The 115,343-nt window shown below is 39.7% G+C and carries 99 protein-coding genes (1 of these 99 running past the window's edge); 39 read left to right on the forward strand and 60 right to left on the reverse strand.

The window, feature by feature from the left end:
* Positions 1 to 378: 378 nt before the first annotated feature.
* Together deoD and MTF66_RS07340 are read right to left on the reverse strand one after the other, a co-directional pair.
* Positions 379 to 1,080, reverse strand: coding sequence for a purine-nucleoside phosphorylase (deoD, locus tag MTF66_RS07335; RefSeq protein ID WP_248526935.1), 702 nt, complete (start codon positions 1,078 to 1,080; stop codon positions 379 to 381).
* Positions 1,081 to 1,144: 64 nt separating this feature from the next.
* Complete coding sequence (locus MTF66_RS07340) at positions 1,145 to 2,362, reverse strand: phosphopentomutase (protein WP_008467026.1); 1,218 nt, start codon at positions 2,360 to 2,362, stop codon at positions 1,145 to 1,147.
* A gap of 192 nt (positions 2,363 to 2,554) precedes the next feature.
* On the opposite strand from MTF66_RS07340, the gene udk reads away from it, so the two are divergent.
* Together udk and MTF66_RS07350 are read left to right on the forward strand one after the other, a co-directional pair.
* The gene (udk, locus tag MTF66_RS07345; protein ID WP_008110733.1) at positions 2,555 to 3,184 is read left to right on the forward strand and encodes a uridine kinase; all 630 of its coding nucleotides are present in this window, start codon (positions 2,555 to 2,557) and stop codon (positions 3,182 to 3,184) included.
* 17 nt (positions 3,185 to 3,201) lie between these two features.
* Positions 3,202 to 4,425 carry a NupC/NupG family nucleoside CNT transporter gene (locus MTF66_RS07350; RefSeq protein WP_008110735.1) on the forward strand — a complete coding sequence of 408 codons (1,224 nt, stop codon included), beginning with the start codon at positions 3,202 to 3,204 and terminating at the stop codon, positions 4,423 to 4,425.
* A gap of 388 nt (positions 4,426 to 4,813) precedes the next feature.
* Here MTF66_RS07350 and MTF66_RS07355 read toward each other — a convergent pair whose 3' ends face one another.
* From MTF66_RS07355 to MTF66_RS07415, 13 genes are all read right to left on the reverse strand, one after another.
* The gene (locus tag MTF66_RS07355) at positions 4,814 to 5,539 is read right to left on the reverse strand and encodes an ABC transporter substrate-binding protein (RefSeq protein ID WP_248526936.1); all 726 of its coding nucleotides are present in this window, start codon (positions 5,537 to 5,539) and stop codon (positions 4,814 to 4,816) included.
* 236 nt (positions 5,540 to 5,775) lie between these two features.
* The gene (locus MTF66_RS07360) at positions 5,776 to 5,985 is read right to left on the reverse strand and encodes a cold-shock protein (RefSeq protein WP_008467029.1); all 210 of its coding nucleotides are present in this window, start codon (positions 5,983 to 5,985) and stop codon (positions 5,776 to 5,778) included.
* A 261-nt stretch (positions 5,986 to 6,246) separates the two neighbouring features.
* Positions 6,247 to 6,960 (reverse strand): hypothetical protein, encoded by a 714-nt coding sequence (locus MTF66_RS07365; protein ID WP_055011595.1) that lies wholly within the window; start codon positions 6,958 to 6,960, stop codon positions 6,247 to 6,249.
* The gene (locus tag MTF66_RS07370) at positions 6,957 to 7,697 is read right to left on the reverse strand and encodes an iron transporter (protein ID WP_248526938.1); all 741 of its coding nucleotides are present in this window, start codon (positions 7,695 to 7,697) and stop codon (positions 6,957 to 6,959) included. Before MTF66_RS07370 ends, MTF66_RS07365 begins: the two co-directional genes overlap by 4 nt.
* Positions 7,684 to 8,037, reverse strand: coding sequence for a cupredoxin domain-containing protein (locus MTF66_RS07375; protein WP_010388691.1), 354 nt, complete (start codon positions 8,035 to 8,037; stop codon positions 7,684 to 7,686). Before MTF66_RS07375 ends, MTF66_RS07370 begins: the two co-directional genes overlap by 14 nt.
* Positions 8,030 to 9,331, reverse strand: coding sequence for an ATP-binding protein (locus tag MTF66_RS07380; RefSeq protein ID WP_248526939.1), 1,302 nt, complete (start codon positions 9,329 to 9,331; stop codon positions 8,030 to 8,032). Before MTF66_RS07380 ends, MTF66_RS07375 begins: the two co-directional genes overlap by 8 nt.
* A gap of 62 nt (positions 9,332 to 9,393) precedes the next feature.
* Entirely contained in the window at positions 9,394 to 10,053 is a 660-nt protein-coding gene (locus MTF66_RS07385) for a response regulator transcription factor (RefSeq protein WP_055011598.1), read from the reverse strand.
* 11 nt (positions 10,054 to 10,064) lie between these two features.
* Positions 10,065 to 10,712 (reverse strand): hypothetical protein, encoded by a 648-nt coding sequence (locus MTF66_RS07390; protein WP_138740677.1) that lies wholly within the window; start codon positions 10,710 to 10,712, stop codon positions 10,065 to 10,067.
* A 13-nt stretch (positions 10,713 to 10,725) separates the two neighbouring features.
* Positions 10,726 to 11,496 (reverse strand): SDR family oxidoreductase, encoded by a 771-nt coding sequence (locus MTF66_RS07395; protein ID WP_138621592.1) that lies wholly within the window; start codon positions 11,494 to 11,496, stop codon positions 10,726 to 10,728.
* Complete coding sequence (locus MTF66_RS07400; RefSeq protein WP_008466894.1) at positions 11,493 to 12,182, reverse strand: TenA family transcriptional regulator; 690 nt, start codon at positions 12,180 to 12,182, stop codon at positions 11,493 to 11,495. Before MTF66_RS07400 ends, MTF66_RS07395 begins: the two co-directional genes overlap by 4 nt.
* A complete protein-coding gene (locus tag MTF66_RS07405) occupies positions 12,175 to 13,653 on the reverse strand; it encodes an AMP-binding protein (RefSeq protein ID WP_138621590.1) in 1,479 nt (492 codons plus the stop codon). Before MTF66_RS07405 ends, MTF66_RS07400 begins: the two co-directional genes overlap by 8 nt.
* On the reverse strand, positions 13,650 to 14,303 hold the full coding sequence (locus MTF66_RS07410; RefSeq protein WP_138621589.1) for a thermostable hemolysin: 654 nt from the start codon (positions 14,301 to 14,303) through the stop codon (positions 13,650 to 13,652). The genes MTF66_RS07405 and MTF66_RS07410 overlap by 4 nt, the downstream gene beginning before the upstream one ends.
* 95 nt (positions 14,304 to 14,398) lie before the next feature.
* Positions 14,399 to 15,913: a sensor domain-containing diguanylate cyclase gene (locus MTF66_RS07415; RefSeq protein WP_248527178.1), complete on the reverse strand. Its 1,515-nt coding sequence runs from the start codon at positions 15,911 to 15,913 to the stop codon at positions 14,399 to 14,401.
* A 303-nt stretch (positions 15,914 to 16,216) separates the two neighbouring features.
* Between MTF66_RS07415 and MTF66_RS07420 the strand changes: the two genes are divergently transcribed.
* From MTF66_RS07420 to MTF66_RS07430, 3 genes are all read left to right on the forward strand, one after another.
* Positions 16,217 to 18,025, forward strand: a complete 1,809-nt coding sequence (locus MTF66_RS07420; protein WP_138621587.1) for a glycoside hydrolase family 3 protein — start codon at positions 16,217 to 16,219, stop codon at positions 18,023 to 18,025.
* Between the two features lies 1 nt (position 18,026).
* A complete protein-coding gene (locus MTF66_RS07425; RefSeq protein ID WP_248526940.1) occupies positions 18,027 to 18,761 on the forward strand; it encodes a 5-oxoprolinase subunit PxpA in 735 nt (244 codons plus the stop codon).
* Positions 18,762 to 18,922: 161 nt separating this feature from the next.
* Entirely contained in the window at positions 18,923 to 20,941 is a 2,019-nt protein-coding gene (locus tag MTF66_RS07430; RefSeq protein WP_248526941.1) for a S9 family peptidase, read from the forward strand.
* A 707-nt stretch (positions 20,942 to 21,648) separates the two neighbouring features.
* Here the strand turns inward: MTF66_RS07430 and MTF66_RS07435 are convergent.
* Positions 21,649 to 23,250, reverse strand: coding sequence for an isocitrate lyase (locus MTF66_RS07435; RefSeq protein ID WP_248526942.1), 1,602 nt, complete (start codon positions 23,248 to 23,250; stop codon positions 21,649 to 21,651).
* A 238-nt stretch (positions 23,251 to 23,488) separates the two neighbouring features.
* Between MTF66_RS07435 and MTF66_RS07440 the strand changes: the two genes are divergently transcribed.
* Positions 23,489 to 25,681: a malate synthase G gene (locus MTF66_RS07440; RefSeq protein ID WP_248526943.1), complete on the forward strand. Its 2,193-nt coding sequence runs from the start codon at positions 23,489 to 23,491 to the stop codon at positions 25,679 to 25,681.
* A gap of 106 nt (positions 25,682 to 25,787) precedes the next feature.
* On the opposite strand, the gene MTF66_RS07445 is transcribed toward MTF66_RS07440, so the two are convergent.
* From MTF66_RS07445 to MTF66_RS07460, 4 genes are all read right to left on the reverse strand, one after another.
* On the reverse strand, positions 25,788 to 26,513 hold the full coding sequence (locus MTF66_RS07445; RefSeq protein WP_010388706.1) for a YebC/PmpR family DNA-binding transcriptional regulator: 726 nt from the start codon (positions 26,511 to 26,513) through the stop codon (positions 25,788 to 25,790).
* Positions 26,514 to 26,932: 419 nt separating this feature from the next.
* Entirely contained in the window at positions 26,933 to 27,550 is a 618-nt protein-coding gene (locus MTF66_RS07450; RefSeq protein ID WP_055012630.1) for an HAD family hydrolase, read from the reverse strand.
* Positions 27,551 to 27,787: 237 nt separating this feature from the next.
* Positions 27,788 to 28,282, reverse strand: a complete 495-nt coding sequence (locus MTF66_RS07455; protein WP_010388709.1) for a DUF6702 family protein — start codon at positions 28,280 to 28,282, stop codon at positions 27,788 to 27,790.
* A 2-nt stretch (positions 28,283 to 28,284) separates the two neighbouring features.
* Positions 28,285 to 30,717 (reverse strand): M1 family metallopeptidase, encoded by a 2,433-nt coding sequence (locus tag MTF66_RS07460; RefSeq protein ID WP_010388710.1) that lies wholly within the window; start codon positions 30,715 to 30,717, stop codon positions 28,285 to 28,287.
* Positions 30,718 to 31,121: 404 nt separating this feature from the next.
* Between MTF66_RS07460 and MTF66_RS07465 the strand changes: the two genes are divergently transcribed.
* The 4 genes from MTF66_RS07465 to MTF66_RS07480 all read left to right on the forward strand — a co-directional run bounded on the left by MTF66_RS07465 (position 31,122) and on the right by MTF66_RS07480 (position 36,985).
* Entirely contained in the window at positions 31,122 to 31,358 is a 237-nt protein-coding gene (locus MTF66_RS07465; protein WP_010388711.1) for a hypothetical protein, read from the forward strand.
* Between the two features lie 66 nt (positions 31,359 to 31,424).
* The gene (locus MTF66_RS07470) at positions 31,425 to 32,672 is read left to right on the forward strand and encodes an exonuclease SbcCD subunit D C-terminal domain-containing protein (RefSeq protein WP_248526944.1); all 1,248 of its coding nucleotides are present in this window, start codon (positions 31,425 to 31,427) and stop codon (positions 32,670 to 32,672) included.
* Positions 32,669 to 36,319: an SbcC/MukB-like Walker B domain-containing protein gene (locus MTF66_RS07475; RefSeq protein WP_248526945.1), complete on the forward strand. Its 3,651-nt coding sequence runs from the start codon at positions 32,669 to 32,671 to the stop codon at positions 36,317 to 36,319. The genes MTF66_RS07470 and MTF66_RS07475 overlap by 4 nt, the downstream gene beginning before the upstream one ends.
* A gap of 9 nt (positions 36,320 to 36,328) precedes the next feature.
* On the forward strand, positions 36,329 to 36,985 hold the full coding sequence (locus MTF66_RS07480; protein ID WP_198522923.1) for a class I SAM-dependent methyltransferase: 657 nt from the start codon (positions 36,329 to 36,331) through the stop codon (positions 36,983 to 36,985).
* Between the two features lie 101 nt (positions 36,986 to 37,086).
* On the opposite strand, the gene MTF66_RS07485 is transcribed toward MTF66_RS07480, so the two are convergent.
* On the reverse strand, positions 37,087 to 37,296 hold the full coding sequence (locus MTF66_RS07485; protein ID WP_008110773.1) for a cold-shock protein: 210 nt from the start codon (positions 37,294 to 37,296) through the stop codon (positions 37,087 to 37,089).
* 290 nt (positions 37,297 to 37,586) lie between these two features.
* Complete coding sequence (locus tag MTF66_RS07490; protein ID WP_226916194.1) at positions 37,587 to 38,030, reverse strand: Lrp/AsnC family transcriptional regulator; 444 nt, start codon at positions 38,028 to 38,030, stop codon at positions 37,587 to 37,589.
* Between the two features lie 114 nt (positions 38,031 to 38,144).
* On the opposite strand from MTF66_RS07490, the gene MTF66_RS07495 reads away from it, so the two are divergent.
* A complete protein-coding gene (locus MTF66_RS07495; RefSeq protein ID WP_055012637.1) occupies positions 38,145 to 38,786 on the forward strand; it encodes a LysE family translocator in 642 nt (213 codons plus the stop codon).
* 22 nt (positions 38,787 to 38,808) lie between these two features.
* Here MTF66_RS07495 and MTF66_RS07500 read toward each other — a convergent pair whose 3' ends face one another.
* Both MTF66_RS07500 and MTF66_RS07505 read right to left on the reverse strand, forming a co-directional pair.
* Entirely contained in the window at positions 38,809 to 39,339 is a 531-nt protein-coding gene (locus MTF66_RS07500) for a hypothetical protein (protein WP_010388717.1), read from the reverse strand.
* A gap of 1 nt (position 39,340) precedes the next feature.
* Positions 39,341 to 39,796: a YaiI/YqxD family protein gene (locus tag MTF66_RS07505; RefSeq protein WP_010388718.1), complete on the reverse strand. Its 456-nt coding sequence runs from the start codon at positions 39,794 to 39,796 to the stop codon at positions 39,341 to 39,343.
* A 68-nt stretch (positions 39,797 to 39,864) separates the two neighbouring features.
* Here MTF66_RS07505 and MTF66_RS07510 point away from each other — a divergent pair, with 68 nt between their 5' ends.
* Positions 39,865 to 40,398 carry a lipocalin family protein gene (locus MTF66_RS07510; protein WP_248526946.1) on the forward strand — a complete coding sequence of 178 codons (534 nt, stop codon included), beginning with the start codon at positions 39,865 to 39,867 and terminating at the stop codon, positions 40,396 to 40,398.
* A gap of 219 nt (positions 40,399 to 40,617) precedes the next feature.
* On the opposite strand, the gene MTF66_RS07515 is transcribed toward MTF66_RS07510, so the two are convergent.
* Genes MTF66_RS07515 through MTF66_RS07525 form a run of 3 tightly spaced genes read right to left on the reverse strand, consistent with a single transcriptional unit; the run spans position 40,618 to position 42,886 of the window.
* Positions 40,618 to 40,959, reverse strand: a complete 342-nt coding sequence (locus MTF66_RS07515; RefSeq protein WP_075170117.1) for a DUF3325 family protein — start codon at positions 40,957 to 40,959, stop codon at positions 40,618 to 40,620.
* Positions 40,956 to 42,545: a PepSY domain-containing protein gene (locus MTF66_RS07520; protein WP_248526947.1), complete on the reverse strand. Its 1,590-nt coding sequence runs from the start codon at positions 42,543 to 42,545 to the stop codon at positions 40,956 to 40,958. Before MTF66_RS07520 ends, MTF66_RS07515 begins: the two co-directional genes overlap by 4 nt.
* Positions 42,542 to 42,886 carry a hypothetical protein gene (locus MTF66_RS07525; RefSeq protein WP_248526948.1) on the reverse strand — a complete coding sequence of 115 codons (345 nt, stop codon included), beginning with the start codon at positions 42,884 to 42,886 and terminating at the stop codon, positions 42,542 to 42,544. Before MTF66_RS07525 ends, MTF66_RS07520 begins: the two co-directional genes overlap by 4 nt.
* A 992-nt stretch (positions 42,887 to 43,878) precedes the next feature.
* On the opposite strand from MTF66_RS07525, the gene MTF66_RS07530 reads away from it, so the two are divergent.
* The 3 genes from MTF66_RS07530 (at position 43,879) to MTF66_RS07540 (ending at position 48,511) form a co-directional block, all read left to right on the forward strand.
* The gene (locus tag MTF66_RS07530) at positions 43,879 to 44,388 is read left to right on the forward strand and encodes a hypothetical protein (protein ID WP_248526949.1); all 510 of its coding nucleotides are present in this window, start codon (positions 43,879 to 43,881) and stop codon (positions 44,386 to 44,388) included.
* A 133-nt stretch (positions 44,389 to 44,521) separates the two neighbouring features.
* Entirely contained in the window at positions 44,522 to 45,289 is a 768-nt protein-coding gene (locus tag MTF66_RS07535; protein ID WP_241773569.1) for a molecular chaperone, read from the forward strand.
* Positions 45,290 to 45,292: 3 nt separating this feature from the next.
* Complete coding sequence (locus MTF66_RS07540; RefSeq protein ID WP_248526950.1) at positions 45,293 to 48,511, forward strand: SdrD B-like domain-containing protein; 3,219 nt, start codon at positions 45,293 to 45,295, stop codon at positions 48,509 to 48,511.
* Here the strand turns inward: MTF66_RS07540 and MTF66_RS07545 are convergent.
* On the reverse strand, positions 48,498 to 48,827 hold the full coding sequence (locus MTF66_RS07545; RefSeq protein WP_041709269.1) for a hypothetical protein: 330 nt from the start codon (positions 48,825 to 48,827) through the stop codon (positions 48,498 to 48,500). The two genes, MTF66_RS07540 and MTF66_RS07545, sit on opposite strands and share 14 nt — an antisense overlap.
* A 176-nt stretch (positions 48,828 to 49,003) precedes the next feature.
* Here MTF66_RS07545 and arfB point away from each other — a divergent pair, with 176 nt between their 5' ends.
* The gene (gene arfB, locus MTF66_RS07550; RefSeq protein WP_010388730.1) at positions 49,004 to 49,417 is read left to right on the forward strand and encodes an alternative ribosome rescue aminoacyl-tRNA hydrolase ArfB; all 414 of its coding nucleotides are present in this window, start codon (positions 49,004 to 49,006) and stop codon (positions 49,415 to 49,417) included.
* Between the two features lie 58 nt (positions 49,418 to 49,475).
* On the opposite strand, the gene MTF66_RS07555 is transcribed toward arfB, so the two are convergent.
* The 6 genes from MTF66_RS07555 to MTF66_RS07580 form a co-directional block, all read right to left on the reverse strand.
* Positions 49,476 to 50,525, reverse strand: coding sequence for a DUF2955 domain-containing protein (locus MTF66_RS07555; protein WP_054201519.1), 1,050 nt, complete (start codon positions 50,523 to 50,525; stop codon positions 49,476 to 49,478).
* An 11-nt stretch (positions 50,526 to 50,536) separates the two neighbouring features.
* The gene (locus MTF66_RS07560) at positions 50,537 to 51,601 is read right to left on the reverse strand and encodes an HlyD family secretion protein (protein WP_248526951.1); all 1,065 of its coding nucleotides are present in this window, start codon (positions 51,599 to 51,601) and stop codon (positions 50,537 to 50,539) included.
* Positions 51,602 to 51,603: 2 nt separating this feature from the next.
* Complete coding sequence (locus MTF66_RS07565; protein ID WP_178957048.1) at positions 51,604 to 52,080, reverse strand: MarR family winged helix-turn-helix transcriptional regulator; 477 nt, start codon at positions 52,078 to 52,080, stop codon at positions 51,604 to 51,606.
* Positions 52,081 to 52,170: 90 nt separating this feature from the next.
* Positions 52,171 to 52,884: a type 1 glutamine amidotransferase gene (locus tag MTF66_RS07570; RefSeq protein WP_248526952.1), complete on the reverse strand. Its 714-nt coding sequence runs from the start codon at positions 52,882 to 52,884 to the stop codon at positions 52,171 to 52,173.
* A gap of 77 nt (positions 52,885 to 52,961) precedes the next feature.
* On the reverse strand, positions 52,962 to 53,858 hold the full coding sequence (locus MTF66_RS07575; RefSeq protein WP_248526953.1) for a spermidine synthase: 897 nt from the start codon (positions 53,856 to 53,858) through the stop codon (positions 52,962 to 52,964).
* Positions 53,845 to 54,471: a fused MFS/spermidine synthase gene (locus tag MTF66_RS07580; protein WP_248526954.1), complete on the reverse strand. Its 627-nt coding sequence runs from the start codon at positions 54,469 to 54,471 to the stop codon at positions 53,845 to 53,847. Before MTF66_RS07580 ends, MTF66_RS07575 begins: the two co-directional genes overlap by 14 nt.
* Positions 54,472 to 54,632: 161 nt before the next feature.
* Here MTF66_RS07580 and MTF66_RS07585 point away from each other — a divergent pair, with 161 nt between their 5' ends.
* On the forward strand, positions 54,633 to 56,708 hold the full coding sequence (locus MTF66_RS07585) for a TonB-dependent siderophore receptor (protein ID WP_248526955.1): 2,076 nt from the start codon (positions 54,633 to 54,635) through the stop codon (positions 56,706 to 56,708).
* 253 nt (positions 56,709 to 56,961) lie between these two features.
* Complete coding sequence (locus tag MTF66_RS07590; RefSeq protein WP_248526956.1) at positions 56,962 to 57,570, forward strand: hypothetical protein; 609 nt, start codon at positions 56,962 to 56,964, stop codon at positions 57,568 to 57,570.
* Positions 57,571 to 57,863: 293 nt separating this feature from the next.
* On the opposite strand, the gene MTF66_RS07595 is transcribed toward MTF66_RS07590, so the two are convergent.
* Entirely contained in the window at positions 57,864 to 59,945 is a 2,082-nt protein-coding gene (locus MTF66_RS07595; protein ID WP_138595387.1) for a TonB-dependent hemoglobin/transferrin/lactoferrin family receptor, read from the reverse strand.
* Between the two features lie 137 nt (positions 59,946 to 60,082).
* Here MTF66_RS07595 and MTF66_RS07600 point away from each other — a divergent pair, with 137 nt between their 5' ends.
* Genes MTF66_RS07600 through azu form a run of 5 tightly spaced genes read left to right on the forward strand, consistent with a single transcriptional unit; the run spans position 60,083 to position 63,912 of the window.
* Positions 60,083 to 60,892, forward strand: coding sequence for a hemin ABC transporter substrate-binding protein (locus MTF66_RS07600; RefSeq protein WP_248526957.1), 810 nt, complete (start codon positions 60,083 to 60,085; stop codon positions 60,890 to 60,892).
* Entirely contained in the window at positions 60,889 to 61,941 is a 1,053-nt protein-coding gene (locus MTF66_RS07605) for an iron ABC transporter permease (RefSeq protein ID WP_024602445.1), read from the forward strand. The genes MTF66_RS07600 and MTF66_RS07605 overlap by 4 nt, the downstream gene beginning before the upstream one ends.
* Positions 61,938 to 62,726 carry a heme ABC transporter ATP-binding protein gene (locus MTF66_RS07610; protein ID WP_010388751.1) on the forward strand — a complete coding sequence of 263 codons (789 nt, stop codon included), beginning with the start codon at positions 61,938 to 61,940 and terminating at the stop codon, positions 62,724 to 62,726. Before MTF66_RS07605 ends, MTF66_RS07610 begins: the two co-directional genes overlap by 4 nt.
* Positions 62,723 to 63,466, forward strand: a complete 744-nt coding sequence (locus tag MTF66_RS07615) for a HugZ family protein (RefSeq protein WP_248526958.1) — start codon at positions 62,723 to 62,725, stop codon at positions 63,464 to 63,466. The genes MTF66_RS07610 and MTF66_RS07615 overlap by 4 nt, the downstream gene beginning before the upstream one ends.
* Entirely contained in the window at positions 63,463 to 63,912 is a 450-nt protein-coding gene (azu, locus tag MTF66_RS07620) for an azurin (RefSeq protein WP_054201529.1), read from the forward strand. The genes MTF66_RS07615 and azu overlap by 4 nt, the downstream gene beginning before the upstream one ends.
* 39 nt (positions 63,913 to 63,951) lie before the next feature.
* Here azu and MTF66_RS07625 read toward each other — a convergent pair whose 3' ends face one another.
* The gene (locus MTF66_RS07625; RefSeq protein WP_248526959.1) at positions 63,952 to 64,884 is read right to left on the reverse strand and encodes a ChaN family lipoprotein; all 933 of its coding nucleotides are present in this window, start codon (positions 64,882 to 64,884) and stop codon (positions 63,952 to 63,954) included.
* A 153-nt stretch (positions 64,885 to 65,037) separates the two neighbouring features.
* On the opposite strand from MTF66_RS07625, the gene MTF66_RS07630 reads away from it, so the two are divergent.
* Positions 65,038 to 65,457, forward strand: coding sequence for a hypothetical protein (locus MTF66_RS07630; RefSeq protein ID WP_010388755.1), 420 nt, complete (start codon positions 65,038 to 65,040; stop codon positions 65,455 to 65,457).
* 38 nt (positions 65,458 to 65,495) lie between these two features.
* Here the strand turns inward: MTF66_RS07630 and MTF66_RS07635 are convergent, their stop codons facing one another.
* On the reverse strand, positions 65,496 to 65,939 hold the full coding sequence (locus MTF66_RS07635; RefSeq protein WP_248526960.1) for a GNAT family N-acetyltransferase: 444 nt from the start codon (positions 65,937 to 65,939) through the stop codon (positions 65,496 to 65,498).
* A 385-nt stretch (positions 65,940 to 66,324) separates the two neighbouring features.
* Here MTF66_RS07635 and MTF66_RS07640 point away from each other — a divergent pair, with 385 nt between their 5' ends.
* On the forward strand, positions 66,325 to 67,041 hold the full coding sequence (locus tag MTF66_RS07640) for a hypothetical protein (protein ID WP_248526961.1): 717 nt from the start codon (positions 66,325 to 66,327) through the stop codon (positions 67,039 to 67,041).
* 12 nt (positions 67,042 to 67,053) lie between these two features.
* Entirely contained in the window at positions 67,054 to 67,629 is a 576-nt protein-coding gene (locus tag MTF66_RS07645) for a hypothetical protein (protein WP_010388759.1), read from the forward strand.
* A 135-nt stretch (positions 67,630 to 67,764) separates the two neighbouring features.
* Here the strand turns inward: MTF66_RS07645 and MTF66_RS07650 are convergent, their stop codons facing one another.
* A complete protein-coding gene (locus MTF66_RS07650) occupies positions 67,765 to 68,265 on the reverse strand; it encodes a lactoylglutathione lyase family protein (protein WP_008130525.1) in 501 nt (166 codons plus the stop codon).
* 104 nt (positions 68,266 to 68,369) lie between these two features.
* Between MTF66_RS07650 and MTF66_RS07655 the strand changes: the two genes are divergently transcribed.
* Positions 68,370 to 69,236, forward strand: coding sequence for a LysR family transcriptional regulator (locus tag MTF66_RS07655; protein ID WP_248526962.1), 867 nt, complete (start codon positions 68,370 to 68,372; stop codon positions 69,234 to 69,236).
* 37 nt (positions 69,237 to 69,273) lie between these two features.
* Here the strand turns inward: MTF66_RS07655 and MTF66_RS07660 are convergent, their stop codons facing one another.
* Genes MTF66_RS07660 through MTF66_RS07685 form a run of 6 tightly spaced genes read right to left on the reverse strand, consistent with a single transcriptional unit; the run spans position 69,274 to position 77,373 of the window.
* The gene (locus MTF66_RS07660) at positions 69,274 to 70,353 is read right to left on the reverse strand and encodes a heparan-alpha-glucosaminide N-acetyltransferase domain-containing protein (RefSeq protein ID WP_248526963.1); all 1,080 of its coding nucleotides are present in this window, start codon (positions 70,351 to 70,353) and stop codon (positions 69,274 to 69,276) included.
* The gene (locus MTF66_RS07665; protein WP_248526964.1) at positions 70,337 to 70,975 is read right to left on the reverse strand and encodes a hypothetical protein; all 639 of its coding nucleotides are present in this window, start codon (positions 70,973 to 70,975) and stop codon (positions 70,337 to 70,339) included. Before MTF66_RS07665 ends, MTF66_RS07660 begins: the two co-directional genes overlap by 17 nt.
* On the reverse strand, positions 70,968 to 73,316 hold the full coding sequence (locus MTF66_RS07670; RefSeq protein WP_248526965.1) for a GNAT family N-acetyltransferase: 2,349 nt from the start codon (positions 73,314 to 73,316) through the stop codon (positions 70,968 to 70,970). The genes MTF66_RS07665 and MTF66_RS07670 overlap by 8 nt, the downstream gene beginning before the upstream one ends.
* A gap of 24 nt (positions 73,317 to 73,340) precedes the next feature.
* The gene (locus MTF66_RS07675; protein WP_248526966.1) at positions 73,341 to 74,519 is read right to left on the reverse strand and encodes an MFS transporter; all 1,179 of its coding nucleotides are present in this window, start codon (positions 74,517 to 74,519) and stop codon (positions 73,341 to 73,343) included.
* Positions 74,516 to 75,835, reverse strand: a complete 1,320-nt coding sequence (locus MTF66_RS07680) for a lysine N(6)-hydroxylase/L-ornithine N(5)-oxygenase family protein (RefSeq protein WP_248526967.1) — start codon at positions 75,833 to 75,835, stop codon at positions 74,516 to 74,518. The genes MTF66_RS07675 and MTF66_RS07680 overlap by 4 nt, the downstream gene beginning before the upstream one ends.
* Entirely contained in the window at positions 75,835 to 77,373 is a 1,539-nt protein-coding gene (locus MTF66_RS07685; RefSeq protein ID WP_248526968.1) for an aspartate aminotransferase family protein, read from the reverse strand. The genes MTF66_RS07680 and MTF66_RS07685 overlap by 1 nt, the downstream gene beginning before the upstream one ends.
* 382 nt (positions 77,374 to 77,755) lie before the next feature.
* Here MTF66_RS07685 and MTF66_RS07690 point away from each other — a divergent pair, with 382 nt between their 5' ends.
* Complete coding sequence (locus MTF66_RS07690) at positions 77,756 to 78,205, forward strand: GyrI-like domain-containing protein (protein ID WP_013462788.1); 450 nt, start codon at positions 77,756 to 77,758, stop codon at positions 78,203 to 78,205.
* A 67-nt stretch (positions 78,206 to 78,272) separates the two neighbouring features.
* Here the strand turns inward: MTF66_RS07690 and MTF66_RS07695 are convergent, their stop codons facing one another.
* The gene (locus MTF66_RS07695) at positions 78,273 to 78,953 is read right to left on the reverse strand and encodes a haloacid dehalogenase type II (RefSeq protein ID WP_248526969.1); all 681 of its coding nucleotides are present in this window, start codon (positions 78,951 to 78,953) and stop codon (positions 78,273 to 78,275) included.
* A 195-nt stretch (positions 78,954 to 79,148) separates the two neighbouring features.
* The gene (locus MTF66_RS07700; protein WP_248526970.1) at positions 79,149 to 80,180 is read right to left on the reverse strand and encodes a substrate-binding domain-containing protein; all 1,032 of its coding nucleotides are present in this window, start codon (positions 80,178 to 80,180) and stop codon (positions 79,149 to 79,151) included.
* 666 nt (positions 80,181 to 80,846) lie between these two features.
* Here MTF66_RS07700 and MTF66_RS07705 point away from each other — a divergent pair.
* Both MTF66_RS07705 and MTF66_RS07710 read left to right on the forward strand, forming a co-directional pair.
* The gene (locus MTF66_RS07705; RefSeq protein WP_248526971.1) at positions 80,847 to 81,842 is read left to right on the forward strand and encodes a DUF4917 family protein; all 996 of its coding nucleotides are present in this window, start codon (positions 80,847 to 80,849) and stop codon (positions 81,840 to 81,842) included.
* A 113-nt stretch (positions 81,843 to 81,955) separates the two neighbouring features.
* Positions 81,956 to 82,786, forward strand: coding sequence for a DUF2971 domain-containing protein (locus MTF66_RS07710; protein WP_248526972.1), 831 nt, complete (start codon positions 81,956 to 81,958; stop codon positions 82,784 to 82,786).
* Between the two features lie 290 nt (positions 82,787 to 83,076).
* Here MTF66_RS07710 and MTF66_RS07715 read toward each other — a convergent pair whose 3' ends face one another.
* Positions 83,077 to 84,117 carry a methionine synthase gene (locus tag MTF66_RS07715; RefSeq protein ID WP_248526973.1) on the reverse strand — a complete coding sequence of 347 codons (1,041 nt, stop codon included), beginning with the start codon at positions 84,115 to 84,117 and terminating at the stop codon, positions 83,077 to 83,079.
* 31 nt (positions 84,118 to 84,148) lie between these two features.
* Positions 84,149 to 85,123: a DUF1852 domain-containing protein gene (locus tag MTF66_RS07720; RefSeq protein WP_248526974.1), complete on the reverse strand. Its 975-nt coding sequence runs from the start codon at positions 85,121 to 85,123 to the stop codon at positions 84,149 to 84,151.
* A gap of 445 nt (positions 85,124 to 85,568) precedes the next feature.
* Between MTF66_RS07720 and MTF66_RS07725 the strand changes: the two genes are divergently transcribed.
* Together MTF66_RS07725 and MTF66_RS07730 are read left to right on the forward strand one after the other, a co-directional pair.
* Positions 85,569 to 86,378, forward strand: coding sequence for a sulfite exporter TauE/SafE family protein (locus MTF66_RS07725; protein WP_248526975.1), 810 nt, complete (start codon positions 85,569 to 85,571; stop codon positions 86,376 to 86,378).
* A gap of 65 nt (positions 86,379 to 86,443) precedes the next feature.
* Positions 86,444 to 86,818 (forward strand): hypothetical protein, encoded by a 375-nt coding sequence (locus MTF66_RS07730; protein ID WP_054201546.1) that lies wholly within the window; start codon positions 86,444 to 86,446, stop codon positions 86,816 to 86,818.
* A gap of 69 nt (positions 86,819 to 86,887) precedes the next feature.
* On the opposite strand, the gene nhaR is transcribed toward MTF66_RS07730, so the two are convergent.
* The gene (nhaR, locus tag MTF66_RS07735; protein ID WP_248526976.1) at positions 86,888 to 87,781 is read right to left on the reverse strand and encodes a transcriptional activator NhaR; all 894 of its coding nucleotides are present in this window, start codon (positions 87,779 to 87,781) and stop codon (positions 86,888 to 86,890) included.
* Positions 87,782 to 87,890: 109 nt separating this feature from the next.
* Here nhaR and MTF66_RS07740 point away from each other — a divergent pair, with 109 nt between their 5' ends.
* Positions 87,891 to 88,202: a hypothetical protein gene (locus MTF66_RS07740; RefSeq protein WP_248526977.1), complete on the forward strand. Its 312-nt coding sequence runs from the start codon at positions 87,891 to 87,893 to the stop codon at positions 88,200 to 88,202.
* Positions 88,203 to 88,735: 533 nt separating this feature from the next.
* Positions 88,736 to 89,710 (forward strand): carboxylesterase, encoded by a 975-nt coding sequence (locus tag MTF66_RS07745; RefSeq protein WP_076920303.1) that lies wholly within the window; start codon positions 88,736 to 88,738, stop codon positions 89,708 to 89,710.
* Between the two features lie 168 nt (positions 89,711 to 89,878).
* On the opposite strand, the gene MTF66_RS07750 is transcribed toward MTF66_RS07745, so the two are convergent.
* Both MTF66_RS07750 and MTF66_RS07755 read right to left on the reverse strand, forming a co-directional pair.
* Entirely contained in the window at positions 89,879 to 92,215 is a 2,337-nt protein-coding gene (locus tag MTF66_RS07750; RefSeq protein ID WP_248526978.1) for a S9 family peptidase, read from the reverse strand.
* 134 nt (positions 92,216 to 92,349) lie between these two features.
* Entirely contained in the window at positions 92,350 to 93,237 is an 888-nt protein-coding gene (locus tag MTF66_RS07755; protein WP_248526979.1) for a LysR family transcriptional regulator, read from the reverse strand.
* A gap of 104 nt (positions 93,238 to 93,341) precedes the next feature.
* On the opposite strand from MTF66_RS07755, the gene MTF66_RS07760 reads away from it, so the two are divergent.
* Complete coding sequence (locus MTF66_RS07760) at positions 93,342 to 94,205, forward strand: MBL fold metallo-hydrolase (protein WP_248526980.1); 864 nt, start codon at positions 93,342 to 93,344, stop codon at positions 94,203 to 94,205.
* Between the two features lie 75 nt (positions 94,206 to 94,280).
* Here MTF66_RS07760 and MTF66_RS07765 read toward each other — a convergent pair whose 3' ends face one another.
* The 5 genes from MTF66_RS07765 to MTF66_RS07785 all read right to left on the reverse strand — a co-directional run bounded on the left by MTF66_RS07765 (position 94,281) and on the right by MTF66_RS07785 (position 103,012).
* The gene (locus MTF66_RS07765) at positions 94,281 to 95,078 is read right to left on the reverse strand and encodes a class III extradiol ring-cleavage dioxygenase (protein WP_248526981.1); all 798 of its coding nucleotides are present in this window, start codon (positions 95,076 to 95,078) and stop codon (positions 94,281 to 94,283) included.
* A 104-nt stretch (positions 95,079 to 95,182) separates the two neighbouring features.
* Positions 95,183 to 96,652: a DNA recombination protein RmuC gene (gene rmuC / locus MTF66_RS07770; RefSeq protein WP_054201552.1), complete on the reverse strand. Its 1,470-nt coding sequence runs from the start codon at positions 96,650 to 96,652 to the stop codon at positions 95,183 to 95,185.
* 581 nt (positions 96,653 to 97,233) lie between these two features.
* Entirely contained in the window at positions 97,234 to 100,380 is a 3,147-nt protein-coding gene (locus tag MTF66_RS07775) for a DEAD/DEAH box helicase (protein WP_010388794.1), read from the reverse strand.
* 415 nt (positions 100,381 to 100,795) lie between these two features.
* The gene (locus tag MTF66_RS07780) at positions 100,796 to 101,758 is read right to left on the reverse strand and encodes a transcriptional regulator (RefSeq protein ID WP_248526982.1); all 963 of its coding nucleotides are present in this window, start codon (positions 101,756 to 101,758) and stop codon (positions 100,796 to 100,798) included.
* Between the two features lie 15 nt (positions 101,759 to 101,773).
* Positions 101,774 to 103,012: an AAA family ATPase gene (locus MTF66_RS07785; protein WP_010388797.1), complete on the reverse strand. Its 1,239-nt coding sequence runs from the start codon at positions 103,010 to 103,012 to the stop codon at positions 101,774 to 101,776.
* Between the two features lie 771 nt (positions 103,013 to 103,783).
* Here MTF66_RS07785 and MTF66_RS07790 point away from each other — a divergent pair.
* The gene (locus MTF66_RS07790; RefSeq protein WP_013463357.1) at positions 103,784 to 104,998 is read left to right on the forward strand and encodes a hypothetical protein; all 1,215 of its coding nucleotides are present in this window, start codon (positions 103,784 to 103,786) and stop codon (positions 104,996 to 104,998) included.
* 61 nt (positions 104,999 to 105,059) lie between these two features.
* On the opposite strand, the gene MTF66_RS07795 is transcribed toward MTF66_RS07790, so the two are convergent.
* The gene (locus tag MTF66_RS07795) at positions 105,060 to 105,935 is read right to left on the reverse strand and encodes a DNA replication terminus site-binding protein (RefSeq protein ID WP_248526983.1); all 876 of its coding nucleotides are present in this window, start codon (positions 105,933 to 105,935) and stop codon (positions 105,060 to 105,062) included.
* A 603-nt stretch (positions 105,936 to 106,538) separates the two neighbouring features.
* Between MTF66_RS07795 and MTF66_RS07800 the strand changes: the two genes are divergently transcribed.
* Complete coding sequence (locus MTF66_RS07800) at positions 106,539 to 107,888, forward strand: class II 3-deoxy-7-phosphoheptulonate synthase (RefSeq protein ID WP_248526984.1); 1,350 nt, start codon at positions 106,539 to 106,541, stop codon at positions 107,886 to 107,888.
* 91 nt (positions 107,889 to 107,979) lie between these two features.
* Here the strand turns inward: MTF66_RS07800 and MTF66_RS07805 are convergent, their stop codons facing one another.
* The gene (locus MTF66_RS07805; RefSeq protein ID WP_008108730.1) at positions 107,980 to 108,789 is read right to left on the reverse strand and encodes a pyruvate, water dikinase regulatory protein; all 810 of its coding nucleotides are present in this window, start codon (positions 108,787 to 108,789) and stop codon (positions 107,980 to 107,982) included.
* A gap of 154 nt (positions 108,790 to 108,943) precedes the next feature.
* Here MTF66_RS07805 and ppsA point away from each other — a divergent pair, with 154 nt between their 5' ends.
* Positions 108,944 to 111,319 carry a phosphoenolpyruvate synthase gene (gene ppsA / locus MTF66_RS07810; RefSeq protein WP_248526985.1) on the forward strand — a complete coding sequence of 792 codons (2,376 nt, stop codon included), beginning with the start codon at positions 108,944 to 108,946 and terminating at the stop codon, positions 111,317 to 111,319.
* Positions 111,320 to 111,372: 53 nt separating this feature from the next.
* Here ppsA and MTF66_RS07815 read toward each other — a convergent pair whose 3' ends face one another.
* Positions 111,373 to 111,585, reverse strand: a complete 213-nt coding sequence (locus MTF66_RS07815; protein ID WP_008108725.1) for a PGPGW domain-containing protein — start codon at positions 111,583 to 111,585, stop codon at positions 111,373 to 111,375.
* 144 nt (positions 111,586 to 111,729) lie between these two features.
* On the opposite strand from MTF66_RS07815, the gene MTF66_RS07820 reads away from it, so the two are divergent.
* Positions 111,730 to 114,774, forward strand: a complete 3,045-nt coding sequence (locus tag MTF66_RS07820) for an FAD-binding and (Fe-S)-binding domain-containing protein (protein WP_248526986.1) — start codon at positions 111,730 to 111,732, stop codon at positions 114,772 to 114,774.
* Between the two features lie 76 nt (positions 114,775 to 114,850).
* On the opposite strand, the gene MTF66_RS07825 is transcribed toward MTF66_RS07820, so the two are convergent.
* Positions 114,851 to 115,343, reverse strand: partial view of a sodium:proton antiporter gene (locus MTF66_RS07825; RefSeq protein ID WP_138622926.1) — the final stretch only. The gene runs 707 nt beyond the window's last position; 493 of the gene's 1,200 nt are visible here — the last part of the coding sequence; its start codon lies beyond the right edge, outside the window — the gene reads right to left on this strand; it ends in the stop codon at positions 114,851 to 114,853.

Below are 115,343 nucleotides of genomic sequence, written 5' to 3' on the forward strand. Positions count from 1 at the left end.
AGCTATCAGCTATCAGCTATCAGCTATCAGCTATCAGCTATCAGCTATCAGCTATCAGCTATCAGCTATCAGCTAAAACTTTAAAATTGTTCATTTTAAAAGCAAGCTTTATAATTTAAACATTAGCATTAAGTTATAAATACTGACAGGGAAATAAATGAGAACACAACGGGCTACGGGTTTCGAGTATCGAGCAACGAGCTAGTGCTAAAACCTAGGAACATAAAGCCCGTAGCTCGAAGCCCTTGGCTCGCATCCCGCACCTAAATTCAGGCATAAAAAAAGCCGCATAACATGCGGCTTTGGGGGTTTAGTCTCACTTCACTTTGGGCGTGTCTCCAAAACTTAGTGAATACGTTACCAAGGAACTGTTTAATATTAGATAGACTCTAATGCAATTTTTACCATTTCGTTGAACGTGGTTTGACGCTCATCGGCAGGTGTTGCTTCGCCGGTGATCACGTGATCGCTTACGGTAAATAATGCCATTGCTTTTGCGCCGTACTCTGCTGCTACGCCGTATAGGCCAGCTGTTTCCATATCAACCGCAAGTACACCTAGTTTGTCCAAGTCTTTGTAGAAAGTGTCATCAGCTTGATAGAAAGTATCGGTAGTAAATACGTTACCTACTTTTGCATCAATGCCTAAATCTTTAGCCGCATTAACGCCGTTTAAAAGTAAATCAAAGTTAGCAATCGCTGCAAAGTCAGTACCACGAACGCGGGCACGGTTCACGTTAGAATCTGTGCTTGCACCTTGTGCAAAGATTATGTCGCGAATTTTAATATCGCTGCCAATACCACCACAGGTACCAATACGGATAATATTTTTAACGCCAAAACTAACAATAAGCTCACGAGCATAAATTGACATTGAAGGAATGCCCATGCCAGAACCCATAATGCTCACTGGCTTACCTTTGTAAGTTCCAGTAAAGCCGTACATGTTACGTACGCCAGTTACTTGCACTGCATCATCTAAAAAGTTTTCAGCAATATATTGTGCGCGTAGCGGATCGCCTGGCATTAATACTGTTTCGGCAAAATCACCTACGTTTGCACTGATATGCGGAGTACTCATTGATTGTTTTCCTTTTGTTTGGCTAAAAGCCCTATTACTTTAAAATAGCGAGCGTATTTCTAAGTTATTTAACTGTGTTCAGCTTATCAATAAAGCCATCACCATATTCTAACGCTTTAAGGTTAAACCATTGCGCAAGTGTTTGACCGATATCAGCAAAGCTATTGCGTTCACCCAGTGGCGTGTTGTTCATTCCTGGCTGATAAGCAATAACTGGCACATATTCACGAGTGTGCTCTGACCCTGGAAAGGTCGGGTCACAGCCATGATCGGCGGTGATCATTAATAAATCATCTGGCTTTAGCTGATCTAAAATAGTTGGTAAGTAATCATCAAACTCTTTTAGCGCTTTAGCATAGCCAACAGGATTTCTGCGATGGCCAAACTTTTCATCAAAATCAACTAAATTGGTAAAAATTAAACTGTGATCCTGCGCAGTGGCCATCACTTCACTGGTTTTTTCTAGCAAGTTCATTAACCCTGGCGCTTTATGCTTTTGGGTAATGCCTTGGTGCGCATAAATATCTGAAATTTTACCAATACTGATTACTTCGCCACCGTCTTTTGCAAGTACATCAAGCAATGTTGGCGAAGGCGGTAATACTGAATAATCACGACGATTACCGGTTCTGGCAAAGTCTTGACTATTTGAACCCAAAAATGGCCGCGCAATCACTCGTCCTATATTCATTTCATCAAGCAGCGCCCGTGCGATTTCGCAAACTTGATAAAGCTTCTCTAGGCCGAATGATTCTTCATGCGCGGCTATTTGAAACACACTGTCAGCTGAGGTGTAACAGATTGGTTTACCTGTTTTTACGTGCTCTTCACCTAGCTGCTCTAAAATAGTGGTTCCCGATGCATGGCAATTGCCTAAAATGCCCGGAATACCTGTACGAGCAATAAACTCGTCTACAAATTCTTGTGGGAAACTCGGTTGTGTTTTTGGGAAATATCCCCAATCAAATAACACTGGCACGCCAGCCATTTCCCAATGACCCGATGGCGTGTCTTTACCGCTTGAAAGCTCTTTTGCATAACCCCATGCACCTTGTGGCTCATTTCGGTCAGCAATTAAACAGGGTTCTTTACCAGCGGCTTCACATGCATCAACTAACCCTAATTTTGAAAGGTTAGGAAGCGAAAGCTTACTGCCAGTTTCGTCATAATATGCCTTGAGTAAATGTGCGAATGTATTAGCACCTACATCACCGAATTTATCTGCATCGGGTGCTGCGCCAATTCCTAAACTATCCGCCATTAAGATAATTGCTCTTGCCATTGTGACCTCACATCTGTTCTAGGTGGTTACTTTATCTGCTCTTCGATTTTTCCGTACAGGACATAAGTCCTGTTTCATAAAACCTAAACATTATAAATTTGCACTCTTAAGCGAAGCAAAAGAGATTAATCGTGTCTTTTTTGCTATTGTGATCTACCAACAATATATCCTTCTGTGTGGGTGAGAACTTTAGTGACACGAACTATTATAGCTATTGCAGGCGCATCGGCGTCCGGCAAATCTCTATTTAGCCAAACAATTTATAATGAATTGGTAAATGAGCTTGAACCAGGCGCTATCGCCATTATTGAAGAAGATGCTTATTACAAGGATCAATCGCATTTGCCGATGGCACATCGTACGCAAACGAATTACGACCATCCTGATGCATTTGAACACGAACTAATGCTTGAGCATTTAACACAACTTCGTAATGGCCACTCTGTTGAAGTACCAACTTATGATTATGCCCAACATACACGCAGCGATAAAACACGCCGTGTGGCTTCGGCTAAAATACTCATTGTAGAAGGTATTTTATTACTGAGCGATAAAGCGCTTAATAAAGAATTTGATATCAAGGTGTTTATAGATACACCGCTAGATATTTGTTTAATGCGCCGAATGCAACGCGACATGGAACAAAGAGGCAGAACATTACAATCTGTTGTTGAGCAATATCAAGCAACTGTTAGACCGATGTTTTATCAATTTATTGAGCCTTCAAAGCATAACGCTGATTTAGTTGTGACTCGAGGCGGTATGAATCGCGTTGCGATTGATATTATAAAAAGTAAAATAAAGTACATTTTACAAGAATAACAACGGGAAACGTTTGTATGACAACATTTATGAGCTTAGTAGGCATGATGGTGCTACTAGGCATTGCCTTTGCAGCCTCAACTAATCGCAAAGCAATAAAACTAAGAACCGTGGGTATCGCATTTTTAATGCAAGTGATTATCGGCGGATTTGTACTGTTTTTTGAAGCAGGCAAAAATGTATTAGCGAGTATGTCTCGCGCCGTTTCATCGGTTATTGGTTATGCCAACGATGGAATTAGCTTTTTATTTGGCCCATTAGCTTCGCAAGATACGCTAGGGTTTATTTTTGCAATTCAAGTATTGCCGGTTATTGTGTTTTTCTCAGCGTTGGTTGCTGTGTTATATCACTTAGGCATTATGGATTGGATTATTAAAATTTTGGGTGGCGGTTTACAAAAATTATTGAAAACCTCACGCACCGAGTCGCTTTCAGCCACAGCAAATATTTTTGTTGGTCAAACTGAAGCGCCTTTAATTGTTAAACCGTTTATTGCAACCATGACCAAGTCGGAATTGTTTGCCGTAATGGTTGGTGGTTTAGCCACCGTAGCAGGCTCTGTAATGGCCGGTTATGTGATTATTGGTGTTGACCTTAAGTATTTAATTGCAGCCAGCTTTATGGCGGCACCAGGTGGTTTCTTAATGGCAAAAATGATAGTGCCAGAGACAGAAACACCTAAAGATGATTTAGCCGAGATAGATTTAGGCGATGACAAACCGGTTAATGTTATTGATGCAGCAGCATCAGGCGCAGCAAACGGTATGCAGTTGGCACTTAACGTAGGTGCAATGCTACTTGCTTTCGTTGCGTTAATTGCTTTATTAAACGGTTTATTAGGCGGTATTGGTGGGTTATTTGATTACCCTACATTAACGCTACAAGAAATTTTAGGCTACTTATTTGCCCCTGTTGCATGGTTACTAGGAGTACCGTGGAATGAGGCAATTATAGCCGGCAGCTTTATTGGTCAAAAGTTAGTGGTAAATGAGTTTGTTGCTTACTTAGACTTTATAAATTATCGCGATACGTTAAGTGCGCATACACAAGCAATTGTTACTTTTGCATTGTGTGGCTTTGCTAACTTATCATCGATAGCCATTTTACTAGGTGGATTAGGCGGTATGGCGCCTAGTCGGCGAAAGGATATCGCACGCTTAGGGCTCAGAGCAGTGTTAGCAGGATCTATGGCTAACCTTATGAGCGCAGCAATTGCTGGGTTTTTCCTCTCGCTAGCTTAGAAACTTAATGAGATGATCCATCTGTTGCAAAACAATAGGATAGCGCTTTAAGGGGTTAAAGCACTATCTGACTTGAACGATACTTCACCAAGGGCCGCAAGGCCCTTTTATCGTTTCAGCCCTCCTACTTTTAAATCCTCAACAACTGGCCCCCAAAGTTATCCTTTGCTAAACCTTCATTCACGCACTCCTTACGCCATTAAAAGCCATCATTGCACTCTCTAAAAAATATGAACAACTGTGTAACTGCAGAAGCATTTAATTGTCAGCCCTTTACAAGGCGCTTGAGAGTGCGAAGTTAACAAGGATAAATGGTTGTAAAGAGGTAATATAGGCATTATTAAGCGGGAACTTTTTGAGCTTTTCTACGCTTACCCGACCTAAAGCTTTAATTTTTTACATAACGTTTAATGTAAGGTTCATAGCCAGACTCTGCTTTAAGTTGCTTTAGAGCTTGATTAAAACGTTCTACAATCGCAGGTGAAGCAGCTTTATTAAAACCAACATAATTGCCTTTTAGCTCATCTACATGAATTTGTTTAAGCTTTACTAAATCATCTCTAGAGTAGCCAAATGGTTCGGTTTGATGGCCTATGGTAAAGTCAGATCCAATAATTAAATCGATACGTTTTTTAAAAAACAAACGCATAAATGAGTCTGCTTCACTAAATAGCAATAAGTTTTTATCAGCTACAAACCCAAGTCGACGCACCAGCATTTCATAAATATCGCCTCGTACTATGCCTAGCGAGTAGTTTTTAGCTTGGGTGATATCGTCCATGACAATATGTTTACTGGTTTTTAATTTATAAAAATAGGTTTGATTTGACACCAAGGGTCCAACCCATTTAAAAAGAGGCTCTCGCTCTTGCGTTTTTGCCAAAGAAAAAATGGCTGACTGCGGGTTACTTTGCACTAAGTGGTAAGCACGCTTCCAAGGTAGCATTATAAACTCGCACTCTAGCGCTGCACGGGCACAGGTATCTTTTACTATGTCATGATTGATACCCACCAATTGGCCAGTGCCATCTTGAAAGTTATACGGAGGAAAACTTTCGGTATAAATAACCAGTTTAGGCTCAGCAGCCTGAATTTTTTGGCTAAATAACAGCACAAAAGCTAATAGTATAAATTTATAGATACACACCCCCTATGATTTAAGTAATAACTTTAACCTAGAAAACTCGTAGAGACTATTAATTTATAACGCTGTTTGTAATGTTAAAATAGCAGATGACGTAAATAGAAATAAAATGACGGGAATGTTAAAGCGGTGGTGGGATGTTCTTAAATTTTGGGCACAAAAAAAGCGCCTTAAGCGCTTTTTTTCATTTTACTTAAAAAGTAAAATTATAGAGCTGTGATGTTATCAGCTTGAGGACCTTTTTGACCTTGTGAAAGAGTGAACTCTACACGTTGGCCTTCAGCTAAAGTTTTGAAACCTTCGCTTTTGATTGCTGAGAAATGTGCGAAAACGTCTGGACCGTTTTCTTGCTCGATGAAACCAAAACCTTTAGACTCGTTGAACCACTTAACTGTACCTGATACGATGTTAGACATAGTATTATTCCTGATATAAAAAATTAAATTGTGCCCTAATGGGCGGTGTAGCAAAAAATGAGATGGTACTTAAAAACTTCAGGACGGTACTACAAGTATTACTTATACAACAACGAAATGGAGATTTATAAATTATCATGCTTTCTTTCTAGCTGCGGCCTACTATATAGAGTTACTGCGACAAGTCAACCCTTTACGCGATTTAATTAATAAAATAACCCTCGCAACTCACTTTACATGTTAAGCACTTGTTTAAGCAGCTTAAAATTCAAATTCTAACGCCATTCTAAAACTATGATTCTTCTCTGACTGGCTGATTTCAGTAATAAAACCGGCTTCCCACTTTAATTGTTTTTGTCCATCAAAGCGGTGCAAGCCTATAAACCCAGGGCCAATACCCACAAAGTCTTCACCAAGATAAACCTCAACCGCGGGCTGAAAAGCAGACAAGTATCGGTAGCGATATTGCGCTCTAAACTCGCTTTCCCATTCGTTTTCTATATCTTGCCCCCATTCGTATACTAAAAAAGCATTCATGGTGAGGCTTGCACGACCAAACTCTTTTTCAATTACAAAACCAGAGGTTGCTTCGTATGCGTCGGCGTCATGCTGTTTTTCAAATTCAAATAACGCGCCCCAATCAGCCCATAGCCTGCCCTGCTCTATTAACTGCCAACGAAGCTCTAACTCATACGCTTGCAAGCCAAAGTCACCGTTATCATCGCGCTCACCCACGATGTAGCCTTCCAATGCCATGGTGTCGTTTATTGCGCCGCCTAAGCCAACGCGCTGCGCTAAAATATTACCACTATCAGTTTGATGCGACACAAGCCGCCATTCTAGCTCGCGCTCAAACGGCAACACATACGGATGATAAACTTTATCTACTACTATGCCATCAGCATAAACGAGCTTAGGTATTAATAAACAAAAACCAATTAATACAGTGGCTGCAAATAGGTTTATTGCTTTCATGATTTTTCCTTAGTGATTAATTTAGGAATAAAATAACAAACGGATAAAAATAACACGCTGCTCAACGCATAGCTTAAAACACTGGTTAAATTAGGCGTAGCCTCATAACCAATCAGAGCGCGCAATACTCGTCCAAACTCTGAGTTTTCGGTTAAAATGTCACGTAAATCCCATACGGTTACCGTTGTTGCTATCAAATCAATTTGGCTCGCCAAATCAAGCGCCACAACTAATTTTGCCGCACTATTTAATGCTAACAATACTAATAAAGGAGTAAGCCCAAAGCGCTGTTTGGTTGCACTCAATAAAAAATACAACAACACGCTAAAGCTGCTGCATATTCCCAAGCCTAAAAAAGTGCCAATAAATAAACTTTGAGCCGCTTCGTTGTTTTGCCAAAAGCCAATCAGGTAAATAATGTAGTGACTTAAATAAAGTGTCATTACGCTGATAATCGCAATCATAAAAGCAGCTGTTGCTTGTTTAATGGCGTAGTACAGTGCACTAATAAAAATTAAAATACACAAACCAATTTGGGCATATTCTAAACCCTGATAGTCAAACAAGGGGCTAATTAACGGCGCACTTTTTACAAACAAAAATGAAAGCCCGCTCCCTAAAATAAGCCCTCCCAGCAATTTCATTAAACTTTGCTTGGCTACAACTTGCAGTAAAATAAGTAAAATGGCCACCGGCAGTAACTGGTTTAGACTCATCACTAGGCTAGTTATTAGCATTAGAACGCTCCTTTTCAGTCACTATGACAGCACCACGCGCCGTATTGGGCGAAAACTCGCCAAAAAATTCATAGCGCCCAGGGATTAACGGCCCGATATAAATAACGCTTTTGCGCTTAGGGTAAAGTACTTTCTCTCGATTGAGATCGAAACTGTCGAACTCTTCAGGCGTACTATCTTGATTTTCGATTAACAAGCGTACCTTTTTATTGGCCGGTACGACGATTTCTGCGGGGTAAAACAAATGATCTTTAAGCACAATAAGATAGTCTTTACTGGCGGCGTTAAATGATAAAAATACACAACAATATAAGTAAGGCCTAATAAGTCGTTTAATCACATTTAGCTCCTGCAAAAACTACCTGTACTTTTAAGCCACCCAAATCACTATCCGTTAAGTGAATTTCAGCGCGATAAATAGCAATAATATGCTGCACTATTGCCATGCCCAAACCCGCACCTTGTTCACCCGAAGGGTGTTGGTCACCGCCAACACGATAAAAACGGTTAAATATCCGTTGTTTTTGATCGTCCGTCATACCTGGGCCACTGTCTTCTATTTGCCAAATACGCTGCTTGTGCATCTGCTTTAGCGTTATTTTTATTTGTCCATTGGCTGGTGCGTACTTTATGGCATTGCTAAGTAGGTTTGAAATCAACGTCACCAAGGTAAATTCATCACCGTTAATGATAAAGTCATCTCCCTCAAGACTAATAGTGTGGTTTTTAGCCTCTATTTTTTCATACAACTGGCTAACTACTTCTCGCGTGATCGCTAATAATGATTGCTCCTTAAACTGTTTTTGCCACTGCTCTGGCTGAGTACGCCCTAGTATTAGCATTTGCTCTACTATATTGGACAGTCGATTAATACCTTGTGTCATGGCTTGTAATTCTTGGTTATCGCCTTGTTGAGCAGCCAAATTATGCACATTAATTTTTAAACTGCTCAGGGGAGTACGTAATTCATGTGCCGCATCAGAGGCAAAAAAACGCTCTCGTAAATAGGCGGTTTCTACGCGTTTAAATAAATCGTTTAAGCGGCTGATCACCGGTTTTATCTCTTCATCAGTCACCTGCCAATTGATCGCAGTGAAATCATTTGCTTGGCGCAGAGCTAACTGTTTTGATAAACGGGTTAATGGTGCCAGTGCATATTTAACAAAAAAGCTAATAAATAGCGCAAGCAAAGGAACCGCCCAAAGCATAGGCAACATGGCTGATAAAATCACCGCCTCGGCAAGTTCAAACCGCTTAGCAATCGGCTCGGCAACAACCACGGTGCGTAAAGAAGTGACAAAAACGAATACCCGCATTCGCTGCCCTGCAATATTAAGCGTTTGAAAACCCGCTTGATACTGGCTCAAATCAAGATTTAATTCGTCAGAGCCACTAAGGAGCTCACCAGCTTGCCAAATTTGATACAGTAACTGGGCGCTTTCTTGCATTTTTGGCGCCATGGCGTTTATAGATAAAGGCTGTTGCATCAACACTCCAGCGACCACTTTTAGCTCACTATCAAGTAGTTGCTCACCATGGCTCATACTTTTTTGGTAGCCTTTGACTAAAGCTAAAAAGCACGTTAACACCATCATTGATAGTAAAATAAGAGTTAAACGCTTACGAATTGACATAGAGTATGGTTACCTTTGTAAATTCAAGTTTGTGCAATCTAGGGGCGTTTTAATCACGTGAGCTATCTCTTTCCCACGACATAACCAATACCACGGAGAGTTTTAATAAAATCGCTGGGGAATTTTTTTCGTAGGTGATGAATATGCACTTCAATGGTGTTAGAGCCAACCTCTTCACCCCATTGATAGAGTTTGTTTTCTAACTGCTGTTTAGATTGCACGCGACCTTGGTTTTCCAATAGTGCCTTTAGCAGCATGTATTCTTTTCGTGGCAGAGAAAGCAGCTCATTGCTGAGTGTGACACTATGCGCTGACGTGTCCATAGTCACTTCACCACACTGTAATAAACTCGACTGAGCTTGATTTACTCGTCGGCTCGCTACGCGCAAACGAGCAAATAATTCGGCTGGTTCAAATGGCTTAGCTAAATAATCATCAGCGCCCATATCAAGCCCTTGCACCTTGTCATCTATGCTACTTCGTGCAGTTAGTATAACCACCGGAATCACTTTTTTTTGCGCTTTTATGTGCTTTAGAATTTGTGAACCATCACCATCGGGTAAACCTAGGTCAAGTATAACCAACTCTATTTCACCACTGCCTAAGCATTGCAATGCATGCTTAACCGTTGCGCTATGCTCTACACTGTAGCCTTCTTGGCGCAATGAGCGGCAAAGCCCTTGCGCCACAAGATGATCATCTTCAACTAATAATAAATGCATTGTTTATTTTGTTATCTCTTTAGTTTTTTATCTACTTTAGCTAATAAAGAGCTAATTGCTTGTTGACGATATTTATCAGCTTTAGCACGAGTATCACGAATACCTGCTGCTTGCGCAACTAACAAATGGGCTTTAGCTTGCTGATATTCACGTTCGTCATATAAAAACTCACCATACAAGTAGTTAGTATCAATGCCTTTTTTGTTAAAAGCGAGCGCTTGCTTAAAAAACTTGTCGGCGGTGTCATCATCACCAAAACCAATAGGCCACCCCGGTACTTTACTGTATAAGGTTGCTAGGCTGGCATACGCTGAGCCACCTAAAGCACTGTCGTCTATTTTAAGGGCTTGCTCTAATGACGCTTTTGCATCTTTAGCATAGCCCAGCGCCCCTAACCCACCCTTTGCGCCAGCAAAACTGGCCAGTACAATGCCGTTCCACGTATAGCTATTTGCTGAATCAGGGTAGCTTTCAATAAATTGAGCACTTTGCTCACTTAGTTGAGTAAAGGCTTTGATTTGTGCATCATCTTTAAGCTCATAATTAGCGACCGCCCACTGCTGTTGAATAGCGAGTAAATCGCTTTGTTCGTCTGCAAATACCGGCGATGAAAACACACTAACAATGCTTAAATAAGCTACTAAAGTAAATTTTTTCATAATAAATCCTCTATTAACCTAAAAACTGTTTTATTTTAGGGAGCTGTTTAGCAATTGCGTTATCCACAATACGTGGAAAAACGCCATTGATACGTGCAAAAAGTTTCTCAGGAAAGCCAATAAATCGTCTGGTTTTATTTGAGTTTAATAACGCAACTAACTCATCAGCCACCAACTGTGTGGAGTCCATTTGATTACCAAGCGCCTTATTCATTGCTCGGGTTTGTGCATCATTAATATCTGTATCGGTTGCTCTTGGTGCTAAATAACTAACTTTAACGGGTGTATCTGAAAGCTCTCGTGATAGCGCTTCGCTAAAACCACGTAAACCGAACTTACTAGCACAGTAAAGTGTTTGATATGGGTAACCTATACTGCCAAATGACGACCCAACATTAACTATGGAGCCTTTATTCGCATGCAATTGCGCTAAAAACAGCTGACATAATTTCATAGGGACGGCTAAGTTAGTGCTCAGTAGATTATCAATTTGCTCACTACTCGATGCACTTAAGCTTTGCATTACATTAATGCCTGCATTGTTTATGAGTAACTTAGCGCCCCCTAATTTTTTGGCTTTAATGGCTAGTGCCAACATGTTTTCGGCAACCGTTAAATCCCCCACAAAAACAATACTACCGGGACATTGGCTACTTAGCGTATTGAGGGCATCACTATTTCGCCCCACCAAGAGTAGTTGCCAACCTTGGCCGTGTAGTGTTTTGGCAATGGCTTGACCAATTCCACCTGTCGCACCAGTTAATACACATAAGCTGGTATTCATGCGTGTTGCTCTTGTGCTGATGCTTTAAAAAACGGCTCGTCGTCTAAAGCGCGAAAAATATCGCCGTACAAACGGTAAAAACATTTTGCGCCATGTAAAATAGCCTGCTGATCCGCCTCGTCAGTAATTTGATTCATTAAGTTTTCAAAAAACTTAACATGCTCTATATCAAGCGCGCCGTGAGAGGTTAAATAGCTAAACGCTTTTTTAGGAAGCCCTATTGCATTCGCTATGTTTGATGCGGCTCCATCAGCAAGCGCAATTGAGGTCCCCTCTAATACGTGAACCATACCAAAAAAGCTAAGCGGATTTTTACGTGCAATACTATCGTAGGCATACGACACCATCATTTCAGTGGCGAATTGTGGCTGACTATAGCGCACACTTTCTTTATCAAACCCACAGGCTGCAATGTCGTTTAGCACCCACTCTTGATGACCAATTTCTTCTTCAATATATTCAGCTACCGCTTCACGTAACCATTCTTGCTCATCAGTTAAACGTGCGCCAAGTGACATCATTAAAGGAACAGTGTGTTTTACATGATGATAAGCCTGCGCTAAAAACGAGGCATACTCTTCAAGCGTTGCTTGTCCGTTAAATACACGCTGTATAATTGGCGCAGCTAATAAGTACTCACGCTCGTTTTGAGTTTGTGCTTTTAATGTATTAAAAAAATCACTCATGGATCACTTCTCCAAGTCGGTAAAACTGTTCAAAAATAGGGCTGTAGTGCTGGCTAATTGCCGCTCGTTTAGGGCGATTATTAGCGGTTAATAATCCTTGCTGCTCGTTTAAAGGTTGGGCCAAACGATGCCACTTTTTAATCTGTGCGTAGTCAGGAAGTTGCTGGTTTACTGTTTTTAAATGTGCTTTTAATTGCTCATCACTAAATCCGGGAGCCGCATAAATAAGCGCGCTTAAAAATGGCTGGCTTTCACCAAACACCACCGCTTGCTGTATCGCACTTTGGCTTAAAATTAATGATTCAGGCCATTCGGCGCTAACATTACGCCCCATACTGGTGATGATCAGATTTTTTACTCGCCCTTTTATGTACAGCTTATTATTACGCTTAGATACTAAGTCGCCAGTGGCGTACCAGGTATTTGGGTTATGCGGCGCTTGATTTAAATACCCTAAAAATAACGCTCCTTTAATAAATAACTCATCATTTTCAACTTTCGTTTCAACGTGCCCTAATACTTCACCAGCACTATTTATGTCGTCATAGTTGGGGGTGTTTAAACTCACTACTGAAGCAGCCTCAGACAAACCATACCCTTGATAAACCGGTAGGTTATATTCTCGTGCAGTTAAAATTAAAGATTCACTAACCCGTGCTCCGCCAACAGCAATAAACTTAAGTGACTTTGGTGGCTGCCAGCCTTGTTTTGCAAAGGCAACTAAACACGTTAATAACTCAGGCACTAAAATAAGGGTGTTAGGTTTTACACTATCGATTGCACCAATGAGTTTGTTAGGGTTTTTTAACCCTGAGCCAACAAAACCTAATTCGTTTAGCGGCATTAAATGTACACAACCGCCACTTAACAAAGGCGCATACACACCCGCTATATTTTCCAATAGTACTGGCAGCGGAAGTAAGCATAAATGCACGGGGTTACTAATGTTTATTTGCTCACATAATGACTGAGCTACCTGCATCTGGCTTTGTGTTGATAAGCACACCCCTTTTGGCTCGCCAGTAGAACCTGAAGTAAATGTAATTTTTTGCGTACCAGTAAAATAGTCCACGGGCTCAATTGCATCGAGCTGATAAATATAAAGGGTATAATGCTCAAATAATGTTACCGACAATGAATGCTTACCAAGCGAATGACGAGGCATATCACTAATAAAAAACTGCGCACCGCATTGCGCTAGCACATACTGTGTTTGCTGCTGACTAAAAAAATGGGCGATAGGCACCGCAACCTTGTTTGCAGCACTGGTTGCGGCATCAACAACCAGCCAAGCTGGAGTATTATCAAGCTGGAAGGCAATTACACCAGAATCTAAAGCGTTAAAAATAGCTGTCAGCTTATTAGTTTCTTGTTGTAACTCCAAAACGCTAATAGGCATCACTTTATTGGCTAAGTAACTAACAACCACTGGCTCATTCGCTACCTTATTAATATTATTTAATAGGCTCATAAGCTCTCCAACGCAGTCATCAAGGCATTAATTTGTTGTGTATTTTGCTGTTTAATATTTAACAGCATGGGTGTGTTAAGTACTTGCTGATGTGCCTGCGCTAAATTAACAATGCACACCGTAGGCTGATTCTCATAATAGCTACCCCAGCTCTTTGGCTGTTCTACTACAGTGCTATTAGCCAGTGCAATTTCGTTGCAGGTAACACCTAGTAGGCGTAGTAAGGCGCGTACTTTTTTGGTAGCGCAAAACACTAAGTAGCTCGCGCCAAAGCCGCGCAAAGCTTCATTTACAATAATAAAATGAGATAACGTGGCTTTACGATGTGTTGAGCAAAGGTTACCTAGCTCAAACACCTTATTTCGCGGTGTACCTGATGGTAAAAATTGTTCAATGGCCGCAGCTAAATATTGTTCAATGAATAAAGGGGAAGTGGCGTTTCTGAGCCCTAATGTGCAATGCCCTTGCACAGTTTTATACTGACAGAGTAATGGCATAAATGAGGTTAGGCTTGCATTATACGCAGCGAAAAAGCCTTGTTTTACTGTATTTTCAAGGCGCTGACGGTGTTTATCACTTTGCGTAGCACTAACAAAATGAAAAGGCTGTTGAAACAGCGCAGCTGAGGAATGATGTTGAGCTAGTTGCATATAAGCATCGCCTGTATTAAATCTATAGATAAAATTTAATCAGTGAAACTTAAATAAAACTTAAGGTAAGTTAATTTTTAAAAATAAATTTAATTTTAGCTGGCGATCACACTTTTATTACGACCCGTTTCTTTAGCGTGATAGAGCGCTTTGTCAGCGCATTTATATACTTGGTTAATATCATCGCTATGCTGTGGCCAAGTAGCGATACCAATCGATACATTTATATAGCCTACTTTTGCCATCAATGTGGTGGCTACTTGGTTGCGTAAACGCTCAGCAATAACAAATGCACTATCACTATTTTCGTTTGGCAACACCAGTAAAAACTCTTCTCCACCAGTGCGTGCCACAATATCATGCTTGCGCGATAACGACTGTATAATATGAGTAAGGGTTTTTAATACTTCATCACCCGTATCATGGCCAAACGTATCATTAACCCGTTTAAAAAAGTCGATATCAATTTCAAGCACAGCAAACGGTATTTGCTTATCCATTAGGTTTTCAAGCAATATGTTTAAGCCCCGCCTATTATGCGCGCCAGTTAGCGGATCGGTGAGTGCATCTTGACGTAATTGCCCCATTTGCGATTGCAAAGTATGAACGCCTTCTAGCATTGCATATTTAAGCTGCTGACTTTCAAAGTACCAAGACTTAATACCTTTGAGGTGCTCTACGTTTTTCTTATCGGTTGATAAGTTAGCGCTATCGGCTAATAACCTTAACGGCTTAGCAATATAGTGAGCTAACATAGCAATTAATAAAAAAGTAATGAGTACTATGGGTAACATTCGCTTAAGCACCTGCCCTTGAAAAGTATCTAGTTTTGCAAGTGTTGTCGCTTCACTTCGCTGGGCAACAATCCCCCAATTCGCGAGCTTAACGGGCGCAAACCCAGCAAGCATAGCTGTTCCTTGACTATTTAAAATCCGAGTGTAACCACGTTCACCTTGCAACACTCGCTCTATTACTAGGTTATTAGATACTTGCTCACCAATGCGCTTAGAATCAGGATGGTAAAGTAAGATTTTGTTATCAGCAACCACATAAAAGTAAGCCCCGCCATCGTAACTATGCTGTTTTAACAAGGCATTTAAAATACTCTGCTGCTCTAAGTAAAAGCTACCACCAATATAACCATAATAATTCCCTGCCAGATCAAACAGAGGATAGGAGACAACAATAATTAAATTATTAGCCAGCGAAATGTAAGGCAGGCTAACCTGCGGCTGCTGTGATTTAAGAGCCTGCTTAGAGTGGACTGAATTAACGGTTTTATTAATTATATTTAAAGACACAGGTGAAGCTGCTTTAACCACACCTTGCATATTGATAGCAACCGAATTAAAACTCTGAGTTTGCTCTAAAAGGCGGTTGGTTTCAGCTTGGAGTAACTCAGTGTTGGTAATATCTTCAGCAATAATACTGGCTGAAAACTCAAGTTGCTGCATTGCTGCTGCTAAAAAGTGCTCAGTTGCTGAAGCTAACTTACTAGCAAATACATGATTACTTTGCAGGGTATCTTTAATAACTAGTTCTTTTTGAACCTGATAACTAATATACAAACCACTAAACAAAATAGCAGCTGCAGCGGGCATAGCTAACAAAAGAATTAATTGCCTGAGGTTAAAAGTAAATGGTAATCGAAAACGCAACTTAATATCATCCTAAGCAAATAAAAACGACTGCTATGCACTGCATACACAATTAATATAATACATAAATAGAACTAAGTGGCCTAATTTTTGTTATTTTAAGGATAATTAAATCATATGGTTTATATTTGCTGGGTTTTGCAGTTAAGCTCAATAATAGTTAAGCTGCGTGCACTTTATTTTTATTTAGCCTTGGGGTGTGTGTTGCTAAATAAGTACTTGTTATCGTCTTCTCTTTTTTTAATCGGATGTTTCATGCCAATAAAATCTTCTTTTGCCGATTCTGCGCTGTCACTTAAACAGCAACTTGGGCAAAAACTTATGCTCGATTTACGCTACTTTTGTCACCAAGGCAGCAGTAAGCGCTGCAGAACAGCATTAACCGAGTTACCAGATACACTAGCCAAAGCGATTAGCCGTTATGATATTGGCGGGGTTATTTTATTTTCTGAAAACACCCAAAGTATTGAACAAATAATTAGCCTTAATCAGCAACTGCAACAAGCTGCGTCTGCATCAAAATCAGGCTTACCGCTGTTTATTTCTATTGATCAGGAGGGCGGACGCGTTGCTCGCTTACCTCGCGATGTGGCCACCTCATTCACCGGTAATATGTCAATTGGCGCAACTTATCCTGAGCATGGTACTTATTTTGCAACCCAAACGGCGAACGTATTGGCTACTGAACTCTCAGCGCTTGGCATTAATGTAAATTATGCTCCAACGGTTGATGTGAATATGAACCCTGACAATCCGGTCATTAATGTACGCTCATTTAGTGAAAACCCCGATGAAGTAGCGGTACTGGGTGCGGCACAAGTTAGTGAATTTGAAAAAAACGGGATTATTAGCGCTATAAAGCACTTTCCAGGACATGGTGATACCAATGTAGATAGCCATACCGGCTTACCTAAAGTGATGCATTCAAAAGAAATTATTTACGCTCAAGATTTAGCGCCCTTTAAACACATTATTGAGCAGCATAGTCCTGGGATGATAATGACCGCGCATATTCAATACCCTGAGCTTGATAGCAGTACATTAACCAATGTAGAGGGTAAGCAAATGATAAAACCCGCGACCATGTCGCGTAAAATCATGACCGATATTCTTCGTAAAGAGCTTAACTATCAAGGCGTAGTGGTAACCGATGCACTGGATATGGCCGGTATAAGCCATTTTTTCAGCCCTACCCAAGCAGTTGTAAACACTTTTGCAGCTGGGGTTGATATTGCGCTAATGCCAATAGAAATTAGAACGCCTGAGGATATAAATAAGCTTGATGCGCTCATTGACTCTTTAATTAGTGCGGTTAAAACAGGGCAACTAGACGCACATGAAATTGCCCATTCGACGCAGCGTATTACCTCGCTTAAAAGTAAGTTTAAATTAAACGCTTTGCCTAACCCCATTAATGCATTGGCTAATGCAAAACACATTATCGGTAATAAAGCACATCGTGAATTAGAAGCATCTCTGGCATTAGCGGCAATTACCCAAATAAAAAATAACAATAATACCTTGCCGCTTAAACTTGGTGCTGATCAGCATATTCATATTATTATGCCTGACACCCGCAAGTGCATGGCAATGCAACAAGCAATTAGTGCGTTAAGTTCACAACCACTCAGTTTTAGTTGCAGTAGCTTACAGGGCTTTGATCCAGATGAAGCGCAGCGCAATATAAACCAAGCAAGTATTGTTATTGCTGGCAATGCAACGCCGAATCAAAGTGCCGTGGAAATTGGCGGTATGGATGACTTAGCCGATAACCCAAACTTTGCCTTAAATAACGCAGAGCAACCCAAAGCGCTTGAGTCATTACTAAAAATGGCTAAACAACACACTCCCACGGTATTTATTAGTTTACGTGCACCGTATGACATTGCGCAATTTGGTAACTATGCTGATGCAGTACTTGCTTCCTATGCTTATAATATTGATGTGGATAAAAACGAGCTGGTGTCTGGGCCTGCCTTTACTGCACTGGCAAAAGTATTATTAGGCCAAGCTCCAGCCAAAGGCCAATTACCGGTAACAATTAAACAATCGAAGAGCCATTAATATGAAACTTAATTGTGATTTAGGCGAGAGCTTTGGCGCATGGCAAATGGGCCTTGATAACGATGTTATGCCCCATATTGATATGGCAAATATTGCTTGTGGCTTTCATGCAGGTGATTCGAGTGTAATGGCGCATACCCTAAAGCTAGCTAAAAAACATAATGTTATGATTGGCGCTCATCCAAGCTACCCTGATAAACAAGGGTTTGGTAGGCGCTCAATGAGTATGAGTGTGGCTGAGCTCACTCAATGTTTGCACTATCAAATAGCCGCCCTTGATGGCATGGCAAAAGTACAAGGGCAAACCCTTAGCTATGTAAAACCCCATGGTGCGTTATATAACGACATGATGACAAACCAGCAACTACTCACCACTGTTATGGGTGCAGTTGCCAGTTACCCTGCAAACTTAAAGTTAATGATACTCGCCACAGCCGATGCCAAGCTACATCAAACAATGGCTCGCCACCTTGGGCTCACACTGATATTAGAAGCGTTCGCAGACAGGCAGTACACTGACCAAGGGCACTTAGTATCACGAAATATAGCCGGCAGTGTGCATAACAAAGACGCATTATTAGCTCAGGTTAAGCAGCTTTTAGCCAGTAACAGTGTGACTACTCAATCTGGAAAATCGTTGAAACTGGTTGCTGACAGCATTTGTGTGCATGGCGATAATCCCCAAGGCATTGCAATTATTGAAGAGATAAAAGCGCTTTGTTCAACCAATAACTAAAGCCGTACACAGATTAAGCTGTAAACCCCCTTTACAGCTTTTGCTTTCTTTTACCACCTGCATTCATTGGTAGTTTTAAATGCGAGCTTCGTCGCATCTGACTATAAATTATCCCTCCACTACCCTATAAATAGATTAGTGATTTAAAACAGGGATAAACAATGAAAACGCTTTTAGCTATGAGCCTTATACTAGGTAGCAGCAACTTGGCCGTTGCCAATACCGATACATTGCAACTTCAAGATATATTCAACTTAGAATATGCCAACCAAATAGACATCACCGAAGACGGTAAAACAGTGTATTTCGTTCGTAACCGCATGGATATTAAAACCGATCGCAAAGTCGGTAATATTTGGTCTGTTGATTACAAAACAGAACAACTACAGCCCTTAACATCAGGTGTATTTATGGACTACTCGCCTGTGTTGTCACCCGATGGACAGCGCCTTGCGTTTATCTCTAACAGAGGTGGCAGTAATCAAATATACATGAAGTGGCTTAAAACGGGTGCTGTGGCAAAAATTAGTAATCTTACTAATCCACCTCGCTCAATCACTTGGTCACCTAATTCTAAACAACTGGTGTTTAGTATGTTTGTTCCTGAAATAAGCTCACCACCAGTCAGTTTACCAGGTAAACCTAAAGGCGCTAGCTGGGCAGACCCTGCTAAATTTATTGACGATGTTTACTACCGTGCAGATGGCAGAGGCTATAGTCAAAAAGGATTTAATCAGCTATTTACTCTTAATGCGAATGGCGGCAATGCACAACAACTCACTAACGATAACTTTGATTATAATGGCGGTGTAAGCTTTAGTAAAAACGGCGAATTACTTTATTTCTCAGCCAATAGACACGCTGAAAATGCACTCAAGCCAACCAATAGTGAAGTGTACCAGCTTAATTTAAACACGTTAGAGATCATCGCACTGACCGACCGTAATGGACCAGATCAACAACCTCAGGTCTCACCTAACGGTCAGTACCTTGCTTATACTGGCTACGATGACAAGCGCACTAACTATGAAAATACTCAGCTTTATATTCGTGATTTAAAAACCGGTGATACCCAAAGTCTGACTAGCGATTTCGATCGCAGCGTTGGCCAAATACAATGGAGCGCAAATTCAAAAGGCCTCTATTTTAGCTATGCCGATGAAGGCCAAACCGCACTCGCTTATCAACCTCGAAGTGGTAAACGTAAGGTGATTACCGAACAAATAGGTAGCGTGGCGTTTGGCCGCCCTTATTCTGGTGGTGATTTTGATATTAGTGAAAATGGTGACATTGCGTTTACACTGGCTGATACCCAGCGCCCTGCTGATGTAGCTACAATAAAGAGAGGTACAGTAAAGCGTTTAACCGATTTAAACTCAGATGCACTACAAACTAAACAGCTCGCCAAGGTTGAAGAGTTATGGTTAAAATCAATCCATGATGAGTTGCCAATACAAGGCTGGGTTGCTTACCCGCCGGGTTTTGATAAATCAAAAAAATACCCACTGGTGCTTGAAATTCACGGTGGCCCTGTTGCTAACTATGGCCCTCACTTTAGTGCCGAAGTACAACTATTTGCCGCTAAAGGAAATGTCGTTTTATACATGAATCCGCGAGGCAGTGACTCGTACGGTAAAGAGTTTGCACAAACCATTCACCATAATTATCCAAGCAATGATTACGATGATTTAATGACAGGTGTTGACGCGCTAATTGATAAAGGTTTTATTGATGAGTCTAAGCTGTTCGTTACCGGTGGCTCCGGCGGTGGTGTATTAACCGCATGGATTGTAGGCCATACAGATCGCTTTGCTGCAGCTGTTGTTGCTAAGCCTGTGATTAATTGGATCAGCTTTGTACTAACTGCCGACTTCTATCCATTTTTTGCCGATTATTGGTTTCCGGGCAAACCTTGGGACCACATTGAGCATTACATGAAGCGCTCACCAATCAGTTATGTTGGCAATGTTAAAACCCCAACCATGTTACTGACTGGTGAAGCAGACTACCGTACGCCAATTTCAGAAACAGAGCAGTTTTATCAAGCCTTAAAATTACAAGGGGTTGATACCGCGATGGTCCGCATTCCAAACGCTTCACATGGTATAACTGCCCGTCCATCAAATTTAATGACCAAAGTGGCTTACATTCAATGGTGGTTTGATAAGCATTCGAAGTAAAACGTAGAGTTATGAGTGACGAGCTATATAAGCTCGTTGCTCACAGCTCACAGCTCGAAGCTCGAAGCTCGAAGCTCGAAGCTCGAAGCTCACAAGTGTAAACCCCCTTTACAGCAATAATGTGAGTAATCCCTTACATACTTAAGCTAAATATCGGACTTAGCTTCAAATTGAGTTGGTAAAAATTCGGTTTATACTAACTCAGCTCCTCTGAGTTAGTAAAAATTCGGTTTGAGTCACTGTTTATAAGCCCTCAGTTAGTAAAAAAATGTTTTGTAAGCAGCAACAGTTAGTAAAAAATCGGTTTATTACCTTCCAAACCCCGGTTAAAAATCTTTAAATTAAGCGTTTAAGTGACCAAATTAAGGATTAGAAAGGCAAATCGACCCTTTATAATGAAGATAATGGCTGTTTTTAACCTGGTTAGTTAAAACCTGATCTGCTTTTTAAGTAGCTAGTTAAATCGTGATCTGTATACGGCAAAAAACGGTTAATTTATTGTGCTTACACGTGTCAAAGCGTAATCAACATAAAGCCCTCACAGCCGAGCATAAACATCCTTTAAAATTATTTATACTTTTAAGCTGCACTGCAGTGAAAACTCTCACTAGCCAAATAGCTAGTAAAATACTGATCTATTAAATTTTGCTTTTATGCAGGCATAAAAAAAGGGCCTTGCGGCCCTTAAGTAACACTATCTAGTAGAATTAGAATTGGTTCATAGTGTTAGCTTCACCACCGGCTTTAAGTGCATTCTCACCAGAGAAGTACTCTTTGTGCGTATCGCCAATGTTAGAGCCTGCAAGGTCTTGATGCTTAACTGACGCTTGCTCACGACGGATTTCTTGACGTTGTACGTCACGTACATAAGCCAGCATACCTAAGTCACCGAAGTAACCTTCAGATAGAATATCTGTGCTTAGTGCCGCTGTATGGTACGTTGGCAATGTGATTAGATGATGGAAAATACCTGCTTCACGTGCGCCATCGCGTTGGAAGTTTTGTACTAATAAGTCAGCGGCTGCTGCAAGCTCTGTTGCATCCATTTCTGGAGCCATAAGCGCTTTGTTGTCATCAATACTTGGGTAAGCGCTAAGGTCACGACCTGCTTCTTGCCACTCTTGGTATACTTGCTCACGGAACTTAAGCGTCCAGTTGAACGACGGTGAGTTGTTGTATACTAATTTAGCATCTGGAACTTGTTCTTTAACGCGATTTACCAGCTCTGCAATTTGTTTTACGTGTGGTTTTTCTGTTTCAATCCACAGTAAATCAGCGCCTGACTGTAAGCTAGTTACACAATCAAGTACTACGCGGTCTTTCTCAGTGCCTTCGCGGAACTGATATAAACCGTTATCTAGGCGTGTAGGTTTACAAAGTTGGCCATTAAGCTTCATTGCCGTTTCGCCTTCATTTAAATCTTCAACGCTGTTTACCGGTGTTGTTTCTAAAAATGCATTGTATTGGCTTGCCAAGTCACCTGGTTTTTGTGAAACCGGTACTTTTTGCGTTAGGCTTGCACCTAGAGAATCGGTACGCGCAACGATAATACCGTTATCAATACCTAGCTCTAAGAACGCGTAACGTACTGCGTTAATTTTAGCTAAAAAGTCTTCATGAGGAACGGTAACTTTACCAGCTTGGTGACCACATTGCTTGGCATCTGATACTTGGTTTTCGATTTGGATAGCACAAGCACCGGCTTCAATCATCTTTTTAGCAAGTAGGTAAGTCGCTTCTTCGTTACCAAAACCTGCGTCAATATCAGCAATGATTGGCACAACATGCGTTTCAAAGTTATCAATTTTATTAAGCACGGCTTGAACGTCGCCGCCGTTTGCTTTTGCATCGTCTAGCTCGTTAAATAAATGGTCAAGTTCACGTGCATCTGCTTGCTTTAAAAAGGTGTAGATTTCTTCGATAAGTGCAGGTACTGATGTTTTCTCGTGCATGCTTTGATCTGGAAGTGGGCCAAACTCAGAGCGAAGCGCTGCAACCATCCAACCGCTTAGGTATACGTAACTGCGTTTAGTTGTTTTTTGGTGACGCTTAATAGCCATCATCATTTGTTGCGCAGTAAAACCATGCCAACAACCTAAAGACTGTGTGTACTGGTTTGTGTCTTTGTCGTATGCAGCCATGTCTTCACGCATAATGTCAGCAGTAAATTGTGCAATATCAACACCAGAGCGAAAACGATTTTGTAAACGCATGCGAGTTGCGTATTCAGGATTAATAGTTTTCCATGCACTGCCTTGTGATTGGCATAGTGTTGCTAGTGTATCTGTTTCGCCTTGATATGTTGTCATAATAAAGTCCTTCGAACGGGTATTAATATTTATTGTTGAGAGAGTGACTACATCGCGTTAGCTCTGTAGCGCTTAATTAAACATTAGGCTTATTTTTTAGATTTAGTAAATTTATAGTTGTTATTACGGCTATACATATAGTGAATGGTCAAAAAGCACTCAAAGCGACTTTTTTGCGATATGGTAAGTGTACGCATATAAAAAATGCACTCTGTCGGACCGTTTAAGGATTTTAATTATGAGCCACACTCTCACCCACTCTGGACTCAGCGTTGATAAGCAACTAGCTGAATTTGTAAAAAAACAACTATTACCAGGTACTCATCTAGACGAACACCAGTTTTGGAAAAGCTTTGCCCACATAGTGCAAACACTTACTCCGCTGAACAAGTCACTACTCGCTAAACGTGAACAATTACAAAAGCAGATTGATGACTACCATGTAGCTAATAAAAACGTTGATCAAGCCCAGTACCAAGCCTTTTTAAAAGACATTGGTTATTTAGTTGATGAACCTGAAAACTTTAATATTGAAACCCAAAATGTAGAGCCAGAAATAGCGTTGACTGCAGGGCCACAGTTAGTAGTTCCAGTTAGTAATGCCCGCTTTGCTTTAAATGCTGCCAATGCACGCTGGGGTTCACTATACGATGCACTATACGGTACAGACGTACTCAGTGAGGAAGATGGTGCAGAGAAAGGGACTCAATACAACCCAGTGCGCGGCTTTAAAGTAATGGCCTACGCCAGACAGTTTTTAGATAAGGCGCTACCCCTTGAAAATGGCTCGCACATCGAAAGTACTAATTATTCAATCGTGGATGGCGCACTTGCAATTACATTACGCGACAGCTCGCACACTACACTTAAAAACCCTGAACAACTCGTTGGCTATCAAGGTGAGGCACAAAACCCAAGTGTTATTTTACTTAAAAACAATGGATTACATGTTGAGCTGCAAATAGATCATCACCACCCTATTGGCCAAGCTGATAAAGCTGGGCTAAAAGATGTGGTACTTGAAGCAGCGCTGACCACCATTATGGACTGTGAAGACTCAGTTGCTGCAGTGGATGCCGAAGATAAAGTGCAAGTTTACAAAAACTGGTTGGGCCTAATGCAGGGCAACTTGGTTGAAACGTTTAGAAAAGGCGACAAAATGGTCGACCGTACGTTACAAGCCGATCGCCAATATACAGGCCTTGATGGCCAAAAACTGACCCTAAAAGGGCGCAGTATGATGTTTGTGCGTAACGTTGGGCATTTAATGACAAACCCTGCTATTACCGATGTAAGTGGTAATGATGTGTTTGAAGGAATTATGGATGCCATGTTCACCGCAACAGCCGCACTGCATGATTTAAACACTAAAAATGCCATTCAAAACTCAACCGCGCAAAGTACTAATATTGTAAAGCCAAAAATGCATGGCCCTGATGAAGTAGCATTTGCTAACACTTTATTTGGCATGGTTGAAGAGGCGCTGAGCTTGCCTAAAAACACCCTAAAAATGGGTATTATGGACGAGGAGCGTCGTACATCTGCTAACTTAAAAGCCTGTATTCATGCTGCTAAAGAGCGTGTTGTATTTATTAACACCGGCTTTTTAGACCGCACCGGTGATGAAATACACACCTCTATGCAAGCAGGTGTGGTACTGCCTAAAGCCGCTATTAAAGCACAGCCTTGGATCAGCGCTTATGAAGATCGTAATGTTGATATTGGCCTAGCCTGTGGCTTAAGCCACAAAGCACAAATTGGTAAAGGTATGTGGGCAATGCCCGATAAAATGGCGATGATGATGGAGCAAAAAGTTGCCCACCCTCAATCAGGTGCAAATACGGCTTGGGTGCCCTCTCCTACAGCCGCTACATTACACGCAATGCATTATCATGATGTTGATGTATTTAGCCTGCAGCAAAACATTGCCACGCGCCAAATAGCAAGCCTAGAAAGCTTACTAACACCACCGCTAATGACAAACCCAGAAACGCTATCAAAAGAAGATATTCAAAGTGAGCTTGAAAATAACGCGCAAGGTATTTTAGGTTACGTAGTACGCTGGATTGACCAAGGAATAGGCTGTTCTAAAGTGCCTGACATTAACCATATTGGCTTAATGGAAGATAGAGCGACCTTACGTATTTCAAGCCAGCATATCGCCAACTGGCTGCATCATGGCGTGTGCAGTAAAGAGCAAGTACAAAAAGTGATGGCAAAAATGGCTAAGGTTGTTGATGGCCAAAATGAACATGACAGCCTTTACATTCCCATGGCAACTAATGAGCAAACACTGGCTAAAAGTGTTGCCTACCAAGCGGCTTTGGCACTAGTATTTGAAGGCGTTAGCCAACCTAGCGGTTATACTGAGCCGCTACTGCATAGCTACCGCTTAAAATATAAAGCACAGCACCATAACCTAGCTGAATAGCTGACATTTATTTAACACTAAAAAAGCGCGTTTTGCCTACACAAAACGCGCTTTTTGTTTTATTAAGCGGCAAAATAGCTAAAATTCGCCTAGTTAAAACTACGAATTAGTTTTTAATGGTCGCGTTGTGATAAACATTTTGTACGTCATCGCAATCTTCAAGCATATTGATAAATTTATCAAAGTTGGCAATCACTTCTTCATCAGTAATTTCAACATGTACTTGCGGTACAAAGGTAATTTCATCAACTTCAAAGTTAATGCCTTCAAATGCTTCTTCTAATGCCGTTTTAGCTTTAAAGTACTCAGTATGCGGTGCAAACACCGACACCTTGCCATCTTCGGCTTCTACATCAGTCACATCAACGTCAGCCATCATCAGCGCTTCTAACACGACTTCATCGTCGTCGCCTGCAAACCCTAAAACAGCTAGGTGATCAAACATATGAGCAACACAACCAGGTGTGCCTATTTTCGAATCTGTTTTAGTAAACGGTAAGCGCACATCTTTAATAGTACGATTAGGGTTATCGGTTAAACAATCAACAATCACCATACAATTACCTGGGCCGTAGCCTTCGTACCGTGCAGTTGAGTAATCTTCCCCTGCCCCACCGGCTGCTTTTTCTATTGCTTTTTCGATTACGTGCGCGGGAACTTGGTCTTTTTTGGCTTTTTCAATTAAGCGGCGCAATGTTTGATTTACATCTGGGTCGGGTTCACCACTTTTGGCTGCAACGTAAATTTCTTTACCGTACTTCGAATTTACTTTAGTTTTCGCGTTGGCTGTTTTAGCCATCGAACTTTTGCGGACTTCAAATGCTCTGCCCATCTTGTGCCTCTATTGAATACGTTCTGTTTTTGATATTTTACCAATTCAAAGCGTATTGGGCTAGTGGTTCAACATGCTATGCTGTGCAAAAGCATTTGAGTATTAATTTAAATAATACCCGTTATGCTATTAGCGAAATGAAATACAGTGCAATTTAACATAATTAGGGTCTGTTAACCTTTGCGGATTGCTATTTGTTCAAACTAGGGGCAATTTAATCGCGGCGCGAGGTTTGTAACCTAGTGGGCTAAGTCAAAACCGAGCAACAAAGAGTAAATCGCCCCTAGGCAGAACCCTTCGGGCAGCGCCTGTTTGGCATTGCTGCTGCGTTATCGCCTATTTATGGGGAGTAACCACACCACATAGGCTCTGCCTTGCCTAAATACCAAACAGACTGCTGCAAATTCAACCTTGAAAGGTCAACAGACCCCAATCTTTTCAGCGTAACTTTCAACTAACGACACTAATTCATCAAAAGCATGAATCACAAAGTCGGCTTGCTCGGCATACGCAGGGGTTACATCGGGAGCATATAAACAGGCTCGCATTTTTGCATTATGGGCCGCTTGTATATCATATAAATAATCACCAACGTAAATAACGTTATCAACGGGCATGGACCACTGCCTTGCAATCATTAATAAAGCACTCGGATCGGGTTTGGCTGGCGCTTCAGTTCGAGTGAGTACCGTTTCTATTGGCAATGGGTTGTGTTGCAACTTTAGTGTGGCCGCTTTATCAAAATTACGAGTCACAATAGCCATAGGAATATTCTTTGCTCGCAGAGCGTTAACAGCTTCAACAACGCCGGGTAAAAGGGTCGCCGTTTGCGCATCAAGTAGCTCATGCTGATGCACTATATTCATCGCTTCTTCACGCATATAGGGTGAGGGCAATTGCTCTATATATTCGAGTAGGTCTAGTTCTGCAGGGCAACCTACTTGGGCTTTAATCAATGAAAAATTTAATTCTGATGATACTAAGGTTCCGTCTAAATCAAAAATAACACCTTTGATTGCCTCAATTTGCGTTTTCATTTCATTCCTTGCGCTAAGTTATTAGCTCATTTTGCTGGATTTGCTTTATATAAAAAGTATATCAATAGACAATTACAAAGAGTTCAGTCCATTGCCCTCTTAGTATAGCTCATTTGATAACACAATAGTTTGGGTTTGAATAACAACTGTTATATTGATTTTACGATGAAGTAAATTAACGCGATCAGCTAATTTATACAGCAAAAAAGTGCGCACCTTATAAAGGTGCACAGTGGGTTAGTTAGTTTCAAATCGTGCTTCAAGCCACGTATCGTCTTGACTAAAGTTTAACGTTTTTACTTTTCCTCGCCCTTCAACATTTACCATATTGACTTGCGCAGGCCATAAATCGCGCAATGCGCCATTACTCATCTTAACACCTTCAATCTCATCGGGGATCGTCGCTTCTTGGTAAACCCAAAAGAACTTACCATCAACTTGTGCACCCACATAATTAAGTGTGAGCGGCTCACCCGTTAAGGTTTGCAAAGCAACATGAGATTCAACATATTTAGCAAAGCGTTTTTGGTCACGCTTGTTATTGATGATATCCACTTTGCCTTGAAATAAACTGCCAACAGCATGCTCTGTGTCATGTAAGTAAAAGCGATGCATTAATTCAATATTGTGAGTTCGTTGATTAAATAACACCGTGGTAACGGATGATTTTAATTGATGCGCCATACTCGGCGCAGCAATTAAAAAGCAAACAATAATAAGCAAAAATCGCATTATTATTGGTCCTCTTCGTTATTTTTTTCGTCTTTTTTCAGCTCAGTTTTAATATCCTGCATGATATCGCGGCTTACTTTTGCTTTACTCTTTTCACGTTTGTAGACTTCAATACGCGAAGGAATAATACGACGTGGGTAGTGATTGTTTTCTACATTCACATCTGCCGTTTCCCAACCCGGATCAACGGTTACTGAGGTGAGCGGTTTGTTTTTGTCGGTAATAATCAGTTTTTGTACGTTTTTGTGGTTACGACGCCAAATTTCTGCAGGAATGTAACGCTCTTCTTTAGTGCCATCTTCATAAGTTAACTCTAAAAGAATCGGCATCACTAGGCCGCCTAGATTTGAAAACTCCATAACATAGTAGTTTTTGTCTTCTTCTAATGCGCGATCGAGTGTTTTACGCTCCCACGGTTTTAAGCCTTTTAAAAATTTGTTGTACGAATTACGCTCTTTATTAGTAACCGTAAAGCGATCGTTTTCGTCATAAAAATCGGTTACATCTGGATTTTTCTCAACCCAGGTTTTTTTACCTTCAGCACGATTACGCTCAACAAATAATGAGCTTGGCTTATTCGCTTCAATGTCACGTAAACGTTTAAAGTCGATATCAGGGTTTTTGGTGTCTAACCGTAATTGATATACTTTATCAAGCGAGATATCAACATGGTCTGTGGTGTAAAACCAACCACGCCAGAACCAATCTAAATCAACGCCTGACGCTTCTTCCATAGTACGGAAAAAATCAGCTGGAGTAGGGCGCTTATATTTCCAGCGCTGTGCATACTCTTTAAACGCAAAATCAAATAATTCACGACCTAAAATAACTTCACGTAAAATATTTAATGCTGCAGCTGGTTTAGTGTAGGCATTAGGGCCTAAACGAAGCACACTGTCTGATTGCGTCATAATAGGCACTTGAGTTTCAGACTTCATGTACGCCACAATATCACGTGGCTCAACACCCCAAGGAATGGTTGGATCCCATTCACGCCCAGCAACACCATCTAAAAAGCTATTTAAACCTTCATCCATCCAGGTCCACTGACGCTCATCTGAGTTTACAATCATAGGGAAATAAATATGCCCCACTTCGTGGATAACAACCCCGATTAAAAAGCGCTTTTCTGCTTGAGAATAAGTACGCGTGCCATCGTCTTGTAAATCTGTACGTGGACCATTAAAAGTGATCATTGGGTATTCCATACCCCCTACAGGACCATTAACTGACTGTGCAGTTGGGTACGGGTAATCAAATGAGTATTTTGAATATACTTCCATGGTATGTACCACAGATTCAGTTGAATATTTCTTCCATAAATCGCCACCTTCTTTAGGGAAAAACGACATAGCCATAACCAGTGGTTGCTCATTTCCCCCTTGTTGGTAACCTTTAGCATCCCACATAAATTTACGTGACGACGCCCATGCAAAATCACGAACATTTTCAGCTTTAAAATGCCACGTTTTTGTTTTGTCTGTACCGGCTTTTTCGTTTTCGAGCGCTTCTTCTTCAGTAACTACAAATACAGGACGTTTTGCTGTTTCAGCTTTTTTTAAACGCTTGCGCTGAGTACTAGTTAAAACTGAGCTTGGGTTATCAAGTTTACCGGTTGCCGATACAATATGATCTGCAGGAACCGTAATTTCAACGTCGTAGTCGCCAAATTCTAAGGTGAATTCACCGCTGCCTAAAAATGGCTTGTTAGTCCATGCTTCGTAATCAGTATACGCAGCTAAACGAGGGAACCACTGTGCCACTAGGAAAATATCGTTACCGTCTTCTTCAAAGTGTTCATAACCTGCACGTGCACCTACCGCATCTTCTTCAACCAAGTTAAACGCGAAGTCCATGCTAAACTCAACATCTTTACCCGGTTTAAGTGGCGTGTTTAAATCTATACGCATTAGAGTATCAACAACCGTTACACGCAGCGCTTTACCATCTTCATCTTTAACATTGCTAATGGTGTAACCCAGCTCGTTGTCGTTCATAAACTGCTGACGACGTAAATCACCTAAGCTTAATTTAGCAGGCTTAGCATCAGGCTCGTTTTGTAGGGTACTTTTAAAAGTTTGCGTGGTTTCTGCAATCGAGTCATTTTTAAAAATGTTTTGATCAAGCTGTAGCCATAAATATTTAAGCGTATGCGGTGAGTTATTTTTATATTCAATTGTTTGACTCCCCGTTAAACGACGCTTTTGCTCATCAAGCTTTACATCAATATCGTAATCAACCCGTTGTTGCCAGTAATTTTCTGCCGGTGCACCTGCGGCACTGCGGTAAACATTAGGGGTAGGCAAAGCTTCATCTAGTTGACGAAACTTATCAACATAACTGCCTTTAGTTTGTTCAACAGATGAGGCCATCACAGAGCTCGCCATTGCCAAAGGCAATACAAACGCACTCAATGTAAATAAATTTTTCTTCATTGTTAATCCTGATCGATTTTAGTGACGCTACTGTGACAAATTTACAGCTAAGCTTCAATAAAATAGCGATAAAACCCTACTTTTATAGGGTGATATTCCACACCTTTATGTAAATATAAAAAACACGGTTTTACACAGCAACATTTAACTAAATTGTTTAGCAATTTACATAAAAAACTAAGCTGTAAAGGGGGTTTACAAAATAGGCTGAGTATCACTAAAAGTAGAGATAAAATGAAAAAACACAGCTATTTTCATTAAAAATACTAAAAAACGCAGTTTTAGGTTGATCTTTACTATGGTTTGTAATTAGAATCGCCCACTTTTTTAATTTGAGGGTACTTTTTTAGTGTTTCTCTCAAATATTTTTTGTTCTAACTAGTCGTATTAAGTGTGGTGAGTTTATGGATTTTTATGTCCTAAAAAAGCAGCAAAAACTAATTGCAATACCTGCAGACGTGCAAAATTGTAAGCAGTATATTAACTCAGGCTACCTGTATATTGATAAAGTGGCTGCTTGTAATGAAACAAACGCACTAGCAGTATTACAGGCCAAAAAAGCGAAGGCATTAAAGTGGCCTTTAACAATTGCGCTCGCAGCTTTGCCAGTTATTTTTATTGCTTGGTATACTTTAACCTAAAGCGATACTTGCATCTTTAATTGCCTTGGGTATATTGGCGCTCTTATGGTTTTTTAAGAGCGCAAAATGAAAGTTCTTCACACTTCAGACTGGCACTTAGGTCAGCAATTTTATGAACATGATCGCCGTCATGAACATCATGCTTTTTTCTCTTGGTTATTAACCACCCTCGTTAGCCAACAAATCGATTTATTGCTTGTTGCGGGCGATATTTATCATACTGCCACCCCCAGTGCTAGCGCCGAAAACCAACTCTATCAATTTATAAAAAATGCCAAAGCACAGTGCCCACAATTACACGTGGTCATAATTGCCGGCAATCATGACTCTGCTAATCGTATTTTGGCTGCTCAGCCCTTATTAGCCCAGTTTGATACCCATGTTGTAGGCCGGTTTGATCCCGCCAATCCAAATGACGTGGTAATAACAATTAATAATAACGACAAACACGCTGTAGTAATCGCTATGCCGTTTTTACGAACCAGCGATATAAGTACGCTTAGCCAGAGCGAGAATGGCCCTAGTTACGCACAAGGCGTTGCTAAAGCTTACCAACTGGCACTTGAACATGCGTTAACGCTTAACGCTGAAAATACGCCTTTAATTGTTATGGGTCACTTGCATGCCAAAGGTGGAAATATTTCTGGTGACTCTGAGCGTAACTTAGTTATTGGCGGTGAAGAAGCCATTTCTGCGTCAGTATTTGGTAAGCATGCCAATTATGTAGCGCTAGGGCATTTACACAAAGCGCAGTTAGTGGCTAAAAATGAGCACATTCGCTACAGCGGTACACCTATTCCAATGTCGTTTTCAGAAAGGAAATATACCCATCAAGTCAACGTGGTTGAGTTTAACGTACAAAAAGACCAACCGCTAAGCACCACTGTAAACCCCCTTTACATTCCTAGGCTCGCTGAAGTAATTGTATTACCCGAGGGGGAGTGCGTCCCTTTAGCTCAGCTGTGTGAGCAAATAAAAGCGCTCGATACACAACAGTATGAAATAGCCCCGTACTTACGAGTAAAGCTAAAATCCAGTGATATTGACACCACTTTTCGTGAGCAAGTTGAGCAAGCACTAAAAGGCAAACAGGTTAACTTTTGCGGTATAGAACGGGTACGCGATCAGCAAGTGAGTAATTCTTCAGAAACGGTATTTGAGGATTTAAGCTTTGTGGAAATGCTCAACCCAATTAATTTGCTCGAACAAGCCTTTAATAACGACAAAGATATGGCCGGAGAAACCGTACCCAGTGAATTAAAAGCACTATTAACCAACGTTATTGATGAACTTGAACAGGAGCAGCTACTATGAAAATAACCGCCGTACGTATTCATAACTTAGCCTCCATTGCTGATGCCGAAATCGACTTTTTAGCTTCACCACTCAAAGACGCAGGTTTATTCGCCATTACAGGTGACACTGGCGCAGGTAAAAGCACCGTACTTGATGCCATTTGTTTAGCGCTTTATACGAAAACTGCTCGTTTGAAAGGCGATAAAGGCAACCTAATTGATTTTAATGGCGACAACATAAAGCTTAACGATGCCCGTAATTTATTGCGCCGTGGGAAATGGGAAGGCTATGCTGAAGTGGACTTTAGCGGCCAAGATCAGCAACTTTATAGAGCACGCTACAGTATTCAACGCACGCATAAAAAAGTAACCGGCAAACTAAAAGTGGCAGAGCATACTTTGCATAGCTTACCGGATGAAAGCTTAATTGCCGACAAAAGTACCACCATAAAAGCCATTGAAAATAAAATAGGCCTCACTTTTGAGCAGTTCTCCCGTGCAGTGTTACTAGCACAGCATGAGTTTGCCGCCTTTTTAAAAGCCACCGGCGATGAGCGCGCGCAACTTTTAGAGTGCCTTACCGGCACCGATAAATTTAGTCGAATTGGCCAACGTATATTTGAGCGTAATAAAGCAGTTAAAGATAAGTTTGAATTACTAACAGCTAGCTTAGCCAGTTATGCGTTATTGTCTGATGAAGAGCTAAGTGAGAAGAAGCACACTCTTGATGAACTTAAAAAACAAACTGAACACATAAAAACAACGTTGGCCAGCACAGAGCAGGGTGTTAATTGGTATAAACAAGCACACAGTTTAGAGCAAGCATTAACAGAGGCTCAACAAAACGAGCAACAAGCAAGTGATGCACTAAATGCGGTTAAAGCACAAACTGAGCAAGCAAAACAAGCACAAAGTGCGCTTGAAATTAAAGATAATCGCCAACGCTTTAAAAGCTTAACGGTGCAAAACAGCCAGTTAAATTCGCAAATAAAGGAATTAAACGCACTGGATCATGCCGCGCTTATTAATGAACAAGCAAGTAAGGTTAAAAAACAACAAAGCGAATTAGCAACAGCAAAACAACAACAACAAACAGCTGAACCAGTCATAACAAAAGCACGTGAGCTCGACAGTCAATTAGCTATTTTTACGCAAAGTATAACAAGCCTCACACAACAAAGAGCCAAAGAGCAGCAACAATTAAACGAGTTACAACAGCAGTTACAACAAAATAATCTCAGCGTGGAGCAGGCAACAACACAAAGCACTCACCATCAGCAATGGTTACAAGAAAACAATCAACTAAAGCCATTGGCCACTGATTGGAACTATTTTAATCACAGCTTTAAGCAGTTTTTTAATACCACAACGCAATTAAAAACACTCGAGCAACAAAAGCAAACTATTACTTTGCAGCTAAGCACTCTCGCTACCAAGCTCAACGAGCAAAATAAACAGTTAGAACATGCAGAGCACGCACTAAGCACTGAACAACAAAATCTAAATAAGCTCACCCAACAGCAAGAGCAATTCAATATTGAGCAGTGTGATAATCAGCTTAAAAATATTGATTATTTAAAAGAGCAACGAGCGCGTTATAAGCAATTTAATCAAGAACTAAAGCACACAGTGCAGCAACAAAGTGCTACAGCAGAAAAGCTAACTCAGAGTGAACAAACTAACATCACACTGCGTGAGCAATTAAGCAGAAAAGAGCAAGCACTTAAACACACCGAGCAATCGCTTAATCAAGCACGGCTGCGTGCGAGTGAACATGTTGAACATTTACGCGCACAACTACTGCCTAATGAGGCATGTGCGGTTTGTGGAGCCACTGAGCATCCGTTTGCAAATAATCAAAGCCAACCTTTTAATAACTTAATAACCGACTTTGAAAATACTTATACTGGCGCTAAGCAGCAGCACTTAGATGCACAAACCCAGCTACATCAACATCAAACGCAGCATGCTGTTTTAGTCGCTGAGCATAAGCAGCAAAGCCAAGCGATTGCTGATGCCCAAGCCAAAATGTTAGACATTAAAAACACCATGCAAGCGGCTAAAACAGATCTTAATGACTTGAGCGTTGAGCAGCTTGATGACACCCATAAACAATTAAGCGAGCAAAAAGCGCAGTACTTTTCAGCACAAAAACAACAAAAACAGTTGCAAGAAACGGTTAACCAACTGCAAAACACGGTTAAAAAAGAACAGACTGCTCAGCAACAATTAAATACCCAGCATGTTGAACTGAACAATCAGCTCACCATGCTTAATAATAAGCACCAGGAATTGCTCAGCCAACGCGAAGCACTAATAGGTGAGCTGAATTCTCATTTTGAAAACAGTCAATTTTGGCAAGCATTGCAAACCGACACGTTAACGCTAAGCGAGCTAGGTGAGCAAGTAGAGCAGTATCAACATCAGCAACTACAACTTGAGCAAACTCAAAAGCAATTAGACAGCGCCAATTTACAGCTGCAGCAGCTAACCCCGCTTATGACTAAAGCTGAGCAGCGAATTAGCACGCTCAACGACGATTTAACTAAAGCACAGCAGCAGCACAACAATACTCAGCAACAGCGCTTAGCGTTATTCGATAACCAAACGATCAGCGCTGATGACTACCAGGCTCAGCTGAATAGGCAAGTAGAGCAGTGTCAGGGTGAATTAAATCAGAGTCAACAGGCACACGATAGCGCCGTAAAACAGCGCGATGAGCACGCTATTACGCTTAAAAACCTTGAGCAGCGCTTCGCCGATAACAGCCAAGAGCTAACCACACTTGAAACACGCTATAGTGCTTGGTTTGAAGAATTTAGCGCGCTTTATGCTGATATTAGCCATCAGCAAATCGAGATGCTACTGGCTATAAGTAATGACGATATTAAAGAGCAGCTAAAGCATAGCGAGCAGTTATCTCAAGCATTAGTTGATGCTCATGCCGCGCTAAAACAACAGCAAAATGCCAATGAGCAGCATCAGCAAAATAATAAGCCAGCACACAGCGAAGCACAGTTAATTGAGCAACAAACTCAATTAACTGTGCAGCAAACACAATTACACAATAACTTACTTACGATTAATACTGCCATCGAGCAGCACAACCAAAATGCAAAAGCTCTTGAGGGCAAGCAGGCTGAGCTAAGCAAGCTTAAACAACAAGTAGAACAATGGCATTTACTTAATAAAGTGCTCGGTGATGCAACCGGCAAAACAATGCGTAATTTAGCGCAAACACAAACACTAAAAATATTGCTGCATTATGCTAATAGCCATTTAAAAACGCTGAATAAGCGTTACGAACTCACAGCAATAGCTGATTCACTTGATATAGCGATTATTGACCGCGATATGGCCGATGAACAACGTTCTGTAAACACACTCTCTGGCGGAGAGTCGTTTTTAGTATCATTGGCACTTGCATTAGGGCTGGCCTCTTTATCTTCAAACAAAGTGCAAATTAACTCGTTATTTGTTGACGAAGGCTTTGGTACACTAGATAGTGAAACACTCAGTATTGCAATGGACGCGCTAGATTCACTGCAAGCGCAAGGTAGAAAGGTCGGTGTGATTTCACATGTAAGTGAAATGAGCGAACGCGTTGCAACGCAAATTCATGTCGCTAAAAAACCGGGTGGATACTCCACCATAAACGTAATTTAAGGAAATAGTATGCCCACTTTTACAGGCGAAGAAGCACAAGAGTATGATAACCGTATTACCCGCTTAGTCCCAGGTTACGAGCTATTACATCAACTAACCAACGCACAGCTAAGCGCTACGTTAACTGATAACGCCCATATTTTAGTGGTAGGCGCAGGCACAGGTAAAGAAATCGCAGCGCTGGCGAATATTAATTCTACATGGCAGTTTACCGCTCAAGATACCTCGGCCGACATGTTAGCCATTGCTAAGCAACGCTTTATAGAGCAAGGTATTGATGCACGTATCAGCATTGAGTGCCAACCAGTAGATAAATTAAAAGTTAAAGCCGACGCGGTATTATGTTTATTGGTGATGCATTTTGTTGAAGATAACGGCGATAAGAAGCAGTTATTAAAGGGGATTAAAAACAATCTTAAAAAATCCGCACCAGTATTTATTGCTGATTTAATGCGCCCAGAAACCCCGTTTGAACGAGAGGCACAACTTAATACATGCAAAGAGCTTGGCCTTAGTGAAGCAGGAAAAACGCAAATGGCACATAACTTAGAGCGTGAGTTTTACCCGCTTGATCGGATGCGTTTTAGTGAGTTACTTAATGAATGTGGCTTTGGCATTCCAAAACTGTACTTTAAAGCACTTGGTTTTAGTGGGTACGTGGTATAAATTTTTTGCAAAAAAAAAAGCTAATATCGTATTGATATTAGCTTTATCGCTTAACGTTAGTTTAGCGTGGTGAGTGCGCTATAAAGCCCACTCCCTTTAAATTAGATGCAAACGATGTTTTCAGCTTGCGGGCCTTTTTGACCTTGAGTTACGCTAAACTGTACTTTTTGGCCTTCAGCTAAAGTTTTGAAACCGTCGCCTGAAATTGCACTGAAATGTGCGAAAACGTCTGGACCAGACTCTTGCTCAATAAAACCAAAACCTTTAGCTTCGTTGAAAAATTTTACAGTACCAGTAGTTGTATTAGACATAATAATATCCTAAAAAAATAAATAAAAAATTGCCTTAAAATAGGCGTTTAACAGGAAGAAAACAAACATTTAACTTGAGGATATCGCGAAGGATTATTACTAATAACAACGTGGTACTTACAAATAAACTGGGCTTTCTATCAACCCGATGGCAAGCAGAATAACAGCAATACAGTTTATAACAAGCTTTATTTATACTTTATTTTTATATACAACTGTAAAGCCCCTCATAATAGGCTTTACAGTGTCCTCGGCTTTACTTTTTAAACTTCGTGTTAAAACATAACCTGTTAAAAGTGCAAATTACGCGCTCTTACAATATCTTTCATCACAATGGTTGAGGTTAAACGTTGTACACCTGGCAGGGCTGATAGCTTGTCATCGTAGAGTTGTTGGAACGCGGCTAAATCTTTAGTAACGACATGTAACAGGTAATCAGGTGTACCGAATAGTCGTTGAGCATTGGTGATCTGAGGAATAGCATCCACTGCTTGCTCTAATTTGCTTAGCGACACTTTATCGCCCTCTTTAATAGTAATAAATACTAACGCAGAAAAGTTTAAACCCACTTTCTCAGGTGATATTTCGGTGCGGTAACCCACAATTGCTTTGCTTTTCTCAAGCTCTTTAACACGGCGGTGACAGGGCGACACGCTTAGCCCAACACGATCAGCCAATTCAGAGAGGGTAAGTCTGCCATCGACTTGTAATTCGGCAAGAATTTTCCTATCCATGGTATCCATAGTTAATTATTTCCTAAAATGAACGCTTATATTAGTAAAATACAGTAACTTTTACTCATCAGAAAGAAATAAAATAGCTACTCACTTATTTTAGGTTATAGCGCTATGGATATTAATATTATTTTTTCTTTTTGGCTGGTATCAATTTTGTTTGTTCTCACCCCTGGTGCAGATTGGGCTTATACAATTAGTGCAGGAATAGCAGGCGATAAAATTGTTCCTGCGGTGTCAGGGTTAATACTTGGGCATTTAATGGCCAGTTTAATTGTGGTGGTAGGGTTAGGTGCGCTATTAGCATCGCATGCTATTTTTATAAAGCTGTTAACCTTGTTCGGTGCTTTATACATAATTTGGATTGCTACATCACTGTACCGATTCCCTCCTATGCCTGCTGCCTATAACGATGGCCAACAACATACCTCAGACACCCCTCTAAAGTGGATGAGAAAGGGTTTTATTATTAGTGGTTTAAACCCTAAAGTAATGCTGTTATTTTTAGCCTTGTTACCACAGTTTGTGTTGCCAACTTTATCGTTTTCTATCACTGAACAATTGCTGGTACTGAGTGTAATTCATTTAGTAGGCTGTGCGTTGGTGTATTGGTTAATAGGGATAAGTGCCAGAAAAATCCTCAGTAACAATCCCGCATTGTCCCTTAAGTTTGGGCGTGCATCGGCATGTGTACTGTTTATTTTGGGCTCACTAATGCTAGTTGATAGCGCACAAAAACTAACTCACGTCGTGTAACAGTAGCAAAAGAGAAAGTGGCTTATCTTAGCTGAGCCACTAATTCACTCAAACGGGCAATTTTAATATTACTCAGCTGCCTATAATCAAAATAGGGGCACACAATAATATTCTGGCTTTTATCTATAGCAAACTCATCATCAAGCCAATCAAATTGGGCGTTTAATTTACCTTGTTGTATTAAGTTTTTAGCGTGAGTTCGCCCAGCAATAATGTGCAACTGGTTTTTACTCTCAGTAAGCACCGGTGTGCTAAATAGTAATGCAGTCCCGCTATGCTGTTGTAACAACAGCTCATCTCGATATGCTTGCCAGCTTACTGCTTGTTTAGCAAATGAGTAATGCTCGCTTGGCAGCGCAAATAACACTTTGGCGTACACATTAAAGACTTTTCGCCAGCCATTGCCACAGTGCTGATTTATGCTATTTATTTGCCCACTAGCCACAGGCTCTAACTGCGCAAGTGCTTCAAAGTAAGGCATAGGTGGGGCTTTTGCTACATACACGCCAACTCTAAATGAATTATCACCTAACCCTATTAACTGGCTGCTCACCTTAACTACTCTTATTTTGCGCTAAAATACGATCAAGGTTGTTAGCAAAATTTTGTCTGTCACTTTGGCTCAATGGAGGCGGCCCACCACTCATTTCTACGCCACTTGAGCGCATAGTATCCATAAAATCACGTACATTTAGTAAAGAGCGAATGTTTTCAGGAGTATAAAGCTCACCGCGCGGATTAAGCGCTTGGCCGCCGTTATCAATCACTTCGCTAGCTAGCGGGATATCTCCAGTGATCACTAAATCACCTTTTTCAATTCGTTTAACTATTTCATCATCAGCGACATCAAATCCTGATGACACTTGTAGTCGACTAATAAATTTTGACGGTGGAATGCGCATGGCATGATTTGCAACCAGTATAGTTTCTGTTTGCGTACGCTCTGCAGCTCTAAATAAGATTTCTTTTATTACCACCGGACAAGCGTCAGCATCAACCCAAATTTTCATGCTAAATTCTTTAAATTGCTTTAGTATTAGAGCGATCCTATAGCAATTTCTAAAGAAAAGGAAACAACATGAAGCTCGCTTTTAAAACCTCATTATTTATTACCGCCGTGTTTTTACTCAGTGCCTGTACCAGCGCACCGGAAGGAATAACCCCTGTTAAAAACTTTGATTTAGAAAAGTACCAAGGCAAGTGGTATGAGATAGCACGATTAGACCACTCTTTTGAACAAGGTATGGAGCAAGTAACAGCCACTTATTCAATTAACGATGATGGAACAGTAAAGGTATTAAACAAAGGGTTTATTAGTGAAGAGCAGCTGTGGGACCAAGCTGAAGGCATAGCTAAATTTGTTGAAAATGCCGATACAGGGCATTTTAAAGTATCTTTTTTTGGCCCATTTTATGGCGCCTATATTATTTTTGAACTTGACCAGCCTGATTATCAGTATGCCTTTATAACGAGCTATAGCAAAGATTACTTGTGGTTTTTATCGCGCACACCAACAGTAAGCAAAGAGCTTAAGCAGCACTTTTTAAGCCAAGTAAAGGCGCTTGGTTTTGCAACTGATGAAATTATTTGGGTAAATCAAAAAGCGCTGTAAAGGGGGTTTACAAGTTGAATTGATAAATAGTCTAAGCTGTAATAAAACGATCACCTTTCTGTAAGGTAAGTTTAATAAAGCAAGACTATAGTGACAGCATCTGCAAAGAAACAAGCAGGTGAAGACATAATGACAATCCCCCTTTTTAATTGGCAAGCCTGATGGCTTGCCATTTTTTTCCGCAATTTAGCCTATTTTTTGGGATCAGGTTTTTACTAACTAAAGCCCATTTAAACCAAAAAATAACGTACTCATGGCCAATATTACTAATATGAGTAAGTTAAAAAGTTTAGTTAACCTCACCAAAAAGCTATAAAAAGTCATTACAATTAAAGCACTTAACGTCATATAGCCACAAAACTGCAAACCACCATAACCTTGTAATTCGTTAACACATAACAGCAAACTTAGTAAAATACTGATCCAAGCAACACTCAATAAAGCCAAACGCTGCTGTTGAGTGGGGCGCTTATTAAAAACATCCTTAAAATGATTAAACTTAGCCAGCGCAAAGCAGTTAAAAGCCACCAAACATAAACTAAAAGGAAGCAAGGCAATCATACTTTTTGCTCCTGAGTATTTATTGAAGTTGGTTTTTTAGCTTGCAGAGCAGTACGTAATTTTTCGGTTTGTAACAAAAACAGCAAACCGAACAGTAAAAACAAACTATCAAACATGAATAAAGCCCACTGATCGTTACGTAAATACTGAATTATATTACCTTCAGTGGTGAGCGCATTAACCACTGGCACACTAAAGCAAGCAATACTGTTTATGGCAGCCATTACACACCACTGCAACTTGTCACGCTTTACAAAGGCAATGATGAACACACATAGCCAAGTTAAAAAGAAAGCGAGTATTTCTTTATCCGCGCGCTCAGTAACCTGTTTGCTGAGTAAACGATTAGCCAAAAAGAAAGCCGATGTAGCCAAGGGCAGTCCCATCAATGTTCCTAGATTTAACCCTTCAACCAGCTTTAGCCCCCAAGATGGCTGAGTATTTTTTTTCATTCTTTCGCGTAAGCGCTTAGCCCACATTATGCAGCCTGTCGCTATCATTATGCAGCCGGCAATACCGCCTAAAAAATATAAAACACGTAATAATGGTTCTGCTAAACGCCCAGTATGCATTGAGTTTAATGATTCATATAGCGCCTTACTGCCAGTGAGTTCATCATCAGTTTGTGCGATGAGTTCACCCGTTACGCCATTGAATATAAGGCGCGGAGTTTGATCACGCAGCGCCTTACCAGGGCTTACCAATACCATAATCGTGGCAGCCGCTTTGTTAGGGTTACTGATCATTACACGGTTTATATCGGCGTTTGGCCACTTAGTATAAACCTGATCCAAAATAGTCTTCACAGGCACAAGTTCAGCTTCGCCCTTTGCTTTATTATTAATGGGGTTACTAGGAGAAAAGTCTTTAAAAAAGCCAGTCATACCTTCTTCATAAACAGTATTAACAGGGTGGGGAAACAGCATAAATATCAGAGTAATAATGCCGGTGTAGGTAATCATTAAATGAAACGGTAAGGCAAATACAGAACTTAAATTATGTACATCTAACCAGCTACGACTGCCTTTATTAGCTCTAAAAACAAACATATCTTTAAAAATTCGTTTATGAATTACTATCCCTGATATCAATGCAATAAGCATAAACAAGCTTGCAAAACACACAATCCAACGCGCTGTTTTTACATCAATATAATGTAAATCAAAATGCAGGCGATAAAAGAAATTTCCCCCTCGGGTATCTGTAAAAGGGGCTAAAGGCTGCATATTATTTGGATCTAAACGGGTATTTTCAAAAGAGGCTCTGCGCTGCTCAGGCTCTTTTGGCTTAGCATAACCATACGTTAAATAGGGTACACGCTCTTCAGGAAGTGTTATACGCCAATTAGGCGCATTAGGGGCTTGAGCATTTAAATACTCAACGCCACTTATTATTTGTTGCTTTTGCGCGCCAATACGGTCTGTCTGCTGCTCAATATTATGAATACTTGGCTGATTCCATAAACTAACTTCATCTCTAAAAAAGCTGATGGTGCCTGCAAAAAATATTAAATACAGTAACCAACACACGAGTAAACCTACCCATGTATGTAACCAGGTCATTGAGCGAAAAAAACTCCCTTTCATAACCATCCCTTCATTAACGACAATATAAAAAATTGCACTGCAATACTTAGTAAAATACTGATCCAAACTGTTTTTAACGACTGAACATAAAAACTATAAATAAACACCAGTGCATAAATTAAAATACTCGCAGACACACTTAAAAGAACCGCGTCAACTTTAGAGACCGGCACCACAACACTTAACAGCGACACACTGACGGCAGTAAAAAAATACCCGCCCACAATGGCGATAAAAAAACGCGATAAAACCGCTAATTCATAGTTAAAGGGCTGCATAAATTGCCATAACATAGAAAATACGGGTTTGGGAAAGTCTAAAAGACGGTTAGAGGCCTGCATATACTGCAAATTCCTTTTAAACATAGCTAAAAAAGATGGCGATATTATAACGCCAACAAATACAAAAGATAGTAATTCTTATTTGTATTTGAATGCAGTGATAAGCATTAAATTGAGTTAGTTAAATATTGATCTGCAATTGGATTACAAATTAACTATAAAATAACCTGTATGAGTGAGTGCTTGTTCTGAATGCGTTGTTGTTATCTACTAAATACACGTCAGTGTATGAAATTAAAAGTTAGCTAAAGCACTCTCATGAATCAGTTTTTACATTGCCTAACAAGAAAGTTTGATACAAGCAGCTAATAATTAAAGACCTTTAAGCTTTAAATTTCCCTCAAATAACACTGGATCAGTATTTTACCAACAAGGGATAAAATACCACTGATATAAACCGATTTTTTACTAACTTATTACCGTAGAGGGCTAAAAAACCACCAAAAACGATGAAAAAACAGGCTTGGAAAATTAAATTTCATACTTTTAAACCGACGTGTTAGTAAAAATCTGATCTTTGATAAATGCGGTTTAATCCGTAATGATTTTAATTGGGCAAATAACAATAGAGATGTAATGCGTAAATTATGCTCAATAAACAAACATGTCGCATAGATGTTGCAGCCACTTTATTTTACTGCTTAAGCACAGGCCTCCAGCCATACAAAACTACAAAATGGTTCTGAAAGATTAAAAATAGTTTATAAACATCTATATAGATTCAACATAAGTTAAGTCACTATGACTATGCCTTAAAATAATTCCCTCTAGCGTTAAAATACAATTTACATCGGTGCTATTTTTCTTGTTGCATTTTGCTGGTCAAAATTAATAACTTCATACTGCTTATCTCTTTTAAAAAGCCTTAACGTTAACAAAAGATTTCATTTTGATAACAATTGTGTTTAAATCCGAAACAATGGACTGAGATAACCCTCTAAACTAATTTGCACGGAAGTAAAAAAATAATAATTTTTAAAAATGGAAAAACTATGAATAAAAAAATCTTTGCTGCTTCCGCTTTACTAGCAATCTCATCAACTTCTTTACTTGCATCTAACCAAACATTTCAAGCAAGTGTAAACGGTTGGACTGAGCCTACTTTTGCAGAAGATAGCGCACTGCACTTTGGTAAAATTCGCTTATCTACAAGTTCAACATGTACGATGGATAATGCTGGCGTTGTATCGGGTGACTGTGATGCGTCAGATGCAAACATTCAATTAGGTGGAATTACTGTATCTGGTTTAGCGCCAAATTCAGCAATGAATATTACTGTATCTGGAAGCACAGGCACTAACTTAACTTTTGCTCCAGTAACAACGGCTACAGATGGAACAACCAGTGTAACAACTGCTGACAATGTTGCGTCTGCTTTCACTACTGATGCAAGTGCAACAGATATTACCGTTAATGTATATGGTGATATGACCGTTGATTCTACACTGACAGCGGGCGCTGCTTACACTGTAGATTACACTGTAGATGTGTCTTTCCAATAAGACTATGAAAGCTGAGGCAATAGTAATTTACTAATTTAGTCTCAGTTTATTTTTTTTGCGCAATTGCGCATTAAAAATAAAATGTGTGGAGCATCGCGCTCCACTTTTTATTATCATGTTGTTGAGTTGTCCCATGATGTTTAAACTTTTTTGTTGGGCTTCCCTTTGCCTAACTCTTTTACTACCTGAAATTTGTAGTGCCAACCTTGCGCTGTCTGAATACCGTTTATACTTCGATGGACGTACTAAAAATAATTCACTACTTATCCGCAATACCTCTAATAAAAATCTCGATTTTAAACTTGTTGTTACCCATAAAGATATGACCGAAGAAGGAGCGCTTATAGATGTTACTCCGCAACAAGTTGAAGGACGCTCTGCCAAAAACATGCTACGGTTTTCACCACGTCGCGGCACTATTGCCCCAAAAGGGATGCAAGCTATCAGAATGACCGTTCGCAAAAAAGCTGAGCTTGCTGTTGGCGAATACAGGGCGGTGCTTAAAATCATAGCCTCTGAATCACAAAACCCTGACGCTGATGGAATAAGTATTAGGCCTAAGGTTGCTTACAGCGTGCCTGTTATCGTTCGTCATGGCCAATTAGAGGCTGACTCAGAATTAATAAACCCGCAATTAATTACTCAAAATGGGCGCCCGACTCTAACATTTTGGCAAACACTCACAGGGAATCGCTCTGTGTATGGAAACTTTGAATTAGTTGATGAGAATAATGTAATGGTTGGTGAAATAGCCAATGTGGCCGTTTATACCCCTCTATCTCGTCGCAAGGTATACATCACTTTACAAGCTCCTGTGACAGGACCTTTGACACTCAATTACAAAGAAAACGAGCTTTACGGCGGTAAAATCGAGTTAGCGATCCCTATTAATATCAAATAGAAAGTGCTAAACATAAGGGCATTAGGCTGTGGTTTAGCGGCTCGCTTATTACTTTGTACATTACTGTTAATTGCACCTAAAGCAATCATCGCCAAGCAGTTACCGACTCTTTATCAATGGCCTATTGATGAGGAGGCTTTTGTGATTATAAATGTCAGGGTAAATGGGCGTTCAGTTGTCTCAGATTTAGAAGCCTACTATTCAAAATCAAATAAGTTGCTATTGCCCATAAGCGCCCTGAAATCGACTATGGGAATTAGCTTAAATGTGTCAAAAAATACACTGGTTGCTAAAGTTGACTCAAGTGAGCTGGTGCTTAATACTGAGCTTTCCTCAACTTTAGCTCCCTCAGAAAATGTTTCATTGTGGGCTGTCGATGACTACGACCACTATGTTGATTTATCTGTCATAAATACACTTTTAAATACCGACTCGCGCTTTGATTACTCACTGATGCAGGTTTCATTTTCTAGTAGCTTGCTTACTTATAATAACAGCCAAGTAACAAGTGGTATTACAAAACAAATTAAGTCCAAAGCACTGCAATACGATCACTTTATAGACGACCAATACCAAACGCTGACCTATCCGATATCTGAATATTCGTTATCAGCAAGCTATAAATCGTCTAATAATCGTTATAAGGGGCTACTCAGGCTTAATAGCTACTTTGACTTATTTCATCATCGAGCTGAACTACGATTCAACAAAAACGAAAACACCGCTAATACCTTTTTAAAAGTAACTAAAGACTTTAATTTAAGTGAACAAGATCACTCACTGGCACGCATTCACTACCAATTGGGAGATATTCAATCTCAATCAGATCAGCTTATTACTAGCTCAAATCAAGGTCGGGGATTTTATATTTCAAATGCTAACCCACATTCGGCACAAAACTTTTCAACCATTACCATTGAAGAACCCGCATTACCGGGCTGGCAAGCGGAGCTGTATCGAAATGGTCAATTTATTGCCACGACTCAAGCTAACGACGAAAATTTGGTTCGATTTACCGATGTTGAAACGTTTTACGGCAACAATATTTTTGAAATTAAACTTTTTGGCTCACAAGGCGAGCAAATCACACGTACTCAAAAATATACAATAGGACAAGACGCTCTATCACCCGGAAAAATAAGCTATCAAGTAGAGTTTTTAGAAGCAGATAAAAGCGTTTTTAATCAATCTAATAACGCTTCAACAGCGATGAGCAATTCCTTTAAAAGCAATCTATCATATGGCATTAGTGAATTTATCACTTATGACGCTCAAATTACTCATTTGCAAACTGACCAAGATAACAGCAGCTACCTATCATCGGGGCTAAATACACTTACAGATCACGGCAGTTACCGTTTTCTAGCCACAAAACAACTCGATGCTGGATATGCTTATTTTGCCGGCTTTAGAGGCCTACTATCTGATACACTTTTTAACGACATCAGTGTTAATGTTGAATACAGTGCCCTTAATGACTTTTCTAGCGCTTTATTTGTAGCACAAGAGAACTCACTCAAAAATAGGCTGTTATTAAGCCTAAATGGCCGGACTGATTTCTTTAACTCCCTTAACTGGAATATGAGATGGAGCAATGAAGTGCGTGAAAATACCACCACTAAAAACCGACTCTCATTAGGTATCAATAAAAGTTATATCGGAGGAACATGGTCAAGCCAACTATTTTATGATGACGATACGAATAACCTAATAAACCGGCTTTATTCTTCAATGGATATTGCCTCTTGGAAATGGACCAACACCTTAGATTGGCAGACTAATAATGGCGCAGAACTTACTCGTTTGAGAAGTAGTTTACGTTGGCCACAAACACAAAGCACCTTCAATCAAACACAGCTGACTTATCAGTCTAACTCTGCAGCAAATACGCTTTTAAGTCATCAGTATACATACCGCCATGAGATATTTAATATACAAGTATCAGGGCAAGTCGATAATCAAGGTGATTGGCGCTTTTCTTTAGGTTTAAATGGCACATTTAGTTTTGATCATTTAGAAGCAGACTTTAACTTTGACACTCCTCGCTCATTAAATTCAGGGCAAATAGAAGTTAGTTCGTTCATAGATTGGAATGAAAATGAAATCTTTGACCAAGGCGATGAGCCAATTCAAGACGTTAATTTTACTGGCAACTACCTATGGCGAGATAAATACACCAATAATGACGGAAAGGTCTTGCTGCCAAGCAGTTACGGTGGCCAAGTTTTAGATGTTAATTTACGCTCGTTGTCTAATCCTTACTTGCAGCCCTCTTTAGGGAAAATTAAAACATTGGCTCATAGAGGTGGGCAAACCAAAGTAAACATTCCTTTAGTTGTCTACAACGAGGTTGAGGGGACTATCTATCTATCGAGCAATGAAAAGAGTAAACCTATCGCAGGACTGACGGTTGTACTTAAAGAAAAGGGCGGCGAAAAGCATTATTCAACGGTCACTGAATATGATGGTTATTATTATTTTTCTAATGTTTCTCAAGGAAGTTATATTCTTGAAATAGAAAAAAATGAGCAGCTATCAGAAAACATAACCATAAAAAACCTTCCCGAGCAGATCATCACTGAAAAAAGCGGCGATACCATAATACTGCAAGACATCATTGTATACACAAATAACGCTAATACCTTAAATAAGCAACCAACAACAGCAGCTAAAGCAAACCAAAACACGCCTTATTTTGTGCAATTAGGCGTATTCAAAAAGTTTCAATCGGCACTTATTGTGGCGAATAAAATTGATAAAGCAGCCTATGCTTTGCAGTTATATAAACATGAAAACCGTGATAGCTATTACCTCGTTGCAGGCCCATATAATAATGCAGCTAAAGCACAGCAAACCATTAATGATGTTTATTCAATACCGGCGCTTCATGGCAGCTTTATGGTTGATGCAAGGCGATATGCCTCACCACAGTGGCGAAAAATAGGGGAGTGGGGCGATATGCAAACCCAAAAAACTGAGACTTACTTTTGCCAGTATGGTGCATATACCTCTGAAAAATCAGTTAATAAAAAACTGCTAAGGGAAAATCCATCACTGTTCGTAGCAAAGCAAGCAATAAAAGGTGAAGCCCATTATTTGATGCTGTCAGGGCCGCATAATGCAAAGCAAACAGCGTGTGATAAGCAAGTGGTTAAACAAATAAAAGGGCTCACCACCGCGATAAAGAAACCTTGGCACAGCATTTTTGCTATAAATCAGTAGTAAAGTACTGCACCTGTGTTTTGCCATCACTGTTTAAATGCGACTCACATTTTATTTCACAACGCGCTCCCGCGGATTCGGCAACCCAAATCGATTGCGCGCTCTTTTTAATATAACACGCAGAATACAGCGCATCTTCTTTTTGCGCAGCAACAACAAAACAGCGTTGAAAATTACCCAAAGGTAACACTTTAATTGGATAAACTTGTTCTTGTGCAATTACACCAGCACTAAACGTTTGAGATGATTTGGCATAAACAGCATACGAAATAGCGAGCATACATACCAAAGACATTAAAATAGATATTTGTTTCATATAATTAAAGCGAATTAAAAAACAATGTAGTAAGTGTAGGATAAATTAATTTTTATGTATTTATTTAGCAATTATTAGATTGAAAATAGCAATGGCCGCCTATCTAATTAGTTGAATCACCACAAGTCAATGTACTGATGTTATAATACATTTTTTTGCAAAAAGAGCGGGGCACTATGTTAACTATTTCAAACAGCGTAACCATTGATGAATGGGAAGTAGAGCTAAGCGCTATTCGCTCGCAAGGCGCTGGCGGACAAAATGTTAATAAGGTAGCCAGTGCTATACACTTACGCTTTGATATAAACCGCTCTAAATTGCCCGAGTTTTATAAAGAACGATTACTTGCTTTAAAAGATTCAAGGATCACCAAAGAAGGGGTATTGATAATTAAAGCCCAGAGCCACCGCACTCAAGAGCTCAACAGGGAAGATGCGCTTAAACGGCTAAAAGATCTAATTTTAAGCGCCACTAAGGTTAATAAGGCACGTCGTGCTACCAAACCTAGCCGTAACTCACAGCGTAAACGTATGGATAAAAAAACCAAACACGGCCAAACCAAAGCTCTCCGCGGTAATATTAAGCTGTAACTTAAGTAACCTGACTCTGGTTAAGCACATAAAAAAGGCTGCGAATGCAGCCTTTAATTCAATCATAAGTATGATGGCGGGTGACGCTAAATCGGTTTAGGATTCGATGCACTACATACACTGCGCTTAAGCTTACTGTTACTGCAACAGCCACCGAGCTAAATCGATACATGGCGCTGTATATTAAATCTTGCCCAGGGCCTAACGACTGACCAAATAAAATCCCAAAAGTGGTCAATACCCCAAACCCAACCCCCGGTGGACCACCACCTAAAATATGAAAACGACTGAATATAAAAGATAAAATCCATAATATAGCCACCGGAAAAAGTAAAACGTCGGTATGGTTATACAAAAACAACTGCGCAACTAAAGCAGCATTACAGCCTATCAGTGTACCAATAATACGTTGCCAACTTGCGGTGCCCGCAGCCTTAAAACACAACGAAAATAAAATTAAAATAGATGCCGCTTGCGCCGAAATTGAATCTTGCAAATCAAGCACCTGAAAAACCACAAACGACAAAGTCGCAACCGTGGCACATAACAACACCTCGTGACGAATACTTTCTTTATCCTTGTGCGGTACAGCGCGCATGGGTCGCGCTGTCACATCAGGAAACAAGCCATGCATCAAGAGCGCAATAATAATAGTAATAAAAATAGCCACACCATTACTTAAAATAAGCGGGTAAATGCTACTAGCTTGATCAACATGACTGGCAAAATGTAACTGAATCGATAAACTCACCGCACCTAACGCACCAAATAAAAACGCACCACCAGAGCTCATTAAGTAAAATAACACGCAAAAACTAGCAAAAATAATGAGCGTCATTAACACCGGCAAGTGTGAAAATAAGCCCTGTAAAATAAGCACTATAAACGCACTGTAGGCAGCACTGGCAACAAATTGACGGATCACGCCTTTGTTAATACTTGGCACTAAACCGAGTAATAACATAGGGTAAACCGTAAAAAATATTCCATTTGGCCAATTCATTAACTTGCACAAAGTAAAACCAATAGTGCAGCCGCCAGCAATCCGTAGCGCTTGACGTAAACCATTTGAATCGAGTTGTGGCGCTTGGCTAACATGTTGTGTCATTACTTGCCCCACTAATAAATGTAATGTAACCAACTAATAAAGCGGATCTGTACTGTTCCCAACCATTGACCTATAGCCGATTGTGGAAGTAACTGCACAGTGGCACGCGCACCACTGGGCATATTATTTATAAGCTGATTGTTATTTGGCAGCACTAAATGAATACGTTGACGCTGCGCATCGCGAACCCAGCGATTGCTGGTTTCGGTGGTGCTAAGTAATCCATTTGCACTAAGTTGTCCTTCACTGACACCCGCTTCAAATATTTCAATTTTTGCGTCGAATACTTCACCAGGTCGGCTATCAAATACCACTTTTGCTAAACTGCCTGGCTGCATGTTTAATAGTGACTTTTCACGAAAATCGGCCACCAAATCTGCTTTTTTTGCTACAACCGCGAGTAATGGCTTACCCGCAACCGCATAGGAGCCCTCAAGTAACTGTAAATTAGCTACAACGCCATCACTTAAAGCACGCACTTGCGTATAAGATAAATTAAGCTCAGCTTGTGCTAACTGGTTTGCTGCATGGCGCAGTGCTAAGTTATCTTGCCCTGAATCGCCACGCGCTAAAACAGCTTCTGCCAACTGTGCTTCAAAGGCAGCTAAATTAGATTGGCTTGCTGCAAAATTTGCACGAATGCTTTCAAGCTCTTGCTCCGAAATAGAGTTTTGTTTGTAGAGTGTTTCGCCACGCTTTTTTAATAGCTGCTGCTCATGCAATTTAGCGTTAGCTGCACTTATTTGTGCCTCCAGCGCTTTTACGTTGGTATCAAGTCGTTTATTTTGCAGTTTGGCATCATCAAGCGCGAGCTGCGCTTGCTCAAGTGCTAGTTGGTAAGTATTTTTGTCTATTTCAAATAATACATCACCCGCTTTAACCGTTTGGTTATTACTAACCAATACATCGGTAACACGGCCGTTTATTTGCGGCGATATTTGCACAACCGGATGGTAAACCCGTGCTTGTGGCGTAACCGGTAGCCATACATCGGCAACAATATAATAGAAAAATACAACAATAAAACCAACGAGCGATACTTTAACGTAGCGAGCAAATTTTTGATCGGGTGTCATACTTATTTATCTCCAGATAAGCTTACAATACAACGCCGCGCGTTTTCTTCCATTTGCACTAAACTATGCGCCATACCATCAAGCTGCTCCGTGCTTAAACCTGCATATAAACGCTGTTTAATATCGCTTGTGAGCTCTTTTAAGTGTTCTAATAACTTTATACCCTCATCGGTAAAGTACAATTTTTTACTGCGTTTATCGTGTTCATCAACTTGTCGAATAACTAGATTTTGCAGCTCTAATTGCTTAATGGTGCGCGTTAATGAGGGCATTTCAATACCTAAGCTAGTCGCCAGCGCTTGCTGCGTAGCCCCTAAAGGTAAATGATGTAAGTGGATCATTGCCGTCCAACGCGACTGAGTTAAACCTAGCGGCTCAACCGCTAATGTTACCGCTTCTCGACATAAGCGGTGCACTCGACCCATATTGCCGCATAAAGTTAAATCGAGTGTTTCATGAAAAGGAATATTGCTACTCATAGGAACTCTTACTTGTGAATATCAGCAAATTTTAGCATTAGTTAGCAGGCTAAGTAAATAATTGGCATTTTAACTTCACGTAAATAAGTATTATTTAGTTAAATAGTGTACGGCAAGCTTATCTAAGAAAGTATAAAGCTTATTGTTCATCTCATCATAATCGTGACTTAAGAGCTTTTCGGGCTGTTCAACAAAGCGGTAATTATGGGCATTGGTTAAATCATCGTTGGCAATGAGGAGGGTAACCACCTCGGTGGTCAATTCCATGTGGCATTGAAAACCAAATACTAAATCGCTATAAGCGACTATTTGCCTTGGACAACCTTCGCTATAGGCAATAATACTGGCCGTAGCAGTCAGCCCGGGCATATCGTTATGCCAATGCCCCACATTAAGCTCACTGCCAAAATGGCTAAATAACGGATGATTCAAGCCTGCATCGGTGAGGGTAATAGCAAACTTACCAATTTCCTTTTCTGGACTAGGTTGATAAGTCGCGCCTAACGCTTCACCAATTAATTGCGACCCCAAACAAACGCCTAACACCACTTTGTTTGCCGTGATCGCGCTGGCAATAAAGGCTTGTTCTTTTTTACTATCAAAATAAGGGCATTCTGCAAGCGATGTAGCGGGCGATTGTGGCCCACCCATTACGATTAAAAAATCGATATCATCGGTATGCTGAGGTAAGGGTTCAGCTAAATAAATACGGGTATAAGACAACGTATGGCCATTCATTTTAGCCCAAGCTTCATAAGCGCCTGGCGCTTCAAAATGTTCATGAATAATAAAGTGAATGTGCATTGCCGTTTCCTTAAAATATTATCTGTTTAATAATACCCTAGGGTCACCGGATATAAGTGACCATGTGATATCAGCCGCTAAAAGTTAAGTAAATTAGCTGGAGAGTATTGATCAGTCAGCACCTTAGTATCACTTGGCCAATCTTTACCATCTTTGGTGAAAAACATACGCTGGCTAATTGCCTTTATATCTACGTCATAAGGGGCAAGTAACGGAGCTAGCTGCGTCACCCGCTGCGCTATTTGTTGCTCTGTAGGGATATTGCTATAACCGGCTAAAATAATACGATTACTATTATTATTGGCTGTTACATTAATAAAATCGCCAAATACCGCATGATAAGTTGCCGACTCATGTTCATAAAGTTTACTTGATGAAAACGTGTTAGCAGCAACAATTCCGCCTTCGGCTAATACGCTTTTTATTTCTTCAAAAAACTCTTTTGTGAGTAGGTGCTCAGGAATGTAATCGCCATTAAACGCATCTAAAATAATCCAATCAAATTGCTGGCTTTTAAGCGCCGCACGTTTAATAAAAATACGCCCATCTTGTACTTTAGCAGTTACGTTATCGGTTTCTATAAAGTTAAAATAATCGCGCGCCACTTTAATTACCGAAGGATCTATTTCAACATTTTCAATGTGTGCCTTTGGGTATAGCTCATGAATCATATTAGAAAGCGTACCGCCACCTAAACCAATAATGAGCACATTTTTAGGGTTATCAATCAGTAATAAACTAGAAAAAGCCAGCTTAGTATAATTAAATACCAGTTTTTTAGGGTCGCTAATGTACATGCAACTTTGGCTGCTTTGTCGGGTTTTTTCATCAAACTTTAAACAGCGTAAATCGCTAGTCTCTTCAACGAGTAAATTTCGATATAAAGAGCGCTCTTTATGCACAACATTACTCATACTATGAGCTGAAAATAGCAGCGCCATTATACTAATAAACAATAATTTAAGCTTGTGCATAAACGGCCTCTCGCACTTTAAGTTTATCAAAGCTAATAGCAATTAGCCCAAGCGTGCCTAACGCACCAGCAAAACCTAAAATAATGGTGTTAACATCAAACGCCAGTACCATATAAAAAGAGGTAATAATGGTGCCCAGCGCACTGCCTAAGGTACTTACAAAATAAAGGCCGCCAGCCACTTGGCCGCTGCGCTCACTATTGGTAACCAGCAAACGTACAGAGTAGGGCGAGATCATGCCTAAAATAATGGTGGGTATAAAAAATAACGCGGTTGAGGCGAGTAACGAGCCGTAGCGGCTGTCTTCAATATGCGAAAAAATAAATGCCATAATTGGCTCAGCAAACAAAGCAATGGGCACCACCATAAAACTGGCAACTAAAAAGATTAACCCATATTTGGTCAACGAAGGATGACGAATAGACAGCTTCCCTCCCAGTAAATACCCGAATGATAAGCTAAGCATAAATACCGTAATAATACTGCCCCAGATATGTACGCTACTGCCAAAGTAAGGCGCTAAAATGCGCCCACCTAACAGCTCTATTCCCATAATACTAAAGCCACTGCTAAAGGCTAAAAAGTAAATTAATGCATTTGTTTTTGTTAACATTATATTATTCTTATTGTGTTATTTTCATCCATCTTAACGTGATAGCTGTATAGCCGCTAGTATAAAAATTAGACGCACACATAGAGCGCAAAAAAACATTTTGTTATAAAGTAACACATGTTATAGTTTTAGTTATAATATAACGTTACCAAAAGCATTTTATGAAGTACTCATTAATTTACTTAGCCTGCTTAAGTGCAAGCGCACAAAGCATGGCCCAAAGCCAACCAATAGAGAAAATTGCGGTTACATATAAACAAGCTTACCGAGGCGATATTCCTCAAAAGCAAATGCCACAATCAATCGAAACCCTCGATAACGCGGTGCTTGATCAAAAAGGAATAACTCAATTACAAGATGCGCTGGATTTTTCTGCCAGTATTTCACGTAAAAATAACAGTGGCGCATTGTGGGATAGCTTTTCGATTCGTGGATTATCGGGTAACGAAAACATGCCATCGGGTTACTTAATTAATGGTTTTAGCGGTGGACGCGGATTCAGCGGCCCTCGTGATGTATCAAACATTGAGTACATTGAAGTATTAAAAGGTCCAGGTTCTGCACTATACGGGCGCTCAGAGCCCGGCGGTACAGTAAATATCGTGACCAAAAAACCTCAATTTGAGCAACAGGGTGAGCTAAAGCTTAGCTTAGGTAGTGATAACTTTAATCGCGTTGAAGGTGACTATACAAACGGCATTAACGATAACACAGCATTTAGAATAAATGGCGCATGGCAAGATAGCGACAGCTACCGCGATGAGGTGTACACCCATAAAAAGGTGGTTACGCCATCTATTTATCATCAAATAAACGCTTCAACCAGTATCACTTATGAATTTGAATACGTTGATTTAGCCCAGCTATTTGACCGTGGTGTTGTTGTACTTAATGATAATTTTAATACTGTTCCTAGCTCACGCTATTTAGGCAATCCAAACGATGGTGACACGCAAGTATATTCTCGTGGTCACCAAGTAACTTTAAATCACGATATAAACAATGAATGGTCACTCGTTGTAGGCGCAAACTACCGCAGCTCTACACTAACTGGGTTTTCGTCTGATGCTGAACTTGCACCCTCGCGCCAATCATTATTCGATGATGGCCGCACACTTACCCGCCAACAGCGCTACCGCGATTATGAAGTTGATGATACCAGCCTTAAATTTGAGCTAAGTGGGCATTTTGATACCGCAGGCATTACCCATCACTTATTAATAGGAGCCGACGCATACAAATACGACTTACGCACTGGACTTTATCGTTATCGCGGCGGTAATGGCACTTACACAGTTGATATTTATCAACCGAATTATAACGTTGCTCGTCCTGAAGTAGGTTTGCTCTACGAAAACAACGAACAACAAGATGCTTATGGTATATACGTTCAAGATCAAATGGATCTGACTGATAAAATTAAGCTATTAGTTGGCCTTAGATTCGATAGCGTAGATCAAGACATTTTAGAAACCAAAAGTGGTGTGCTTTCAAGCAGTTCACAAAGCCAGGTAAGCCCACGAGTAGGCTTAGTATATGAACTAAACAACGCTGTAACCTTATACAGCAGCTACTCCGAAGGCTTTTTACCATTAAGTGGTACAGATGCAAATGGCGACCCATTTGGCTTTGAATACAGTGACTCATTTGAAGTAGGCGCTAAATTTAGCTACCAAGGCATAACGGGAACCCTAGCATTATTTGATGCCACTAAAAGTAATATGTTAGTAGCCGACCCTGTAAACGTTGGTTTTTCAGCGCCTATTGGTAAAGCAAATAGTAAAGGTGTTGAACTTGATTTAAGTACTTATATTACTGATGATACAAAGTTTAATTTATCTTACGCTTATATAGATGCCAGTACGGCAAACGACATAATAAATGCTGATTGGGGCGTGCCAATCAAAAAAGGCAGCCCATTAGTAAATGTGCCTAAAAATAACTTAAATCTAACGCTTAACCATCAAACGGTCGTTCTTGGCAAAGAGCTAGAACTAGGTGCCAGTTATCAGTACACCAGTGAGCGATTAGGCGATGCCGCCGATTTAACATTTAACTTACCGAGCTATCAACTAGTTGGTATTTTTGGGCAGGTAAACTTAACCGAGCGCACCAAGTTAAATATCAGTGTTAACAATATTTTTGATGAAGAATATGCCCAAAGTAGCTACAACGCATTATGGGTTTACCCCGGTGCGCCTACTCAATTTAAGATGTCATTGGCATATCAATTCTAACAATTTCATAGTCCCGATTAGCTATTTTAACCCGACTTTTGTTATTTAGCTTTTCATCCAAAGCGTCTTAATGTAGTGGTTAAGGCGCTTTTTTTTGGATAATAAATAGCCGCTTACCATCTTTAAAGATACTTTTACTCTTTTAGGTAGCTATCTTGTTTATAACATTTTAGGTACGCTGCATTTTAAATTATGTTATAAATATCACACTAAAAAAACAGCGACTCCGGTTAGATTTAAAGGACAAAAATCAATGGATACAAGCAGCAATAATATCTCGTTAATTATTTTTCTTATTACGGCATGTTTATTGTTACCCTTTCTGGAGAGTATGCATGGTGGAACGCTTTGGGGTTTAAATTGGCACTCTCCACGGCTTATGGATACATTAAGCCATAATCTACTTTATATAAAATTGGTGTTGGTAATTACAGGTTTAATATTACTGCTCGCCAAATCTGAAAAAATTAAAAGCATAATTAAAAATAAAATCGCTCAGTGGTTGTTCTTTATCATTCTTACATTAGTCGGTGTAATACAAATTCCTTTTTTGTGTTTAGGGATTTTATTCAATGGTTCTTCATTATCAACCCCTGATTATATTCACAAACAAAGCACGTTTACTGATCGTACTATTTATATTTACACCGCAGACCCTGGCGCGATGGGTAAAGCCTACCATTATGCGTATTTAAATTGCCCGCTAGCATTTGGCCGTTATGAGCTAAAGCAAATTGCGAAACTCAATTGGATGCGCGAATACACTTTTTACATTGAAAAGAATAACCTAATAGTAATTAATAAAGATCCTGCTGGTTTAACGCATACTTTCGATATGAGTGACGTAACCTGTTCGAACTGATATCTCCTTTTTATAATTAGCTTAGGTTTCTCGTTTTGAATACGCATGCCATAAGTGCCATTATTAAGCCAATATTGATTTAAACGCACTCTTTAGAAAATGTATGCATAGTGTTATTGAAAGCTATGAGCAGTACAAAGATCACGGGGGCGTAAACCCCCTTTACACTATGGCGCAATACGCAGTGTTTTCTAGTGCTTTTTATACCAATCAGCTTAGACATAGAAAAATTCAATCCGTTAAATTATTCAGATATTTATGCCAATTGGTATATATACAACTTTTAATATTAATTAAAACTGATAGCTTATCCGAGCCGAAACATTACGTCCTGGTTGGCTATATTGGCTAAAATCAGTACCTTTGGATTGACCAGCAATAAGTTCAAACGGTACGTACTCTTTATCGAGTAGGTTAAGTAAACCTACATTCATTTGCCATGCTTTCCACTGATAATTTGCATATAAATCAACAACACCATAACCGTTACCTTGTGTTGTTTTATTACCATTAGTATCAAGTACTACATCAGACTGCGCCTTAGCTAAACGCCAAGCAGCGGTCCAATTAACATTGCCAAACTCAGTGCTTACTAATATAGAACCATTTAACGGGCTAATACTAGTAAGTGGCTGATCAGAGTCTTTGTTTTCACCATCTACGTAAGCAACATTGGCTTCTAATAAAATATCGTCGGTGACATACATAGCAATACCAGCTTCTACACCGCTGATCTGGGTTTCGCTAATATTTTGGTATTGGTAAAATGTTTTATTTACATTAGGAATATAAGTTGGCTCAACACCCGCAATGGTTGTTTCGATAAAGTCATCATAGGCAGCATAAAAAGTACTTAGATTTACACTAATATCGCTACTTGCGTATCTTAATCCGATCTCGAATGAGTCACTGCTTTCAGGGTCTAAATCTGCGTTTGGTAATATTTGATAAAATGGCTCAACACCATGGCTTTGATAGGCTTGGTCGTGTGGCGGTATTTTAAAGCCTCGAACATATTGCCCATACCAAGATAAATTATCGTCTACCTGATAAATCACACCCAGCTTTGGTGAAAACGCAGACTCGGTAATATCATCAAGCTCGGCGTCAGCGTATAACGCATCTTTTTTGGCTTCAAGTGCATAATAATCGTAACGAATACCCGCAACTAACGACCAATCAGTCTCGTTAAATTTAATACTGTCTTGCATATATACACCAACTAAAGAAGTATCGGCGCCGGGAAATGCTTTTTGTTTTTCATTCGTAAAATCAACAGTACCATCATTTAATACACGGGTTTTTAAGCGTGGTCGAGTAGTATCATATAAATCAATATCTACTCCATAGACAAATTCATGCTCGGTATTTTCTCCTTTAACTTCCTTACTAAATACCGCTTTTAAGCCTAAAATATCTTGTTCAAACCCGTAGTCATTATAATCGATGTAATTTCTAGCTGCGCTTATTTGGTCACTTTGTTGCTCGTATCGACTATAAGATAGTTGCCCATACCATTTATCAAATATAGCTGTTGCCATATCTGAATCATAATCGAGTGCAAATGAGATATTTGTATCTTCGTCTTCGGTTTCTTGAATGGATGGAGTGATTACTTGCTCTGTTGTTTGATTAAAGTAATCTAAGGTGTATTTAAGGGTCCGTTTTTCATCAAGTTTTTGCTCAACTTTAAGCAGTAAAGCATCAGAGCGGGCATCGTAACCTGGTAAATCTTCAACGTAGTTTTGTACTTCTTCACTATCGCGATGGCTATAAACAGCGCTAATAGCAACGTCACCTAAATCTTTTGCTGCTGTAATATCAGCAGCAACCTGATTACTTTGGCCTTGATAACCTAACGCTACTTTTACTAAGCTTTGTTGATCCACTAAATAATCACTCGGGTCTTTAGTTGTTATTACTACAATTCCCCCTAGTGCATCAGAACCGTATAGCGATGATGCCGCCCCTTTTGCAACTTCAACTTGTTTAACACCCGCAACATCAAAGTAGTTTCGACCCACTAAATAACCGCCGCCGCCAGCGTAGCCATCGTTTGTGCGTCTTCCATCTTTAATAAAAACAACTCTGTTGCCACCAACACCCCGTACAGTTAATGTTTGCGCGCCTGCGCCACTGCCAGTACTTGAGATACTTGGATCGTATTTAAACATAGTTTGTAAATCTACAGCGAGCTGACGCTCAATATCTTGTTCGGTAATAACCGTTACTGAGCCAGTCACATCTTCAAGCTTTTGTTCAAAACGAGAGCCACTAACCACAATATGATCGTCAATAACATTTTCGGCCAATGCGCTACCAGAGCTAATTAACAAAGAGGCTAATGCTGTAAATTTAAAAGAAAAGGGATTCATCTCCACTCCAAATGATAATAGTTATTATTTACTTTTAAATGGTACAACTAACCCAAAATAAGATCAATTGATTATGATAATCATTTTCATTTAGATTAAAGTGGTTATAATACTAAAAAATAAAATCGGAGTTTGTTATGAAGTACCTAATTTTTTTTCTGGCTTTAGCCACTCAATCAGTACTCGCGAAAGAGCGTGTGATCAGTGCTGGCGGCACATTAACTGAAATAATCTACGCACTAGAAAAACAAAATAGTTTAGTCGCGGTTGACCAATCAAGTATGTATCCGCAACAAGCAACACAGTTGCCACAGGTAGGTTACTATCGAGACCTAGCCGCTGAGGGAGTGCTTTCAATGCGCCCAACTACGTTACTTGCACTTGAAGGTGCGGGAAGGGAGCAGGCGCTCAAGCAAATAGAAGCGACCGGAGTGAAGGTTATTCACTATAAAAAACCGACTTCTGTAAATGAACTGCTTGCGCTAATTAAGCACCTTGGTAGTGATTTAGATGCAAACCTAAAAGCTCAAAACCTAATTACTAAAATAAAAAAATCGTTACCTACTAAAGCAAAAACACAGACTCATAACGCTTTGTTTTTACTTTCAGCTAATGAGCGTGGGCTCGTCGCAGCAGGACAAGAAACGGTACCCAACTTGCTGTTTAATTATGCGGGCATTACCAATATAGCTGCTACGCATACAGGCTTTAAAACAATTAACAGTGAAGTACTGGCTGTAAGTCAGCCCGATTTTTTAGTAGCGCCAGCGCATGTTGTGCAAAGCCTTGGTGGGAAACAAGCCTTTTGTAAACAGCCTACACTTCGTTTATTAAAAGCAGCGCAAGAGTGTCAATTACTGGTCATGGACAGCTTACTTTCACTGGGCATGTCGCCGCGTATTGCAACTGCGATTCAAGCATTGCATGAGTATAAAACACGCTTATGAGCACGTTAACTTTGAATCGTTTTAACGCCATAACACTGAGTAACCCGCATAAGTGGATGCTATTAAGTTATGGCTGCATTTTTGCTTTAGCATTACTTAGCATAGGCTATGGAGCCGCAGGATGGGATTGGCGCTTAGCGATTGCATGGCTAGCCCCTGAGCATTTTAGTCAATTTGATGCGCTACAAATTAATGTAGTTACACAAATACGCCTGCCTCGTTTTGTCCTTGCAGTGATGGTGGGTTTAGTACTTGCACAAACAGGGGCTGCAACTCAAGCGCTGTGCCGTAACCCGCTTGCTGATCCCTCTATTATTGGTATAAGCGCAGGCGCTGCAATGGTTGCGGTGGCTTTTATTGCCCTTAGCGCACAATTTAATTTTAACGCTCAACACTACTTACCTTATGCCTCATTTTTGGGCGCATTATCAGTAACGTCGCTGGTATATTTAGTCTCAAAACAACAAAAACAAATTAATATCAATACGCTTATATTAGTCGGTGTCGCTATTAATGCATTGGCATTTGCTGTTATTGGGTTATTAAGTTTTTATGCTGATGACAGCGCACTGCGGTTAATTAACTATTGGACCATGGGCTCATTAGGCGGTGCGAGTTGGGATAATATAAAACAAGCGAGTCCTTTGCTTTTACTGAGCCTTATCGGGCTATGGCGATTAAAAGAGCCAATGAATTTACTTCTTATTGGTGAATCACAAGCTCAATACTTAGGTGTCGATACCAGCAAGCTTAAATTATACGTCATTATATTAGTTGCATTGGGCGTAGGTGCGGTAGTTGCGCTAACAGGTTTAATTGGCTTTGTTGGTTTAGTTGTTCCTCACATCGCACGCCTCATGGTTGGGCCACATTTACGAAATATGCTGCCACTTTGTATGCTTTTAGGTGTGATTGTGTTGCTACTTTCAGATTGGTTGGCACGCTTAGTTGTTATGCCTGCGGAGCTGCCAATTGGCATTATAACGGCGTTACTTGGCGCTCCACTATTTATATATTTGATCATTAAAAATAAGCGAGATTGGTCATGATCACGTTTAACAACCTCAATATAGGCTTTAACACCCATCGTGTTTTAGAGGGTATTAGCGGCAATATCCAAGCAGGACAACTTGTCGCACTGATAGGCGAAAATGGCGCAGGTAAATCGACCTTACTGCATACTTTGGCAGGCATGCATCCCTTTGAGGGAGATATACTATTTAATACCAAACCTTTGCATTCATTTTCTAAAGAGCAATTAGCTAGCAAGCGCGCTGTAATGATGCAAAGTAACCATGTTGGCTTTGATTTTAGTGTATTTGAACTCATTGCTATGGGCCGCTATCCCTATACAGAGTCTCTTAAAACACAAGCCAATAAAGTTCAAAAATATGCCTCACTTATGGATTTAACCCATTACCTAACACGTCGAATGAGTGCGCTTTCGGGCGGCGAACAACAGCGAGTTCATATGGCGCGCACATTAGCCCAGTTAGATGCTTTTACTGCGCAAACGGGGCCTAAATTAATGTTGCTCGATGAGCCAACATCAGCGCTAGATATGCGTCATCAACATACTTTACTTAGCTGTGTTAGAACCTTTGTAGAGCAAGGAAACAGCGCCATTATTGCTATACACGATCTTAATTTAGCAAGCCTTTATGCAACCAACGCTATTTTATTACACAACCAAAAAGTGCTGCAAAGCGGGTCTATAAATACCGTTTTAACAGCACAAAACTTACAACAAATGTACGCCATGAAATTGCACGTTAACCCTCATCCTTATAACGATGCGCCCATGGTTTTTTCTCAACGTCAGGAGTTTTCATGAGAGAGCAAGCATTAAACGACGCACGTACGCTCGTTTTTAAAACCCATGCCGGCGTAATGTCGACCATTTCAAATAATTTACGCGGCTATCCGTTTGGCTCTGTTACACCTTATATGTGTGACGAACAAGGTCGCATCTACTTTTTTATTAGTGACATAGCTCAGCATACCAAAAATTTAAAACAGGACTCACGCATGAGTCTGACTATTTTTGATGCCGCCGATTATGGCGATCAAAACGAACATGGGCGAGTAACACTCGTAGGTGATGGCTCTATTGTGGCAAAAGAGCAAAGCGAAGTGCTACTTGATAAATATATAGCTTTGTACCCTGAGGCTACAAGCTATCGCAATGCGCATGATTTTCAGCTTTGGCAATTAGATGTAGTACGGGTGCGTTATATTGGCGGTTTTGGAAAAATATTTTGGCTTGAGCAAAACGAGTGGCAAGCTCAGCCTAAAAAGTGGGATGAAAGCCAGCAGCAAAGCATGATCACTCATATGAATGAAGATCATCAAGATGCTATGTCGCTGATATTAATGCAGCACTATAACGTAGCCGATAACACCCCAATAATGAGCGGCCTACTACCCACAGGCTTTTATATACAAAGCCACAAGCGTAATTACTTTATTAATTTTGTGAACGAGTGCGATAGCCCATTAGCCGTGCGAAAAGCACTTGTAGCCTTAACAAACCAAGCTCGAAACAGCTCAAACCAACTAGCGGAGACAGTATGAAAAAATTAATAGCCTTACTAAGCACTACACTGCTACTGAGTGCCAATACAGCATATGCAGACGAATGCACACTAAATATAGATGCAAACGATATGATGCAGTTTTCAACTAAAACACTAAGCGCCCCTAAAAGCTGTAAGCAAGTGACCGTTCAACTTAGTCACACCGGTAAATTACCTGCTAATGTAATGGGCCATAACTGGGTGCTATCTACTGAGCAAAACATGCAAGGTATTATCACAGATGGCAACGCTGCAGGGCTTAGCAACCACTACATAAAGCCTAATGATAGTCGCGTGATTGGTGCTACAGACATTATTGGCGGCGGTAAAACAACCGAAGTTACTTTTAAAACCAGCGGCTTAACCGCCGGAACCGATTACACTTTCTTTTGCTCTTTTCCTGGCCATTACGCCATGATGAAAGGCACATTTACGCTTAAGTAAATATTAAAAAGTGTATTACACAAACACAGTGCCAACCTATTATTGGCACTGTGTTTTCTCCCCTCGTTTGGCTAAAGCTTTAAATGCAGCTTGTTGATGTGCTTTTTGCACATAGCGAGCAGGCAAAGCGTTAACTTCTAATTGATAACCACTTTGCTCAGATTGTACTTTTGATACTGGCGAAACCCATACAACATTAAGCTCTGGGGCAATTCGCTTAATTACCCGCGCTATGCCTTCACCATTTCTCACATGAAAATCACCGGCTAAATGTATAACCTGCGTGCCCTTATTTTGACTAATATAGTTAACGATAGACTCAGCCATGGTTTCGTCCCAAGTAACTTGCGCGGCGTAAAGTTTTTCGTTTTTACTCGCCGTTCCATGATGCATGGATTGCATAAAGCGTTCTTTATAAAGGCTTGGAGAAGTATCTATCTCTTTTGCAATAAAACTACGCTGTTGTGGGTCGAGTTTATTAATATAATTAATACCTTGGCGACCAATACAGGTAACAATATGTTTAGGCGCATTTGAAGCTATTACATCGCTATTTTGTATCTTCGCCAATTCCACTAACGCACGATAATCGCTCTTATAATTAGGCCAAGCCTTAGTATTATCAATTAGGTATTGTTCACCTATTTTACTCTCAAGATAAAGGTTTAGTGTTTGCTGATCAGCGCGGCTAAATTGCTCAAGCGATAGAGAAATAGGCTTATTTTGCGTGCTTAATTGCTGAAACAGCTCAGCCTGAAATAAGTGCACACCGGGGTGTGTATGCCATTCACCGACTAAAACAATATCGGCATTCAAAAGCGTGGATTCTGACAATATTGAATTAACTCGCTGGCCATTTGCATTATAAAGCCCGTAATTATACAAGGATGAATTTTGAGATATTGATACTGTGTTTGTACTGCAGCCTGATAATCCACTGAGTAAAACAAGTGCTAAAAATGGGTTTTTCATATCGGTTTTTATAAAAATAAGAATCAAAACAATGAAGTTAGTATACACAACAAACTGCTTTAAACCTATAAATGCAAATAAAAACAATTATCATTTGATGTTTTAAGATTTCTGTTTTACAGTCTTAAAAAATATACAGATATGGAACGTACCATGGCATTACCTTTTTTATGTGCTCGACACAAACAACATGTTTTATGTCAACCAGAACAAGCAATTATAGATATTCAAAATGCGCAGCTAAGTGGCGAAGCGCTGTTTAAACGATACCAATTTGCACAAGCATTGCCGTACTTGGGGTGTGCACTTGAAAGTGCGTCCTTGTTAGCTCAAATGTATAACTGTGCGAATAAACAGCAAATCATACAAATTACCTCACTTACAGAGCGCCTTTATTCCACACTTCACTTTTTAGACGAACAAAGTGCTGCGCACAATGCACTCATACAATCTATTAATCTGCTAAACGAGATATTATATAGCGATGATGAATATCATGACTTAGCGCTTTCATGCATTACACAGCTAAAAAAATTAGCACTGCAACATCCTCCACACCTTACTAAGCACTAATCTTTATGGCAATAAGCAACGCGCTAAACAAAATTGGGTTAACTTTTTATATTAATAATGGCTAACATATCTTCTTCGTCTTCATCTAGGCCAACTTCTTCAAACCCAAAACTAGAATAAAAATCCTTAGCAACAGGGTTTTGCGGGTTATAACAAATCTCGATTTGTTCAAGCTTAGAAGTCGTTTTAATCTCTGTAATTGCCATGAATAGTGCTTGGCGGCCAATACCTTTATTTTGATGATGTTTATCTACCATAAAACGCCAAATAGAAACCTTTGTAGGGGTTTCTTGCACCCACATAAAAAAGCCTACAGGCTCATTATTTTGGTAAATAGCTTTACAGGTATGCCCAACATTATAATGAGACTCAACAAGCGACCACATATTACACGCTACATATTCTTGTTGCGCTTCGGTAACGTCTAAATCGCATACCTCTTCGTAATTAGCAGAGGTGACATCTTCCAATGAAATGTTCATTATTGTCCTTAATTTAAAACATGGAGTTATAAGTAGTTTTGTTTTATCACGTTATCAGCACTAACATATCTAGGCAATGTATTCTTTTTAGGCACAAAACCACAGTAATAAATACTGCGGCTTTGTGTATATGACACGTGTAATTCTTTATTGATAACAAACAATAATACTGTGCTTTTGAAGCTTTTACAGAATTGTTATGCTCTTAAGCTGGTGTTACTATTATAGAAACGGACTTTTAATTATCAATAAATGGAATTAAGGTTATGGCTATTCAATTAGCAAACTACGAAATTAATATATGCTCATTTCACCCTGAAAAAGACTTTGGCTGGTCTGGACCAATGTTTGAAGGAGATAAATCGAGGGTTTTCTCTAAAACCTAGTGGTATTAAACCTACGACCTCAAGGATTTGGCATCGTCTACGGCTTTCTACAAAAAATAGTAAAATTAGTATCTATTGATACAATATCAGATCCATCAAAAGCACCGTGGGAAGATAAGAAAAGAATATATTCTGGTAACCTAGCACCAAAAGGGCGTGTTACCCTCAAAGAAAAACCTCCAACTAATAATAGTATTTATCAGTATCGGTTAGACGGCCAATACGGGGGAGTTAATCACGCCATGCCAGGTTCTCCTCAGATGCAAGAAAGATTAGACTTTTCATACGTGCCAACTTTAAATGTTAAGTATAAAATTATTATAGACATTGATACTGTTAGCGGTCACATGGATATAGTTACTTATATCACTGGCGATGCTTTTCCTAATTGTGAAGCATTTATTGTTGGTCCTGGTGGGCGAGCTATCTCCCTTGGTATACATGTTCGCAAAGGTGCGCCACCACTAAGCTTATCTCTTAATGCTGATTACCCAATGATTGTAAGCGCACTCCGTTTGCCTCTCAACAATAATGGTAGTTTTAAAGGGACCGTAGGCGATGAACTATTTAGACAGGCAAATAAATACCCCAAATTAAGCTTTCATAAAATAGCGGATTGGAATTATCGTTTCACTTCTATTCCAGCAAATAGCGGTCATTGTATGCTGCTTGAAAAAGCGAGTTTAGAAAACTGTTTTAATGGCTTACTTAAGTAAAAAGGCGACTCGATGAAACCCATCTTTAAAGCACACTTTTTAAAAATATTGTTTTTTGGTTCAATGATATCGTTATTATCAGCCTGTACAGAGGTAAAAAAAAGTGAACCCGTAATTTACCTTATACCTGAAAATTATGTTGGCTCTCTATACATAATATTTAATGCACCAAACGGGCATCCACCGAAATACGAAGACGGCTCTCGGGTATATGAAATACCACCATCAGGTATACTCGTTACACAAATGGATGCCAACGAGGGCTGGATTGAAAACAATCAAATACAATACTTTGAAGTGAGTAATGCGAATGAAAGAACACCCATAAGCGAAGACTCTTCATTAAAAGATAAAGATACTACAGACGATGGAGAAACAAGAACTGTGTATGTGGGTGGCCTAGGTGAATCGGGTCCAATATATGGCTGTACTGTGATTAATCAAAATTTTACGGTTGGTACAGACGCAGAACAGACCGACAGGAAAAATTTATTCAGTATATACGATGCTATTAAGCGCAAAAATATAGATGAAAAACTTTTCAAAGGTATGTGTAAGAATAGTAAAGATGTTACATCACACCAATAATAAAATGTAGTTACTTTTTCAAAATGCCAATATCCGACGTATTACTTAGCTAATTACTAAAGCTATTCAAATAAAAAAACCACAGTAATAAATACTGCGGCTTTGTTTTTACTAAATACTTTAAGCTATGTGCTTTTAGTATGCGCCTGCGCTATATATAAGCTCGTAGCTGTGGCTGTAAATCTCAAGGATATTACCAAACGGGTCTTCCATGTAGATCATGCGGTACGGCTTTTCGCCAGGGTAGTAGTAACGTGGCTCTGGCATACGTTTTTTACCACCTGCAGCAACAATACGATCCGCTAAGCCTTCTACATCTGGGTCTTGTACACAGAAATGGAAGATACCGGTTTTCCAGTATTCAAAGTTGTCTTTAGGGTTTTCTTGGTCTTTAAATTCAAAAATTTCTACACCAATTCGGTCGCCTGTTGAAAGATGCGCTATTTTGAATTTTTCCCAATTTGGACCAAATACATCGGTACACATTTCGCCAATTGGGCTGTTGTCTTCAGTGATCACGGTAGGCTCCATTATGGTGTACCAGCCCATCACCTTAGTGTAAAACTCTACGGCTTTTTCAACATCGGGAACTGAAATACCAATGTGCGAAAAACTACGTGGATATGTATGACTCATAATAAATACTCCTACTTAACTATGTTTAGTTGATGGAGTGAGTTTACGAATTGACCAACATTAAGTAAAATTATCATTAATCATCATTTTGAGTATATTTTGTAATGATAAATCCTACATGGTTAAACACGTTTTGTACTTTAGTTGAGGTAAACCATTTTACCCAAACCGCCGAGCGCCTTTATATGACCCAGTCAGGCGTAAGCCAACATATAAAAAAGTTAGAGCAGCAAGTAGATTGCGCCTTGCTTGAGCGCCACGGTAAACAATTTACCCTTACCGTTCAGGGTCAAAATTTATATCAGCAGGGTAGTCAGTTACTCAAAGAATGGCAGTTTTTAGAGCAGCAATTAAAAGATGATTCACCTTACAGCGGTTTAGTTAAAATACAGTCGCCAGGCAGTTGCGGGCTGCAGTTTTACAATCAACTATTAGCACTGCAAGTAGAGCACAAGGAGCTAATTATAGATTACCGCTTTGCTCCAAATACCAGTGTTGAACAAGCAGTGGCAAACCATAGTGCCGATATTGGCTTTTTAACTCAAGCGCCTACCCTAAGCGAGGTAACCAGCCATAAAATAGGCCAAGAGCCTTTACTATTGGTAACACCGGCCGCAATAAAAAGCCCAACCTGGAGCGCATTAAATGAACTGGGTTTTATTAGCCACCCCGATGCAAAACACCACGCGCAGCTTTTACTTAGCGAAAACTACAGTGAATTTGAACATGTTGATCAAATTAAGCAAACGGGGTTTTCTAACCAAATAAGTTTAATACTGGAGCCGGTAAGTTTAGGACTGGGTTTTACGGTTTTACCCGCACACGCAGTAAGTGCTTTTAATAAACCTGCGCTTATTAAAACGCATCATTTAACCAAACCAATTAGCGAAAATATTTATGTGTGCCATCACCGAAATAGGCCGTTAGCAAAGCGTATGCATAGCGTTATTGATGCGATAAAAGCAAGCTAGGGCAGCCAAAGCACCGCCCGTAAAGCCCCTTTACAGCTTAAGCTGTACGTTTAGTTTTTTGCGTAATGTTTGTGAGACTTTGTTTGCTTTTTAAATAAACCTTATGCACAGCAAAAGTCAGTAAAGTCATCAGTACCATCATACAAAGTGTCGGCCACAAGCTGAGAGTATGATAACCAAGCGCCCCCATAAACCAGCAAATAAGTACCCATTGAATAACATAGAGCGCGGTTACGTGTTTACTGGCATATAAAAGAGCACGTGTAATAGGGCCATTATATTTATCAGCAAAAATAAACTGTATAGCCGATAGTGCACATAAATTTAAGCCAATTAAATAGCTAATACCGCCGCCATTTAAATGGAAAAAGTTGCCAAACTGCCCTTTAAAATCAATGGCTAACCATATGCCGCCAATAACAAGTAAAGCAGCACCGAGTTGTGCACATACTTTATATAAGTAATCGGCATTTTGTTGGTTACTAAGATATAAACGACCAAGTACATACCCCGTTAATATCGCACTTATCCAAGGAAATACCGGAAAATACACCTGATAGTTATTAGCAAAAAACAAATCGCTAATATAAGGTGAAAGCGTAAATTGTTGCCCCCTCACAAACTGGCTCATAACTGCAATTGCAATGGCTAAAACCGCAATCCATATTGTTTTCCAACGGGCAATATTAAGCACACCAAACAGCAATAAGCTAACTCCAGCCAGTTGTAAAATATCACCTGTTAACACCATAAATTGTAACTGCCCAGCACTGAGCGGACTTTGCCAGCCATAAGCATTTATAAATGCCTCAGGCATGGTATTAAATACTTCAATAGGCAGCCAAAACTTGGCCGCATTCATTAAATAAGCAAGTAGTAAAAGCTGTATGCCACGCTTAATTAATAGCAAAGGTGTTTGCCTGCGCGAAAGCGCCATAGATAGCCCCATTGCCACTAAAAACGAGGCGGTGCCTTTGCCAAGTATATGCACAACCGTACCAAATGCGCTTTCACTTTGAAGCGTCGTGGAGGCATACATCCATAAGGTATGCACAATAATCATAATAAAAACGCTCGCACCACGGGCAAGATCAATCGTTTTAAGACGTTGGTTCATTGGTTTTAATATCCTTTTTAGGGCAGGTTTGGCATTTGCTATAACCGGCTAAATAATAGCGGCAACAGGTTAAACGCTGGGGTTTTTCAGTAAATGGCGCATCAAGATTAAAGTGTTCACAAATAAGGGTGTGCAGCTGACGATGGCAATTATTGATATGTAAAGTAGTAGCAAGGGCTAAGCTATGAGCTCGCTCAATGGCGCTACTTAATGAATCGAGTAATAACCGTGCTTGTTCTTTTTTACCCAGCGCGTAGTCGGTATTTACCCATTCACCAACTTGGCTTATAAAATGAGTAAACGCTTTGGTTTGCTCTGTTTTACTTACTAATACGTCATTATTCAGGTTAAACCCACGACAATAAGCGCCATTTACCGCTAACGGCATGTTAATGGGATCAGCCGTACTTTGCTTGCAAGCAAACCAATAGCAATAAGCGTAAACAGCTTGCCAGCAAAGCTGTAAATACAAATGCCGACTAATAAATTGCTTAGGCGCATTAGGGTACTGCGCCTTACAACGAACTGTTAAAGCGCGCACTAATAATAAGCTCGGTTTAAAAGTTCGTTGCACGGGTTGTTGGCAATATAAAAACTGCGCAAGGGTAATCGGTTTAGCCATACAGCTTTGCCGATACGGGGTTGTTTAAGTTACCAGCAAACTGCAAACTACCTGCCGGATCCGTTAAATCAACCATTTGCTCATTATTACCCAGCTGTAAGCGGTTTAAACAAGAGTGAGCAAACTCATCACTAAAAAAGTCATACTCTTTAAATCGCTCATTTAAAGCAGGATTAGCATGTTGATATGCTTTAACACTTTGCGTAACACACTGCCAAAAGTCATGCTCTGTAATACGCTCTTCTCGCACTAAAATTGCCACTAAGTATCTAAAGAAACAGTCAAATACATCGGTAAATATACTTAATAGCTCAAGTTCTTTAGGCATAGAAACATGAATACGTTCAACCCCTGCAGGCAATACTTCAGTGCTATTAAGTAAGGCAACCTCTTCACCTATGTCTTTCATATATGCGCCCACAGGCACCGAATTTTTAAGCTTTAAAATGAGGTTTTCGCCGTGAGGCATAAACACTAATTTATGCGCGAAAAAACAATGTACTAGCGGAATTAAATAGGCATTAAAGTAGGCACGTAACCACTGCTGCGAGCTCAAACCACTTTGTGCTATCCATTCGCCCACTAAACTTTGGCCATTGTTATCTAAGTGTAATAACGCTGCCATAGTGGTCAGTTGTTCATCACTATTTAAATTATGGTTTGGGTTTTCTCGCCATAAGCAGGCAAACATTTTACGATAGGGTGTATCTCCCAGCGCGCTTTGCTCAAACGTATGATGGGCATAACCTAAGGTGGCGTATTCTCTAAGCGCTGTAAAATTAGCGCCTGCGAGTTGTTGATCTTGGCTAACCTTAGCAAATACCCAATCGTTAATGGCAGGAGTCACCGCCATGTAAGCACGCGATAAGCCACGCATAAATCCCATATTTAAAATCGACAACGCCACTTTTAAATACGGCTTATGCGGGTGCGAGCAATTATATAAGGTACGAATTGATTGTTGCGCTTGATATAAGTCGTCACCTTCGCCTAAATACACTAATCGCTGATTTGCCAACTCATTTGCAAATACTACACTCAATTTGTGTTGGTACTGCCAAGGGTGAGCAGGAATGAGTAAGTAATCATCGGGGTTTAGGTTTTGAGCTTTTAGCGCTTTGTTAAAAGCGTCTCGGGTGGTTAAATCTAGCTCATCACTTATATGGCTTGGGTAATCGGCAAAGTATTCACTATGGGCAAAGTCGCATACCGCTTTATGCGCTGCTAACCACAGTACTTTAAACGGTTTGCCTACTTCTGGCGCATAACGTAAAAAGTCAGCTTTACTAAAACCAATGCGGCCATTATTAGCAACAAAGGCAGGATGCCCTTCACTCATTGCGGCTTCTATTTTTTGCAGCCCTAAATTAGCTAACTGCGCCGCTGTTAAGGTGTTATTTTCGCGTTTGAAGCACGCACTGGCTAAAGTAGCATTTAGCTCTTCAAGGTAGGTGGCAAGGCGCTTACCCGTTAAGCCTAGCGCAGGCCCTTGCATACTAAAAAAGTGCAACACATCTAGCGGCTGCAGCTCTTCGTTAAGGTTGTAAAAGCATAAGCTTGGCTCGTCTATATCTATATGATTCAGTGCCATAGCACGGCCATTAAAAATAAAGTAACCGCCTTCAACGTTTACTTTAAAGCCTTGCTTTGTTGTCTCTGCAGCCAATAAACGCTCGTGCACTAGCTCAGTCAGGGCTTTAGCTTGTAAATGTCGGTTTGCCCATTGCCAATGTGGCTGTATCACGTAATCAGTTTGCAAAGGTGCTAACGAATCAGTAAATAGTTGGCTGTGCCTATCAAAGGCTGCTTTGTCACAAAAGCCTAAATAAGCCGCTTTTTCGCCCAGTTGAATTTGCTTGGTGTGCACAAATCCCAAACGCTTATTTAACGTATGAATTTTACTATTAGCAATGTCGGGCTCAACCACAACACGGGCGGCACTGTTTTGAGCAAAAATACTTTGCAACACGCACTGCATCATTTCAAAACTAAAATGGCGCTTAGGTGCCGAGTTAGGCGCTAATAAAATATGCATACCTACATCATTCGGTTCAACCTCGTACGCCGCTTTCATTAAGCTTTCGTGCTCTGGGCTATAAAGCTCAACTAAAGCCAATAGGTTATTATTTTGCTCGATCACGTATGCCTGATGATGAGGCGTAACAAAAATATCTTGATACGCTTTAGTTATTTGTTGCTCGGTTTGCTGCTGCATACCCCAAAAGTGCGCATACGGTTGCTTAAGCCAATCGCAAACTGTTGGCATATCTGTTTGTTGTAATAACCGCATCGTCACTTTGCCGGTATGCTGTAGGGTGGTTACAAAAGATGAAAAATACATAAAAACTCCAATAAATCTTAAAAACTAAGACGCTGAACGCGCAGTTCGAGCAACAGCCTTAACCCGCCAAAGCAAAATAAAGGCAAGGCTTGCAAAGCCAATGGCAGCAAAGTAAAACACAACCGTTGTTGAAAGGTGCTCTACGCTCATACCCACTAGTAACGACGCTAAAATAACCCCGATATTTTGAGCAATGTGCACTTTGGCAAAGTCGCTGCCGTAATGTGCAGGCTCACTTTTAGCAAATAGCATTACCTCTAGCATTACCATCACTTGAAATAGCGCAAAGCCATATAAAACACGTGATAAAATCACTAACCCCACCGACTCCTGCGCTTGTAAATAAAGCCCAAACGCCCCCAAAATAAGTGCACATAACAAAGTGCTCGTGCGGCTTAATGTTGGCAGTGGTAAATGCTGCCTGAAATGGTTAAAAACCAGCATAACAAGCGCTGCAAAAGCAGGAATGGCGTATACAACAGCACTTTGCAACGTGCTGCTTTGTGCGTTTAATGCTTGCCAATGAGTTGTAAAGAAGGGACGAATTAAAAACGCGCTAAAATATACCACCACACTTAAAAAGCAAAATTGCCAAATAAAATAGGGAATACGTTCTCGCGGTTTTTCAGTCGCTATTGCTTGCTGATAAATACCTGTTTTTAATGAATACATTAAGTAGGCGCATAATAAAACCTGAACTAGGTCACCGGCACTACTGAGTAATAACGCATAGCGTGGCTCTGCTAAACTAAAGAAGTAACCACCAATTAAAGCACCACCAATCGCACCAAAATGCATCAATACAGAAAACAAACCAATAATAGATAAATGCTTAGTTTGTTGCTCTAATCGCAGTGCAAATGGGTATATAAGTAGGTAGCTTGCCTTTAGCACCAACATAAGTTGGTAGTAAATCCAAAACTCCCACACATTGGTCGCAAAGTAGCAAAGCAGGCCAAAACCAGCGGCTACTACTTGGGTTACTAACCACAAAGCCAATTCATTGTATTTTTTAGCGACCTTAGCCCATAGCGGTAAAGCCAGCATTACAGTAATACAACAGTTAGCCACAAAGAGGCCGATTAGAGTGGCGTTACTAATAGCAAATTCACTAGCAAAAAATTGCGGATAAAACGGTAGCAGCAAGGTATCGCATACCACCGAAATAACCGTCAGCAAAATTAGCGCTAAACGAAGACTCATGCGGCGCTACTCTGCTGTTGTGTTGATAGGGTAACATCACTTAAATCAAAGTTTTGAAAAGCAATTTTTTGCTCAACCTGATAAGGCGAATAACCTAAAATTTCACGTAAAATAATACTATTACGGTAGCAAGCCATACCTAAATCTGGAGTTACAAAACCATGAGTATGCTGCTCGGCATTTTGTACAAAAATACGTTTTTGTTGGCTATCTACCGCATATTCTCGGCTTACTAAATATCGACCTTGCTCATCTTGGGGTAGTTGATGGGCAATATTATTTAAAAAAGCAGGGCGCTGATATTTAAAGCCTGTAGCACAAATTAAAAAGTCGGTTTCTATTGAAAAAGGCTGCTCAAGCTCCTGATGATAAAACTCAGTCAGTAAACGCTTACCTACTTTTTGAGTACCTGTCAGCCTGCTGTTAGTTTTAAATGTAGTAGAAATTGGCCCATCAAGGCTTTGCGCGTAGAGGGTGTCGAAAATGTCGTTAATTAAATCGCCGTTAATGCCCTTAAATAGATTTTTTTGGTTTTGATTGAGCCAATCTCGCTGCTCAGTTTTTAAATTATAAAAGTAATCAACATACTCAGGAGAGGTCATTTCAAGGGTGAGCTTAGTATACTCAAGCGGAAAATAGCGCGGTGAGCGTGCTATCCAATCTAACTGCAAGCCTTGCGGTACTGCTTGCTGCAATAAGGTGTGGTAAATTTCTGCTGCACTTTGCCCAGCCCCTACCACAGTAACCCGTTTAGCTGCCTTTAATTCATCAAGCCGATGACAAAAATCGCTACTGTGCATTACGTTATTTGAGTTACTTTGCACAGCGCAATCAGGAATATACGGTGCAGGCCCTGTGCCCAAAACAATATGGCGAGTCACATAATGTTGCGTACCATTGGGGGTGTTACAGCTAACGGTATAACACTCACTTTGCGGGCAAAATTCAACTTGAGTGACTGTTTGTTCAAAGTTAACATTTGAAAGCTGCGAGCAAACCCATTGGCAATATAAGTTGTATTCACGGCGCAATAAAAAAAAGCTTTCGCGAATATAAAACGGGTATAACCGATTATTCAATTTGGCATAATTTAAAAAGCTATATTGGCTGGTTGGATCTGCCATGGTTACTAAATCCGACATAAACGGAGTTTGTAATGTAACGCCCTCCAGCATCATTCCAGGGTGCCAATCAAACTCACTGCGCTGCTCCAAAAACAGGCTTTTTACATCTTCGAGCGGTTCACTTAAACACGCTAAAGATAAGTTAAATGGGCCAAGGCCAATAGCTATAAAATCGAAAGGTTGATTATCCATTATGCAATTTCCCTATAAGTTTGCCATGCAATGTGGCTAATTTGCTCAATAACAGCGCGTACATCAGTTAATTGGCACTGCGCATTAAGCAATGTAAATTTAAGATAATGGCGGCCATTTATTTTTGTACGGGCAACCATGGCTTCACCGGTTTGTAAAAACGTTTGTCGTACATGCAGGTTTAAAGAGTCGAGTAAATCAAGGTCATGTTTTAAATCATCAGGGGCAAATCTAAATACTAAGGCACTAAGCTCGGGGTAATTTACTACTTCAAAGTCGGGGTGATCGTTAAGTACAATATGCGTTTGGCGCGCAAGACCAATAACTTTATCGAACGCGCGGCCAAGTGGTGCTTCTCCAGTAGTGCGCAGTGTTAGCCATAACTTTAAGGCATCAAAACGGCGAGTGGTTTGTAGGCTTTTATCTACCAAATTAGGCGTGCCATTTCCGGCCTCTGCTAATGGGTTTAAATAATCGGCATACAAAGTAATGTGGCTAAAATGGCGTTTGTCGCTTAATAAAAAGGCACTACAACTAACCGGTTGCATAAATGATTTGTGATAATCAATAGTTATTGAATCAACCAACTCAATGCCATTAAGCGCATTGCGGTGGTGCTCGCTCACCAACAAACCGCCACCATAAGCGCCATCTACGTGGCACCATAGCTGCTCTTCTTTAGCTAGCATGGCAATATTATGGATTGGATCGATAGAGCCAAAATCGGTTGTGCCTGCGGTAATAACCACTGCAATGGGTATATCACCTTGCGCTTTGCTTGTTGCTATGGCGGTTTTAAGTGCCTCCATATCCATTTGCATTTCGCGGTTTGTAGCCACCGGCACCACGGCGTTGTAACCTAAGCCCAGTAACGCCGCTGCTTTTTGAATACTAAAATGGGCCACCTCAGAGCAATAAATTTTAAAACGCGATGCAACAGCCGGTAAGCCCTGAAGTTTTACCTGATGCTCTGGCGCATATCGGCTTACTGCTACTTCACGAGCAACCAACATTGCCATTAAGTTTGATTGCGTGCCGCCACTAGTAAATACCCCATCGGCAGTGCTTGGCAATGCCGCTTTTTGGCATGTCCAATCAATCAGCTTTTGCTCAATTAACGTCGCGCCTGCGCTTTGATCCCACGTATCTACCGAGGTATTAATAGCAGCAATAATATGTTCGGCCACAACAGCAGGGTAGGTTACAGGGCAGTTTAAATGGGCCATATAACGCGGATGATGAAAATACACAGCATGATCTAAATACACGCCTTTTAGCTCTTCAAGCACCGCCGGGAAGTCAGCCAAAGGCTGTGATAAATCAACATCGTTTACGACTTCTGCTAACGCATTTACCGACACACCTGAAAATGGCTTTTGGGCTTTAGCCATCGCTTGCTGAACTGCCGACAACCCTTGCAATGACGCTATCTGATAATTAATGAACTGCTCTAAATTGAATTGTGGGGGCAAGCCGCTTTGTTCAAATACAGCCTGTTTTTCAATGGTATTAATATTTAACACGTGAGATTGAGACACATCAATATTCCTTGAGTACACTTTTTAGGTGCAAGGATCTTAATGATAATGATTTCTATTTACAATAATGAAAAAAGATTAGATAACAACTTTTTTTAAATTAGAGCTAATAAGCTTGTCGTATATTTTTAACAAAAATCGATAAGCCATATTATTAAACGACAAGCATTACATGCAAAAATAAAGTTAAAAAAGGGGGAATTGAGCAATTATTTTAGCGGTAGTAAAGCCGTGTTTAGCCATTGGAACCTATTTAAATGTGAGCAATAAATACGCAATTGAGCTTAATAATCATTCTTTATGAAATATTTAATACAAAATTTAAAGTATTGGCGGTTTTTCTGTTACGTTGGTATCTGTATTAACGCTAAAGGACGTCATGATGGAAGTAAAACAATTAGCAAGTCAGACCTTAATCGGCTTAAAAGTAAGAACCTGCAACGCCAATGAAATGAACGCTGGCACTGCAAATATAGCTGAACTTTGGCAAAAATTTGGTGAAAAGTTTGCCAACAGCCTTACAGAAAACACCAAAGTGTATGGTGTGTATACTAATTACGAAAGCGATCTCACTGGGGACTTTGACGTAATTGCCTGCTGCGATAATTTATCAATTAAACTCCCTGAAGCTAAAAAAGTAACCACCCAAGCGGGCCGTTATTTGGTATTTAAAGGTGAGGGTGAAATGCCCGATGCAGTAATCGATTTATGGGGCGAAATTTGGCAATACTTCAGCTCAGACGATTGCCGTTATGCCCGCACCTACACTAGCGACTTTGAGTACTATAAAAGCAGTAACGAGATAGAAATTGCCATTGCAATTGAAGACTAAAAAACGGCTAGGTTTGTAAGCGCAAACCTAGCCTTTCATTGGTGTAATTTAACCCCTGCCCACTAAATCATTGGTTATTACTGGCCAGCTTGGTTTTTAAATCATGTAAATCGCACGCCGTTATTGTAGGCGTTAGTTCCCAGGGATCAAAAATAGCCTCACTTGAGCGCTGTATCCACGCAGCACGCATACCGTGCGATAACGCCCCAATCACATCAAACGGATTACTCGATATCAACCAGGTATTAGCACCGGTTGAATGTGCCTGACGTAAAAAGTGACTATAAACACCGGGGTTGGGTTTAAAGGTTTTAATGTCATCGGCGCTCACTACGCCTTCAAAAAGCTCACTTATACCTGCGGCTTCGAGCAAGGTATTTACCGCACTGGCCGCACCATTAGAAAACGCAAACAACCGATAGTTTTGTGCTTTTAAGCTCTCAAGCCCTGCTTTAACGTCATCAAATGCGGGTAGGGTTTTATAACGCGCTAATAACTGTGCTTTTTGCTCATCGCTTAAAGTTACCTTGTGCAGTAAACACGCATAATTAAGTGCCTGCTCAGTACACACCGAAAACGGCACGTAGTTTTGCATTAAGCCACGCCTAAACGAATATTCGAGTTGTTTTTCACGCCAAGTAGTTGAAAATGCGTGCGCGTTATCACCAACCATATTTTCAAGTAACGACACCACGCCATGGGTGTTTATAAGCGTACCGTATACATCAAACGCCAGTGTAGTTGCCATTAATGACTCCTGTTTAAATCGTTTCTAAAGCGCAATTTTACTACTCAATATTAATCACCTTATCAGTTAATAAAGTACAGTAACAGCGCCCGCGTTTTAAGCAGTTACTGTAAACCTCCGTTACGGTTTGGTTAAAAATAGCGCATGAGGAATAGGGGGTTTAAAGTGAAGGTTTTACCAGCTTGAGGTTAAATATTAATAATTTACAGTACATGTTTGGGCATTGCTTTGTTGGCAGTAATGAAAGTCTAAAAAATAAAACGCTTCAGCAGGCTTTATATTATGCTTAATTACGTCATACATTAACTGCGCACTGAGTCGCCCCATTTCATATGGATTTTGACCAACGTTTGATGAAGATAGCCCTTTGCTAAGCGCGTCTAATTGTATTTTTTCGGTATCTGCTGAAACAATAACAAGTTCTTTTGAATCAAGTTTATGTTTGTAGGGTGTCATCACGTTTATATACTCAGTATTAAATTGCGCAAAACCAGCAACAGCAACAAACGCAGGAGGCTTGTCCATCTTAGTAAGGCTTTTTACTTGCTCTAACGAGGCACCCCTTTTTCCTAAACTATAAAGAGGGCAGCGGTTATACTCGCTCCAGCCGTTTTCACCCGACAAGCGCTGACTACTTTGCCCAGAAAGCGCAAACCTAACACCTGCGATTCTTTTATTTAAGTTTGGTGAAGTAGGATGACCAGATTGAATACAAACACGCTTATTTTCTTCACTTACTAAATTCTTTAATTGATTGCCTAACGCAACACCAAAGTCAAAATTATCAGTACCAACGTAAGCGAGCCTGTACTGGTGATCTTTTGCTAATAAGTCTGAGTCAAAAGTAATAACAGGAATGTTTTTTTCAAATAAATCTTTAAGGGCTCTCTCTACCAAATAATCAGAATCTGATATTGAAACTAATAAACCATCAATCCCACTTTTCATCATGTCATTAATAATTAAAGCTTGGGTTCGAATATCTTGATAATCATCAGGCCCATCATATTTACAGGTAACGTCAGGCTGCGACTTTGCAAACTCGGTACACCCTTTGTACGCCTGAATGTAAAAGCTATCGTTTTTAGTTTTTCCTACTATGCCAATGATAAATTGAGCATTTGCAAAAAATGGCAAACACAGCAGCACAAAAAATAATGAAAACGATATTTTAGGTTTGTAAATAGAGCAAGAGCTGTAAATAAACTTAGGTTTAATAAAAAACAACGACAAGTATCCTTAATTAAAACGGCATTAATTACAAATTGATATATCAGAATAGCACTTCAAAACAATATAGCGACCACATTGAATATAAATTAAAAAACCAAAAAATAATCCTTAATCGCAATGCTTTTACACAAAGCAATGGCAATAGTAATCTTTTGCTAAACACACAACTTTGCATTCAGTTGAATACTGTAAACCCCCGTTACGGTTTGGTTAAAAATACCGCATGGCGAGATGGTATTTGCTCAAGTAATTAATCAGTATCGCTTTCTAATACAGAATACTCGCTTTGTTTTAGAGTAGGCGGAAGATTTTTGAGTTTATATATGCAATTTAGAAATCTAACTAAGTAATAGCTAAAAGTAGAATTTATTAACTTATTTTTTCGGGATAGACTTGTGAGTAGTCAGGTGTGAACGATAACTGAGCATTGAGATTGGATAAATATAATAGTTAATCGATTAGTCAAACTGCTCTTTGCTCATATATTTATGAAAATGAGCGCTGCGCGCATATACTTTACTTAAGATTTTAGAAAACTTAATGATCGTAATACCTTAGGTTATTTGCTAAAGCTATATAAATTAGAAAAATGAGCGTGACGTCGGCAGAAATATGCGCGATGAGCGCACTATTAAATTGTTAAGCAGATCAGGAGGTACTGTGACACACAAAATATATGAATGGTCTGAAATCTCGGATGAATTTCAAGACTCATTAATTTTAGGAAACGGAGCATCTATAGCAATAGATAAGAGTTTTCTATATAAATCTTTGAAAGAGCATGCGATCGAACATGGCTTATTGACTGATAACGTACGAGCGCTTTTTACTTATTTCAATACTGACGATTTCGAGCTTGTTTTGAGATTAGTGTGGCAAGCAAGCAGAGTTAACAAAGCTCTAGATATCAGAGACAGTAAAACCCAAAGTGCATATGAACATGTTCGAGATTGCTTAATTGATGCAGTAAGGAGTATTCATCCTATCTATAGTGATGTAGAACACCAATTTGATGATATCGCTGATTTTTTGAGCCAATTTGAAACTGTCCTTAGTTTAAATTACGACCTTACACTCTACTGGGTCGCTATGTATTCAAATCGACAAAAAACGGGACACCTGTTTAAAGATGCTATGTTTTATGGTGTCCTAGCTGACGACTGGCAAAAATACCGCCAGCCATATAGAGAAAAAAGTAATACCTTAATCTTTTATCCTCACGGAAATCTCTTACTTGCGAGAAACGTTGTTGACAATGAATTTAAGATTGAAGTCGGCGCTCATGATGACTTGCTTAATGCAATACTTAACAACTGGAATTCAGAAAGTTGTGTCCCTTTGTTTGTTAGCGAAGGAACATCGAATCAAAAAGTAGTTTCCATAAGTAATAGCCATTACTTAAGCGTCGTATATAGAGAAGTTTTTTCAGATTTAGGCAATACATTAGCAATTTATGGTTGGGGCTTCGGCGAGCATGATGTCCATATACTTCGCAGAATTCGCGAATCTAATATCATAAAAATTGCGGTTTCGGTGTTTGGGGATGATCAGGGATATTGTAACCATGTATATGAGCTGATAAAGCATAAATTGGGGCGTGTCGAAGTTATATTCTTTGATTCAGGTAGTAAAGGATGCTGGAACACATCTGCTTAACAAAAACATCAAGGTGACGCGTTACACTCGGCGGTTCTGGTATTGAGTTTGGTGCACTTGGTGAGTCGATCGTGGCGCACCTTATGTTCAGAGTTATATTTTTAGAGGATTAAATGGAATTTCCAACAGATCGGTTATACAAATTTGCATCATTTAATGAGAACTCATTGTCTGCATTAGCTGACCAAAGAGTTTGGTTCTCAGACGTAGATTCACTTAACGATCCATTCGAACTATCTTTCGAATATGTAGTTTCGGAAAAGGAAGAGGAGAACATTGCGACATTCAAAGAGATTGGAGCCAAAGAAATAGAGCGTTATGAGCCAATATCAACAGCCGAAGCTAAGCAAATGGCTGAAAAAATTTATGACAAAGATCCTGAACTATTCGTTAAAAAAATGCACGAAGCGATAGAGTTGATTCAGAGTCAACAAGAGAAAACACTTGGAAAACTGAATATATTTTCAACTTCTTTAGATATCCCCGAAGAGCCTGAGCATTACAAGAATATGTTAATGTGGGCGCATTATGCTGTAAGTTTTACTGGATTCTGCTTGCAGTTCTCAGCGACAAAGTTATTGGACTCATTTAGAAGTCATAACTCAGAGAGTAAAATTGGACACTGCAAAGTCGATTATTCTGATGTTACTCATAAAGTAAATCCATTTACCTATATGAATAACACTGACGAGTCGTACTTTGCTCCAGTGCAGTTTAAGCATTTGCAATGGAAGTATGAGAGTGAGTTCAGGTTCATAAGCAGTGTACGCGGTCTTCATAAGTACTCACCAGATGCTCTAGAGCGCATCTATCTCGGATGCAAAATGCCAGAGAGCAAGCAAAAAGTTATTCTCGCGATTGCAAAAGAGTACTTTCCACATGTCGAAGTTTATAAAACATCTATTGATAAAACCTGTTATGAGATCGTCGCAGAAAAAATATAACAAGTGCCTAACCGCCGCAAAACAGCAGGCTTGCGGCGGTTAGGCAAGCGTTGCCGTTCTCTGTAAATGGGGTACTTTCCAATCAATAATACCTAGCGGCTCGGTTAGGTTTAATTACTTTTGCTAGGTTTGTTGCACTCAACCCAACCAATATTCAACTAACTTAAAACCTTTCACCTAGCACCTTTTGCCTTTAACCTTGCTGTGTAAACCCCCGTTACAATTTGATTAAAAAAGCCACACCTCAACATGTGTTTAGGTGTGGCTTTTTGCAGCAGCTGTAATTAAAATTAAGCGACATTCGCTGCTAATAGTTCGTTACGTACTAGCTCTGCGCCTTTGCTTAGGGCGTTGAGTTTGCCGTTTGCGATGTCGCGGGGCAGGGGGGCCATGCCGCAGTTGGTGCAGGGGTAGAGTTTGTCGGCATCTACATATTTAAGTGCTTCGCGTAGAGTTTTGGCCACCTCTTCAGGGGTTTCTATAGTATTGGTGGCTACATCGATTGCGCCCACCATTATTTTTTTGCCGCGTACGAGTTCGAGTAGCTCAATGGGTACATGTGAGTTTTGGCACTCAAGCGAAATAATATCTATATTCGATTTTTGCAACTTAGGGAATACTTCTTCGTATTGTCGCCACTCGGTGCCGAGGGTTTTCTTCCAATCGGTGTTGGCTTTAATGCCGTAGCCGTAGCAAATATGCACGGCGGTTTCGCATTTTAGCCCTTCTATGGCTCGCTCTAGACAGGCTATGCCCCAGTCGTTTACTTCATCAAAAAACACGTTAAAAGCGGGTTCATCAAATTGGATTATATCAACCCCTGCGGCTTCTAGCTCTTTGGCTTCTTGGTTGAGTATTTTAGCAAATTCCCATGCCAGTTTTTCACGGCTTTTATAGTGATCGTCATACAGGGTGTCGATCATGGTCATTGGCCCAGGCAATGCCCATTTAATTGATTGGCTGGTTTGTTGGCGTAAAAACTTGGCGTCTTCAACAAATACCGATTTAGTGCGAGACACAGGGCCAACCACAGTGGGTACGCTGGCGTCGTAACGGTCGCGAATTTTAACTGTTTTACGGTTTTCAAAATCAACGCCATTTAAGTGCTCAATAAAGGTGGTTACAAAGTGTTGGCGGGTTTGTTCGCCGTCGCTGACTATATCTACGCCTGCGGTTTGTTGCTCGTGCAGGGAAATGCGCAGGGCGTCGTGTTTGCCATCTACCAGCTCACTGCCTTGTAATTTCCATGGCGACCATAAGGTTTCGGGCTCAGCAAGCCATGACGGTTTTGGCAAGCTGCCTGCTGATGATGTAGGTAATAGTTTTTTCATAATAAATGCTGCCTTTAATTTTGTTGTGTGATTAAGCGATACTTGCCGAGAACTGCTGCAACACCGATTGATAAGGCTTAATAAAGTGCTGCTCGGTAAATTTGCCTTGCTCAACCGCTAATTGACCTCGCTCTGCGCGGTCATACACAATTTGCGTTAACGAATGGTCGTCATTTTTTAAATTCGGTTTATAACGGCTACCAGCGGCGGCGTTGGCGTTATAAATTTCTGGACGATAAATTTTTTGAAACGTTTCCATGGTGCTAATGGTGCTAATTAGTTCAAGGTTGCTGTAGTCGTTAAGTAGGTCACCAAAAAAGTAAAACGCTAATGGTGCAACGCTGTTTGGTGGCATAAAGTAGCGCACTTGTAAGCCCATTTTTTTAAAGTATTGCTCAGTTAACGACGACTCATTAGGCTGATACTCTACGCCTAAAATGGGGTGTAAGTTTTCGGTTTGCTGATAGGTTTTGTTATCAGACACGCTTAAGCAAATAACCGGTGGCTTTTTAAAATGCTGTTTATAGGTATTTGAGTTTACAAAGCATTTAAACAACTTGCCGTGTAAGTCACCAAAGTTATCGGGAATGCTAAATTGCGGTTTGCTTTTGTTATGCTCAAGTAGTAACACGCTAAAGTCGTAGTCGCGCACATACGATGAAAAGTTATTACCCACCATGCCTTCAATTCGCTCGTTAGTTTGGCGGTCAATAATATTGGTTTTTAATACCTCAATTGACGGAAATGCCTGGCCACTGCTAGTAATATCTAAATCAACCGAAATGATCTTGAGCTCAACCTCGTAACGATCCCCTTGTGGGTTATCCCAATTGGCCAGTGCATTAAAACGATTGTTGATCATTTTTAGGGTATTACGCAGGTTTTGTTGGCGGCTTTCACCCCTAGCTAAATTAGCGAAATTGGTCGTAATTCGTGTGTTATTTGACGGATGGTAGTTTTCATCCAAGTTAGTGCTTTTAATAGTAAATGTAAGATCAGTGCTCATAGCCGTATCCTTTCAATCTGAGTTGTTGCTGCTTTTATTGATGGCGCATTACTCGCTGTTAAAACCGACATAACGGGTTAGCTGTAATGGTGCTCTGCAGAGTTAATAAATTTATACGCGCTATGTAGCATGAAGAAAAACGGTATTATTTCAGGTAAAACATGAGCCAGATTCATTCTGTAGCAAAGTTAAATGGGTAAATTCAGCTAATTACCTATGACCCTCTCACAAAAACCACTTTAGAAGTCTAGATTTCTAGATGTTTTTACGTTTGTTGTGATTTATTCATACAAAACGTGAGTATTATTCAATGCTCATAAGTACTTAAAATGAAATTTGCATAAACGGTTGTTGATATACTCGAATAAACTTAGGTGAGCTTAAGCGCTTTATTAAGCAGCTCGCCGTCGCAGAACTTTCCACAACATAAGAAGAGACAAAAGGAATGAGTGATTTAATAGTGTTAATTATATACTGCGCCATATTAGGTAGCGGTGTTGGTTTTTTAGCAGGCCTTTTAGGGATAGGGGGCGGGCTGGTGATTGTGCCCATACTCAGCATGATATTACTGCACTTTAATGCTTTGCCACCTGAACAAGTAGTGGTGGTTGCCATTGCGACCTCACTGGCCTCTATTTTATTTACCTCGACCTCGTCGGCTATTGCGCATAATAAAAATGGCAATGTACCGTGGGATATTGCACCTTGGGTTATGGCAGGCGTTGCCTTTGGTGCGCTTATTAGTGGCTTTATAGCTGCGCTGTTACCCGAGCATGTAGTGCGTTTGGTATTTGCTGTAAGCGTGGTGCTAATTGCATTAAAAATGATTTTTTCTGGTAAGAATGATTCAGCAAAAGCGCGCCCGTTACCAAACAAAGGGTTGCTGAGTGTTTATACGACCATAACCGGTGGCTTGTCTGCCATGATAGGTATTGGCGGCGGGGCAGTATTAGTGCCGTTACTGACGTTTTTTTCTGTTGATATGAAAAAAGCCATTGGCTGCGCCTCGGCCTCAGGCATTGTGATAGCCCTGTTTGGTTCAATGGGTTATATCAGTTCAGGCAGCCAGTTATTTAGCCTAAAAGAAGGATTTGCAGGCTTTGTATATTTGCCCGCTTTATTGGGTATTGTATGCACCTCATGGTTTACCGCACCACTCGGCGCTAAAGCCACCCATTATTTGCCAGTTTCAACCATAAAGAAAATATTTGCCGGCTTATTAATTGTAATGGCAATCAATATGTTTACTCGATAAGGTTAAAGTTCGCAGGCTTGCTTGCGAGTATATTTTGAAATAAAAAACTTTAAGGCAAGGATGCTATGAAAATAGTTAAATTAAGGGATAAAGTTGATAAAACAATCTTAAGTGTTGCTTTGTTCTTTTTGATATCACCTATTATAGGGTTAATTACAGGAACTGCTCATCAGCTTGGAACGACAGGCAGCGACTATCAACAAGCATCGTTAATTGATGACCCAGAGCAATACTGGCAAATTATTATCATGCAACTTACTATTACTTTAGCTATCGGTATCCAAGGGTTTATTACATTCCCAGCCTTGATTGCTGCACGCCAAAAAGTATTAAACTTTAGAGATAACAATAAAATAGTAGCCAATATCATATTTTATTTGCTCACTCCGGTATTCTTTATCGCTTTGTTGATATTTTTAATATATTTATTTGAAGTTTGAGAAGTGTAAGGTTTTAGACCCGTAACCCGCACCCCGACGCCCGTCAATCTTAAGACGATTAACTAAAATCTACGTCATTTGAGCGTGTTTTATAAATTCATCATAAATACTGTCTTTAATGAGCCTGTCGGGCGTAAAGGCATAATAATGCTGATAAACATTATCGATTGTACCAATGTAATTTACGCCGTAATGGCGCTCCACTTCGGCTCTTACCAAAATAGGCGCAGGGAATATCCCAAACCCTTGCTCACCGAGTGACTTCATTAATGCGCTGTCGTCAACATGGCCAGCTATTGTCATTTCAATGTCTTGCTCTTGCAGCCAATAATAAATAGCCCGCGCGACGGGGCTTTCTTTTGCGGGGAGCACTAAAGGCTTGTTATTTAAAGACTGCGGAAACTGCTTATGTAATTGCGAATGCCATGTTTCGTTACCAAAAAGAGCGATTTGGCTTTTGCCTATTTCATGACAAAACGCCTTAAATGACAAGGTAGTATCGAGTGGTTTATCAGCTAACACTAAATCGATCTTATGAATCGCCATTTGTGCCAGCAGCTCATCTTGTTGGCCATCAATACAGTGCAAGTTGGTAATACGGTCGTTATTAATTAAAGGCGCTAGCCACTTCGACACCAGTGATTTAGGCAACACGTCTGAAATACCGACCTTTAACGTTCGTGAGTATTGCGTGGTATCACCTTGCGTGGTTTCTAGCCATTCGTGAGCAATAGCAAACATATCATTGGTGTATTGCTGAGTTACATGGCCAAATTCAGTTAACTGTAGGCCCCGCCCTTGGCGAATAAATAGCGGTTTTCCTAGTCGTTGCTCTAAGTTAGTAATTTGCGAGCTGACCGTTTGCGGCGTTAAATTAAGTATTTTACTCGCCGCTGCAATACTGCCGTGCTTACTTACTTGCCAAAAATAATATAAGTGATTGTAGTTGATGTTGGTAATCATTCGAAAATACCTGTTTTAAAGTAAGAAATAATCAGCTTTTTCCTTTGCCACTAAGTTAGTAGATTACAGTCATGCCTGCAACATAGTTACTATTAAAAGGTGTAATTGCATGAAGCTAAAACTTACAGTTAAAGACAAGATAATTAACGCAAGTGAAAAGATGTCGCTTTTGAAGTTGATAAAAAGCCAATTGGCAAAACATGCTTTAAATATTCGTAAAGTAGAGATTCAAATAAATGATCTTTCGAGTGAGCGCCACGGCACTTTGCAGCAATGCAAAATTAATATTCTTTTGCCTGGGCTACCCAGTATTAATGTAAATACAAAGGGAAGAAGTATGCTGCAAGCGATAAAGCGGGCACTTAAAAGTTTGCAGCACATTCTCGTTAATAAGTATCAACTTTCGCAACCAAGCTTTTAATTTTTATAAATATCGCACTTGCAGTGGCATGGATGCTACTCTTTTAATACGACTCTAATTCCAAGCCATGTTTAGTATTAAACGATTCACTTATTACCTGTTGAGCCTTTAGCGCATTGCTATTGAGCAAAGCCGCCTTTCTTTGTTGGGTTTCGTTACACTCTACCCAACTTACCGTAACTAAAAATCTTTGACCTTGTTCCTTTAACCTTTGACCTCAATTGTAAACCCCCGCACCATTTTGATTAAAAAGAGAGTGAAATTTTCAATTACCTAAATTCATAAAACTTAGATAAAAAAGTAACTCAAAGTCGTAACTAAGCACTAAATTTAGGTTTTGATTAATAAGCAAGTGTCTACCTAATACCAAACAGATTTATTTACTCGAGAAAATTGAGGTGGATAGAAGATACTGTTAAGGTACTTTGAAATAATAAAAAATGTCTAACTAACGGCTAAAACCTCCTCCACCTCATAGGACGTTATCTGCTTAATTAAAGTGTTGATGTTCAAGTTTAACTAATGAAGCAAAAATGGAAAATTTCACCAAACTATTAGCAGTTACACTTTATATATTTTCTTTGTCTGGCTGTACTTCAATTGGCAGTTACGTCATGTCAAACCCCGGTATCTATCTTTCTGAAGCACAGTTTATAAAAGCAAAACCTAGCGACATTGGCTTTGAAAAACAAAAATTTTGCTCTTTTAGTACCACTCAATGCATTACATATCTGACTGCTGAACCTTATCAAGCAGCCGAATTTTCGCAAGAGAGTTCTGTTTATTACAACCTTCATGCAACTGGTAATAATGTAGAAAATACAATTTCACACAGAATGACACCAGATACATTTAATCGTTTTAAAGGCACTGCTTTATTACTTCATGGCTATGGGGGCAGTAAAGAAGCAATGATGGCCTCAGCTATCTATTTTAGAGCGATTGGTATGAACGTTATTATTCCAGATCTTTTTGGCCATGGTGAATCAACTGAAGCATTTGTATTTGCAGCAAAAGAGCACGGCATTTTAAATGAACTGCTTGCTGAATCACTTTTAAATCAAACAAATAACCAGACTGTTGTAGTCGGCCATTCTATGGGAGCACTTACTGCAAGTAACTTATTATCATCAGAATATGTTGACGCTGCTATTTTACTTGCCCCAATGATGAGTTTTGACGTTGCAGCTAAGGAGTACTTACCTTATAAATCGCCTTTGCTTAGTCATTTTTTTCATAGCGAGATTGATAATATTGTTAACCAGGCAATGTTTGAGGCAGGAGTAACCATTCAAGAAACAAATTTATTGCCTAAATTAACTGAGACTAAAAAGCCTGTATTGTTAATTAACTCAGATGTTGACTCTCTATCCCCCCCGGCTTACTTTTCATCTATACAAAATGAGTTAGTAAAAAAAATAACTTTTAATGCTCGCTCTCATTCAAGTTTAATGGTGTTTGATCGTGATGATGTTATCGAAATTGAAAAATGGCTAATAACATGGTGAGCCTTCGCTATTTTAGATGACATTGAGTTTATAAGTCATTTTTTATTATTGTCGGGTTTCGTTGCACTCTATCCAACTTACGCTTTGTAAACCCCCGTTACATTTTGATTAAAAAAGCCGCACACTAATAATTAGTGTGCGGCTTTAGTATTTTACTTTTTAAAGCGATTACTTGGTTAGTAAGTGCTTTTCAAAAAAGTCAGCCATCATTGTATGGTAATGCAAAGTGGTGCCTTTGCCTTCGCGTAAGCTGTGTGAGCGGTTAGGGTATGAGAAAAACTCAAACTGTTTGTTGTGCTTAACTAGTTCGTCAATTAAGCGCTCAGAGCCTTGGTAATGCACGTTATCATCGCCTGTGCCGTGAATAAGCAATAGCTTACCGGTTAGGTTTTTAGCAAAGGTAATAGGCGAGGTGTTATCGTAACTCTCAGGATCGGTATTTGGGTTACCCGCATAACGCTCTTGGTAAATGGTGTCGTATAAACGAATGTCTGGCACGGGTGCAGAGGCAATGCCTACTTTAAATTTATCACCGTGGCGGAACAATAAGTTAAGGGTTGAACTACCGCCCCCTGAATGCCCCCACACACCAACACGGTCTGTGTCTATTACATCCCAACGTTTAGCCATAGCATCAAGCGCGTCTACTTGGTCTTGCACGGTAATTGAGCCAATTTTTTTATAAATTGATTTACGCCAATCGCGGCCTTTTGGTGCACGTGTACCACGATTATCAACCGATGCCACAATAAAGCCTTTTTGCGTTAGTAACGATTTATATAAGTAACTGTTACCTTCCCAGCGGTCTTGCACGGTTGAACCCCATGGTTCGCCGTATACGTAAAACACAATTGGGTATTTTTTACTTTTATCCATGTTCTCAGGGAACATAATGTAGCCGTCAAGCTCGGTGCCATCTTGCGCGTTTACTTTAAAAAACTCATGCTTTGGTAAGCTTTGTTCAGCCAGTTTTTGTTTAAGCTTTGTATTTTCAACTAAGGTTTTTACATTACTATGATCGCTCACTTTAATGATCTCTTTAGTCGGTGGCGTACCAAATTTTGAGTAAGTGTGCATAGCCCATGAGGCATCTTTTGACATGTAGTAGCTGTTTGAACCTTCAAACTCAGCAGGCGTTACCCGTACCGGTTTGCTGCTGCCATCAAGCGGTGTGCTGTATAAATAACGCTGACCAGGATCGTTTGGCGAGGCAATAAAATACATTACGTTTTTGTCTTCATTGATGCTCAGCATATCAATAATGTCGTAATCACCAGGGGTTAGGTCGATAATAGTTTTGCCATCGCGCGATACACGGTAAAGATGACGCCAGCCGTCGCGTTCGCTATGCCAAATAAAAAACTCGCCGTCTTTTGACCAGTTTGCTTTATAAAACCATTCGATAAACGCATCGTCTTTGTCTTCTAAAATCTTGGTCAGTTGCTGCTTTTGCCAATCAAACAACCACACTTTGTTATGGCTTTGTGGGCGGTTTAAGTCTTGAATCATTAATTCATTACCGGTGCCTGCCCAGCTAATACGCGGAATATAACGGTCGCGGTTATCGCCTTCAAGCTCAGCCCAACGGGTTTGTTTGTCGCTAAGGCTTACCACACCAACACGCACGGCAGAGTTGGTTTCACCGGCTTTAGGATAAGGGAATTCTTTTAGGGTAGGGTACAGTTCGTCAGTGTTGTTGATCATAGTGAAAAATTTAACGTCACTAGTATCAAGCTGCCAATAGGCGATTGATTTGTTGTCGGGGCTCCAACGAAAACCATCGGCAATAGTAAATTCTTCTTCGTATACCCAATCAAAATTACCGTTAACAATGGTGGCACTGCCATCGGTTGTGAGCGCGGTTACATCGTTACTACCAACCGCTTGCATATAAATATTGTTGTCGCGCACGTAAGCCACTTTTGAGCTATCTGGCGAGAACTTAGCAAACATTAACTTAGTTGGCTCAACGTCTTTACCACCTAATTGCTGTAATTGGTTTGTCTCAAGGTTAAGTAACCAAAAGTCGCCTCTGCTGCGCGAACGCCAAACTTGCTCACTGTTGGTAAATACCATCAGCCATTTACCGTCTTTTGACCACTGATAGCTTTCGATTGCAAATGGCTCGTCTGCGCCCTCTGGCAGTAGCTTTTCAAACTCAACCAGTACTTTACGGCCTGTGCCGTCAGCATTGTAAAATACAATGTCGTTGCCTTTTACGCCGTGCTCTTTTTCATCATCGGCGTTGTTATCATCTGCTTTTTCTTTTTCGCTTTCGCGCTCTTCAAGCACAGTGTAGCCGGTACCATCGTCTAGCCACTTAAAGTAAGTGCTTCGCTGGGTTTTAAACTCTTTATCTTTATAAATTTGCGCTAGGCTTAATGGATTATTCACGGTACTCATCGCTGCATTATTGTTGGTTGTTATGCTGGTACTTGAACATGCTTGCAAGCCTAAGCCCGCAACAATGGCCAGTGCCAAGCCCGATGTTTTGATCAGATTCATTGTTATTGTTCCTTGGGTCTGCTGACCTTTATAGATTAAGGCGCTTATTACATTTACTGTAACAAAATAACCTACAGAATATCAGCATGCTTAACGCACAAAGCTATGGTTTAAACCCAAACTTTTATAATTAATTACCATGCTGGATTTTTAAATTCATCACTGAGCGTGTCGATTAGTGCTCTTACTGTTGCCGATAAATGCTGACGAGAAGGGTAAAGCACATATATTTTCATTGGGTTTGATGTCCATGGCGCTAATACACGCTGCAAGCGACCATCAAGTATATATTGATTTGCCAAATACGTAGGCTGTACTGAAATACCACCACCGGCTATGGCTGCATGAAGTAATGTGGTGGCCTCGTTTGCACTTAAATTGCATTTAACATCAACAGATTGAAACTCATCCCCGTTGTGTAAATGCCAAATATATCGGTCGAAGTTTTTATAGCCTAAACACTGATGAGCGCTTAACTGTTGTGGTGTCGTTATTGGCGGATAATCAGCAAGGTAGTCGGCTGAGGCCACTAATATAGATTCACACTCGGCAATAGGTTTACCTATTAACGAAGGATCAGGATTGGCTGCAATACGTATTGCCAAATCAACACGTTGCTCTATTAGATCTGTGGTTGAGTCTTCAAGATCTATGTCTATTTGCACGTTAGGGTGACGTTTCATAAAACGTGTAAATATAGGGGCTAATTGTGCAAAACCTAACGACATACTGGTCGCTACTCGTATTTTACCTGACAACTGTTGCTGGCTTTTAGTTTGTTCAACTAAACGGTTAGCCTGTGCTAACCATTGCTCTATTTCGGGTAAACAGGCCTCGCCGGCGGTTGTAAGCGTTACTTTACGGGTAGTGCGATGCAATAAGCGCGTATTTAACCAGGCCTCTGCCGACTCAATATGACGAGTAACCATAGGGCGTGACATTTCAAGCCGATCGGCAGTGGCAGTAAAACTGCCTGAGTAGGCAACATCCACAAAAACCTGCGCTGCGGTGAGTTTATCCATAGTATTTGCACGATTTATGAAACAATGATGCTAATTATTGGTTGTTTTTCTGAACATATCAAACCTTTATTATGCTCGCATTAGCAACCAATGATGAGAATACTATGAACCTACGCACTCTTTTACTAAGCACACTATTAGCCAGCAATATCGCTATTGCAGACGAAACCCCACTAACCCTTGATGTGTATAACGCTGACAGCAATAGCTTTCATGTTAATGCCACGCTGGTTTATGGCCGTACCGATGCAATTTTAATTGATACCGGATTTACCAAAGCAGATGCACTGCGCATTGCCGCTAAAGTAATTGACTCTGGTAAACAACTAAAAACTATTTTTATTAGCCAAGCCGATCCTGATTACTACTTTGGCGCTGAAGTGTTACAGCAGTTTTTCCCAAATGCAGAGGTTATTACCACACCGGCAGTGCACCAAAAAATAGCAGCAAAGCTTAAAGGTAAACTTGCTTTCTGGACCCCAAAAATGGGTAAAAACGCACCAAAAAACCCCGTCGTACCTAAGGTATTTAATGGTAATAGCTTAAAAATAGAAGGCCATACCATTGAAATTCGTGGCACAGAGGGTGAGCATAATCATCGCCCATATTTATGGATACCTGATAACAAAGCTATTTTAGGGAATGTGGCTGTATACGCTAATGTTCATTTATGGATGGCCGATGCGCAAACTCAAGCAGAGCAAAATGCATGGGCAAAGCAACTTAATGAAATGAAAGCACTCAACCCTGACGTGGTGATCCCTGGGCATATGAAAGCAGGCACTCAATTAGATGCTGCAAATATTGATTTTTCAATTCAGTATTTAAAGGATTTTGCACACGCTAAGCAAAGTAGTGATAGCAGTAAGCTGCTGATAGATAAAATGACCAACTCATACCCAGAGGCTGTATTACCTATGGCTCTTAGCATTGGCGCTAAAGTTCATAAAGGCGAAATGAAATGGTAATTGCTTACGCTTAACCACTGTAATAAATACAGTAGAACCAAAAAACACGCCTAGCAAAGTCTGGCGTGTTTTTTATTATTGCCACAAATACATACTGGCTCGCTTATTGGCAATATTTAATTCAAATACCTCAGTGCTTGCACACATAGCAGCGCCATAGCATACATGTAGCGGTAACAAGTGCTCTTCTCTGGGGTGATTAAAGCGTGCAGCTGGAGCTTGCTGCCATGCTAATAATTGCTGTTCACGCTGTTGCTCGGTTAATGTTTGATCTGCGACTGTGCTTACCAGCCAATTTTCAAATGCCTGATTTTGCTGATTAACATCGCTTGATTGGGTAACACCAAAAGCGCGCATATTATGGAAGGTAAAGCCTGAGCCTATAATTAATAAGTTCTCGTAATCAATACTTTGCAACGCTTTACCAATTTCAACATGCATTAACGGATCGAGGCTTGGGTGCAAGGATATTTGCACACAAGGAATATCGGCCTCTGGGTACATAATTTTTAACGGTACAAACATACCGTGATCAAAACCACGCTGTGAATCGAGTTTTGAGTCAATATTATGTGTTGCGAGCGCCTGCTGTACTAAATTAGCAAGTTGCGGCTGGCCAGCACAAGGGTAAGTTAATTGGTACGCCTGCTTGGGAAAACCATAGTAATCGTAAATAAGCGGCGGTGAAGAGTGCGCCGTTATACTAATTGGTTGAGCTTCCCAATGCGCGCTGACCATTAAGATAGCAGAAGGCTTTGGGATTTTAGCGGCAACTTGTTCTAAGCAGGCTCGCATTTCTGCATGGTTGGCATTACCTAGTAATGGCATTGGGCCGCCACCATGTGAAATGAAAAAAACGGTTGGGCGTTGCATGTGATTAATCCTAAAGGACAGATATTATTATAGTGCCTGCGCCGTTAGTAAATAACTAGCCACATAAATGCACAACCTCAGTGCGCAAAAATTATGTGCGGTGTTTATTCATCAAGCTCTAAGTGAGCGCGTTCAACGCTTTCTTGAGGTAACTCTTTTTGCACCGATACACCCAGCTCCTTAAATTCTGAGGCTTGTTTAATTAAGTTACCTTTACCACGGTATAACTGAGAAAATGCTTTATCGTAAGTTTCTTTGGCTTTATCAAGCTGTTTACCCACCCCTTCCATACTAGTTAAAAAGCCGTTGAGTTTACTGTAAAAACGCTCAGCACGATTAGCCAGCTCTTTTGAATATTTAGTTTGCTCTTCAAAGCGCCATAACTGTTTAACAATATTTAAACTGGTTAGCAGGGTAGTAGGGGTAGCAACCAAAATGTTCTTTTCTATTGCTTGCTGGTAAATGTCGCTTTGGTATTTAAGTGCTTCTACAAAGGCGGATTCTATGGGTACAAACATAATAACAACCTCAGGCGAGTTTATCCCTGGTAGGCGGTCATACGATTTACTGGCCAGCTCATTTATACGGGCAGTTACGGCATTTACATGCTCTTTAATCGCTTGTTGAGACTCAAGCTCTGTTTCGGCATTTACATAACGGGTGTAGGCATTTAACGATGTTTTTGCATCAATCACTAAGTGGCGACCTTGAGGTAAATACACCACAACATCAGGGCGCAAACGGCCGTCTTCGGTATTAAACGACACTTCTCGCTTGTAATCGGTGCCAGCGCGCAGGCCTGCGCTATCAAGCACGTTTTCAAGCATTAACTCGCCCCAATTACCTTGGGTTTTCTTTTGCCCTTGTAAGGCATTGCTTAGCTTATCGGCCTGCTCGGTAATTGCTTGGCTTTTGGCTTGTAAATGCAGCAGCTCAGTTTTAAGTGCAGCACGTTGCTGTAAGTCTTCAACGTGAATAGACTCCATTTTATCTCTAAAGCCTTTTAGCTCACCTTGAACCGGCTTAAGTAACTGCTCTATGCTTTCTTGATTGAGGGTTTTAAATTTTTGCGACTTTTCTTCTAATATTTGGTTAGCTAAATTTTCAAATTCTTTTTTAAGCGTTTCTTTACTTTGCTCTATATGGGCGAGTTGTTCACTAAAATGCTGCTGCTTTTGCTCAAGGGTAGTGCGTATATTATTAAGCTCTACATCGCGCAGATTGTATTGCTCGCGCAGGGCGGTTAGCTCGGCTTCGGCTTTACGCCAATATTGATTATAAAGTTGGCTTTGCTTTTCTTGCTCAGTTAAACGGGTTTTAAAATGCTGAGACTGATCCCGCTGCTCTTGATGTGTAAGTCCTAATAAATCGTGCTCTTCAACCAACGCGGCATATTGGCTTTGTGTTTGCTCATGCTGGCTTTGTAATAACATTAACTGTTGTTGTTGCTCATTTACTTGGCGCTTTATTTTTTTGCTTAATTGCATTGATACAACACCACAAATAGCCATGCCTGTTATAGCGCCAGCACTTACACTTAACCAATCTAAATGGGATAAAAACGAAGTAAACATAAAATAAACTTTTAAAATTTAGTGACATGCCATCATAACGAATAACGCTCTTTAGCAGTAGGGGTAACGCACTAAATTAAGCGCATAAAAAAAGCCAGCTATTAAAGCTGGCTCAATATTACTTAATCAGTAATCAAACAGGGAAATCAACATGAAACTTGTATAACAACACATCACTACAAGCATAATAGTAGACGCGTCCTGATTAAATTAGTTCAAAATAATTTTTAAAAAAGTTGAATTTAGAGCATAAAAAAAGCCAGCTAATAAAGCTGGCTCAATATTACTAAATTAGTAATCAAACAGGGAAATCAACATGAAACTTGTATAACAACATATCAACTACAAGCATATTAATAGACCCAGCTATTATTGATTAGTTCAAAAATATTTTAAAATAAAATAGTTTAAAATATTCAGGCAAAAAAAAGCCAGCGCTGAACTGGCTGGCTTAATCATTACTATGTCTAGTAACTACTATATGGGATATCAACATGAAAACTTGGAGAAACTGCAATTTAACCAAGCTGTATTAATAGACGCCCACAATTCAAATAAGTTCAAAAAATTATTGTTAATTTTTAACTTTTAATTAAAGACAACATTTGTTGTTCATCAAACTGGGTAAAACTCATTGATTTTTCGGTAAATAATGCATCTACAAGCGCTTGTTTATCTTGCTGCATTTGAAACACCTTTTGTTCAATAGAGTTAGCCATAATCAATTTATACACAAATACCGGATTAGTTTGGCCAATACGATAAGCACGATCGGTCGCTTGCTTTTCAACAGCTGGATTCCACCAAGGATCAAAATGAATAACGGTATCGGCTTGGGTTAAATTAAGCCCTGTGCCACCTGCTTTTAGGCTAATTAAAAATACCGAAGTAGTGCCACTGGTGAATTCGTCTATCACTTTATCGCGATGGCGCGTTTGCCCAGTTAACATGCTAAATTTAATGTTAAGTGTATTCAAACGCTCGGCAATTAAATCAAGTGCAGAGGTAAACTGGCTGAATATAATCACCTTACGGCCAAGGCTGAGCATTAAAGGTAAATGGCTTGATAACCATTCTAACTTAGCACTAGCAGCGTCGGTTTCTGGCTCAATAAGTTTAGGATGACAGCAAATTTGGCGAAGTTTTAATAGTGCCTCTAAAAAAGCGAGTTTACTTTTTTGTACGCCTTGTTCGGCAAATAAATCAATGAGTTTTTCTTCAAGCGCGTGAGTTATGCCTTGGTACATGTCTTTTTGTTTAGGCTCAAATTCAAACTCTTTAACAAGCTCCGTTTTTTGCGGCAGTTCTTGAGCCACTTGGGCTTTAGTACGGCGCAAAATAAACGGCATAATTAACGCTTTTAACTGCTCTGCACGCTCAATGTTACTTTCGCGCTCAATAGGACCTTGAAAGTGCTGCTTAAAGTGTGCCTGGGAACCTAATAGCGAAGGCATAGCAAAATCGAGTAACGACTTTAATTCAAATAAATTGTTCTCAATTGGGGTACCACTTAAGCAAAGCTTAAAGTCGGCATTCAAACGTTTGACTAACCGCGATACCTGTGCCGTATCATTTTTAATATACTGCGCTTCATCAAGAATAATGTTTTCAAAATACAGTGGCGAATAATAAGCAATGTCACGTTTTAATAACGGATAGGTGGTTAATATACACTGTGCTTGTGCCAAGTGTTTCAACGCATCATTACGGTGTGCACCAAAAATAGTGGTCACTTTTAAGTTTTTAGCAAACTTGTTAATTTCGTTTTGCCAATTACTCACTAAGCTTGTTGGGCAAACAATAAGCGTAGGGCCAGCCTGCGGAGTATTATAAGAACTGGCTAAATAAGCGATCACCTGCAAAGTTTTACCCAAGCCCATATCGTCCGCTAAAATACCACCTAGCTGATTACGCTTTAAAAAGTTAAGCCAAGCTACGCCTTCTTGCTGGTATTCTCTAAGCACCACAGAATCGTGTAAGCCATGAATGGCGATATTGGGCGATAACAGCGCGTCATTGCTTAGCTCATCAAGGTAGCGCTCTAATGACGGATCATGTAACTCAACATTAATGGCTGTGTGCTTAACTAACTCAGGTAAGTATGAAAGTGGAATATTAAATTCGTCGCGCGTTTTAATAAACTCAAATCGCAATTTAAACTCAATTAATAAATTAAACGCAGCTTTATCTATAACTCCAAATTGACGGCCAACGGGATAGTAATAAAACAATTCGCTTTGACGATTTAACGATTCAAACAGTTTATTATTTACATTAAATAAAGTGGCCACTTTGGTATCGTTAAGCACAACTTTGCAATGCATTTGATGCCCAGCAGCTCTGTTTACATGCAAGGAAATTTGGTTTTTAGTATCGGCAATATTTATTTTGCTCATTGATACTTGCCAGCCACGTTGCTTAAAGCTTGGTAACACCTCATGCGCTAACCAGTGTAAGTGAATAGCCGATTCCTGACTAAAAATAAACTCGCTGTGTAAACCCCCTTTACAAAAATCAAAGCCTAAGTTGACCAGCTCGTTGGTAACGGTGTTTTCAAATGCACTGTTTATTAGTTTTTCAGGCGCTGTACCTGCTAAGTAGTTTTTATTTTTATACTTAAACGATAACGAAATAGCCATTACTGAGCCCGACATGCTGACTTTAAGTACGGCATTACTCAACGACTTAACAGGCATGCTTGGTGCATTAGTAGGATGGGGAATAACACCGGCACCAAAATTATCAGCAAGCTGCTTATAAATTCGATCAAAGTTTGTATCGTGAAGTGCTGGTATTGTTTGTAAATGAGCAATTTCGTCCGCACTGAGCGGCGTGCGAATGCGGCCTAGCTTATATTTATCTAAATCTAAGTAGATGGGCGGTGTAGTTTTAATTAACGCCCAATTAGGAATTTGATCAAGATGAATTTTTAACTGGGTGACTTCTTTTTGTTTTTCCCAAACAAAATTTAGGGGTAAGCCAGGTTGCGCTTTTATAGGTACTCGCGAACGCTGTAAAAATAATCGTTCTGTAGCTAGTAATTGCTGCAGCGCGTTAAAGCCCCATTGACCTTTGAGTTCAATATTACCGACCGCATTTTGCGAGCGGATCCAGCTATATAATCTAAAATCACTTTCTAGCAGGTCGCTAGGGGTTACAAAACTATTAAGCTGTTGCTCAGTTAAATTGCGACCTAATGCATAATTATTATTTTTATCGTAGTTGGCAATTTTAGGTGTTAAAAATACTTTATCGTTTTCAATATCTAATACAAACAGTAACACTTGTGATGGATGAGCTTGATCGGTGTTTTTAAGCGAGCTAAGTTCGCTAAACCAGTCATTAATAAAATAGTCTTCGCCGTATTCACCTGAGTGTTCAATTTTAAGTTTTAACAAAATTGCAGCCAAATGGCGGCATTTAGTTTTAACATTACAAGTACAGTGTGTGTCGACTGAATAGCCAGTTGGTAATTTACTGATCTCAATTCGTTGGTTAAACGCAATGCCCTTATCGCCTTGCACAGTAGAATCAACAACAGAAAAATCAGCATTATGTTCTAACCAACTTATTTGGCCGTTTTTATAATACGACTTACCTTTTGCTAACACCGCGGGTTTAAACAATTTTTTTATGAATCGCTCAGAAAGAGGAAACTGGGTAGCCTGCTCATTTTTAATTTCTTCAAAAATAGCCATTAAATCATTTTTTGATAAGTTAGCAGACATGTCACTCAAAGTATTAAAATTTAAAAACAATTTTTCCAGTATATGCCTTATCAACGCTGAGCTAAAGCAATATTATTTTTAAAATAAACTGGTTGGATCTGATTGGTTAGTAAAAAATTGGTTTATAAGGATTGTTTAATTTTACTAACTAAAAAAAGGCGTTTAAATTACAAAATAAAAACAATAAATTAACTTAACAGGGAGGTTTTGCTAGGAGTAGATCAGGTTTTTACTAACAAGGTAGCAATTTAATCAAATAGAGCAGGTTTAGTTAGTAAAAATACGATCCTTAGTAGTTTATCGGGCTTTTTTTGCTTTTTATCACCACGGAAGATCAGATTTTTACTAACTAATTAAGAGGGCTAGATCACTATTTAACTAACCTACCCCCCTTTACAGATCACGATATTACTAACTAATTAAAAGCACTTAATAGTTTAGTCAGTTGTTCTAAGCGCTTGTCTGTCATCACTTTATTATTAATTTTTATTGAAACGTCACCACTTTTAAGGTTACGTTGCACACTAATAAAGTCGTTTTCAAGCACAGCCTCACGCTTTAATGCTGTTTTAGGCTCTGCGGTTAATAGTTTAGTGATCAGCATAGCGCGCTTGTCGTCGGCTTCTAAGGCATTAACTTCATCATTGCTTGCAAGTTCTACAACTAACTCGTTAAATGCAACCTCGTCTCGCTCCTTTGCGTTAATCAGCTTTTTAGCGACTTCTCTACCAACATGATTAGCTGTTGGGTAAAGAGCTATAACATCGGCAGATATTTGCTCATACGCTTTAATAGCATCCGCAATGGCGGTATGCGATACCCCTTCAATAACGGCAATCTCGCGGTACGATCCTTTTTTGCCTTGTTGAATGAGTTCGTTTCGAGTTTGCTGATACGCTTGACCTAACTCCCAAAGACTTGGAGCAATGTATTGATCCGAAGAAACTGCTAACACTTTGGCATCTTGCTCATTAAAATCACTTGAACTCAAAACAAGATAATCTGCACCAGCCAAAATACAGGCTTTGCGACGTCTTGAGCCTGCAAGAACAAGACTCATATCACCTTGATCCCAAAGCAGGGCGGGGTGCTGATTACGTCCATCCGATATAATTGCAGGAAGTATATCGGATACCGACTTTTCGTTTAAAAGCGCTTGTACACGGCGGTTTTTGCCATAAACCTGAGTCGATTTTTCAATCTCGTTATGAGCAATCACTTTACAAACCAATGTAATTTCGCGATTAGGATCGCTTGGCGCAGGCATACGAATAACATCGCCTGCATTAGCTTGCTCTAAAAGAGCGTCTAAACTGCTACTGCCAACAGCGGTTGCAAAGGGATCTAAGCGGGTGTCATTTTTACGTTTTTTAGCCATTTTTAGTCAACATCCTTACTTAGGCGTATTTAATTTTGATTGTGTAGATTGCCAATTTGAACGAATTAGCATTTCGAGTTCGTCAACAACATCTTTGATATTTTCTTGTGCGCGCATTAACGATTCTCTACTCGCTAAACTGTCAGACGCTTTTTGATCAAAAATAGTATTAAACGAGGATGAACTCGCAGTAATTGCTGAGCTGTGATTAATAGGGTAGCTCATGACTTGGCGACCAAAGGCGCTTCTTACGTCTTTAACTATGTCACGTTGTGAGTGATTACCTTTTACATAATTGGTAACCAAAAATTGCATAAAGTCCCAACCATCGTGACCAAGAGCTGCAACGGTATGATAAATCTCACCTAAACGTTTTAAATATTTATTATTAGCATCAAAGTCTACCGCTTCAGGATGAACTGGTATAAGCATCGCTGTAGAAGCCATTAATGCATTATAAAACATAAAGTTAAGAGTAGGCGCTGTATCAATTAGTAAAATATCAAATTCATCTTTTACTGGCTCGATAACACGCTCTAACAGCTTATGGTAATGGCGAGTTTGCTCATAGTTTGAGGTGTCTTTAAGCAACGTTGCAGTTTCGTGTTCAAAATAAAAATCATCCATACCTGAGGGTAAAACACGAATATTAGGAATATGAGTTGGTAAAAAGGAGTTTGAAACAAATTCAGGCCAGGTTTCACCTTCTTCAAGATCAATGCAGTCACGCATTAAATCACCAACAGTAATTGGATCGGGCTCAGAAGATGGGAAAAAGCTAGATGATGACCCCTGCGGATCTAAATCGATAATACCAATTCGGTAACGCTTGATGTTAGTAGTGGCAAGTGCTGCAGCAATATTAACCATGCTCGTTGTTTTACCACAACCACCTTTTAGTGAATTAATAACAATAACTTGGAGTTTGTCTGTTGGTGCACGATGATCGGGTTTTATATCCATTATATCGGCCATGGCAAAAATATTAACCAACGTATAAGCGTAATGACCGTTTGCACCGCGTTTTATGTTTAAATCGTCAAAATCACCATTGTCATGGCGTCTTTTTAAGGTACGATTATTACAACCAAGTAAATCAGCAGCGGCTTTTTGGGTGTAGGTTCTTAATTCTTTTTCTTCAGACTTAAGATGGGCGCGGTAATGTTGAATACGTCCTTCTAGTGATTTTTCAGCAACTTCTGCGGTTGCTTTCAAAAGTCGGTAGGTATCTAGCGCATTATTATTGATAGACATACTTTATTCCTCAAAGTTAGGCGTTTAGTATAATGTCCATTCAATTAGCTGTAAACAACTATTTAAGGCGACATCCATTTTAAATACATGACATATAAAATAATTTTACGCCTTTAATATTGCTTAGTATAAATAAAGAAGTTTAAGTATGGTTAAATATATAAGGTATTAAAGGCTAAGGCCTTAAAATGTACATATAACATTATGATTTATATAAATAATGTTAAAAAAACTGGATCAGCATTGTACGTGGTTAAGATCAGATCCTTATCTACTGGCAGATCACCTTTTTACTAAGCAAATATTTAGCAGCTTAGTTACGCACAGGTTAAGCACTGAGTTACTCACAAAATAGATGCTATAGATCATGTTTTTACTAAGTAAATTATAAAGTTATGCACCCACCATCAGGAATAATAAGCGGTTTAATTAGTATAGATCTGATCTGTAGTAAGTACAGATCAGATCTATGCTAACTGGAACTAAGCTTATCCACAGGCCTCTCATTTTTACTGTCATTTGTCGTGCTAAATTTAAAAAAAAACACTTTGCAATGGACAAATTTATTCTTCAGTTAGTAAAAATTCGGTTTATTAAAGCCTAGTTAGTAAAAACCTGATCTGAAATCTCATGTTTTAACTTTTTCTTAGTAAAATATTGATCTGTGCATTTTATTTGAAGTCAGATCACTTTTATACTAACTTAAACATTTAACTTTTGTGGCTTTATGTGTTGTTATTAGCTGTCACAATAAAAACGGAAATAAAAACCATGAGCCGAAAGGTCAACATCTCGGTAGATAACTTGCCCGATACACTTAGGGGCCAAATTCACGGGGTGGAAAGTGCAATTGATAACGAAAGCTTAGCACTATTTACAGATAATAAAGATGTGCGAATTTCGATAGAAAATGCAGCCCATGGGTTACGCGCTTACTCTAACACATTTAACCATTATGATCTGTGGGGACGCTTTGTTCGCTCAGGACATAAAAAGCTGCCACTTGAAGAAGCCCCTAAAAAAACCATAATTACACGTAAGATATCTGAAAAAGTAGACGGTATTTTATACGATGGTGAAATTAAAATAACACCGGCTGTGGTAAGTACTCGTAAAGATGGTGAAGACGTAGAATACTTAGTTTGGCCATCAGATAGAGAAGAAAAAGTTGAGCGTGCACTTATTCGCCTTGCTTCAAAAGGTAAAATAGTAAAAATTAATTTTAAGTCCGGTATTCAATATGCCGTTGTGTTTTCTATGAACGAATTAGCACAAGAACTTAAAGCGGTAGGTCAATCTATGCCTTACCCACAAATTAAAGAATCGCTCGAAGCATTACAAGGTTCAAAACTTTCTTTTAAATATTCTGCTACTGACACTAAAAACTCTGATATTGATGATTCGTTCTACGAGTCGAACATGAACTTTTTATCGTCTTTACACTTTAGTGGTAAAAAAGGCCAAGGCGGAAATGTTAAATGTGTAGCGTGTTTAAATGCGTTTGTTCATAACATGATCGATAACCTTGAATATAAAGGTTATTATTTTAATAGTGCTCAAGAGTTAAAGCGCGGATTATCGCGTTGGATGATGCTACGTTTATATCATTTATGGCGCTATGCTGCCCCAGGAAAAACATACCATTTTAGACTGCTGTCTATTATGGAAAAATATGGCTCTATCTATTCAACTGATGATATTACCGAAAATAAATTAAAAGCACTGCGCCGTGATATGACTACCACGATGAAAGATTTAATAGAAAAAGGAGCAATATCTGAGTACAGCATTACTAATGTAAAAGATGATAAAACAGGTAATATTGTAGATTACACTTATGAAATGCACCCTTCTGATCAGTTTTGTGATGAAATACTGGCATTAAATAAACATAACAAGCGTATAGAGATACAAGGTGGTAAACGCATTGTTGAAAATGCAGTATTAATTGATGAAGATAAGCTGGAAGAAATTGTAGAAAAATAATTATATTAATTTTTACCAGTATTTATATTAAAGGCCACATTAAGTGGCCTTTTTAACATAATTACTTTGTTACTTGTTCTAAATATAATCGGTCTACCAGAAAGTCATACTCACGTTTTCGTGGATGTGATAACGGTTTTTCGTAACTCGGCAGTTGGCCATACTTAACATCGGCTTGTGGGTTTATAAGAATAAAAGGTAAGGCCGCACTAACATGATAACGATTTTGAGCCGTGTATCTAACATTAACTTGTGGGCTAACTCGGGTAGGGCGCCTAATTCGTAATTTTTCTTTTTCACCTAGACTGGCAACACGAACTTGCTCTTGAGCAACCAATGATTGCCATTTTTGCTGATCAATCATTCTTGGGTTTTTATACCCAGCGGACTTTTCGAGCATTTCAAGAGCCATCTTTTTTGTGAGTGTTTTAGTGGCGTGTTTATGCATCCAAGTAAAACGAACTGAAAAAGGGGATTCGCTTTCGCTATGAATTTTACGATAAGCGGCAAGCGTAATTAAATTTGGCATAGCATTATGTACGGCTTCAAATCGAGCATCGTTATTGTCTATCGCCAAAATACAATTTTTAAATGCCGCTTTTGCATTATTAACTTGAGCAATCCGATCAATAATAGCTTGTTTGTTGGCGTCTTGTATAATTAATAAACCAGGGTGGCGCTTTAATACGCGACTACTCAGACCAGGCTTTTTATACATATCAGAAAAAGAATTTAAAATAGCCTTTTGTGCTAGTTCCCCTGTAATTTTAGATACTGCAATCGACTCGGGAATTATATTTTCCTCTATACTGCTTATTTCTGGCAGTTGATAGTATTCAGCTTTAGCAAACCCATATTCTTTAAGCTCCTCAATTAGCCTAAGCGTTAACTCATTGAGTAAATCAAACTGACTTCTAATTTGTACCTTCGTAACCATAACACCACCAAGAACACATCTTACTATTTAGCTATTTTCGCAAATAACCTTTTCTTTTGGTAGTTATTTCTTAAATACTACTCTATCGCTAAGATTAACTCTAAATAAAATAAAGTATGATGTGTTCTTTATTGTTGCTGTGATCACTTTAATAATAATATTTTCTAACTTACTAATTGTTATATATAAATGCAGTATTAAGGAGTGGGTATAAACAAGCAGAACTACTCTGCTAGCATATATATTTGAAACTACATAACTGGCGGCTGATATATTTAATTTTAACTGTAAAGTTAAGAATACATATAGTTGATTTAAGTATGATGTGTTCCCTATGTTGACATTATCTTATACAGCTTAGCTAAGTGGCTGCAAGCAAAGCTTAATAAATACCCCTCTTACTATTTATCCTATTGTTTTTTAATGCATTAGTATTCTTTATTTATATATTTATTATCAATAAAATAGTTAAATCATAGATAATAATCCTATTTAAATTTACCTAATAACTAAATAATTCGTAAATAGTCGATTTAGTCCTTGAACAAAGCCCACTGCATACGTTAATTTCAATACATCAGGTAATAGGAATGAGGAATTAACATGCAATCGTGGAACCCAAATAGTTGGAGAGAACTGCCAATACTGCAGCAGCCACAGTACCCAGATCAAGACATATTAAAATCTGTTGAAGGCCAGCTTAAAAGCGCACCGCCTTTAGTGTTTGCAGAAGAGACTAGAAGTTTGTTTAAACAACTTGAAGATGTGTGTGAAGGCCGCGCATTTTTACTTCAAGGTGGTGACTGCGCAGAATCATTTAGTGACTTTAACGCTGCAAATATTCGCGATACATTTAAGACGATTTTACAAATGGCTGTAGTACTAACCTATGGCGGTAAATGTCCAGTTGTAAAAATTGCACGTATGGCAGGTCAATACGCTAAGCCACGCTCAGCCGACTTAGAAACAATAGACGGTGTTTCGTTACCATCTTACCGTGGTGATATAGTAAATAACTTTGAGTTTACTGAAGAAGCACGTATTCCAGACCCTCAGCGTTTAATGACCGCGTATCATCACAGTGCGGCAACACTCAACCTACTACGTGCTTTTGCACAAGGTGGGCTTGCTGACTTACATCAGGTTAACCGTTGGAACATGGGCTTTGTTGCTGCTAATCCACAAAAAGCAAAATACCAACAGCTAGCAGATAAAATTCAAGACGCTTTAGAATTCATGGAAGTATGTGGTATTAATTCAACTATAGCGCCAAGCTTAAAAGAAACAGATTTATATACATCACACGAAGCGTTATTGCTAGGCTATGAAGAGGCATTAACCCGTAGAGACCATTTATCAGGCGACTGGTACGATTGTTCAGCGCACTTTGTTTGGATTGGTGAGCGTACACGTCAGTTAGACCATGCTCATATTGAATTCTTTAAGGGCATTAAAAATCCAATAGGCGTTAAAGTTGGCCCAGCTATGGATCCTGACGAACTTATCCGTTTAATTGATGCACTAAACCCAGATAACTTTCCTGGCAGGTTAACGCTCATTACACGAATGGGTGCAGATGTATTACCAGAGAAGCTACCGGCGCTTGTTCGCAAAGTACAGCAAGAAGGGCGTAAGGTAATTTGGAGCTCAGATCCAATGCATGGCAATACAGAGAAAGCCAGCTCAGGTTATAAAACTCGCAGCTTTGATAACATTATGCGCGAAATTAGTCAGTTCTTCGCTGTTCACAAAGCTGAAGGCTCATACGCAGGTGGTGTTCATTTAGAAATGACCGGACAACATGTTACTGAATGTACCGGTGGTGCATACGGTTTATCAGATGATGACTTAGCGCAGCGTTACAAAACTCAATGTGACCCTCGCTTAAATGCCGATCAAGTATTAGAGCTTGGCTTTTTAGTTGCAGACCTTTTAAAAGATGCTCGCAAGTAATACGCCTTCCTAATATGTTAAAAGCCGCTATTATTTAGCGGCTTTTTTGTGTGCTGTGTGTAATTACATGCTTAAATCACATGTTAGTTTGTTAGTACTTACGACGCTCAAGACCTGTATCAGAAATGATTTTTGCTGAGATCTCTTCAACCGAATGGTGGGTAGAATTTAAATGAGCAATTTTATGCTTCTTATAGAGCATTTCTACTTCGCGCACTTCAATACGACACTGTCTAATTGATGCATATTTTGAATTTGCCATTCGTCTATCTCTGATCGCAGCCAGTCTCTCAGGGTCTATAGTTAAACCAAACAGTTTATGCTTATAAGGCACTAAGCACTTAGGTAACCCTTCGCTTTCTAAATCATCTTCTGTGATCGGATAGTTGGCCGCTTTAATACCGTATTGCAGGGCTAAATAGAGGCTTGTTGGCGTTTTACCGCTTCGACTAACGCCAACTAAAATAATATCAGCCTCAGCAAAGTTTTTAATATTACCGCCGTCGTCATTCATTAAAGCATAGTTAACTGCATCAATTCTAAAGTCATAACTTTTTTCGTGTATTGAATGGGTTCTATGTACTTTAGGTACTGGGGCAACGTTTAATTCGCTTTCAATTTTTTCGCTATAGGTTGTTAAAAAGTCATACGAGACAGCATCTGCAGAGCGAATAATTTCCGATAATTTATGATTCACAAAAGTAAAAAACACTAGAGGCTTCTCACCTTGCTTAGACGATGTGGCGTTAATAAGCGCTTTGATTTCATGCGCTTTTTCTTCGGTTTCTACAAAAGGAATTGTTTTATGATTAAATTCGACAGGAAATAAAGACAAGGTCGCATGACCAAACACTTCAGATGTGATTGCCGTACCATCTGAAATATAAAACGCAGTTCTCATAAAGCCTCTTTTTTATTACATTTAATTTTAAAATAAGTGTATCACGGTTTACGTGAGGACGTTTGCCAGTGTAGAATGGGGGCGACCTTTATAAAAGGTTTTCTTTCTTAACTCTCACAGTTAGTACTACAATTTGTTTTTTGGAGAAAGATCCGTGCAAGAATACGTTCTCTGGTATCAAGAGCTTGGTATGCAAGATGTTCCTCGAGTTGGTGGTAAAAATGCCTCACTTGGTGAAATGATTTCAAACTTAGCTAACGCAGGTGTGCAAGTCCCAGGTGGTTTTGCTACTACCTCAGACGCTTTTAACGAGTTTTTAGAACAATCAGGACTCAACGCAAAAATTCACGACATTTTAGATACTCTTGATGTTGATGATGTAAACACACTCGCCAAAGTCGGCGCCGATATCCGTCAGTGGATTATCGATACCCCATTCCAACCTAGTCTAGATAAAGCAATCCGCGATGCATACAGCCAACTTCATGGTGATGCTTCTGCAGATGTTTCATTCGCTGTTCGTTCATCAGCTACTGCTGAAGATATGCCAGACGCCTCGTTTGCAGGCCAACAAGAAACGTTCTTAAACGTTGTTGGTATTGATTCTGTAATGACTGCTATTAAACACGTATTCGCTTCGTTATTTAACGACCGCGCTATTTCTTATCGTGTTCACCAAGGCTACGATCACCGTGGTGTAGCGTTATCAGCGGGTATTCAACGCATGGTACGCTCTGATAAATCAGCATCAGGTGTTATGTTCAGTATTGATACTGAATCGGGCTTTGAAGATGTAGTGTTTATCACATCAAGCTATGGTTTGGGTGAAATGGTTGTTCAGGGTGCGGTTAACCCTGATGAATTTTATGTTCATAAACCAACGCTACTTAAAAACAAGCCAGCTGTAGTACGTCGTAACATTGGCTCTAAAGCCATTCAAATGATTTACTCTCAAGACAAAGCTCATGGCAAACAAGTAGAAATTGTTGACGTAGACTCAGCACTTTCAAACAAATTTTCGATTACAGATGAAGAAGTGCAAGATCTTGCCAAACAAGCTGTAATCATTGAAAAACATTACGGTCGTCCAATGGACATCGAATGGGCAAAAGATGGTAACGATGGCAAACTATATATAGTTCAAGCGCGTCCAGAAACTGTTCGCTCAAACGAAGACACAAACGTAATGGAACGCTTCCAACTAAATGGCAGCAGCAATGTTGTTGTTGAAGGCCGTGCAATTGGTCATAAAATTGGTAGTGGTGTTGTACGTGTACTTGACTCAATCAAAGAGATGGACCAAGTACAAGTAGGTGACATATTAGTTACCGACATGACAGACCCAGACTGGGAACCTATTATGAAACGCGCGGCTGCGATTGTTACAAATCGTGGTGGTCGTACATGTCATGCTGCAATCATTGCACGTGAGTTAGGTATTCCAGCCGTTGTTGGTTGTGGTAATGCAACAGACATAATTAAAGCTGGTCAAGAAGTTACTGTATCATGCGCCGAAGGCGATACTGGTTTCATCTACGAAGGTATTTTAGACTTTGAAGTACTTACTTCACGTGTTGATGAAATGCCTGAACTTCCAATGAAAGTGATGATGAACGTAGGTAACCCAGATCGCGCATTCGATTTTGCACGTTTACCACATTCAGGTGTTGGCCTTGCGCGCGTTGAGTTTATCATCAACCGTATGATTGGCGTTCACCCTAAAGCGTTATTAAATTTTGATGCACAAACAGATGCATTAAAAGCAGAAATCACAGACATGATTGCCGGTTACGAATCACCTGTTGAATTCTATATTGGTAAACTAGTTGAAGGTATTTCTACCTTAGGTTGTGCGTTTGCACCAGAGCGTGTAATTGTTCGTATGTCTGATTTTAAATCAAACGAATACGCTAACTTAGTGGGCGGCCAGCAATACGAGCCAGAAGAAGAAAACCCAATGATTGGTTTCCGTGGCGCTGCACGTTATATCTCTGAAGACTTCCGTGATTGTTTTGCACTTGAGTGTGAAGCTATAAAACGCGTAAGAAACAGCATGGATATGACCAACATCGAAATCATGATCCCATTCGTACGTACCCTTGAAGAAGGTAAACGCGTTATTGAATTACTTGAAGAACATGGCCTTAAACGTGGCGAAAATGGTCTTAAAGTAATCATGATGTGTGAGCTTCCGTCAAATGCATTAATGGCTGAAGAGTTCTTAGAATACTTCGATGGTTTCTCTATCGGTTCTAACGATTTAACACAGTTAACGCTTGGTCTTGATCGCGACTCAGGTTTAATTGCTCACCTATTTGATGAGCGCGACCCTGCAATCAAAAAGCTACTTTCTATGGCTATTAAAACAGCCAAAGAAAAAGGTAAATATGTAGGTATTTGTGGTCAAGGTCCTTCAGATCATGAAGACTTTGCAGCATGGTTAGTAGAGCAGGGCATTGACTCTGTTTCGCTAAACCCAGATACAGTACTAGAAACATGGTTATACTTAGCAGACAAACTTGCTAAGTAAGTTACCTCGTTAAAAAATGCCAGCAACTGCTGGCATTTTTTATGACTAGAAAATTAATTTTTTGCTAATTTTTTATCTAAATAGGCACATGAACGAGTCAGTGCTTTTTGACACCAAGTTAAATACCCTCTTGCTTTAGGGTAATACATAGAAAAGCAGAATAAACCTGCAATAAAAAATATTAACGATGGCCCTGGCACCACAGCAAACAATAATCCGAGTAAAATAAACAGTGTTCCGCTGATCTGCATTAGTAGTTTTTTCATATAAACCTCATAGTAGGCGTTTAACTTGATTATAATTGCAGCTGCTCATATATCGATAAAAAGAGTGTTACAAACTGTAAAATCTTCAATTTCTATTAGCCATCGCCATGATATAATTACACAAATGCATTAATAAGCGCCGCCATGATAGCAACTATTACACAACAAGATGCCGCGACCGAGCTTGTCGCAAATTATTTAAATACTATAAAAAATCAAGGGTTTACTGGAGATACAGACGCAAGTTATGCAACCAGACTCACAGCGTCAACCGATAACAGTATTTACCAGCAGCTTCCGCAAGGTGTTATTTTTCCTAAAAGCGAAAAAGACATTCAAGTTGCTCTGCAAATAGCATCGCAAGACCCTTTTTTATCGTTAACTTTTGGTCCTCGCGGTGGCGGCACAGGAACAAATGGTCAATCTTTAACGCCTGGTATTGTGGTTGATTTATCACGTTATATGCGTGAAATCCTCGAGATAAATGTTGAAGAAGGTTGGGTACGAGTTCAAACCGGTGTGATAAAAGATCAACTTAACGACTTTTTGAAACCGTATGGATTTTTCTTTTCACCCGATTTATCTACTAGCAACCGCGCCACTATTGGCGGCATGATCAGTACTGATGCATCGGGGCAAGGCTCCTTAGTTTATGGCAAAACCAGCGACCATGTTTTAGGGCTAACCACCTATTTAGTTGATGGCACTGCAATGTCTACCAGTCCAATAGACATTGAAAAAGCAAAAATAATTGCCGATCAGGAATCCTTAATTGGCAAACTCTACAAAACAGTATTAGACATATCACTTAATGAACGCGACGCTATATTAGCCAAATTTCCACGGTTAAATAGATTTTTAACCGGTTATGACCTAGAGCATGTGCTAAGTGAAGACTTACAAACTTTTGATATGAGCCGCTTAATAACCGGATCAGAAGGCTCTTTAGGCATAGTTACTGAAGCAAAATTAAACCTAACACCTATCGCAGAATTTAAAACCCTCATAAATATAAAATATGACAGTTTTGATTCTGCGCTTCGCCATTCACCATTTTTAGTTGATGCCCGCGCAACTTCAGTTGAAACCGTTGACAGCAAAGTATTAAATCTTGCCCGCGAAGATATTATTTGGCATTCAGTATCGGACTTAATAACCGACGTTGCTAATAAAGATATGCAAGGACTCAACATGGTTGAGTTTAATGCCGTATCACCAGAAGACATAAAAGACAAAGTAGACACATTATGTAAATTATTAGATGAGTGTGTAGCTAACCAAACTAATGGCGTTATTGGCTATCAGTTAACCAGTGATAAAAGCGATATATTAAAAATTTATGCAATGCGTAAAAAATCAGTGGGTTTACTAGGGAATGTAAAAGGCAGCCAAAAGCCTCTCGCGTTTGCAGAAGACACCGCCGTTCCACCAGAAAATTTAGCCGATTATATTGTTGAATTTAGAGCGCTACTTGATAGCTATAATTTACAGTACGGTATGTTTGGTCATGTTGATGCTGGCGTTTTACATGTTAGGCCGGCACTGGATATGTGCGACCCTGAACAAGAAAAATTACTGCGCACTATTTCAGATGAAGTAGTAAAACTCACCGCTAAATACGGTGGTTTAATGTGGGGCGAGCACGGTAAAGGTTACAGAAGTGAATACGGTCCTGAATTTTTTGGTGAGCATTTATTTACGCAATTACGAAAAATAAAATCGGCGTTCGATCCAAACAACAAAATTAATCCAGGTAAAATATGTACCCCGCTTGAAAGTGAAGACTTACTAGTTAGCGTTGATGGGCAAAAGCGTTCTTACTTCGACAAGCAAATTTCAATTGATGTTAAGACCAGTTTCAACAATGCAATGACCTGTAATGGTAACGGCTTATGTTTTAATTATGATGAAAACTCTCCAATGTGCCCGTCGTATAAAGTAACTGGCGATCGCCGTAATTCGCCAAAAGGTCGAGCAGGGCTAATGCGTGAATGGTTACGTCTTCAAGAGTCAAAAGATGTTAATTTACTTGAGGTAGAAAAAGAACTTAACAAAGGTGAAGTCATTACTTGGTGGGAGCGCTTTGTTCATAGCAGAGAGAAAAAACAAGGCGTTTACGATTTTTCGCATGAAGTAAAAGCCTCAATGGATGAATGTTTAGCGTGTAAAGCGTGTACTACGGCTTGCCCAATTAAAGTAGATGTGCCAACTTTCCGTGCCCGTTTTTTAAATTATTATCACAGTTATTATGCCCGCCCACTCAAAGATTACTTAGTGGGTAATATAGAAAACAGTGCACCGTTAATGGCAAAATTTGCTAGGGTTATTAATCCAATTGTAAAAACATCATTAGTTAGTAGTCTCATTAAAAAAACCGTAGGCTATGTTGATACCCCTCAGCTAAGTATTCCTGCACTCAACAAACGTGTAAACAAAGCGCAAAAATTTAATTTAGAATTACTTAAAAAACTAAGTGCCGATGAGCAAAATGATTATGTACTCATTGTTCAAGACCCATTCACCAGCTTTTACGAAGCAGAATTGGTTGAGAGTTTTATTACACTAATTACTCAGCTTGGAAAAAAACCAATGCTGTTACCCTTTAAACCCAATGGCAAACCTCAGCACGTGAAAGGTTTTTTGCATGAATTTAAGCTAACGGCAAAAAATGCTTCAGAGTTTTTAAATCAGCTTAATGATATTAATGCGCCGCTAGTTGGTTTAGATGCGTCGTTAGTGATGTGTTATCGCGATGAATATAATACAATTTTAGAAAATAACCGTGGCGATTTTAATGTGCAACTTGCGCATGAATGGTTAGAAACACAATCGTTCAGTGCTTTAGAAGCTAAACAAATAAATACTGAATTTACCTTATTAAGTCACTGTACCGAAACGACTGCATTACCAAAAGCCGCAAGTGTGTGGAAAAATATTTTTGATCAGCTTGGTTTAACATTAAACACCACAAGTACTGGATGTTGTGGTATGGCCGGCACTTATGGTCATGAAGCACAAAACCAAGCAAACTCCAAAGCACTTTATGAAATGAGTTGGAAACCTATCGTTGATAAAAATAAACCTGAGCAACTTTTATCAACTGGCTTTTCATGTCGTAGCCAAGTAAAACGTTATGAAAAATTTAAGCCTAAGCATCCAATAGAGCTACTGGCAAAAGTACTTAGTTAATGATTTAACTAAGTAAGCTGTAAAATAAAAAGGCGCAACTTATTATTAAGTTACGCCTTTTTATTTTTGTTTATATTTATTTAGTTTTTTTAGCAAAACTGTCTGCAATGGGTTTTGTACTAATACCATGAATAAATACACTAAATAAAATTGTGGTCATAGCAATGGTCGCAATTTGAAATTTATTTTCTATTTGTGTATCAATAACCATTAAAGTAAAAACAATCGAAGCCAATCCTCGTGGCCCAAACCAAGCAAACGTTAAACGCTCTTTTATTTTTAATGACGTAAATTGCAATGACAACATAACAGGAATTATTCTGATCAGTGTTGTACTAAGTAGCGCATAAATTATTATTTCAGTATTTAATTTCGGGATCACTAAATAAGCACAAACAAAACCGAATAAACACCAAATCATTAAAGAGGAAAAGTCAGCTATATGCTCTGAGTCTTCAATCAGCTCTTTGTTTATTTTGGTGCTCGCGTATTTATCAAATAAAAGCCCCGCTACAAATACGGCAATAAATCCACTGCCATGAAAATATTGTGTAAGTGAAAATACAGCC

This window comes from Pseudoalteromonas sp. 2CM39R, assembly GCF_023161845.1.

What these genes read in the sequence shown, in the direction of transcription:
- deoD (WP_248526935.1), bottom strand. Translation starts at nt 1,080, where the DNA reads ATGAGTACTCCGCATATCAGTGCAAACGTAGGTGATTTTGCCGAAACA.
- MTF66_RS07340 (WP_008467026.1), bottom strand. Translation starts at nt 2,362, where the DNA reads ATGGCAAGAGCAATTATCTTAATGGCGGATAGTTTAGGAATTGGCGCA.
- MTF66_RS07350 (WP_008110735.1), top strand. Translation starts at nt 3,202, where the DNA reads ATGACAACATTTATGAGCTTAGTAGGCATGATGGTGCTACTAGGCATT.
- MTF66_RS07360 (WP_008467029.1), bottom strand. Translation starts at nt 5,985, where the DNA reads ATGTCTAACATCGTATCAGGTACAGTTAAGTGGTTCAACGAGTCTAAA.
- MTF66_RS07365 (WP_055011595.1), bottom strand. Translation starts at nt 6,960, where the DNA reads ATGAAAGCAATAAACCTATTTGCAGCCACTGTATTAATTGGTTTTTGT.
- MTF66_RS07370 (WP_248526938.1), bottom strand. Translation starts at nt 7,697, where the DNA reads ATGCTAATAACTAGCCTAGTGATGAGTCTAAACCAGTTACTGCCGGTG.
- MTF66_RS07380 (WP_248526939.1), bottom strand. Translation starts at nt 9,331, where the DNA reads ATGTCAATTCGTAAGCGTTTAACTCTTATTTTACTATCAATGATGGTG.
- MTF66_RS07385 (WP_055011598.1), bottom strand. Translation starts at nt 10,053, where the DNA reads ATGCATTTATTATTAGTTGAAGATGATCATCTTGTGGCGCAAGGGCTT.
- MTF66_RS07390 (WP_138740677.1), bottom strand. Translation starts at nt 10,712, where the DNA reads ATGAAAAAATTTACTTTAGTAGCTTATTTAAGCATTGTTAGTGTGTTT.
- MTF66_RS07395 (WP_138621592.1), bottom strand. Translation starts at nt 11,496, where the DNA reads ATGAATACCAGCTTATGTGTATTAACTGGTGCGACAGGTGGAATTGGT.
- MTF66_RS07400 (WP_008466894.1), bottom strand. Translation starts at nt 12,182, where the DNA reads ATGAGTGATTTTTTTAATACATTAAAAGCACAAACTCAAAACGAGCGT.
- MTF66_RS07405 (WP_138621590.1), bottom strand. Translation starts at nt 13,653, where the DNA reads ATGAGCCTATTAAATAATATTAATAAGGTAGCGAATGAGCCAGTGGTT.
- MTF66_RS07410 (WP_138621589.1), bottom strand. Translation starts at nt 14,303, where the DNA reads ATGCAACTAGCTCAACATCATTCCTCAGCTGCGCTGTTTCAACAGCCT.
- MTF66_RS07420 (WP_138621587.1), top strand. Translation starts at nt 16,217, where the DNA reads ATGCCAATAAAATCTTCTTTTGCCGATTCTGCGCTGTCACTTAAACAG.
- MTF66_RS07425 (WP_248526940.1), top strand. Translation starts at nt 18,027, where the DNA reads ATGAAACTTAATTGTGATTTAGGCGAGAGCTTTGGCGCATGGCAAATG.
- MTF66_RS07430 (WP_248526941.1), top strand. Translation starts at nt 18,923, where the DNA reads ATGAAAACGCTTTTAGCTATGAGCCTTATACTAGGTAGCAGCAACTTG.
- MTF66_RS07435 (WP_248526942.1), bottom strand. Translation starts at nt 23,250, where the DNA reads ATGACAACATATCAAGGCGAAACAGATACACTAGCAACACTATGCCAA.
- MTF66_RS07440 (WP_248526943.1), top strand. Translation starts at nt 23,489, where the DNA reads ATGAGCCACACTCTCACCCACTCTGGACTCAGCGTTGATAAGCAACTA.
- MTF66_RS07445 (WP_010388706.1), bottom strand. Translation starts at nt 26,513, where the DNA reads ATGGGCAGAGCATTTGAAGTCCGCAAAAGTTCGATGGCTAAAACAGCC.
- MTF66_RS07450 (WP_055012630.1), bottom strand. Translation starts at nt 27,550, where the DNA reads ATGAAAACGCAAATTGAGGCAATCAAAGGTGTTATTTTTGATTTAGAC.
- MTF66_RS07455 (WP_010388709.1), bottom strand. Translation starts at nt 28,282, where the DNA reads ATGCGATTTTTGCTTATTATTGTTTGCTTTTTAATTGCTGCGCCGAGT.
- MTF66_RS07460 (WP_010388710.1), bottom strand. Translation starts at nt 30,717, where the DNA reads ATGAAGAAAAATTTATTTACATTGAGTGCGTTTGTATTGCCTTTGGCA.
- MTF66_RS07465 (WP_010388711.1), top strand. Translation starts at nt 31,122, where the DNA reads ATGGATTTTTATGTCCTAAAAAAGCAGCAAAAACTAATTGCAATACCT.
- MTF66_RS07470 (WP_248526944.1), top strand. Translation starts at nt 31,425, where the DNA reads ATGAAAGTTCTTCACACTTCAGACTGGCACTTAGGTCAGCAATTTTAT.
- MTF66_RS07475 (WP_248526945.1), top strand. Translation starts at nt 32,669, where the DNA reads ATGAAAATAACCGCCGTACGTATTCATAACTTAGCCTCCATTGCTGAT.
- MTF66_RS07480 (WP_198522923.1), top strand. Translation starts at nt 36,329, where the DNA reads ATGCCCACTTTTACAGGCGAAGAAGCACAAGAGTATGATAACCGTATT.
- MTF66_RS07485 (WP_008110773.1), bottom strand. Translation starts at nt 37,296, where the DNA reads ATGTCTAATACAACTACTGGTACTGTAAAATTTTTCAACGAAGCTAAA.
- MTF66_RS07490 (WP_226916194.1), bottom strand. Translation starts at nt 38,030, where the DNA reads ATGGATAGGAAAATTCTTGCCGAATTACAAGTCGATGGCAGACTTACC.
- MTF66_RS07495 (WP_055012637.1), top strand. Translation starts at nt 38,145, where the DNA reads ATGGATATTAATATTATTTTTTCTTTTTGGCTGGTATCAATTTTGTTT.
- MTF66_RS07505 (WP_010388718.1), bottom strand. Translation starts at nt 39,796, where the DNA reads ATGAAAATTTGGGTTGATGCTGACGCTTGTCCGGTGGTAATAAAAGAA.
- MTF66_RS07510 (WP_248526946.1), top strand. Translation starts at nt 39,865, where the DNA reads ATGAAGCTCGCTTTTAAAACCTCATTATTTATTACCGCCGTGTTTTTA.
- MTF66_RS07515 (WP_075170117.1), bottom strand. Translation starts at nt 40,959, where the DNA reads ATGATTGCCTTGCTTCCTTTTAGTTTATGTTTGGTGGCTTTTAACTGC.
- MTF66_RS07520 (WP_248526947.1), bottom strand. Translation starts at nt 42,545, where the DNA reads ATGAAAGGGAGTTTTTTTCGCTCAATGACCTGGTTACATACATGGGTA.
- MTF66_RS07525 (WP_248526948.1), bottom strand. Translation starts at nt 42,886, where the DNA reads ATGCAGGCCTCTAACCGTCTTTTAGACTTTCCCAAACCCGTATTTTCT.
- MTF66_RS07530 (WP_248526949.1), top strand. Translation starts at nt 43,879, where the DNA reads ATGAATAAAAAAATCTTTGCTGCTTCCGCTTTACTAGCAATCTCATCA.
- MTF66_RS07535 (WP_241773569.1), top strand. Translation starts at nt 44,522, where the DNA reads ATGATGTTTAAACTTTTTTGTTGGGCTTCCCTTTGCCTAACTCTTTTA.
- MTF66_RS07545 (WP_041709269.1), bottom strand. Translation starts at nt 48,827, where the DNA reads ATGAAACAAATATCTATTTTAATGTCTTTGGTATGTATGCTCGCTATT.
- arfB (WP_010388730.1), top strand. Translation starts at nt 49,004, where the DNA reads ATGTTAACTATTTCAAACAGCGTAACCATTGATGAATGGGAAGTAGAG.
- MTF66_RS07555 (WP_054201519.1), bottom strand. Translation starts at nt 50,525, where the DNA reads ATGACACAACATGTTAGCCAAGCGCCACAACTCGATTCAAATGGTTTA.
- MTF66_RS07560 (WP_248526951.1), bottom strand. Translation starts at nt 51,601, where the DNA reads ATGACACCCGATCAAAAATTTGCTCGCTACGTTAAAGTATCGCTCGTT.
- MTF66_RS07565 (WP_178957048.1), bottom strand. Translation starts at nt 52,080, where the DNA reads ATGAGTAGCAATATTCCTTTTCATGAAACACTCGATTTAACTTTATGC.
- MTF66_RS07570 (WP_248526952.1), bottom strand. Translation starts at nt 52,884, where the DNA reads ATGCACATTCACTTTATTATTCATGAACATTTTGAAGCGCCAGGCGCT.
- MTF66_RS07575 (WP_248526953.1), bottom strand. Translation starts at nt 53,858, where the DNA reads ATGCACAAGCTTAAATTATTGTTTATTAGTATAATGGCGCTGCTATTT.
- MTF66_RS07580 (WP_248526954.1), bottom strand. Translation starts at nt 54,471, where the DNA reads ATGTTAACAAAAACAAATGCATTAATTTACTTTTTAGCCTTTAGCAGT.
- MTF66_RS07585 (WP_248526955.1), top strand. Translation starts at nt 54,633, where the DNA reads ATGAAGTACTCATTAATTTACTTAGCCTGCTTAAGTGCAAGCGCACAA.
- MTF66_RS07590 (WP_248526956.1), top strand. Translation starts at nt 56,962, where the DNA reads ATGGATACAAGCAGCAATAATATCTCGTTAATTATTTTTCTTATTACG.
- MTF66_RS07595 (WP_138595387.1), bottom strand. Translation starts at nt 59,945, where the DNA reads ATGAATCCCTTTTCTTTTAAATTTACAGCATTAGCCTCTTTGTTAATT.
- MTF66_RS07600 (WP_248526957.1), top strand. Translation starts at nt 60,083, where the DNA reads ATGAAGTACCTAATTTTTTTTCTGGCTTTAGCCACTCAATCAGTACTC.
- MTF66_RS07605 (WP_024602445.1), top strand. Translation starts at nt 60,889, where the DNA reads ATGAGCACGTTAACTTTGAATCGTTTTAACGCCATAACACTGAGTAAC.
- MTF66_RS07610 (WP_010388751.1), top strand. Translation starts at nt 61,938, where the DNA reads ATGATCACGTTTAACAACCTCAATATAGGCTTTAACACCCATCGTGTT.
- MTF66_RS07615 (WP_248526958.1), top strand. Translation starts at nt 62,723, where the DNA reads ATGAGAGAGCAAGCATTAAACGACGCACGTACGCTCGTTTTTAAAACC.
- azu (WP_054201529.1), top strand. Translation starts at nt 63,463, where the DNA reads ATGAAAAAATTAATAGCCTTACTAAGCACTACACTGCTACTGAGTGCC.
- MTF66_RS07625 (WP_248526959.1), bottom strand. Translation starts at nt 64,884, where the DNA reads ATGAAAAACCCATTTTTAGCACTTGTTTTACTCAGTGGATTATCAGGC.
- MTF66_RS07630 (WP_010388755.1), top strand. Translation starts at nt 65,038, where the DNA reads ATGGCATTACCTTTTTTATGTGCTCGACACAAACAACATGTTTTATGT.
- MTF66_RS07635 (WP_248526960.1), bottom strand. Translation starts at nt 65,939, where the DNA reads ATGAACATTTCATTGGAAGATGTCACCTCTGCTAATTACGAAGAGGTA.
- MTF66_RS07645 (WP_010388759.1), top strand. Translation starts at nt 67,054, where the DNA reads ATGAAACCCATCTTTAAAGCACACTTTTTAAAAATATTGTTTTTTGGT.
- MTF66_RS07650 (WP_008130525.1), bottom strand. Translation starts at nt 68,265, where the DNA reads ATGAGTCATACATATCCACGTAGTTTTTCGCACATTGGTATTTCAGTT.
- MTF66_RS07655 (WP_248526962.1), top strand. Translation starts at nt 68,370, where the DNA reads ATGATAAATCCTACATGGTTAAACACGTTTTGTACTTTAGTTGAGGTA.
- MTF66_RS07660 (WP_248526963.1), bottom strand. Translation starts at nt 70,353, where the DNA reads ATGAACCAACGTCTTAAAACGATTGATCTTGCCCGTGGTGCGAGCGTT.
- MTF66_RS07665 (WP_248526964.1), bottom strand. Translation starts at nt 70,975, where the DNA reads ATGGCTAAACCGATTACCCTTGCGCAGTTTTTATATTGCCAACAACCC.
- MTF66_RS07670 (WP_248526965.1), bottom strand. Translation starts at nt 73,316, where the DNA reads ATGTATTTTTCATCTTTTGTAACCACCCTACAGCATACCGGCAAAGTG.
- MTF66_RS07675 (WP_248526966.1), bottom strand. Translation starts at nt 74,519, where the DNA reads ATGAGTCTTCGTTTAGCGCTAATTTTGCTGACGGTTATTTCGGTGGTA.
- MTF66_RS07680 (WP_248526967.1), bottom strand. Translation starts at nt 75,835, where the DNA reads ATGGATAATCAACCTTTCGATTTTATAGCTATTGGCCTTGGCCCATTT.
- MTF66_RS07690 (WP_013462788.1), top strand. Translation starts at nt 77,756, where the DNA reads ATGGAAGTAAAACAATTAGCAAGTCAGACCTTAATCGGCTTAAAAGTA.
- MTF66_RS07695 (WP_248526969.1), bottom strand. Translation starts at nt 78,953, where the DNA reads ATGGCAACTACACTGGCGTTTGATGTATACGGTACGCTTATAAACACC.
- MTF66_RS07710 (WP_248526972.1), top strand. Translation starts at nt 81,956, where the DNA reads ATGGAATTTCCAACAGATCGGTTATACAAATTTGCATCATTTAATGAG.
- MTF66_RS07715 (WP_248526973.1), bottom strand. Translation starts at nt 84,117, where the DNA reads ATGAAAAAACTATTACCTACATCATCAGCAGGCAGCTTGCCAAAACCG.
- MTF66_RS07720 (WP_248526974.1), bottom strand. Translation starts at nt 85,123, where the DNA reads ATGAGCACTGATCTTACATTTACTATTAAAAGCACTAACTTGGATGAA.
- MTF66_RS07725 (WP_248526975.1), top strand. Translation starts at nt 85,569, where the DNA reads ATGAGTGATTTAATAGTGTTAATTATATACTGCGCCATATTAGGTAGC.
- MTF66_RS07730 (WP_054201546.1), top strand. Translation starts at nt 86,444, where the DNA reads ATGAAAATAGTTAAATTAAGGGATAAAGTTGATAAAACAATCTTAAGT.
- nhaR (WP_248526976.1), bottom strand. Translation starts at nt 87,781, where the DNA reads ATGATTACCAACATCAACTACAATCACTTATATTATTTTTGGCAAGTA.
- MTF66_RS07740 (WP_248526977.1), top strand. Translation starts at nt 87,891, where the DNA reads ATGAAGCTAAAACTTACAGTTAAAGACAAGATAATTAACGCAAGTGAA.
- MTF66_RS07745 (WP_076920303.1), top strand. Translation starts at nt 88,736, where the DNA reads ATGGAAAATTTCACCAAACTATTAGCAGTTACACTTTATATATTTTCT.
- MTF66_RS07750 (WP_248526978.1), bottom strand. Translation starts at nt 92,215, where the DNA reads ATGAATCTGATCAAAACATCGGGCTTGGCACTGGCCATTGTTGCGGGC.
- MTF66_RS07755 (WP_248526979.1), bottom strand. Translation starts at nt 93,237, where the DNA reads ATGGATAAACTCACCGCAGCGCAGGTTTTTGTGGATGTTGCCTACTCA.
- MTF66_RS07760 (WP_248526980.1), top strand. Translation starts at nt 93,342, where the DNA reads ATGAACCTACGCACTCTTTTACTAAGCACACTATTAGCCAGCAATATC.
- MTF66_RS07765 (WP_248526981.1), bottom strand. Translation starts at nt 95,078, where the DNA reads ATGCAACGCCCAACCGTTTTTTTCATTTCACATGGTGGCGGCCCAATG.
- rmuC (WP_054201552.1), bottom strand. Translation starts at nt 96,652, where the DNA reads ATGTTTACTTCGTTTTTATCCCATTTAGATTGGTTAAGTGTAAGTGCT.
- MTF66_RS07775 (WP_010388794.1), bottom strand. Translation starts at nt 100,380, where the DNA reads ATGTCTGCTAACTTATCAAAAAATGATTTAATGGCTATTTTTGAAGAA.
- MTF66_RS07780 (WP_248526982.1), bottom strand. Translation starts at nt 101,758, where the DNA reads ATGGCTAAAAAACGTAAAAATGACACCCGCTTAGATCCCTTTGCAACC.
- MTF66_RS07785 (WP_010388797.1), bottom strand. Translation starts at nt 103,012, where the DNA reads ATGTCTATCAATAATAATGCGCTAGATACCTACCGACTTTTGAAAGCA.
- MTF66_RS07790 (WP_013463357.1), top strand. Translation starts at nt 103,784, where the DNA reads ATGAGCCGAAAGGTCAACATCTCGGTAGATAACTTGCCCGATACACTT.
- MTF66_RS07795 (WP_248526983.1), bottom strand. Translation starts at nt 105,935, where the DNA reads ATGGTTACGAAGGTACAAATTAGAAGTCAGTTTGATTTACTCAATGAG.
- MTF66_RS07800 (WP_248526984.1), top strand. Translation starts at nt 106,539, where the DNA reads ATGCAATCGTGGAACCCAAATAGTTGGAGAGAACTGCCAATACTGCAG.
- MTF66_RS07805 (WP_008108730.1), bottom strand. Translation starts at nt 108,789, where the DNA reads ATGAGAACTGCGTTTTATATTTCAGATGGTACGGCAATCACATCTGAA.
- MTF66_RS07815 (WP_008108725.1), bottom strand. Translation starts at nt 111,585, where the DNA reads ATGAAAAAACTACTAATGCAGATCAGCGGAACACTGTTTATTTTACTC.
- MTF66_RS07820 (WP_248526986.1), top strand. Translation starts at nt 111,730, where the DNA reads ATGATAGCAACTATTACACAACAAGATGCCGCGACCGAGCTTGTCGCA.